This window comes from Tenacibaculum piscium, assembly GCF_021390755.1.
Taxonomy (GTDB): Bacteria; Bacteroidota; Bacteroidia; order Flavobacteriales; family Flavobacteriaceae; genus Polaribacter; species Polaribacter piscius.
Map to the genome: position 1 here is coordinate 576,351 of NZ_JAJGWR010000001.1, position 115,343 is coordinate 691,693.

Annotated in this window: 108 protein-coding genes (1 of these 108 only partly in view); 44 read left to right on the forward strand and 64 right to left on the reverse strand. The window is 30.1% G+C overall.

Annotated features, from left to right (window positions below; translation table 11 throughout):
• Positions 1 to 57 precede the first annotated feature (57 nt).
• Positions 58 to 438 carry an START-like domain-containing protein gene (locus L0U72_RS02760; RefSeq protein ID WP_193699899.1) on the forward strand — a complete coding sequence of 127 codons (381 nt, stop codon included), beginning with the start codon at positions 58 to 60 and terminating at the stop codon, positions 436 to 438.
• A 151-nt stretch (positions 439 to 589) separates the two neighbouring features.
• Entirely contained in the window at positions 590 to 1,420 is an 831-nt protein-coding gene (locus L0U72_RS02765) for an aminotransferase class IV (RefSeq protein ID WP_233884388.1), read from the forward strand.
• Here L0U72_RS02765 and L0U72_RS02770 read toward each other — a convergent pair.
• The 11 genes from L0U72_RS02770 to L0U72_RS02820 form a co-directional block, all read right to left on the reverse strand.
• Positions 1,417 to 1,974 (reverse strand): YqgE/AlgH family protein, encoded by a 558-nt coding sequence (locus tag L0U72_RS02770; RefSeq protein WP_101916830.1) that lies wholly within the window; start codon positions 1,972 to 1,974, stop codon positions 1,417 to 1,419. The two genes, L0U72_RS02765 and L0U72_RS02770, sit on opposite strands and share 4 nt — an antisense overlap.
• 141 nt (positions 1,975 to 2,115) lie before the next feature.
• Entirely contained in the window at positions 2,116 to 3,534 is a 1,419-nt protein-coding gene (locus L0U72_RS02775; protein WP_101916831.1) for an efflux transporter outer membrane subunit, read from the reverse strand.
• Between the two features lie 6 nt (positions 3,535 to 3,540).
• Positions 3,541 to 6,678, reverse strand: a complete 3,138-nt coding sequence (locus L0U72_RS02780) for an efflux RND transporter permease subunit (protein WP_233897820.1) — start codon at positions 6,676 to 6,678, stop codon at positions 3,541 to 3,543.
• A gap of 23 nt (positions 6,679 to 6,701) precedes the next feature.
• Positions 6,702 to 7,835, reverse strand: coding sequence for an efflux RND transporter periplasmic adaptor subunit (locus L0U72_RS02785; protein WP_233898366.1), 1,134 nt, complete (start codon positions 7,833 to 7,835; stop codon positions 6,702 to 6,704).
• 44 nt (positions 7,836 to 7,879) lie between these two features.
• The gene (locus L0U72_RS02790; protein ID WP_233898367.1) at positions 7,880 to 8,383 is read right to left on the reverse strand and encodes a GbsR/MarR family transcriptional regulator; all 504 of its coding nucleotides are present in this window, start codon (positions 8,381 to 8,383) and stop codon (positions 7,880 to 7,882) included.
• Positions 8,384 to 8,560: 177 nt separating this feature from the next.
• On the reverse strand, positions 8,561 to 10,768 hold the full coding sequence (locus L0U72_RS02795) for a PepSY domain-containing protein (protein WP_233898368.1): 2,208 nt from the start codon (positions 10,766 to 10,768) through the stop codon (positions 8,561 to 8,563).
• Positions 10,769 to 10,831: 63 nt separating this feature from the next.
• The gene (locus L0U72_RS02800) at positions 10,832 to 12,166 is read right to left on the reverse strand and encodes a hypothetical protein (protein ID WP_233898369.1); all 1,335 of its coding nucleotides are present in this window, start codon (positions 12,164 to 12,166) and stop codon (positions 10,832 to 10,834) included.
• A gap of 58 nt (positions 12,167 to 12,224) precedes the next feature.
• On the reverse strand, positions 12,225 to 14,642 hold the full coding sequence (locus tag L0U72_RS02805; RefSeq protein ID WP_233898370.1) for a TonB-dependent receptor domain-containing protein: 2,418 nt from the start codon (positions 14,640 to 14,642) through the stop codon (positions 12,225 to 12,227).
• A 136-nt stretch (positions 14,643 to 14,778) separates the two neighbouring features.
• Entirely contained in the window at positions 14,779 to 15,219 is a 441-nt protein-coding gene (locus tag L0U72_RS02810; RefSeq protein WP_233897815.1) for a DUF2271 domain-containing protein, read from the reverse strand.
• A gap of 75 nt (positions 15,220 to 15,294) precedes the next feature.
• Positions 15,295 to 16,785 carry an ankyrin repeat domain-containing protein gene (locus tag L0U72_RS02815; protein ID WP_233898371.1) on the reverse strand — a complete coding sequence of 497 codons (1,491 nt, stop codon included), beginning with the start codon at positions 16,783 to 16,785 and terminating at the stop codon, positions 15,295 to 15,297.
• A 7-nt stretch (positions 16,786 to 16,792) separates the two neighbouring features.
• Positions 16,793 to 17,692 carry a DUF6607 family protein gene (locus L0U72_RS02820; RefSeq protein WP_233898372.1) on the reverse strand — a complete coding sequence of 300 codons (900 nt, stop codon included), beginning with the start codon at positions 17,690 to 17,692 and terminating at the stop codon, positions 16,793 to 16,795.
• Positions 17,693 to 17,874: 182 nt separating this feature from the next.
• Here L0U72_RS02820 and L0U72_RS02825 point away from each other — a divergent pair, with 182 nt between their 5' ends.
• The gene (locus L0U72_RS02825) at positions 17,875 to 19,959 is read left to right on the forward strand and encodes a TonB-dependent receptor plug domain-containing protein (RefSeq protein ID WP_233898373.1); all 2,085 of its coding nucleotides are present in this window, start codon (positions 17,875 to 17,877) and stop codon (positions 19,957 to 19,959) included.
• A 62-nt stretch (positions 19,960 to 20,021) separates the two neighbouring features.
• Complete coding sequence (locus L0U72_RS02830) at positions 20,022 to 20,699, forward strand: HmuY family protein (RefSeq protein ID WP_233884377.1); 678 nt, start codon at positions 20,022 to 20,024, stop codon at positions 20,697 to 20,699.
• An 85-nt stretch (positions 20,700 to 20,784) separates the two neighbouring features.
• Here the strand turns inward: L0U72_RS02830 and uvrA are convergent, their stop codons facing one another.
• Positions 20,785 to 23,601, reverse strand: a complete 2,817-nt coding sequence (gene uvrA / locus L0U72_RS02835) for an excinuclease ABC subunit UvrA (RefSeq protein ID WP_233898374.1) — start codon at positions 23,599 to 23,601, stop codon at positions 20,785 to 20,787.
• A 268-nt stretch (positions 23,602 to 23,869) separates the two neighbouring features.
• On the opposite strand from uvrA, the gene L0U72_RS02840 reads away from it, so the two are divergent.
• On the forward strand, positions 23,870 to 24,481 hold the full coding sequence (locus L0U72_RS02840; protein ID WP_233898476.1) for an RNA polymerase sigma factor: 612 nt from the start codon (positions 23,870 to 23,872) through the stop codon (positions 24,479 to 24,481).
• Between the two features lie 66 nt (positions 24,482 to 24,547).
• Complete coding sequence (locus L0U72_RS02845; RefSeq protein ID WP_193699893.1) at positions 24,548 to 24,691, forward strand: hypothetical protein; 144 nt, start codon at positions 24,548 to 24,550, stop codon at positions 24,689 to 24,691.
• 96 nt (positions 24,692 to 24,787) lie between these two features.
• On the opposite strand, the gene L0U72_RS02850 is transcribed toward L0U72_RS02845, so the two are convergent.
• The gene (locus tag L0U72_RS02850; protein ID WP_193706541.1) at positions 24,788 to 25,453 is read right to left on the reverse strand and encodes an endonuclease III domain-containing protein; all 666 of its coding nucleotides are present in this window, start codon (positions 25,451 to 25,453) and stop codon (positions 24,788 to 24,790) included.
• 145 nt (positions 25,454 to 25,598) lie between these two features.
• Between L0U72_RS02850 and bcp the strand changes: the two genes are divergently transcribed.
• Positions 25,599 to 26,051: a thioredoxin-dependent thiol peroxidase gene (gene bcp / locus L0U72_RS02855; RefSeq protein WP_101916840.1), complete on the forward strand. Its 453-nt coding sequence runs from the start codon at positions 25,599 to 25,601 to the stop codon at positions 26,049 to 26,051.
• A gap of 248 nt (positions 26,052 to 26,299) precedes the next feature.
• On the opposite strand, the gene L0U72_RS02860 is transcribed toward bcp, so the two are convergent.
• Genes L0U72_RS02860 through L0U72_RS02875 form a run of 4 tightly spaced genes read right to left on the reverse strand, consistent with a single transcriptional unit; the run spans position 26,300 to position 30,518 of the window.
• On the reverse strand, positions 26,300 to 26,944 hold the full coding sequence (locus L0U72_RS02860) for an alpha/beta hydrolase (RefSeq protein ID WP_233898375.1): 645 nt from the start codon (positions 26,942 to 26,944) through the stop codon (positions 26,300 to 26,302).
• A gap of 4 nt (positions 26,945 to 26,948) precedes the next feature.
• Positions 26,949 to 27,275: a hypothetical protein gene (locus L0U72_RS02865; RefSeq protein ID WP_101916842.1), complete on the reverse strand. Its 327-nt coding sequence runs from the start codon at positions 27,273 to 27,275 to the stop codon at positions 26,949 to 26,951.
• 28 nt (positions 27,276 to 27,303) lie between these two features.
• Entirely contained in the window at positions 27,304 to 28,563 is a 1,260-nt protein-coding gene (locus L0U72_RS02870; RefSeq protein WP_233898376.1) for a dihydroorotase, read from the reverse strand.
• Positions 28,560 to 30,518 (reverse strand): BatA domain-containing protein, encoded by a 1,959-nt coding sequence (locus tag L0U72_RS02875; protein WP_233898377.1) that lies wholly within the window; start codon positions 30,516 to 30,518, stop codon positions 28,560 to 28,562. Before L0U72_RS02875 ends, L0U72_RS02870 begins: the two co-directional genes overlap by 4 nt.
• A 163-nt stretch (positions 30,519 to 30,681) precedes the next feature.
• On the opposite strand from L0U72_RS02875, the gene bshC reads away from it, so the two are divergent.
• Entirely contained in the window at positions 30,682 to 32,274 is a 1,593-nt protein-coding gene (gene bshC, locus L0U72_RS02880) for a bacillithiol biosynthesis cysteine-adding enzyme BshC (protein ID WP_233898378.1), read from the forward strand.
• Positions 32,275 to 33,156 (forward strand): 23S rRNA (adenine(1618)-N(6))-methyltransferase RlmF, encoded by an 882-nt coding sequence (gene rlmF / locus L0U72_RS02885; protein WP_193699889.1) that lies wholly within the window; start codon positions 32,275 to 32,277, stop codon positions 33,154 to 33,156. It begins immediately after the preceding gene.
• 87 nt (positions 33,157 to 33,243) lie between these two features.
• Here the strand turns inward: rlmF and L0U72_RS02890 are convergent, their stop codons facing one another.
• From L0U72_RS02890 to L0U72_RS02920, 7 genes are all read right to left on the reverse strand, one after another.
• On the reverse strand, positions 33,244 to 34,320 hold the full coding sequence (locus L0U72_RS02890; RefSeq protein WP_262909829.1) for an NADH:flavin oxidoreductase: 1,077 nt from the start codon (positions 34,318 to 34,320) through the stop codon (positions 33,244 to 33,246).
• A 190-nt stretch (positions 34,321 to 34,510) separates the two neighbouring features.
• Positions 34,511 to 35,131 (reverse strand): WbqC family protein, encoded by a 621-nt coding sequence (locus L0U72_RS02895; RefSeq protein WP_101916847.1) that lies wholly within the window; start codon positions 35,129 to 35,131, stop codon positions 34,511 to 34,513.
• Positions 35,131 to 36,717, reverse strand: a complete 1,587-nt coding sequence (gene lepB / locus L0U72_RS02900) for a signal peptidase I (protein ID WP_233898380.1) — start codon at positions 36,715 to 36,717, stop codon at positions 35,131 to 35,133. Before lepB ends, L0U72_RS02895 begins: the two co-directional genes overlap by 1 nt.
• 154 nt (positions 36,718 to 36,871) lie before the next feature.
• Entirely contained in the window at positions 36,872 to 37,573 is a 702-nt protein-coding gene (gene dapB / locus L0U72_RS02905) for a 4-hydroxy-tetrahydrodipicolinate reductase (protein ID WP_101916849.1), read from the reverse strand.
• A gap of 12 nt (positions 37,574 to 37,585) precedes the next feature.
• Positions 37,586 to 38,113: a DUF5683 domain-containing protein gene (locus L0U72_RS02910; protein ID WP_233860911.1), complete on the reverse strand. Its 528-nt coding sequence runs from the start codon at positions 38,111 to 38,113 to the stop codon at positions 37,586 to 37,588.
• A 155-nt stretch (positions 38,114 to 38,268) separates the two neighbouring features.
• On the reverse strand, positions 38,269 to 39,387 hold the full coding sequence (gene dnaN / locus L0U72_RS02915; RefSeq protein WP_101916851.1) for a DNA polymerase III subunit beta: 1,119 nt from the start codon (positions 39,385 to 39,387) through the stop codon (positions 38,269 to 38,271).
• Positions 39,388 to 39,442: 55 nt separating this feature from the next.
• A complete protein-coding gene (locus L0U72_RS02920; RefSeq protein WP_233898381.1) occupies positions 39,443 to 40,432 on the reverse strand; it encodes a lipid A deacylase LpxR family protein in 990 nt (329 codons plus the stop codon).
• A 70-nt stretch (positions 40,433 to 40,502) separates the two neighbouring features.
• On the opposite strand from L0U72_RS02920, the gene ppk2 (L0U72_RS02925) reads away from it, so the two are divergent.
• Complete coding sequence (gene ppk2, locus L0U72_RS02925; protein WP_101916853.1) at positions 40,503 to 41,360, forward strand: polyphosphate kinase 2; 858 nt, start codon at positions 40,503 to 40,505, stop codon at positions 41,358 to 41,360.
• Position 41,361: 1 nt separating this feature from the next.
• Entirely contained in the window at positions 41,362 to 42,144 is a 783-nt protein-coding gene (gene ppk2, locus L0U72_RS02930) for a polyphosphate kinase 2 (RefSeq protein WP_193699886.1), read from the forward strand.
• A 3-nt stretch (positions 42,145 to 42,147) separates the two neighbouring features.
• Here the strand turns inward: ppk2 (L0U72_RS02930) and L0U72_RS02935 are convergent, their stop codons facing one another.
• Entirely contained in the window at positions 42,148 to 42,780 is a 633-nt protein-coding gene (locus tag L0U72_RS02935; protein ID WP_233884344.1) for a low molecular weight phosphatase family protein, read from the reverse strand.
• A gap of 82 nt (positions 42,781 to 42,862) precedes the next feature.
• On the opposite strand from L0U72_RS02935, the gene L0U72_RS02940 reads away from it, so the two are divergent.
• From L0U72_RS02940 to L0U72_RS02950, 3 genes are all read left to right on the forward strand, one after another.
• Entirely contained in the window at positions 42,863 to 43,411 is a 549-nt protein-coding gene (locus L0U72_RS02940; protein WP_101916856.1) for a Smr/MutS family protein, read from the forward strand.
• Between the two features lie 17 nt (positions 43,412 to 43,428).
• Positions 43,429 to 44,574: a cysteine desulfurase family protein gene (locus L0U72_RS02945; RefSeq protein WP_233898382.1), complete on the forward strand. Its 1,146-nt coding sequence runs from the start codon at positions 43,429 to 43,431 to the stop codon at positions 44,572 to 44,574.
• Positions 44,575 to 44,984: 410 nt separating this feature from the next.
• Positions 44,985 to 45,908: a PorP/SprF family type IX secretion system membrane protein gene (locus L0U72_RS02950; RefSeq protein WP_101916858.1), complete on the forward strand. Its 924-nt coding sequence runs from the start codon at positions 44,985 to 44,987 to the stop codon at positions 45,906 to 45,908.
• A gap of 130 nt (positions 45,909 to 46,038) precedes the next feature.
• On the opposite strand, the gene L0U72_RS02955 is transcribed toward L0U72_RS02950, so the two are convergent.
• From L0U72_RS02955 to L0U72_RS02965, 3 genes are all read right to left on the reverse strand, one after another.
• Positions 46,039 to 46,776: a peroxiredoxin gene (locus L0U72_RS02955; protein ID WP_233898383.1), complete on the reverse strand. Its 738-nt coding sequence runs from the start codon at positions 46,774 to 46,776 to the stop codon at positions 46,039 to 46,041.
• A 217-nt stretch (positions 46,777 to 46,993) separates the two neighbouring features.
• The gene (locus L0U72_RS02960) at positions 46,994 to 47,764 is read right to left on the reverse strand and encodes a zinc ribbon domain-containing protein (protein WP_101916860.1); all 771 of its coding nucleotides are present in this window, start codon (positions 47,762 to 47,764) and stop codon (positions 46,994 to 46,996) included.
• A 4-nt stretch (positions 47,765 to 47,768) separates the two neighbouring features.
• Positions 47,769 to 48,863 (reverse strand): Nif3-like dinuclear metal center hexameric protein, encoded by a 1,095-nt coding sequence (locus tag L0U72_RS02965; protein WP_233860914.1) that lies wholly within the window; start codon positions 48,861 to 48,863, stop codon positions 47,769 to 47,771.
• Positions 48,864 to 49,079: 216 nt separating this feature from the next.
• Here L0U72_RS02965 and lpxK point away from each other — a divergent pair, with 216 nt between their 5' ends.
• Entirely contained in the window at positions 49,080 to 50,213 is a 1,134-nt protein-coding gene (gene lpxK / locus L0U72_RS02970) for a tetraacyldisaccharide 4'-kinase (protein WP_317206182.1), read from the forward strand.
• Between the two features lie 55 nt (positions 50,214 to 50,268).
• Positions 50,269 to 50,754 (forward strand): thioredoxin family protein, encoded by a 486-nt coding sequence (locus L0U72_RS02975; protein ID WP_101916862.1) that lies wholly within the window; start codon positions 50,269 to 50,271, stop codon positions 50,752 to 50,754.
• Positions 50,755 to 50,874: 120 nt separating this feature from the next.
• On the opposite strand, the gene L0U72_RS11750 is transcribed toward L0U72_RS02975, so the two are convergent.
• The 7 genes from L0U72_RS11750 to L0U72_RS03005 all read right to left on the reverse strand — a co-directional run bounded on the left by L0U72_RS11750 (position 50,875) and on the right by L0U72_RS03005 (position 60,710).
• Positions 50,875 to 51,000 carry a hypothetical protein gene (locus L0U72_RS11750; RefSeq protein WP_256444154.1) on the reverse strand — a complete coding sequence of 42 codons (126 nt, stop codon included), beginning with the start codon at positions 50,998 to 51,000 and terminating at the stop codon, positions 50,875 to 50,877.
• 93 nt (positions 51,001 to 51,093) lie between these two features.
• Positions 51,094 to 52,551 (reverse strand): NAD(P)/FAD-dependent oxidoreductase, encoded by a 1,458-nt coding sequence (locus tag L0U72_RS02980; protein WP_233898384.1) that lies wholly within the window; start codon positions 52,549 to 52,551, stop codon positions 51,094 to 51,096.
• Positions 52,552 to 52,912: 361 nt separating this feature from the next.
• Positions 52,913 to 54,016, reverse strand: coding sequence for a mannose-1-phosphate guanylyltransferase (locus tag L0U72_RS02985; RefSeq protein WP_233898385.1), 1,104 nt, complete (start codon positions 54,014 to 54,016; stop codon positions 52,913 to 52,915).
• A gap of 42 nt (positions 54,017 to 54,058) precedes the next feature.
• Positions 54,059 to 54,646, reverse strand: a complete 588-nt coding sequence (locus tag L0U72_RS02990; RefSeq protein WP_233898386.1) for a SprT-like domain-containing protein — start codon at positions 54,644 to 54,646, stop codon at positions 54,059 to 54,061.
• A gap of 66 nt (positions 54,647 to 54,712) precedes the next feature.
• Positions 54,713 to 55,393, reverse strand: a complete 681-nt coding sequence (locus L0U72_RS02995; RefSeq protein ID WP_233898387.1) for an SDR family NAD(P)-dependent oxidoreductase — start codon at positions 55,391 to 55,393, stop codon at positions 54,713 to 54,715.
• 158 nt (positions 55,394 to 55,551) lie between these two features.
• Positions 55,552 to 55,737: a hypothetical protein gene (locus tag L0U72_RS03000; RefSeq protein ID WP_233898388.1), complete on the reverse strand. Its 186-nt coding sequence runs from the start codon at positions 55,735 to 55,737 to the stop codon at positions 55,552 to 55,554.
• Positions 55,738 to 55,751: 14 nt separating this feature from the next.
• Positions 55,752 to 60,710, reverse strand: a complete 4,959-nt coding sequence (locus L0U72_RS03005) for a PKD domain-containing protein (protein ID WP_233898389.1) — start codon at positions 60,708 to 60,710, stop codon at positions 55,752 to 55,754.
• A gap of 438 nt (positions 60,711 to 61,148) precedes the next feature.
• Here L0U72_RS03005 and L0U72_RS03010 point away from each other — a divergent pair, with 438 nt between their 5' ends.
• From L0U72_RS03010 to L0U72_RS03025, 4 genes are all read left to right on the forward strand, one after another.
• Entirely contained in the window at positions 61,149 to 61,340 is a 192-nt protein-coding gene (locus L0U72_RS03010; protein ID WP_101916868.1) for a cold-shock protein, read from the forward strand.
• A gap of 221 nt (positions 61,341 to 61,561) precedes the next feature.
• Complete coding sequence (locus L0U72_RS03015) at positions 61,562 to 61,753, forward strand: cold-shock protein (RefSeq protein ID WP_233884331.1); 192 nt, start codon at positions 61,562 to 61,564, stop codon at positions 61,751 to 61,753.
• A gap of 254 nt (positions 61,754 to 62,007) precedes the next feature.
• The gene (locus L0U72_RS03020) at positions 62,008 to 62,199 is read left to right on the forward strand and encodes a cold-shock protein (protein WP_101916869.1); all 192 of its coding nucleotides are present in this window, start codon (positions 62,008 to 62,010) and stop codon (positions 62,197 to 62,199) included.
• A gap of 89 nt (positions 62,200 to 62,288) precedes the next feature.
• Positions 62,289 to 62,489: a YwbE family protein gene (locus L0U72_RS03025; protein ID WP_101916870.1), complete on the forward strand. Its 201-nt coding sequence runs from the start codon at positions 62,289 to 62,291 to the stop codon at positions 62,487 to 62,489.
• A gap of 21 nt (positions 62,490 to 62,510) precedes the next feature.
• Here L0U72_RS03025 and L0U72_RS03030 read toward each other — a convergent pair whose 3' ends face one another.
• The 4 genes from L0U72_RS03030 to mtaB are packed head-to-tail and all read right to left on the reverse strand — an operon-like array spanning position 62,511 to position 65,685.
• Positions 62,511 to 62,714, reverse strand: a complete 204-nt coding sequence (locus L0U72_RS03030; RefSeq protein ID WP_233884328.1) for a hypothetical protein — start codon at positions 62,712 to 62,714, stop codon at positions 62,511 to 62,513.
• A gap of 1 nt (position 62,715) precedes the next feature.
• Positions 62,716 to 63,618 (reverse strand): lytic transglycosylase domain-containing protein, encoded by a 903-nt coding sequence (locus L0U72_RS03035; protein ID WP_233898390.1) that lies wholly within the window; start codon positions 63,616 to 63,618, stop codon positions 62,716 to 62,718.
• Positions 63,619 to 63,658: 40 nt separating this feature from the next.
• Entirely contained in the window at positions 63,659 to 64,321 is a 663-nt protein-coding gene (locus L0U72_RS03040) for an alpha/beta hydrolase family protein (protein ID WP_233897794.1), read from the reverse strand.
• A 44-nt stretch (positions 64,322 to 64,365) separates the two neighbouring features.
• Positions 64,366 to 65,685, reverse strand: a complete 1,320-nt coding sequence (mtaB, locus tag L0U72_RS03045; RefSeq protein ID WP_233898391.1) for a tRNA (N(6)-L-threonylcarbamoyladenosine(37)-C(2))-methylthiotransferase MtaB — start codon at positions 65,683 to 65,685, stop codon at positions 64,366 to 64,368.
• Positions 65,686 to 65,837: 152 nt separating this feature from the next.
• Between mtaB and L0U72_RS03050 the strand changes: the two genes are divergently transcribed.
• Together L0U72_RS03050 and L0U72_RS03055 are read left to right on the forward strand one after the other, a co-directional pair.
• Positions 65,838 to 66,317, forward strand: coding sequence for a PaaI family thioesterase (locus L0U72_RS03050; protein ID WP_317206235.1), 480 nt, complete (start codon positions 65,838 to 65,840; stop codon positions 66,315 to 66,317).
• Positions 66,314 to 67,942, forward strand: a complete 1,629-nt coding sequence (locus L0U72_RS03055; RefSeq protein WP_394801449.1) for an ABC transporter substrate-binding protein — start codon at positions 66,314 to 66,316, stop codon at positions 67,940 to 67,942. The genes L0U72_RS03050 and L0U72_RS03055 overlap by 4 nt, the downstream gene beginning before the upstream one ends.
• 32 nt (positions 67,943 to 67,974) lie before the next feature.
• On the opposite strand, the gene L0U72_RS03060 is transcribed toward L0U72_RS03055, so the two are convergent.
• The 7 genes from L0U72_RS03060 to L0U72_RS03090 all read right to left on the reverse strand — a co-directional run bounded on the left by L0U72_RS03060 (position 67,975) and on the right by L0U72_RS03090 (position 74,526).
• Complete coding sequence (locus L0U72_RS03060; RefSeq protein ID WP_101916873.1) at positions 67,975 to 68,988, reverse strand: endonuclease/exonuclease/phosphatase family protein; 1,014 nt, start codon at positions 68,986 to 68,988, stop codon at positions 67,975 to 67,977.
• Positions 68,989 to 69,058: 70 nt separating this feature from the next.
• Positions 69,059 to 69,991: a rhomboid family intramembrane serine protease gene (locus L0U72_RS03065; protein WP_233898393.1), complete on the reverse strand. Its 933-nt coding sequence runs from the start codon at positions 69,989 to 69,991 to the stop codon at positions 69,059 to 69,061.
• Between the two features lie 33 nt (positions 69,992 to 70,024).
• Entirely contained in the window at positions 70,025 to 70,750 is a 726-nt protein-coding gene (locus tag L0U72_RS03070) for a rhomboid family intramembrane serine protease (protein ID WP_101916875.1), read from the reverse strand.
• Between the two features lie 9 nt (positions 70,751 to 70,759).
• Positions 70,760 to 72,664: a DNA mismatch repair endonuclease MutL gene (mutL, locus tag L0U72_RS03075; protein WP_101916876.1), complete on the reverse strand. Its 1,905-nt coding sequence runs from the start codon at positions 72,662 to 72,664 to the stop codon at positions 70,760 to 70,762.
• On the reverse strand, positions 72,664 to 72,948 hold the full coding sequence (locus tag L0U72_RS03080; RefSeq protein ID WP_101916877.1) for a riboflavin synthase subunit beta: 285 nt from the start codon (positions 72,946 to 72,948) through the stop codon (positions 72,664 to 72,666). Before L0U72_RS03080 ends, mutL begins: the two co-directional genes overlap by 1 nt.
• A 289-nt stretch (positions 72,949 to 73,237) precedes the next feature.
• Positions 73,238 to 73,744 (reverse strand): 6,7-dimethyl-8-ribityllumazine synthase, encoded by a 507-nt coding sequence (gene ribH / locus L0U72_RS03085; RefSeq protein WP_233860919.1) that lies wholly within the window; start codon positions 73,742 to 73,744, stop codon positions 73,238 to 73,240.
• Positions 73,744 to 74,526, reverse strand: coding sequence for a tetratricopeptide repeat protein (locus tag L0U72_RS03090; protein WP_101916879.1), 783 nt, complete (start codon positions 74,524 to 74,526; stop codon positions 73,744 to 73,746). Before L0U72_RS03090 ends, ribH begins: the two co-directional genes overlap by 1 nt.
• A gap of 113 nt (positions 74,527 to 74,639) precedes the next feature.
• Between L0U72_RS03090 and recF the strand changes: the two genes are divergently transcribed.
• Entirely contained in the window at positions 74,640 to 75,719 is a 1,080-nt protein-coding gene (gene recF, locus L0U72_RS03095; protein WP_233898394.1) for a DNA replication/repair protein RecF, read from the forward strand.
• Between the two features lie 18 nt (positions 75,720 to 75,737).
• Positions 75,738 to 76,034, forward strand: a complete 297-nt coding sequence (locus L0U72_RS03100; RefSeq protein WP_101916880.1) for a DUF721 domain-containing protein — start codon at positions 75,738 to 75,740, stop codon at positions 76,032 to 76,034.
• Positions 76,035 to 76,089: 55 nt separating this feature from the next.
• On the opposite strand, the gene L0U72_RS03105 is transcribed toward L0U72_RS03100, so the two are convergent.
• Positions 76,090 to 77,748 (reverse strand): M1 family metallopeptidase, encoded by a 1,659-nt coding sequence (locus L0U72_RS03105; protein ID WP_233898395.1) that lies wholly within the window; start codon positions 77,746 to 77,748, stop codon positions 76,090 to 76,092.
• Between the two features lie 116 nt (positions 77,749 to 77,864).
• Between L0U72_RS03105 and L0U72_RS03110 the strand changes: the two genes are divergently transcribed.
• From L0U72_RS03110 to L0U72_RS03125, 4 genes are all read left to right on the forward strand, one after another.
• Positions 77,865 to 78,665, forward strand: a complete 801-nt coding sequence (locus L0U72_RS03110; protein WP_233898396.1) for an SDR family oxidoreductase — start codon at positions 77,865 to 77,867, stop codon at positions 78,663 to 78,665.
• Between the two features lie 98 nt (positions 78,666 to 78,763).
• Positions 78,764 to 79,417 (forward strand): fructose-6-phosphate aldolase, encoded by a 654-nt coding sequence (fsa, locus tag L0U72_RS03115; RefSeq protein ID WP_233898397.1) that lies wholly within the window; start codon positions 78,764 to 78,766, stop codon positions 79,415 to 79,417.
• A gap of 111 nt (positions 79,418 to 79,528) precedes the next feature.
• Positions 79,529 to 81,253: a 2-succinyl-5-enolpyruvyl-6-hydroxy-3-cyclohexene-1-carboxylic-acid synthase gene (gene menD / locus L0U72_RS03120; protein ID WP_233898398.1), complete on the forward strand. Its 1,725-nt coding sequence runs from the start codon at positions 79,529 to 79,531 to the stop codon at positions 81,251 to 81,253.
• Position 81,254: 1 nt separating this feature from the next.
• Positions 81,255 to 81,740 (forward strand): S1 RNA-binding domain-containing protein, encoded by a 486-nt coding sequence (locus L0U72_RS03125; protein WP_101916884.1) that lies wholly within the window; start codon positions 81,255 to 81,257, stop codon positions 81,738 to 81,740.
• Positions 81,741 to 81,855: 115 nt separating this feature from the next.
• On the opposite strand, the gene L0U72_RS03130 is transcribed toward L0U72_RS03125, so the two are convergent.
• Complete coding sequence (locus L0U72_RS03130; RefSeq protein WP_233898399.1) at positions 81,856 to 83,133, reverse strand: alpha/beta hydrolase-fold protein; 1,278 nt, start codon at positions 83,131 to 83,133, stop codon at positions 81,856 to 81,858.
• Positions 83,134 to 83,304: 171 nt separating this feature from the next.
• On the opposite strand from L0U72_RS03130, the gene L0U72_RS03135 reads away from it, so the two are divergent.
• From L0U72_RS03135 to ftsY, 7 genes are all read left to right on the forward strand, one after another.
• Positions 83,305 to 84,144 (forward strand): 1,4-dihydroxy-2-naphthoyl-CoA synthase, encoded by an 840-nt coding sequence (locus tag L0U72_RS03135; RefSeq protein WP_101916886.1) that lies wholly within the window; start codon positions 83,305 to 83,307, stop codon positions 84,142 to 84,144.
• Positions 84,145 to 84,231: 87 nt separating this feature from the next.
• A complete protein-coding gene (locus L0U72_RS03140) occupies positions 84,232 to 84,840 on the forward strand; it encodes a fumarylacetoacetate hydrolase family protein (protein ID WP_233898400.1) in 609 nt (202 codons plus the stop codon).
• 97 nt (positions 84,841 to 84,937) lie between these two features.
• Positions 84,938 to 86,218, forward strand: coding sequence for a competence/damage-inducible protein A (locus L0U72_RS03145; protein WP_233898401.1), 1,281 nt, complete (start codon positions 84,938 to 84,940; stop codon positions 86,216 to 86,218).
• 224 nt (positions 86,219 to 86,442) lie between these two features.
• Positions 86,443 to 86,682, forward strand: a complete 240-nt coding sequence (gene rpmB / locus L0U72_RS03150; protein ID WP_101917051.1) for a 50S ribosomal protein L28 — start codon at positions 86,443 to 86,445, stop codon at positions 86,680 to 86,682.
• A 28-nt stretch (positions 86,683 to 86,710) separates the two neighbouring features.
• Positions 86,711 to 86,893: a 50S ribosomal protein L33 gene (gene rpmG / locus L0U72_RS03155; RefSeq protein WP_028887391.1), complete on the forward strand. Its 183-nt coding sequence runs from the start codon at positions 86,711 to 86,713 to the stop codon at positions 86,891 to 86,893.
• Positions 86,894 to 86,929: 36 nt separating this feature from the next.
• A complete protein-coding gene (locus L0U72_RS03160) occupies positions 86,930 to 87,082 on the forward strand; it encodes a DUF4295 domain-containing protein (RefSeq protein WP_101915823.1) in 153 nt (50 codons plus the stop codon).
• A gap of 169 nt (positions 87,083 to 87,251) precedes the next feature.
• Complete coding sequence (gene ftsY / locus L0U72_RS03165) at positions 87,252 to 88,205, forward strand: signal recognition particle-docking protein FtsY (RefSeq protein ID WP_101916889.1); 954 nt, start codon at positions 87,252 to 87,254, stop codon at positions 88,203 to 88,205.
• 89 nt (positions 88,206 to 88,294) lie between these two features.
• Here the strand turns inward: ftsY and L0U72_RS03170 are convergent, their stop codons facing one another.
• Entirely contained in the window at positions 88,295 to 89,488 is a 1,194-nt protein-coding gene (locus tag L0U72_RS03170) for a hypothetical protein (RefSeq protein ID WP_233884299.1), read from the reverse strand.
• Between the two features lie 173 nt (positions 89,489 to 89,661).
• On the opposite strand from L0U72_RS03170, the gene rimO reads away from it, so the two are divergent.
• Positions 89,662 to 91,023, forward strand: coding sequence for a 30S ribosomal protein S12 methylthiotransferase RimO (rimO, locus tag L0U72_RS03175; protein WP_233898402.1), 1,362 nt, complete (start codon positions 89,662 to 89,664; stop codon positions 91,021 to 91,023).
• Positions 91,024 to 91,283: 260 nt separating this feature from the next.
• A complete protein-coding gene (locus L0U72_RS03180; protein WP_233898403.1) occupies positions 91,284 to 92,021 on the forward strand; it encodes a Dph6-related ATP pyrophosphatase in 738 nt (245 codons plus the stop codon).
• A gap of 138 nt (positions 92,022 to 92,159) precedes the next feature.
• Here L0U72_RS03180 and L0U72_RS03185 read toward each other — a convergent pair whose 3' ends face one another.
• From L0U72_RS03185 to L0U72_RS03200, 4 genes are all read right to left on the reverse strand, one after another.
• On the reverse strand, positions 92,160 to 92,540 hold the full coding sequence (locus tag L0U72_RS03185; protein ID WP_233897777.1) for a DUF6122 family protein: 381 nt from the start codon (positions 92,538 to 92,540) through the stop codon (positions 92,160 to 92,162).
• A gap of 1 nt (position 92,541) precedes the next feature.
• A complete protein-coding gene (locus tag L0U72_RS03190; protein ID WP_233897776.1) occupies positions 92,542 to 93,096 on the reverse strand; it encodes a PAS domain-containing protein in 555 nt (184 codons plus the stop codon).
• Positions 93,097 to 93,174: 78 nt separating this feature from the next.
• The gene (locus L0U72_RS03195; RefSeq protein ID WP_233898478.1) at positions 93,175 to 93,936 is read right to left on the reverse strand and encodes a TIGR02757 family protein; all 762 of its coding nucleotides are present in this window, start codon (positions 93,934 to 93,936) and stop codon (positions 93,175 to 93,177) included.
• A gap of 8 nt (positions 93,937 to 93,944) precedes the next feature.
• Positions 93,945 to 94,607, reverse strand: coding sequence for an ABC transporter ATP-binding protein (locus L0U72_RS03200; protein WP_101916896.1), 663 nt, complete (start codon positions 94,605 to 94,607; stop codon positions 93,945 to 93,947).
• 246 nt (positions 94,608 to 94,853) lie between these two features.
• Between L0U72_RS03200 and sucC the strand changes: the two genes are divergently transcribed.
• The 4 genes from sucC (at position 94,854) to L0U72_RS03220 (ending at position 101,615) form a co-directional block, all read left to right on the forward strand.
• Complete coding sequence (sucC, locus tag L0U72_RS03205) at positions 94,854 to 96,050, forward strand: ADP-forming succinate--CoA ligase subunit beta (RefSeq protein ID WP_101916897.1); 1,197 nt, start codon at positions 94,854 to 94,856, stop codon at positions 96,048 to 96,050.
• A 249-nt stretch (positions 96,051 to 96,299) separates the two neighbouring features.
• On the forward strand, positions 96,300 to 100,325 hold the full coding sequence (locus L0U72_RS03210; RefSeq protein ID WP_233898404.1) for a VPS10 domain-containing protein: 4,026 nt from the start codon (positions 96,300 to 96,302) through the stop codon (positions 100,323 to 100,325).
• Between the two features lie 98 nt (positions 100,326 to 100,423).
• Entirely contained in the window at positions 100,424 to 100,843 is a 420-nt protein-coding gene (locus tag L0U72_RS03215) for a hypothetical protein (RefSeq protein WP_101916899.1), read from the forward strand.
• Between the two features lie 427 nt (positions 100,844 to 101,270).
• Positions 101,271 to 101,615 (forward strand): hypothetical protein, encoded by a 345-nt coding sequence (locus tag L0U72_RS03220; RefSeq protein ID WP_101916900.1) that lies wholly within the window; start codon positions 101,271 to 101,273, stop codon positions 101,613 to 101,615.
• A 101-nt stretch (positions 101,616 to 101,716) separates the two neighbouring features.
• On the opposite strand, the gene uvrB is transcribed toward L0U72_RS03220, so the two are convergent.
• The 9 genes from uvrB to L0U72_RS03265 all read right to left on the reverse strand — a co-directional run bounded on the left by uvrB (position 101,717) and on the right by L0U72_RS03265 (position 110,817).
• Positions 101,717 to 103,705 carry an excinuclease ABC subunit UvrB gene (gene uvrB, locus L0U72_RS03225; RefSeq protein ID WP_233898405.1) on the reverse strand — a complete coding sequence of 663 codons (1,989 nt, stop codon included), beginning with the start codon at positions 103,703 to 103,705 and terminating at the stop codon, positions 101,717 to 101,719.
• A 101-nt stretch (positions 103,706 to 103,806) separates the two neighbouring features.
• The gene (locus L0U72_RS03230; RefSeq protein WP_233898406.1) at positions 103,807 to 104,505 is read right to left on the reverse strand and encodes a response regulator transcription factor; all 699 of its coding nucleotides are present in this window, start codon (positions 104,503 to 104,505) and stop codon (positions 103,807 to 103,809) included.
• A 13-nt stretch (positions 104,506 to 104,518) separates the two neighbouring features.
• Positions 104,519 to 106,084 carry a sensor histidine kinase gene (locus L0U72_RS03235; RefSeq protein ID WP_101916903.1) on the reverse strand — a complete coding sequence of 522 codons (1,566 nt, stop codon included), beginning with the start codon at positions 106,082 to 106,084 and terminating at the stop codon, positions 104,519 to 104,521.
• A 111-nt stretch (positions 106,085 to 106,195) separates the two neighbouring features.
• A complete protein-coding gene (gene coaE, locus L0U72_RS03240; protein WP_193699870.1) occupies positions 106,196 to 106,786 on the reverse strand; it encodes a dephospho-CoA kinase in 591 nt (196 codons plus the stop codon).
• A gap of 13 nt (positions 106,787 to 106,799) precedes the next feature.
• The gene (locus L0U72_RS03245) at positions 106,800 to 107,735 is read right to left on the reverse strand and encodes a YbbR-like domain-containing protein (RefSeq protein ID WP_233860928.1); all 936 of its coding nucleotides are present in this window, start codon (positions 107,733 to 107,735) and stop codon (positions 106,800 to 106,802) included.
• 128 nt (positions 107,736 to 107,863) lie between these two features.
• On the reverse strand, positions 107,864 to 108,181 hold the full coding sequence (gene yajC, locus L0U72_RS03250; protein WP_101916906.1) for a preprotein translocase subunit YajC: 318 nt from the start codon (positions 108,179 to 108,181) through the stop codon (positions 107,864 to 107,866).
• Positions 108,181 to 108,648: a DUF1573 domain-containing protein gene (locus tag L0U72_RS03255; RefSeq protein WP_101916907.1), complete on the reverse strand. Its 468-nt coding sequence runs from the start codon at positions 108,646 to 108,648 to the stop codon at positions 108,181 to 108,183. The genes yajC and L0U72_RS03255 overlap by 1 nt, the downstream gene beginning before the upstream one ends.
• Positions 108,649 to 108,688: 40 nt before the next feature.
• The gene (gene nusB / locus L0U72_RS03260; protein WP_101916908.1) at positions 108,689 to 109,627 is read right to left on the reverse strand and encodes a transcription antitermination factor NusB; all 939 of its coding nucleotides are present in this window, start codon (positions 109,625 to 109,627) and stop codon (positions 108,689 to 108,691) included.
• Between the two features lie 89 nt (positions 109,628 to 109,716).
• Positions 109,717 to 110,817 carry a Glu/Leu/Phe/Val family dehydrogenase gene (locus tag L0U72_RS03265; RefSeq protein WP_101916909.1) on the reverse strand — a complete coding sequence of 367 codons (1,101 nt, stop codon included), beginning with the start codon at positions 110,815 to 110,817 and terminating at the stop codon, positions 109,717 to 109,719.
• A gap of 163 nt (positions 110,818 to 110,980) precedes the next feature.
• On the opposite strand from L0U72_RS03265, the gene L0U72_RS03270 reads away from it, so the two are divergent.
• Together L0U72_RS03270 and L0U72_RS03275 are read left to right on the forward strand one after the other, a co-directional pair.
• Positions 110,981 to 112,735 carry an ABC transporter ATP-binding protein gene (locus tag L0U72_RS03270; RefSeq protein WP_101916910.1) on the forward strand — a complete coding sequence of 585 codons (1,755 nt, stop codon included), beginning with the start codon at positions 110,981 to 110,983 and terminating at the stop codon, positions 112,733 to 112,735.
• Positions 112,736 to 112,835: 100 nt separating this feature from the next.
• Positions 112,836 to 113,216: a PUR family DNA/RNA-binding protein gene (locus L0U72_RS03275; RefSeq protein WP_101916911.1), complete on the forward strand. Its 381-nt coding sequence runs from the start codon at positions 112,836 to 112,838 to the stop codon at positions 113,214 to 113,216.
• Positions 113,217 to 113,289: 73 nt separating this feature from the next.
• Here the strand turns inward: L0U72_RS03275 and L0U72_RS03280 are convergent, their stop codons facing one another.
• Positions 113,290 to 114,390 (reverse strand): isochorismate synthase, encoded by a 1,101-nt coding sequence (locus tag L0U72_RS03280; protein WP_233898407.1) that lies wholly within the window; start codon positions 114,388 to 114,390, stop codon positions 113,290 to 113,292.
• A gap of 31 nt (positions 114,391 to 114,421) precedes the next feature.
• Positions 114,422 to 114,838 (reverse strand): PaaI family thioesterase, encoded by a 417-nt coding sequence (locus L0U72_RS03285; RefSeq protein ID WP_193699866.1) that lies wholly within the window; start codon positions 114,836 to 114,838, stop codon positions 114,422 to 114,424.
• Positions 114,839 to 114,894: 56 nt separating this feature from the next.
• Here L0U72_RS03285 and L0U72_RS03290 point away from each other — a divergent pair, with 56 nt between their 5' ends.
• Positions 114,895 to 115,343: the 5' portion of an IS1096 element passenger TnpR family protein gene (locus L0U72_RS03290; RefSeq protein WP_101916914.1), read on the forward strand. 76 nt of this gene lie beyond the right edge of the window; only the first 449 of its 525 coding nucleotides appear in the window; it begins with the start codon at positions 114,895 to 114,897; the stop codon falls past the right edge of the window.

The following is a 115,343-nucleotide window of genomic DNA, read 5'->3' on the forward strand; positions in this document are numbered from 1 at the left end:
AAAATGAATTTTTTTTTCAAAAATAAAGATATATCTTGCCATACCAAGAAAAAAAAAATGACAAAAGTTAAATACGAATTAGAATTTCCTATACACGCATCACCAAGTATGTTGTATAATTGTTTGGCAACGCCATCAGGATTAGAAGAATGGTTTGCTGATAGTGTTAATTCTCGTGGAAAATTAATTACTTTCACCTGGGATGATACCGAAGAAGAAGCTAAAATTATCGCAAAAAAAGTAAACGAACGCATCAAATATAAATGGGTTGAAAGTGAAGATGATGAAAGTTATTTCGAATTTTTAATACAAGTAGATGCGCTAACAAAAGATGTTGCCGTAATTATTACCGATTTTGCCGATACTGATGAAGTTGAAGAAGCTAAAATGTTATGGGAAAGTCAAATTGAAAGTTTAAAAAATAGTATCGGAGCATAATATTTTATACCTTATAAAAAATCACAAAAAAACTCGATATTGTAGTCTCTTATCATCGAGTTTTTTTACCGCTACTTTATCGAAATTATTCTAATTTTATTTTATAGTTTTATTATAGTTTTATTGTAATTTTGCAATCAAATTTTGAAAAATGATTAACTTTAACGGGGAAATAATATCAGAAACAGCACTACGAATATCTAAAGATAATAGAGCCTTTAAATATGGCGATGCTATTTTTGAAACCATACGGGTACTCAACACTAAAGTTGTTTTTATGGAAGACCATTATTTTAGATTAATGGCGTCAATGAGAATGCTACGTATGGAAATTCCGATGTCATTTACACTTGAGTTTTTGCAAGATGAAATCTTAAAAGTAATCAATGAATTACCAACATCACAAAATTATAGAGTTCGATTAAGTGTTTATAGAAAAGATGGCGGATTATACAAACCAACATCAAACCAAATTGATTATTTAATTGAAGCGAACGGATTTAATCCAACTCAAAAAACAAGCTATAAAATAGATTTATACAAAGATTTTTATAACTATTCTGGATTATTATCAACCATAAAAACAACCAACAGAATGTTAAATACTTTGTCAGCTATTTTTGCTGATGAAAATGATTTAGACAACTGTATTTTACTCAACGAACGAAAAGGAGTCGTAGAGGCAATTAATGGAAATGTTTTTGTAATTAAAGATGGAATTATCAAAACACCTGCTTTAACAGAAGGCTGTATTAAAGGAATTGTTCGAAAAAAAGTTATCGAAATTTTAGAAAAACATCCTGATTATTCAATAGAAGAAACTACAATTTCTCCTTTTGAACTCCAAAAAGCAGATGAAATATTCATCACAAATGCCATTGCAGGGATTCAATCGGTTACCAATTATCGAAAGAAAATATTTACATCAGAAATAACTCAAAAAATAAAAAGTAGTCTTAATTTATTAACAATTACTGGTTAATTCATTTGAACATCACTTGGAGCATTTGCCCAAATTTTATATTTGCCACCTTTTTGAAGTAATTTATTTTTCCAAAAGTTGGCATTTCTTATTGCTAAAATATTTTCATAATTATTTTCAGCGATAAACCAAGAATTTGTTTTTAATTCTGATGCTAATTGATTTGTTTCCCAACCAGAATATCCTAAAAAGAAACGAATATCGGTAGATTTTAATTTTTTATCGATTAATAATTCTTTTAAAAGGTCAAAATTTCCACCCCAATAAATGCCGTTGGCAACTTCAATACTGTTGGGAATTAATTGTGGAACTTTGTGTATAAAATATAAATTATCCTGCTCTACAGGACCTCCTTGATATATCTGGAAATCACAATCAATATCAGGAACAAAATCACTCAAAACATGTTGTGAAGGTCTGTTTAAAATAAAACCAACCGAACTTTTTGAAGTATGTTCTGTTACTAAAATAATCGTTCGATTAAAACAAGTATCATTTAAAATAGTAGGATCTGCAATTAATAACCTACCTTTTTCGAGCGTGAGAGTAATCATAATATTTGGTGTTTAGCAAGACCAAAATAAATTAAAATATGCAAAAATTAGTAAAAAATTAACATTTATTTTAAAATCATAAAAAAAACTACTAATTAGCGTATAATTAGTAGTTTTTTTTATGTAGTAGTATATTGTTTTTTATTTCCAACCGCCACCTAATGCCTGATATAAATTAACAACAATCACTAATTGTTGTCGTTTACTGTCGATACTATTTAGTTCGGCACGCAAGGCACTTTCTCTGGCTGTTAATAAATCTAAATAATTAGCAAAGCCACTTTTCAGTAATTCTTCCGAGTTCATTTCGGCAGTACGTAAGGCTTCTACTTCTTTTTTTCTAAACTCAAATTTCTTAATTTCTGATTGATAAGAAAATAACGTATTTGATACTTCATTACCCGCAATTAGCAATGTTTTTTTAAATTCTAACAAAGCTTTTTCTTGTTGAGCAATAGCAACTTCTCTTTGGGTTTTTAATTTCCGTTGATTAAATAACGGCTGTGTTAAGCCTCCTACGATATTTGCGAATAACGAATTTATATTAAATAATTTATCTAAATCTAAACTTTGCAAACCTCCTGTCGCAGTTAACTTCAAAGAAGGATATAAACTACTTTTAGCCATGTTGGTTTGTTCAAATGATTTGATTAAATTATATTCTGAAGCGATAACATCAGGTCTATTTCGTAATAAATTTGTAGGTATCCCTAGCGTGATATTTTGGTCATTTTTTTGAACAGCTAAACTACTTCTTTGTATACTAGTTGATGTTTTACCTAATAAAATACTAAGGGTATTTTCAGTTTTAAAAATAGCATTTTCAATATCTACTTGCAAAGCTTTTGCATTATTGAATTGTGCGATATTCTGATCCACTGCAACTTGTGTTACTTGTCCTGCATCTTTTAAAGCTTTGATGGTCGCAAGGCTACTTTCTCTAGTTAAAATAGTTTGTTTGGTTATTTCTAACTGCGCATCTAAAGCCAATAAATTATAATAAGTAGTGGCAATACCAGCAATAAGTTTTGTTTTTACTGCTTGATGTCCGGCAACACTTTGCAAATAAACCGCTTGTGTAGCTCTTTTGTTACTACGTATTTTACCCCAAATATCGGCTTCCCAAGTTAAGTTGGCACTAATATCAAATTGATCGGTAGAAGTATTGCTTAAAAATGCTCCAAACTGACTATTTTTTGATAATTCTTGATGCGTTACATTTGCACCAATATTTATTGATGGCAAATATCCAGCTTTTCCTTGTTTTGCGTATGCTTGAGCGGTAATCATTTGCTGAATAGCAATACGAACATCCATATTATTTTTAAGACCTTCTTCAATATATTGTTGAAGATATGTATCTGTAAATAAATTTTTCCAAGAAATATTAGCCATAGATATGCTATCTGTAGCTAAATTATCGGTTCTATAAAGAGAATCATTTTCTTTAATTTCAGGTCTTACATAATCTTTGGCAACAAAACAACTTTGTAATGTTAATGAGATTATTGCAACTATAATTGCTTTGCCAAAATAAATATATTTAGTTGTAAATTTCATGATTTTTTATGCTTCTATCGTTTGTATTGCTGATTTTTTAGTTACTTTTTCCTGTAACCATTGAAATAAGATAAATAAAACTGGAATTACAAAAACTCCTAAAATAGTTCCTATAAGCATTCCTCCAGCGGCTCCTGTACCAATCGCATTATTTCCTTCTGCACCAACACCTTTTGCTAAGACTAAAGGCATTAATCCTAAAATAAAAGCAAATGAAGTCATTAAAATTGGTCGTAAACGAGATTTTGCTCCGTGAATAGCCGCTGCTACAATAGTTTCACCATTATGACGTCTTTGAAGTGCAAATTCTACAATAAGGATGGCGTTTTTAGCGAGTAAACCAATCAGCATAATTAAGGAAATTTGAAAATAAATATTATTCTCTAATCCAAAGAATTTTGTACTTATATAAGCTCCAAATACTCCAAAAGGAATAGAAAATATAACCGCTAACGGTAAAATATAACTTTCATATTGTGCACTTAATAAAAAGTATATAAATAAAATACTTAATATAAATATAAAGGTTGTTTGATTTCCTGCACTTACTTCTTCACGAGTTAAACCAGAATAAGCAATAGTATAATTACTCGGTAATTTAGCGGCCTCTTCTTCGATTATTCGAATAGCATCACCTGTACTAAAACCATCGTTTGTAGCTCCAGATATTGTTGTAGAATTAAATAAATTAAAGCGTGTTACTGATTGTGGACCGTACACACGTTTTAGATTTACAAACTGTGTAATAGGAGTCATTTCGCCTTTTTCGGTTCTAACATACATGTTATCTAAAGCACTTTTATTTGCCCTATCATCTGGTGATGCTTGGATATAGACTCTAAATTGTTTTCCGAATTTTGAAAAATCAGATGCATAAATACCACCAATATATCCTTGTAATGTAGAAAAAATACTATTAATAGGAACTCCTTTTTCTTTTGCCAATGGAACATTTACTTCCATTTCATATTGAGGATATTTTGTGTTAAAAGAAGATTGTGCGTATTTAATTTCAGGATGTTTCATTAACGCCATTGAAAATTCTTTATTAGCTTTGTCTAAATCTGTAAATTTCCCTCCAAATTTATCTAATAAATTTACTTCAAAACCTGCTGAATTTCCAAAACCACGAATACTTGGAGGCGAAAAGAAAATAATATTTGCTTCGGGTATTGTTGAGGCAATTCCAAATAATTGACCTGTAATTGCTTTTACTGAAAGTGCTGTTGTTTTTCGTTCGCCCCAGTCTTTTAGTTTTATAATCCCAAAACCAAAATTACTTCCAGCTCCACTAATTAAACTACGTCCTTTGATAAAGTTTACACCAATAATACCATCAATACTAGTTATTTTATCGTATAAATTTCTTGATACAGCATCAGTTCTATCTAAAGAAGCACCTGCGGGTAATTCGATATTTGCAAAAATAATTCCTCTATCTTCATTAGGTACAAAACCTGTTGGAGTTGTTTTTGATGCCCAAAAGATTCCAACAATTGCCAAAATTAATAACAGTGCAGGTACCCATTTTTTCTTATATAAAAATTCTAATGATTTTCCATATCTTTCCACAGTAGCGTTAAATCCACGATTAAAAAGTGTGTAAAAACGCTGTAAAGCACTTTTATTTTTTAACTCTTGATCTTCCTTATGAGTTTTTAATAAAATAGCACACAAAGCAGGACTTAATGTTAACGCATTTACTGCCGAAATAAGAATTGCAATAATTAAGGTAACTCCAAATTGTTCATAAAAAACACCTGTTGGTCCAGTTATAAATGTTACAGGAATAAACACGGCAGCCATTACTAAAGTTATCGATATAATAGCACCAGAAATTTCATTCATGGCAGTTAGTGTTGCCGTTTTCGGATTTTTTTCACCTTCATCCATCTTTGCATGCACGGCTTCTACGACCACAATAGCATCATCTACTACAATACCGATGGCGAGTACTAAGGCAAATAATGTTAAAAGATTAATTGAATATCCGAAAACATTTAAGAAAAAGAAGGTTCCTATAATAGAAACAGGAACTGCAATTGCAGGAATTAAGGTTGATCTAAAATCTTGTAAAAAGATAAAAACTACTAAAAATACTAATAAAAAAGCTTCTAATAAAGTTGTTATTACTTTGCTGATAGAAGCATTTAAAAATAAACTAGTATCGTAGGGTACAAAAATATCTAAACCTTCTGGTAAATCTTTTTTAACAGTTGCTAATGTTGTTTTTATATGCTGAATAATTTCACGAGCATTAGAACCTTTGGTTTGAAAAATCCCCATAAATACGGCAGGATTTCCTAAACTCATGGCGTTTGAAGAATATGATTGTGCGTCTAGTTCTATGGTTGCAACATCATTTAAGGTTAAAAACTGACCATTTCCTAAGGCTTTTATAATAATATCTTCATATTGTTTTTCTTCTTTAAAACGTCCGCTGTAGGTTAGTGTGTATGAAAATGCTTCACCATTATTTTGACCCAAAGAACCTGCGGCAGCTTCTAAATTCTGTTCCTTTAAAGCGGTGATAATATCCGAAGGTATTAAATTATAAGAGGCCAACTTTTCTGGTTTTAACCAAATTCGCATTGCGTAATCTTGTTGAGAAAATACACTTACATCACCAACTCCGCTAATACGTTGCATTGCAGGAATTACATTTATTTTTAAGTAATTTTGTATGAATGTAGCATCATAATCTTCATTTTTTGAATACATTGATATAAACATTAAAGCACTTGTTTCTTGCTTTTGAGTTGTTACCCCTGTTTGTTTTACTTCTTGTGGAAGCAATGGATTTGCTCTTGCTACTCGGTTTTGAACATTAACCGCTGCTATATCAGCATCTATTTCTTGATTAAAATATACGGTAATTTCTGCTGTTCCGTTATTGGAAGCAGTAGAGGTTATGTAGGTCATTCCTTCAACCCCATTAATTTGTTCTTCAATAGGAATAATTACACTTTCTAATACTGTTTCGGCATTTGCTCCAGGATAGGAAGCAACTACTTTAATTGTTGGCGGTGCAATATCAGGATATTCCTCTATTGGTAAACTGGAGATACTTATAATACCAAGTATCACTATGATAATAGAAATTACCGTAGACAATACGGGTCTTTCAATAAATGTTTTTAACATGATGTAGGGTGTTTATAAGTTATTTAGTTTTTAAATAATGTTGGTATCGGTTTTATGGCTTGTTCAAAAGAAACCTCTTTTGGAGTAATTATCATATCATTTTTCAATTTTCCAACACCAGCAACAATAATTTTATCTTGTAACGCTACGCCTGAAGCTACTACATATAAATTATCAACAATAGCCTTTATTTTTATAATTGAAACGGTTACTTTATTCTGATTATCTAGTTTAAAAATCATTATTTTACCTTGTTGCTCATAAGTTGCTTGTTGAGGTACTACAATAGCGTTTTTATAGATTGTTGGAATTTGAATTTTACCACTATTTCCGTTTGTTAATAACTGATTAGGGTTATCAAAAACAGCTCTAAGGCTTACCGTTCCTGTATTTTTATTTACTTGTCCTGTACTGGTTTCTATAGTTCCTTTTTCAGAATAGGTACTGTTGTTGGCTAAAACAAGGTTTACTTTTGCGTAGTTTGTCAATTTTTCTTGTAATGTTTTACCTGTTGCATTTTGTAAAAAATCTAAATATGCTGTTTCATTTAAATTAAAAAAAGCATATACTTTACTAATATCACTAACGGTGGTAAGCGGTACAGAGTTATTAGGATTAATTAATGAACCTTCTCTAAAATTAATAGCGCCTACAAAACCATTTACAGGACTTTTAATGGTAGCGTATCCAATATTTGCATTTACACTGCTATAATTTGCTTTTGCTTGTGCTAAATTTGCTTTGGCGGTTTCTAGCTGAACGGCACTAATAATATTTTTTTCTACTAATGGTTTTAATTTTTCAACTTCAACTTGTGCAACATTTACACGTGCTTTAGCGGCACTGGCATCTTGATTTAAAGATTGTGTTTCTAATCTAAATAATACTTGACCTTTGCGTACTTTTTGTCCTTCATCAACCAAAACTTTTTGAATATAGCCTCCCATTTTAGCATTAACATCACTATTAATAATCCCTTCAATAGCGGTTGGATATTCTTTAAAACTTGTTACTGTTTTTGGTGTTATTTGGGTTACAGGAAAACTAGGAGGTGTTGTATTTTTTTTTGCGCTATTTTTTTCTTGTTTATTCCCACAACTTGAAAAAATTGAAAAAGCACTTACTATTAATACTAGCATTATCTTATTTTGTTTCATTTTTTACGTAGTTTATTTTAGGTTTAGTATAGGTTTTATTTGGTTTAGATTTTAAATGTATTACTTGTAATTTTGGTTCTTAATTGGCTGATAGAATCTGTGGCTTCATCTAAAAATTTTATATAATCATTATGAAAACTCAATTCAAATTTTTCATCATCATTTTCAATTTTATGATTATTTTGAATTTCTTTATAATGTTTAATTTCGATGTGTAATTCTCTAATTTCTTTCCATTGTTCGACCATTTTATCAACATGTTGAACAATACTATTTTTATTGATGTTAAAATATTTTTTACGATCGCCAGTTTTGGTGAAATACACTATTTTTTTCAAATCCTGTAAATGATTAAGATGTGTAGAAATAGTACTTTTACTAGCACACAAAATACTGACCAAATCTTCAAATGTGGTTCCTTTTTTGCCTGTAAGAATTACGTACGATAAAATACGTGCAGCAACAGGAGCTAAATGTTCTCTATTTTCTAAATGCACGCCTAATTTTTCTACTAAAGCCATTTTTTCTTTGCAGCTTTCTTTTTTCATTTTCATTAATTTGAAGGTTCTTATATGATTTTAAAAAGTAAAATCGCTCACAAAAATACAGTTTAGTTCGGAACTAACCGAACTAATCGAATAATAAATAATGATAGTAGCATAAGAAAAATAAATACTAGTTTTTTGTAGTAAAAAGAGTTGGTGATAAACTAAAACTGATTATAATTAATAACAATCAGTTTTAATTTGATTTGATTTTTGAAATTTATCTAAAGGAGTGTTTAATTTTTTTAAAGTGATGATTTCTAGTGTTTTTAAAACGCCATTCATCATCGAAAGAGAACCACAAATCATAATAGTTCCGTTGTTTTTTAAGGTTGATGCGATTAAATCAGCATCTTTTAAAAGAATATCTTGAACATGTTTTTTGTCATTTTTGTATTGTTGAGAATACGCAAGATGTATATTTTGAGTATTTAAATTTGTTAAAAAAGGCTGATATATTTTGAATGATTCTTGCGTTCTTCCGCCCCAAAATAAGTGTGTTTTTGAGTTGTTTTGTAACATTCCTAAAAAGGGAGCAATTCCTGTTCCGTTGGCAATTAAAATAGTGTTTTCTGATTTTTCAGGAAATCTAAAGTCTTTATTTTTTTGTATTCTAGCATTTAAAGTTTCATCTTTTTTAATAGTTAAAAGAAGGTTCGAACAAATTCCAAATTCATGTTTTTTGATACTTAGTAAAATATCATTTTCTATTTTACCGATAGAGTATAAGCGTTCGATAGAATCTTGTTTTGGTGTAATTGCTAATAAATCACCAGAAGAAAAAGAGTGTTTTCTTGTTGGTTTTAACCGAATTAAAAAAGAATCATCTATATTTAGAGTTGTTGTACTTACAACTGAAAATTGTTGTTGTTTTTTAGGTTTTCTGATGATTTCTTTTAAAATTATGCTACTATTTGTTTTTTCATTCCATTGTGATACCCAATTTTTAAAATCATCAAAATTTTGATTATTTATTTTGTAAATTGGTAAAATAGGCGTGAATTCAGGACTGTTTTTAAGATAATTATCAATAGTAATGGCAAATTTACAATATTCTTTATATGCTAAAGAACCAAAACCGACCACGGTGTATTTCAGCTTGTTTTGTTGAGGTATTTTTTTAATTAAATCTAAGAAATTAGTAGCATTTATAGGAGGTTGACCATCACCATAAGTTGATGTTATTATAATTAAATGGGTTGCTTTTTTATAGAAAGTATAATCATTTAAATGTGCTATAAACACGGGTTTTTTACTGATGATTAACGCATTATATAATGAGGTTGCATTTCTAAATGATTCGCCAGTTTCCGAGCCTACAAGGATGATAATTTGGGCAGTATCTTTTGAAATATTATTTTTAGGAAGTACACTTTTACGTTTTCTTTTCAAGGCAATTGCAAATCCAGAATACACAAAAAATAAAATAGCAATACAAGAAAGTAAAAGTATTGTAGCCCAAATAATAGTTCCTCGTCCTGTGTGTAAAAATAAACTCCAATCAGATAAAATAGCTGTCCATGATAAATTTTCAGCACTTATAATTTCGCCAGAATATTGATGAATAATTAGTTCTTTTGTATGTGTTTTTAAGAAAAAATAATCTTCGATATCATCTGAAAAAGGAAATTCAATACTTTTTAATTCGTTTAATTTTATGTTTTCAAAAACAGCAAATTCTTCAACAGGAGTTTTTTTAATAGCTTTTTTAGCAACATTTTCATCCGAAGAAAAACCCGTAAAACTACTCGAATTAAAGGTGTGTTTAATTTCGGTGTTAGGTAAAATATTAAATTTTTCTAAGGATAAATAAACGCCTGTAAGGGTAATTATGAGTATTGGAATAAAGGCAAAACGCCCGATAATTACATGATAATATTGAGCAAAATTTTCCTTAACAACTTTGGTGAAAAACTGTTTAATGCCGCCTTGTCTTTTGATAATTAAGATGCTTCCTGTTAGTGTAATTAAGCATAATAAAAATGAGAAAAATCTGACTAAAAAACGCCCTGTAGATTTTAAAAATAAAGAACGATGTAAGTTTGTAGTCCATTTAAAAATAGGTGATTTAGCGGTAATAGTGCTAATTTTTTTTCCAGAAATAGGATTGATGTAAAAAGTTTCGCTTTTTCCTGTTTGGGTAATTACCGAAGCCGTTACAAAATTATCTTGATTTACGGTTAAGGTAATTATTTCTTTATATTCTTTTTGTAAAGAAGCAATTGTTTGAGAAATGGTAATTTCATCAGTAGCTATTGCATATGGTTTTAACTGATTTGATATCGGTTCAAAAGCTAAAATAATTCCTGTAATCGATGTGATAAGTATAAAAATAAAAGAAGATATAGCCAAGGTTAAGTGGCTATATCTCCAAATTGAAATGGTCATAAAATCAATTTAATGTTTGTTGAAAAACTACAATATAAATGAATATTTTATTAAAAATAATAATTAATAGATACCTATATATGTACCTTCTGCTAAGTTTTTTAAAGAAGCACCTAGCGTATATCCTGAAGGACTAGTAGAGGTGGTGTCAAAAATATAAATATTACCATCTTCACCTGTTGGTGTAATTGCCATATAAAATTTACCATCTTTTGTAACTGCATTTTGATATTGTGCAAGCCAAAGGTTATCAGGCATATTCATATCAACTACCGTTTTGTTGTATAAATCAACACGAGCTAGTCCCCAAACTGCATCACTAAACCAGTTAACACTAGCATCTGTATTTGCATAAGGAACGTAACCAATACCATTTCCTGCATAGAACCATCCATTAGAGGCTACATTAAAACCTAAAAGATCAGAAAGATTAAAGTTATAGCTATCGTCATAATCTCCGTTTGTTATTTTTAAAATATGGGTATCATATTGATTATTAGGAACAGAAATAACCTGATACACATCACCCTTTTCATCTAAATGAGAAACAGGGGTTCTGTAACCATTTGTTGCTCCAGCAGCAATATCAGTAGCTATTATTTGAGGATTAGTTAAAGAAGGGTAATCTAAAACTAATGTTTCAACATTTTTGTATTTTGCTTTGGTACAACCTCTTCCAGAGCAAGGGTCTATTGGGTTATAAGCGCTTTTTGACATACCGTAGTATATCTTATCACCTGCAATTATGGGAGCATCTACTCTTCCTACATAATTATAGTGATTAACATCTACGCCAGCTATATTAATGGTGTATGGTTTTAAGTCGTTATCACTTACAGGAATAATAATTTCTTCAATAGAGCCAAAAGAAAGGTTTTCTAACCCAACACTCATTATTCTAAGAGAAACGTCCGATCTAATATATTTTTTAGGATCATTTACATCAAAAACTCTTTCTGCATTTCCACCATCAGCATAATGTATAGAAGCTGAATTTTCACTTGCCTTTGTCCATCTAGGATAGGCAGTACCCATAGCAAATTCTACATTTTTTTCATATTCTTGCGTAAAGTTTTCACCACCATTTATTGCAAACTTATAAATTCTTCCACCTCCATAGTCAAGGTTAAAAAGAGAATTTCCTTCTTTTGAAGAAAAAATTCTAGCAGTTCTGGTAGATGGCATTTCGAAGCCTACACCATCATAACTAACAGTAATATTATTGCTAACATCAGTTAAGGTTTGAGTGTATATTTTAGTTTCTCCTGTTGGACTTGCAGATAATGCTAGTGTGAATTTTTGACGTGTATTACTAGGGTCTATAGGAGTTGGTACAGCCTTAGTAGTATCATCACTATTACAAGAAGTAGTAATAATAAAAACAGAAAATAGGCTCATTACAAATAGCTTTTGAGTAAGCATTCTTAAATTAAAATTGATCATAATATATATTAAATTAAAAAATTATATAATTTATTTTTAGGTAAAAAGCACGTCCTGGTTTTTGCAAAGCATAATTATCAAAAACTTGATTGTTAAACATGTTTTTAGCATCAAAAGAGATGGCTATCTTTTTATTAGGGAATTTATGTGTAATACTAATATCATTAACTAATTGTGTTGGTATGATATCTTTTCCTGCACCACCTAACGATTCCCAGTCTCTGTAAAACCAGTGTACATAAGATAGATTTGTAGAAAAAGTTGTTTCTGATTTTTTATGTATTAAATTGTTTAGACTATATTTTATATCGAAATTAGCTGTAAAAAAAGGTGTATTTCTTTCTCTATTTTGATACCAATTAAAAGCTAAACCCTCTTCATTAAATTGAGTATTGAATAACGAATTAAATACTGAAACATTTGTATTGATATCTAATTTTCGGTTATAAGAATAAAAGAGATCAACATCAAAACCTTTACTGATATAACTAAAATCATTTACATATTCTGTAGTTTTATCTGTATTATCTTCTCTAACATTTTTTTTAATTTTATTTTTGGTATCTCTGATAAATGTATTTATCTTAATTTTTGCTTCATTTTTACCAAATTGAAATGTTCCTAAGGTTGCACCAAGATTTAAGTTAGTACTTTTTTCAGGTTTTAGATTGTAGTTAGGTTCTAGGTTTTCAGCAAGATTTCCAAATAATTCTCTTGCAACAGGTAGCCTAAAAGAATTTTCTGCGGATGCTTGTAAAAGAATATCAGGTGTTAATTGGTAAGCCATAGTTCCTCCATAGCCATTAGCATTCATACTTCTGTTAACGTCATTTAGCTCGATAGAGGATGTTTCACTTTCTTTTTTATATTCTATAATGCGAATATTTTGGTTAAATTTTTTATAAAAAACAGTTGTTTTTAATTTGGTATTAAAAGTATTAAAAGAGTATCCTAGTCCTAAAATATTTTTCTTAGAATCTCTTTTGTCTTCTAAATTTCTTATATCTACATGTTTTAAGGGGTCTTCAGAATTTCTAATAAATTGAGAACGTAGAAAATTTACAGTTAATTTATGGTTTTTATTAACTGCATAATTAGCAGTTGCTCTACTTAAGTAAACAGTTTCATTATTTTCTTGTAATGTAGGGTTACCAGCTTCAGCACCTGAAAAATATTGATAATAGCCTATTTGGTTTCCGTTATTATCAAATCGTTTTTTGCGTTTTCCATCCCAGTCATAAATATCAGCAACAGTATCTGTAATTTGTCTTTTTAAATCTGAAAAAGAAGAGAATAGTTCTATTTTTAATTTTTTAGATAGTAAGCGATTGTTTTTATATGAAAGACTAATTAATTTTGTTTGTTGTGCTGTTTTTCTATTTCCGTAAACAGATTCCATAGTAGCTCCATGTTGTATATCACGATTAAAAGAAGAATGAACGATACCAACTAATAGTTCATCTGCCCATTCTTTGTTTGTAATACCTCCATCAATTTTAAAACCATTAGAGGCGTATGAATCATGAAATCGCTTTGCTTTTACATACGTAATATTTCCAGTAGTAGGTTCTGTAGTGTATACTTGATTGCCCCAAACTTTATAATCATTGTCTGAATAATTATAAAAAGCAGAACCTTTTAAAGTTACTCCAGAATTTTTATTATAATAATTACCTAATACAGATGATTGATGTGTATTAAATGAACCGAAAGAATAAGAAGCTTCTAACATATTTCTAGAAATATGTTTGTTTAAAACAACGTTTATAGCACCACCTAAGGCGTCTCCAGCTAATTCAACAGGAACAACACCTTTATAAACTTCTATGCGTTCTATCATTTTTGTAGGAATACTACTTAATGAAAAAGAAGCTCCATACGAATCTATTGGTACGCCATTAATAAAAATACGGATAGCATTACCAGAAAGTCCGTTAATATTGTAATGTGTATGCGAACCTAACCCGCCATTTTGACGTATTCTAACTCCAGATGTTCTATCTAGTATTTCATTGGCTTGAATAGATTGAAGTTTAAGAGCTTTCATTTTAATTGCATTTACAGCAAACCCTTTCATTTCTATTTTCGATTCTATTGTTTTTCCTGTAATTAAAACTTCATCTAAACTATTCGCTTCATTATACTTTAGTCTATGTTTTATAAACATAGGTTTTTTGTTGATATTGAGAGATATTATTTCTGGTTCTTTATTAAAATGTTTGATGTTAATTCTATGTTTTGCGTATGGAACTTTAGTCAACTTAAAAAAACCAGTACTATCTGTTTCAGTGTATATTGTGCTATTTTTTATATATAAAGAAACGTATTTAGCAGGCGCTCCATTTTTAAAATATATGTTGCCTTCTATTGTTCCATTTTGTGAATAGATGGATGTTGTTATAAAAATTAATATGTAGAAAATGTATTTCATTCGTTTATCGACTATATTTTTTTGCAAAGATAGTATTTTATATTAATTTAGATTAGATAAATATAAGCATTTTGTAAAAAACTATTTTTTATTTTTATTTTTAAAATGCTTATTATGTTGTGATTAGCTAACTTTATTATTGAGGAATCATACGGATGTAACGTATAAAACCTTTACCGTCAATTTTACCTTTCATATTTTCTGATGTCAATTCAAATTCAATATCATCTTTGTAATACTCTTGATCTTCAACAGCAGATTCAAATCTAATTTTATATCCTTTATTTAATTTATCATTATCAATTTTAAGAATAGTAATAGCTCTGTTTCCTCCGCTAACAGTAGCACCAGTTAGGGCATCGATATTAGCACGAATTTTCCCTTGAAAATTCCACCATGCAGTAATGTCAGGATACCATTCTTCATCATCGCCCTGAACGTATAAGGTTTCTTCATATGCACCAGATGGATTTAGTAAAGAAACAGTAATATATGCACCTTCACCAATATAGTTCTTCATTTGAATCATACATTTATAGGTGTTATTATCTTTAGTTTTTGAACTAGAAAATGCCATAATACCAAAAGCTATAACTAAAATTATTAGTAATTTTTTCATTTTTTTATATTTAATATCAATTGAGTATTCTGATTATTTTAAAAAGCTAATATCAGTATTTTTTAAAGCTTCATTTTCTCTAGCTAAATCATATAAAGTTTCATTAAAGCTTGTTCTTACGGTCTTTTTGGCACCTTTACTAATTAAATACTTTATAATTTTATCATTTTTAGCTGTTAAAACAGCTTCTTGTAAAGCCGATAATCCTTTTTTATTGATTGCATTAATATCTATGCTATATTTTTTTATAAAATCTAACATTGCTAAACTTTGTTTTTCAACAGCTAAATGATATAACGTATTGCCATTTTTTTGATTCTCTGTAATATCTAATCCTTTAGTTTTTAAAAGTGAAAGTTTTTGTTGAAACTCTTCTTTCTTTTTTTGATTAAAAGTTTTAAATAAATGATAGTTTAAGTTATTTCCTTTAGTGTCAATTACTGAAACATCAGCACCTTTTTCTAATAAGAATTTTAGAATTTCAGGTTTGTTTTTCAAAGCATTTGTAAGTGCGGATTTACCATTTTTATTTGTATGATTAATGTTTTTAGTTTTTGAAGTTAATAACTGTACAACCTTTAAAGAATTTCTTCTTGTTGCTTTTAACAATGGGGTTTCACCATTATTATCTACTTGATTTGCATTAACACCTTTTTCTAAAAAATAGTTGTAAACTTCAATATCTTTATTACTATATGCTATGTTATGAAGTGGAGTTACACCGTCTTTATTTGTAACGTTAGGGTTGATTCCTAAATTTTCTAAGTACTTAATAAAACTTAATGAGTTATAGCCGTTACGTGAGCCTATTGTAGATGCTAATATAGCATTATCACCATTTATGCTAAGGTTTTTATATGGTAATCCCTTTTTTATTAATAATTCTAACATAGCTTTGTTACCTTTATAAGCTGTGTAGTTAAAAGCTCCGTTTCCATTGTTATCTTTACTATCTAGGCTAAGTCCTTTATTTGTAAAATAATTAACAAGTTTAAAGTCTTTTAAATGACCAATTAATAACAATAAAGCATTTGCTCCTTTTTCATCTAAATCATTTTTAATATCGATACCATTTTTGATAAATAAATCATATATTTCTGTATTTGTTTGTCCTGCAACAGCGGCAAAAGTTAAGGGTGAAAAATGATGTGAATCTTTTAAATCTAATCGAGCATTGTTTTCAATTAAGTGTTTTATTAATTCAGTATTTCCTTTATATGCAGCCCAAAAAATATAGGTTCTTTTGTCGTGTGTAAGTTTGTTAACAGGATTTCCTTTTTTAAGGAGTAAATGTTTAATCGTTGCATTGGGTGCTTTTGCTAAAATAGCATAAGTAACGGGATCAAATCCATTAGAACTTAATGCAGTAACATTATTATTTTCTTTTATTTTTTGTTCGACTATTTCAATAGTTGGGTTAGTTTCCCAAAAATCTTTTTCTAAGAATATGTTTGAGTTTTGAGCAGAAATTAGTGAGCTTATAATACAAAAGCTAAATAATAGGGGTAATTTTAATAATTTCATTTTATTTTTATTTTAGAAAAGATTGAATAATTTTGTTTATTTCTTTTTCAGTAGTAATTTCATCTGAAAAAAGATGTTTGTATAAAGGTTTATTTTTTACTTTTTTCTCTAAAGAAAGGTCGGTATTTTTATTAAAAACGTTGTTCCATTCATTTCGGACTAATTGCCATTTTTCTTGATTTTTTTTCCACCAATTCTGTGCAGGTTTACAACGTTCATCGGCTACTTTCACGTAGGTATTGTATCCTTTTTCGTAGGCTATAATCACATCTTTTTCATCAACATTTCTGATGATTTTTTTATTGTCTTGGTCGTGCAACCAGCCATAATTGGTAATTTCATGACGATTTCCTCTTTCGGTTACATTATAATCGTTTCTTTTGGTGTATTCTCTACGAGGCAACGGTGCGTCTGTGGTGCTTTCCCAGTAGGTTTTTCCATCAATATGCACCCAAGAACCTGTTCCCTCATAACGTGGGCTATCATCTACTTGATACACTTTTTGTGTCCATTGATTTTTTACAATTTCCTTTGATTTTTGCTCAAATTTCCAATTTTCATCGCCATTAAACATATAAAAATCTTGATTTTCATACAACCAATCTTGTCGCCAATGTTTTACAATTTGAGGTTTTGCAGGATTTCCGACTTGCAATAAATGTTGTATGGCAATTTTATTATTTTCATCTTCAATTAATTCTGCCCATTCTAAGGCTTTATCAATTTTCATTTTCGATGGTTTGTATAATGAATCGTTGCTATTGTTAAAAGTTTCGGCAAAGTTGAAGGTTACTTCAAAACATCCACACATTTTTTTGATAGCTGTTTTATCTTTTGATTTTTTACTTTGACCGTTTGTTGATAAGGTTGCTAAAAGCACAAAACTTGCTAGAAGTAGTTTTTTCATTGTGTATTATTTTTTGATTAAAATTTTTTATGCAAAAATATATATTTTATTTAGATTGATTAAGAATAACTACATATATTTGTCGAAAATTATTAAGAATGTTTCTATATAGTATGTTTATTAAAATTGTCGATGTTTTTAAAACTGTGAATATTTTGAGCGTTTTCAATGTATTTATTTTTATGAGCATCACTGTTTTTTCGCAAGAAAAATCGGCAGTTGATAATGGCTGTACAGCTTCTTATGGTTTAGATGAAGTGGTGGTAACGGCAACCAGAACCGAGCGTCAATTGAGTTCATTGCCGATGCCTGTTACATTAATTTCAAAAAAGCAGTTACAAAAATCAGGAGCGATTCGTTTAAAAGATATTTTAGAAGAACAAACAGGAATTACTTTAGTTTCTGATTTTGGAGGTTCACAAGGGGTTCAGCTTCAGGGAGTTTCTGCGGATTATACCTTAATTTTAATTGATGGCGTTCCTATTATCGGGCGTGCTTCTGGAAATATTGATTTAAAAAGATTAAGTGTTAATAACATCCAGCAGATAGAAATTGTAAAAGGACCTTCTTCTTCTTTGTACGGTTCTGAAGCGATTGGAGGTGTTATTAATATTATCACTTCGCAACCAAAAAGAGAAAAACTAGAAGGATTTGTTCGTTATTTAGCCAAAGGCGGTGCAACGAATGAATTAGATATCAATACGAATATTAAATGGAAGAGAAGAGGTTTTGGAGTTGTTTCAGGGATAAATTTAAATACAAGTAAAGGTTTTGATTTATCACCAGAAACGGCTTCAAAAACAACTGAAGGACATCAGAATTTTACAGGAAATTTACAACTAAATTATGATTTTTCTGATAAATTAAAAACCATTGTTTCATCACGATATTATACACAATCTCAAGATATTCCTTTTAGTAGAATTGTCAATAAAAATCATCAAAATAATAAAAATGATGAAAAAACTAAAAAAAGTGAAAATAAACGAACAGATTGGAATATAAATACGAAAATAATTCATAAAATAAATGATTCTTGGTCGTTTGATTATCAATTGTATACGACAAAATATACGACTGAAACTATTTTTAATGGCGAAAATAAATGGTATCGTCAAACATTAGTACGTCCTGAAATTAAATCAACCAATACTTTTAGAAAAGGAACTTTAATTCTGGGCGCTGGTGCGAATTTCGATGCTTTAAAAAGAACGGAATTTGAGGATGTTAAAAAATATAATACGCCATATTTCTTCAGTCAGTTTGATTTTAATCCTATCGATAAATTAAATATTATTGTCGGCGCTCGATTTGAAAATAGTAATCAATACGAATCGGCTTTTACACCAAAAATATCGTCAAGTTATAAAATTAATGATTGGATAACAGCAAAAGCATCGGTTGGTTACGGATTTAAAGCTCCCGATTTCAGACAATTATATTTCAATTTTAAAAATTCTGCCAATGGTTATATCGTATTAGGAACGCATACTTTACACGATATTCACGGCGATTTACCAAGTGTAAAACCCATCAAAAAAGAACTTAAAACAGAACGTTCAATTGGCTATAATTTCGGATTTCAATTAAAACCAGCATCAAATTTAAAACTAAATATCAATTTATTTAGAAATGATATTAAGGATATGATTGAATCTTTTGATACGCAATTAAGTGCGTCAAATTTAGGATTGCCTTTAGGAACACGTCTTTTTTCTTATCGAAATATCAATGAAGTATATACGCAAGGAGTGGAACTTGATTTAGTCTATAAAATGACACAAAATTTTAGCTTTTTAGCGGGATATCAGTTTTTAAATTCCGCAGATAAAACAGCAAAACAGCAAATAAAAGACGGGCAAATTTTCTTTAGAAGAACACCGTTTTCAATATCAGAAAAAATGAAAATTTCTGATTATTATGGTTTGGCAGATAGGTCGAAACACATGGCGAATTGCAAACTTTTTTATGAAAATTATCAGCATCATTTCTCGGCAAGTATCAGGGCGGTTTACAGAGGGAAATACGCACCGTTCGACAGCAATAATAGCCAAGGAATTATTGATGATTTTGATAATTTTGTAGCTTCAAATACGAACGTGAATGTAACAATGTCTAAAACGTTTTTCAATTTGATGCATGCTCAAATAGGCATTAACAATCTTTTTAATGAAAAAGGTATTGCAAATAAAGAAAAATTTGCCAATAATGATACCGTTTTACGTTTAGGAACAACGTATTATGCAAGTTTACAATTTGATTTTTAAGAAAATAATCATCTATAATTACTCAAATAATCACTATTACTAAAATTAATTTATCAGATAAAATGAATTATTTACAATCAAGAAAATCGAAAATAATAAAATTAGAAAAAATAATAAAGTCAATTTTAGCCGTAATAATGATTTCTTTTTTAACCGTTTCGTGTAGCGATAATACCACAGATGAGGTTCTTAAAGAAGTTACAGCTAAAAAAATCATCAATTTACACGCAAAACAATCAATTGATTATACGATAGAACCTTCAATAGCTTCGGGTGAATTTATAAAATTTAGCTTCAAAAAAGGTAAAGTTGTAACCGATGATACTTGGGATATTGCCTTTAGAGCAACCACAATTATTGTTAATGGAGGAGAATCAACAGGTATTAAAGAAGAGCCAAAAAGAACAGGAAATGCTAGTATTAGCTTAGCAATAGGTACATTTTCAAGCATTGTAAAAGCTCCAGATGCGAGTCGTTTTAAGCAAGATGAAAAAGGAATTTTAGCATTGCCAAAGAGTTTGTGGTATACTTATAATTTTTCGGATCATAGTATAAATCCTGTGGCAGGAAAAGTTATTGTGGTGAAAACGATTGATGGAAATTATGCGAAGATGGAAATTTTAAGTTATTATAAAGATATGGACACTTCAAATTCTGCCGATCCTGAAAATTCAGGTGCACAATATTATACGTTTAATTACACGTACAACCCGAATACTGGAGATAAAAATCTTCAGTAGTTTCTATTTAATTTTTGAATTTTTTGTTAGTTTTTGTTATGTTAAAGCTGTCTGGTTTGTTAAAAACCAGATAGCTTTTCTAATTTTACTTCAGTTTTTCCGCGATATATGGTGCAATTAATGCTATTTTATTTTTTGATAATTCCTCTGGAGTTCCTGTAAAAATAAGGTTTCCGCCATTTTTTCCACCTTCTAAACCCAGGTCAATAATATAATCGGCACATTTAATTAATTCGATATTATGTTCAATTACAATAATCGAATGTCCTTTATGAATCAAAGCATTGAAAGAGGCAAGTAATTTTTTAATATCATGAAAATGAAGTCCTGTGGTTGGTTCATCAAAAATAAATAAAGTTTTATCTTTGGTCGTTCCTTTCATTAAAAAAGATGCCAATTTAATACGCTGTGCTTCTCCGCCCGATAAAGTTGCTGAAGATTGTCCTAATTGCACATATCCTAAACCGACATCTTGCAAGGGTTTTAATTTTCTAGCAATTTTAGGTTGATCAAAATTGGTGAAAAAAGCTACGGCATCATCAATGGTTAAATTTAAAATATCATCAATAGATTTTTTCCCAAATTGAACTTCTAATACTTCTTTTTTGAAGCGTTTTCCATGGCAAGTATCACATTGTAAATGCACATCTGCCATAAATTGCATTTCAATGGTAACTTCGCCTTCGCCTTTACAAACCTCGCAACGTCCTGCATCTACATTAAAAGAAAAATGTTTTGGTTGATAATTTCTGATGCTTGCTAATTTTTGAATCGAGAATAATTTTCGAATATCATCATAGGCTTTTATATAGGTTACAGGGTTTGATCTTGAGGAGCGTCCAATCGGGTTTTGGTCGATAAATTCGACGTGTTTTATGCTTTCAAAACTTCCTGTAATTTCGGTAAATTGTCCTAATTTTTCACCATATCCATAGAGTTTTTTCTGCATCGCAGGATATAAAATATTTTTGACGAGCGTACTTTTTCCACTTCCAGAAACGCCTGTAATAACGGTTAAAGTATTCAGCGGAAAAGAAACGTCAATATTTTTTAAATTATGTTCACGAGCGCCAATAATATTAATCGTATTTGTTGATTTTTTACGTGTTTTTGGAATCTCAATTTTAAGTTCTTCGGATAAGTATTTAGCGGTTAAAGAATCCGATTTCATAATATCTTTAAAAGTTCCTTCGGCAACGATATTTCCGCCATAGGTTCCTGCTTCGGGACCGATATCAATAATATAATCGGCTTGTTTCATAATATCTTCATCGTGTTCTACCACGATAACCGTATTTCCTAAATCACGTAAATTTTTAAGAACTTCGATGAGTTTTTCGGTATCTTTTGGATGCAATCCGATACTTGGTTCATCTAAAATATACATCGATCCAACGAGCGAACTTCCTAGAGAAGTTGCCAAATTGATACGCTGACTCTCTCCGCCAGAAAGCGTGTTGGAAGTTCTATTTAAAGTTAGATAATTCAAGCCAACATCGGTTAAAAACTGCAAACGATTTTTAATTTCTGTTAGCAATCTTTTTGCGATGGCATTTTCATTTTTATCGAGTTTTAAAGTATTGAAAAATTCCGATAATTCATCTAAAGGAAGTGTTACTAAATCCGAAATTATTTTGCCATGAACTTGTACATAATTGGCTTCTTTTCGCAATCTTTTTCCGTTACAATCGGGGCAAATTGTTTTCCCTCGATAGCGAGAAAGTAGCACTCTATTTTGAATTTTATAGCTTTTTTGCTCTAGTTTTTTGAATAAATCATGGATACCTTCAAATTTTGTAGTTCCGTCCCAAATTAATTTTTTCTGAGTTTCAGAAAGTTCAAACCAAGGTTTATGAATGGGAATATCAAAATCCATGGCGTTTAAAATTAAATTCTCTTTATAAATTTTATAGCTATCGGTTTTAAAAGGAAAAATGGCATCTTCAAAAATAGATAATCCTGTATTTGGAATCACTAATTCTTGGTCAATACCAACGACATTTCCATAACCTTCACAGGTCGGACAAGCTCCGTACGGATTGTTAAAACTGAATAAATGCGTGTTGGGTTCTAAAAAAGTAATGCCGTCTAATTCAAATTTATTGCTAAATTCTGTAATTTTTTTAGCTGAATTATCGCCTAAATTTTCAATAAAACACGTTCCTTTTCCTTCAAAAAAAGCCGTTTGAATGGCGTCGGCTAAACGATTATAAAAATCATCGTCATTTTTTGTGATAACTCTATCAACGACTAAAAAAAGTGTTTTTTCTGATAAATTTTCAAGTTCAGGGTGAGCTTCTAAAGCGAAATCTTCAATTCTTTCAACCTTATTTTGATATTTTACACGAGCATATCCTTGTTGTATTAACACTTGTAAAACGGTTTTTAAATCGCTATTTTCAGGAATAAAAACGGGTGCTAAAAGCAATAATTTCGAGCGTTCTTCGAATGTTTTTAGATGATTAATAACATCAGAAACCGTATGTTTTTTTACTTCTTTTGCTGAAATAGGTGAAATTGTTTTACCGATTCGGGCGTATAAAAGTTTTATATAATCATAAATTTCGGTGGAAGTTCCTACGGTTGAGCGTGGATTGGTAGAATTTACTTTTTGTTCAATCGCAATTGCGGGAGCAATTCCTTTAATATAATCTACTTTTGGTTTGTGTAATTTCCCTAAAAATTGACGGGCATAAGACGATAAACTTTCCACATAACGTCGCTGTCCTTCGGCGTATAAGGTGTCAAAAGCTAAGGTCGATTTTCCAGAACCTGAAAGTCCTGTAAGTACGACTAATTTATTTCGAGGAATTACGACATCAATATTTTTTAAATTGTGCAGTTTTGCTCCTTTTATAATAATATTTTCTTTTGGATTTATCGTAGAAAGGTCTCTTTTCATTTGCTTTAAAATAAGCTATAAAAATACCATTTTTCCAAAGATTGTAGAAGCTCTTTTTAAAAAAAATAAGATAAAATAGTCTTTAGAGTTGTTTTTCTTGATAAAAAAAAGCATATTTGTAAATCGCTACAAATCAGTAAATAATAGTAAATACATCAAAAACTAAAAGCCTATACGTTAAAAAATTACTTTTTTAAAATAAAATTTTGAATACACTTAAAAAGAGTACGTGAGTGCTCCGAAAAAAAGTACACTAAAAAAAGTAATTATGGTACATGAAAATATTGCAAAAAGTATTGTAAAAGATGTTGTAAGCGATAGTATTTTAGTAAAAGATTATCTTAACGGAAAAGAATCGGCAATAGCGGTATTAATTAAACGTCATCAGCAACGATTATACAGTTTTATTTATAGTAAAGTACACGATAGAAGCACTACCGAAGATATATTTCAAGACACTTTTATAAAGGTAATTCGCACCCTAAAAAAAGGACGCTATAACGAAGAAGGGAAATTTTTACCTTGGGTGATGCGTATTTCTCATAATTTAATTATTGATTTTTTCAGGAAAAATAATCGAATGCCAAAATTTAATAATACCGATGATTTTGACATTTTTTCAGTACTTGCTGATGGAGCATTAAATATTGAAAATAAAATTATAAAAGAGCAAATACTCGCCGATGTAAAGTTGTTAATTGAAGAGTTGCCTGTCGAACAAAAAGAGGTTTTAAAAATGCGTATTTATAACGATATGAGTTTTAATGAAATTTCAGAAAACACAGGCGTAAGTATCAATACGGCTTTAGGTAGAATGCGCTATGCATTGATTAATTTGCGAAAAATAATCGAAAAAAATAATATTATTTTGGTGAATTAAGCAATAATCAACAAGGAACATCGTTAGTTATTTGAACACCTTATTATAAGGATTAAAGTACGTACTATGATGCAAATTTACTCAGAAAAATCATCAGAATTTAATAGCAATCCTAAAAAAGAAACGGTTCAGTTTTTAATCAATTTTTCAAAATCATTGAAGGTTATAAAAACGAAATCAAACTTTTTTATGGAGTTAAACTTGAATTAAATTTTGAATTAAACTTTACGAAAAGCTTCGATAAAAAATTTGATAACATAATTATTGAAGCTTTTTTAGGATTAATTCTACTACTTATCTTCGTTGTTAATTTTTAGGTTTATTATTTTTGTAATAATCGTCTAAAACCGTTTTTCTTCCGATAGTTTTGGTGATGATATCTTTTTCTAAATCCCAGCCACGAGCGGGAGAATATTCACGTCCGTACCAAATTATTTGTAAATGAAGGTCGTTCCAAAGTTCTTTTGGAAATAAACGTTTGGCGTCTTTTTCGCTTTGCACTACATTTTTTCCATTGGATAAATTCCAACGATATAACAACCGATGAATGTGCGTATCAATAGGAAACGCAGGAACTCCAAAGGCTTGGCTCATCACTACGCCTGCGGTTTTATGCCCAACGGCGGGTAATTCTTCTAGATATTCAAAACTTTCAGGTACTTTTCCTTGATGTTTTTCAATTAAAATTTTTGATAATCCATAAATTCCTTTTGATTTCATAGGCGATAAGCCACAAGGACGGATAATTTCCTTAATTTCTTCGATACTCATTTTTACCATATCATAAGGATTATCCGCTTTAGCGAAGAGCAAAGGCGTAATTTTATTTACTCGAACATCGGTACATTGTGCCGATAATAAAACAGCAATTAACAAGGTATACGGATCTTTATGTTCTAAAGGAACAGGGATTTCAGGATATAATTTTGCTAAAGTATCAATCACAAATTGCACTTTTTCCGCTTTCGTCATTTTTTGTGTTTTATAAGAATATGTTACAAGATATATGTATCAAAGATACAACGTGTATTTAAATTATCGAAAATCTTGAAGCTCTTATAAGTATTATAATTTTGTGTAACTTTGGAAATATACAAAATTTTGAAACTCAAAAATTATGACAACATTACAAATAGGAGATACGGCACCAAATTTTGAATCTGTCGATGAAAAAGGAAATACCATAAAACTTTCTGATTATAAAGGTAAAAAATTAGTGTTGTTTTTTTATCCGAAGGCAAGCACGCCAGGTTGTACCAATGAAGCCTGCGATTTAAGAGATAATTATCAAACTTTTTTGGCAAAAGGCTACGCTGTTTTGGGTGCAAGTGCCGATTCTGCAAAGCGTCAGCAAAATTGGATTAACAAACATGAATTGCCTTTTCCGTTATTGGTTGATGAGCAAAAAGAAGTTATAAATGCTTTTGGCGTTTGGGGACCTAAAAAATTTATGGGAAAAGAATACGAAGGAATCCACCGAACAACCTTTATTATTGATGAAAATGGAATTATTGAAAATATCATCAGTAAAGTAAAAACGAAAGAACACGCACGTCAAATTTTAGGCTAAGTTTTAGTTTTTGCTTATTTATTTATTTATGATGAAATAAAATATAAAAAACCGAGTTTTAAGCTCGGTTTTTTTATGTTAGAATCTGTTTAATTTTCATCTGAAAAAAAAAATATAGCAAAAAAATAAGAAATTGCATCCGTCAACCTGAATTTAGTTCAGGTTCGCATCCTGATTTGCCGTAATTCTCCTATTGATGCGATGCTGAACTAAATTCAGCATGACGAGAAGTTACTCTTTATTTAATTTTACAAACGTTTTTCTATCCAATTTTTAAAACTATAAAAATTTTGAGGAGCAACGCCATGACCAACAGGATATTCTGAATACTCATTTTTTAAATTATTTTTCTCCATAAATACAGGTGTTTTTCTTGCCCAATCTACAGGAATTACTTGGTCAACTGTTCCGTGTGAACTGTAATAATCCGTTGTAATATTCGTGTTTTCTGTAGCGTTTTGTTCAATTAAATTTTCATCAATATAACCGCTCAAGGCAATAACGTGTTGTACTTTATTTGGATACTTAAAACTCAACGCATAACTTAAAATCGCACCTTGACTAAAACCTAAAATAAAAGTTTTATCAGGATTTGTGTTATATTTTGCCTTGATTTCATCAATAAAAACAGCAATTTTATCCATAGAATTTTTTGCTTGTACTAAATCTGAAAACTTCCCTTTTACGGCATCAAAATTAATAGCATACCAAGCAAAAGCACCGCCTCCCATTTCGTAAGGTGCTTGTGCGCTAACAATAAGCAAATCTTCGGGAAGTTCTTGGGCAAATGAAAATAAATCTTGCTGGTTACTGCCGTATCCGTGTAATAAAATTAATAAAGCAGGATTTTTAACCGTATTTTTTGGTTCTCTTATAATGTATTGTAAACTCATTTTTTTAAATTTCTTTGAACCAATCTTGAAAATATTCACCAATAATTGGAATTAATTTTTTCTCTCCTTTTAAAACAGCTATAAAACTTAAAATCCAAAGAATAAATAGTGAAATTCCAATTGTCCAGCCAATAAAACTACCTAAATATTTATAAACTAACCAGCCGTTTAAGAAAGATAAAATATGTAATCCTGTCATTTGGCGAATGTAAAAACTAGTATATTGATTTTTAGTATTTAGATTTAATACAAAGGCAATGATAGTTCCGATAATCCAAAAATGACTAATCACTGCATTTGTTTTTCCTTCACTGATTGTTATATTATTCATAATTATTAGGGTATATTTTTAGGTAAGATTAATCATTTAAAATTAATTGGTTATTGTTATAAATTCCGTATACTTTTCCTTTGATTTCTTTTTCTAAAAATACACTATTTTTTGAAGTTGATAAAATATCTTTTTCAGTAAAAGTATAAGTTCCTTCTGGATTGAAAAATGTTAAATTGGCAATTTCATTTTCTTTAATGGTTGTTTTTTGAAGTCCAAAACGTTCTTTCGGATTTTTAGATAAACAGTTTACAATGGTTTCTAAATCTAAGATTGAATTTAAAATTCCGAAAGCCGTTTCTAAACCGATAGTTCCATCTTTAGCGTTAGAAAATTCCACTTTTTTATGTTCAATATCAATTGGATTATGGTCGGAAGTAATCATATCAATTGTACCATTTTGAATACCTTTTATCAATGCGTTCACATCTTGGGAAGTTCTTAAAGGCGGATTTACTTTTTTATTTCCATCAAATTGATGCAATTCATCATCGGTTAAAAATAAGTTGTGAACTGCGACGCTACAAGAAACATTTAAACCATTTTCTTTAGCTTTTTTGATTAATTCAACCGATTTTTTAGTAGAAATTGTAGGAATATGTAATTTTCCACCTGTATATTCTAGTAAAAATAAATCACGAGAAATTTGTAATTCTTCTGCTAAGGCAGGAATTCCTTTTAAGCCTAAAAGCGTACTATTTTTACCTTCATTTACGACACCTTCTCCAGCAATGGCGTTATTTTTAGGGAAACTAAGGGTTAAACCATTAAAATTTTGTGTATAAAGTAAGGCTATTTTGAGTAAATTATCATTTGAAATTGGTTTGTTATAATCGCCAAAAGCAATTGCACCAGCTTGTTGCATATCATACAATTCTGCCATTTCAGCACCTTTACTTTGCTGGGTTAATGCGCCAATAGGATGTAAATTTGTTGCCGATTTATTGGCTCTATATATCAAAAATTCAACGGTCGCTTTGTTGTCAATTACAGGATTTGTGTTTGGATTAACCGCAATATCTGTAAAACCACTTTTAGAAGCTACTTTCAAACCATTTTTGATGGTTTCACGTTCTTCATAACCTGGTTCGCCCAAACAAACGCTGGTATCAAACCAACCTGTGGAAGCGTGTAAATTGTTACGTTTTATAACGTTATATTCTTTTTCTTCGGATATAAAATCCTCAATTTTACTGATAATTCCATCAGTAATTAAAATATCTTTTTGTTGTTGGTGGTAGGCACTAGAAGCATCAATAATTGTTACCGATTTAAACAGCGTTGTCATGTTTTAAAGAATTTTAAGATAAAAATTTCTGTCAGCAAAGATACAATGGCTAATGCTAAAAACCATTTCCAAAGCCATTGAATTTTAGATTCCTGATTGCTATTTTGCAAGGTATTTTCTACAGAATTTGAAATTGTTTTATTTTTAAGTTCTTCAATATTCCGAATATCTAAGAAATTTAAAGAACTTTCTTGCTTCGGATAATTAAAAGCGATATTTTTTAAGATATTATTTTGTTGTTTTATTTGATAAAATCCAGCCTGTAACGGTTGATTTATAGTGGTAATTTCTATGTTATTTTGACGTGTTTTTTGCAATGGAATAAAGGAAGTTTCGGTATTTGAAATTTGTAAAACTTCCGATTTTTTGATACTATTATTTTTATGGATACCAATATTGATACTATTTTTTGTGTTAATTCGATAATATAATTGGGGTTGTTTTCGCCTTTTTTTAGCGATATTATAAAAAAGAGGCACAATCAAAGGTGAATTTATAAAATTACTATTTTTGGAATCAAGCGATGAAGCAACCCAAAAAATTGCCGAATTATTGGTGTTTATTTGTTGGATAAAAGCATTTTTATTTTCAAAATTAAGAATAGTGCTACTATTTTTAAAATTCGTTTTGTATTGTTTTTTTACATAAGGATATTGAAAATTTTGAATTTCTTTTTCAAATACATTTTTCAAAATCGGATGTTTATAATTGATATTTGTAATTTTTAAAGTGTCTTTTTTTTCTGAAATAATGCGTCCAATTTGGAGCTTTTTAAATAAAGTATTATAAGATGAAATTGTTGCGTTTTTGGCTGGAATAATAACTAGATTTCCGCCTTTGATTGAATAATCAACTAAACTTTTGGTAAGTGTTTCTGATATTTTTTCAATTTCATTTACGATAATTAGTTCTTGTTTTTCAAGTAGATTATAATTCAAATTTTGCACCGAAGAAGTGGTTAAATCGAATTCATTATTGGTATAAATTCGGTTTAAAAAATCGGTATTTTTAGTTTCACAAATATTTAAAACAGCCATTTTTGGATTTGAATTTATACAGAAATAAAATGTATTATCAAAAGCATAGGCATCGTTATAGTCGACTTGAATTTTACCAGAAAATTCCGCTGATTTCAGAATTGAAAAAATAACGGTCGTTGTTTTATTTTCATCAACAGTAAACATTTGTTTGTTGTTCAATTCCTGTTTTTTATAGAGTGAAATAGGAATTTCTTCTTTATATTTTCCTTGGTTTCTGATAACAATATGAATGTTTGTCGTTGCATTTTTTCCCTGACTTAGATAAACGCTATCAATAGAGATATTGTTTTTTAAAACGGGTGTTAATTTGACGAAAGTAGTATTTTTAGGCAAGGAATTAACATCGCTTATTTTTACATTTTGAAAATCAGAAATAAGCGTGTTTTTAGTATTTTTATGTTGTTTGTTTTCAGAGGATATTTTTAATAAAACTGTTTTTATATCGGTTTTTTTAGCGGTATTTTTGATGTTTACTAAAATGCTTTTTAATTCTGTGGCGGTTTTATTTTTATAAAAATCAGCATTAGTGAGTAAAGAATAGGTAGTTTTTTTGGAAAGATTTTCCATGATTTCTTGTATGGAAACTTGCAATAAATCACCCTTTTCGCCTTGCGTATTTGTGCTTAAAGAATTGTCTAAATATATTGATACATAGGAGTTTTCGCTCTCTTTATGATTTCCAAAATAAGGTTGTGCAAAAGCGAAAATTATCGCTGTAAGTAACAATAGGCGTGTGGCTAAAATTAGCCATTTTTTTAGACGAGAACTTTTGCGAGTCTGCAACGCAATTTTTTTTAAAAAAGCGACATTGGTAAACGGTACTTTTACAAATTTCTGAAATTGAAAAAGATGAATTAAAATCGGAATTAACAAAACTGCTAAGAAATATAAAATTTCAGGATGTTTAAATTGCATAGAATTGCCTCTTTTTTATTGAAAATAAAACTTGTAAAATATATTTTTCAGAATATAAATGTAAAAATAGGTAAATAGATGCTTGATTTTCGAGCATGGCATCAAATTTTAGTATTTTTGATGCTTCATAAGCAACTTGTTTTAAAAAAAACTAAAAAACTAAATGAAAGTAACTCATATCCCATTTAAAAAGACGGGTTTTTTCTCTAAAACAATGTTAGATTATTTAGAAGAATCACCAAAAATAAAGCCCTTTTATAATAATTTTCCATCTTTAGAAGGATTTGAAAATCAGTTAAAAATCAAAAAAGCTCATTTTTCAACAGATAAAAGAAAAACACTTGTTGATGTTTTAACAACACAATATCGAAAGGTTACCGCAACGCCGAAAACGCAACAAAATATTGCTGATTTATCCTTAGAAAATACGTTTACAGTAACTACAGGACATCAATTAAATTTGTTTACAGGTCCTTTATATTTTTTATATAAAATCATTTCTACGATTAATTTATGTGAAAAATTAACAGAAAAATATCCGCAAGAAAATTTTGTACCTATTTATTGGATGGCAACTGAAGATCATGATTTTGAGGAAATAAATTACTTCAATTTTAAAGGCAAAAAAGTACAATGGAATTCGAATCAAAGTGGAGGAGTAGGACGTTTTTCAACGGAAGGTTTGGCTGAAGTTTTAGCTATTTTCTCGGAACATTTAGGAACTTCAAAAAATGCAGTATTTTTAAAAGAATTATTCAAAAAAGCCTATGTAAAACATGTGAATTTAGCCGATGCAACGCGTTATATTGCCAATGAATTATTTGGCGAATATGGTTTGGTAATTATTGATGCCGATGAAAAAGCATTAAAAAAAGCATTTATTCCGTTTGTCGAAGATGAATTAAAAAATCAAACATCGTATAAAAAGGTAACCCAAACGATTGAAGAATTTGGTGAAAATTATAAAATTCAAGTAAATCCAAGGGAAATTAATTTGTTTTATTTAACGGAGGAAATTCGCGAACGTATTATCATTGAAAATGATATCTTTAAAGTAAATGACACCAATATTTCTTGGACTTTTGAAGATTTACAAAAAGAAATTCATGAATTTCCTGAGCGATTTTCGCCCAATGTAATTATGCGTCCTTTATATCAAGAAGTAATTTTACCAAATCTTTGCTATGTTGGTGGCGGTGGAGAATTAGCATATTGGCTGGAATTAAAACAGTATTTTGAAGCTGTAAAAGTACCATTTCCAATTTTGTTATTGCGAAATTCCGCACAAATACTATCAGAAAAACAAGCAAGAAAATTAACGAAATTAACTATTTCATCAGAAGAAATTCTCTTGAAACAAGATGAGTTACTTCAAAAGAAAGTCGTCGAAATATCCGAAGAAAAAGTAGATTTTACAACGCAAAAAGAGTTTTTAAAACAGCAATTTATACAGTTAAAAGAAGTTGCTAAAAAAACAGATATTTCCTTTTTAGGAGCCGTAAATGCTCAAGAAAAAAAACAATTAAAAGGCTTAGAAAATTTAGAAAAACGCTGGTTACGTGCCGAGAAACGTCATCATAAAGATTTGGTTGCTAGAATCGTAGTTTTGCAAAACGAAATACTGCCAAATGGAAGCTTAGAAGAACGACACCGAAATTTTTCTGAATATTATTTAGAATACGGAAATAGCTTGATAAAAAATTTAAAAAACGGTTTAAAGCCACTACAATTAGAATTTACAGTACTGATATTTTAAATGGAAGATAAAAAAGGATTACACGAGAATAATAAGCATAAAAACGGATACGATTTTGAATTTTTAAAAGCAAAATATCCTCCAATTTCGGAGTTTGTTATCAAAAAATTTGAAAAAGAAACCATTGATTTTTCAGACCCTGTTGCTGTAAAAGAATTTAATAAAGCGTTATTAATGGCGCATTATCAGATTAAAGATTGGAATTTTCCTGACGAAAATTTATGTCCGCCAATTCCAGGAAGAGTCGATTATATTCATCATTTAGCCGATTTAATTGCTGATAAATCAGTAGATAAATCAGTACAAGAATCAACAGAAATAACCGTTTTAGATATCGGAACAGGCGCTAGTTGTATATATCCATTATTGGGCGCATCGGCTTATAATTGGAATTTTGTAGCAGTTGATATTGATTTAGATTCCTTAGATTATGCACAAGATATTATTGATGATAATCAATTAGATGCCAAAATTACACTGCGACAACAATTCAATGAATCGAATGTTTTAAAAGGAATTACTCAAGAAGATGACGCTTTTTCTGTAACAATGTGCAATCCGCCATTTTACAAATCGGCAGAAGAAGCCAGAGGAGCTAATAGAAGAAAATCAAGAAATTTAGGAAATAATACCGTGCGTAATTTTGCAGGAAATCATAATGAATTATGGTATATCGGAGGAGAAAAAGCCTTTTTACATACCTATTTATACGAGAGTTCTTTACAACCAAAACTAAGTAACTGGTTTACCAGTTTGGTATCAAAAAAAGAAAATGTAAAAAGTTTACAAGATTCTGCTAAAAAATTAGGCGTACAAGAATTTAAAGTGATTCCAATGAGTCAAGGAAATAAAGTAACACGAATTGTGTGCTGGCGATTTTAATTTTTAAACAGGCTCAAACAAAATCTCCCTTTATTTTTTTATAAATAAAGGGAGATTTTGTTTTAAGTATTTTAGTAATATCTTGTATTATTCAACAAAACCAGCTCTCTTTTTTAAATACTCAATAAATGTATCACTTACGCCTTCTTTTCTAAGATATTCCGCTGAAACAGGAAGTGAAACTGGATTAAAAGTAGGGTTTTCTATTACTAATTTAGGAAAATCATGATGCAATATACCAGAAGTTCCAATTGATACAAAATCAACACCAGCATCTAATATTTTTTGAACATCCACCGCATTACTGATTTTTCCAGCAACAGTCCATTTTACCTTTTTAAAATCTAAACTGGTAAAGTGTTCTAATAAAGTACTTTTTTGATATTTTTCATCATTTGGTATTTTAAAACAATCCCACAAAGAAATATCTAAAAAATCAATATTTCCTTGATCAATTAATTGTTGAGAAACCCACTTTATTTCGTCAATATCCATAGCGAATCTTTCTGGAGATAATCGAACGCCAACTAAAAAATCAGCTCCGCATTGTTCTCTAATACCTGTAACAATTTCAAACAGTAAGCGAGCTCTATTTAATAAAGAACCTCCATATTGATCTGTTCTTTTATTAATTTCAGAACTCAAAAATTGTGTTAAAATATATCCATGAGCACCATGAATTTCAACGCCATCGTATCCGCATTTTTTAGCACGAACAGCCGCTGTAATAAAAGAGGTTATTAATTCATAAACTTCCTCTAAACTAAGCGCTCTAGAATTCGTTTTTTCATTTTCTGAAGGACAAACAGAACGTTCGTTTATCAGTTCAGAGGGTGTGCGCATTCCTGCATGATGCAACTGAATAACCGCTAAACTTCCGTATGTTTTAATGCTTTTAGCTAATTTTATATGTCCTTCATTTAAGCTATCATTAAAAATACCAAGCTGTCCAAAAAAGCCTTTTCCTATCTCTTGAACATGTGAAGCACAGGTCATCACCAAACCAAAACCACCTTTTGCTCTCATGGTTAGCCAGTTAAATTCGTCTTCTGAAAGTTGTCCGTTATCATGGCTTTGTTGGTTTGTTAATGGAGCTAGCATAAACCTATTTTTCATAGTTATACCACAGTTAAAAGTTACTGTTGAATTGGTTTTAGTTATCATAATATAGTGCGTTTAAGTTTTGTGAATTCGAGTTGTTTTTATTTCTGATGCTAAAAAACTTCTCGATATCATTTTTTGAAGGAAAAAATCACTCTAACTGACAGTGTTTTTATGCTATAAAACTAAAAACCTCAGATTATTAAATTAATCTGAGATTTTTTTATCTAAATAATAAGATTTTAAACAGTTTTTAGGGTTGTTTAAATTTTATTTTTTCTAAAAAACTAACAGTATTTGGACCTTCCATAAAAAGTAAATCTAAGATAGACAAGTTAGGCATAAAACCATGTTTATCATCAAATATTTGAATATATGTATCGATGTTAATTTCAACGCCTTTTTTAGCAATTGCTAAATTTCTGAAATCAGGTATTTCGGGCGTTACTTCATAAGTAGATGTTTTAGAAAATGTATCTTCAATTTGTAAAGCATCGGTAATAAATAAATGTGTATCGATATTTACATCTTGTAAATAGGTATATTTTTTATGAAATATTGTAGCAATATCATCTTCAAAAAACTCGAAAAATGGCGAGGATTTATACGCCGATTGTAAGGATTTAAAATGCTGTTGTTGCCATTGAATATCATTATCAACTAAAGTATCTTTACTTTTTTTTCTGTTTTCTGTACTTAAATGTTTTACAGGAATATTTAAAGATAATTTTCCGTTAGCACCATAAATATAACATCTGTTTCGGTAGGTTTGTTTTTGATAATTATCTTCAAATTCAAACATTACCGAATCGGCTGTATAAATTTTTGCGTATTGCGAAATAGGCGCGAAATAAGTAGGGATAAAAAGTGACATTATGATTTCTTTTTATCTTTTTTAAAACTATAGATGATATATCCTGCGATAAGTACAATAACCAACCATAAATAAGAGGTAGGTTTTCCACTTCCGCCAACGGTTGTAAACATTCTGTCCCAACGTATTGAATTTATTTTTGACATAAAATCGGGTGCGTTAGGATTCCAGCTTAACCAAATTAATACAGGTTTTCCAACGACATGATCGAAAGGAACATATCCCCAATTTCTGGCATCTAATGAGTTTTGACGATTATCTCCCATCATCCAATAATAATCTTGTTTAAAAGTATAGCTCGTTGCTTTTTTTCCGTTGATATAAATAGCATCACCAAAAATGGTTAAATTATTATTTTCATATCTTCGGATAATTTGCTCGTAAAATGGAATGGTATTTTCGTTTAAAGCGACTGTTGTTCCTGCTTTTGGAATGTAAAGTGGTCCAAAATTGTCAGAAGACCATGCGTATTTTGGACTATGTGGAAAAACAGCTGCATCATAAGTTCCACTTGGTTTTATATGTTTTGTAACACTTTTTATTAAGTTGTTTTTGGCTAAAGAAGTAGCTTCATCATCTGTTAAATTAAAAAGATAAAAAGCACCGTTATTTGCTCTTTTTGCTTCGCCGTTTATATTAAATTCATTAATAATTTCTATAGGTAATTTTTTACCGTAAGTATCAACTTTAAAATACCATTGTGGTTTTGCTCTGTCTGGTAAAATAGTTTTTTTTCCGTTGATAAATACATAACCATCACGAACTTCTAATGTATCACCAGCAATACCCGTGGCTCTTTTTACGTAATTTGTTTTTTTATCAATAGGTTTGTACGTTGCTTCACCAGATTTATCACCCCACATGGTTTTTAAACTATCCGCAGGCCAACTGAAAACAACAATATCATTGCGTTTAATATTTTGAAAACCAGGGATTCGCATATAAGGTAATGACGCTTTATTTAAAAAACCATCTTTATTTTTATCATCAGAAATAAAAGATTTCATTCCTAAAAGTGGCAGTGTATCGTGTGCCATTGGTGCAGCAATTGTCGTACTAGGAATGCGCGCTCCGTAGTGGAATTTACTTACAAATAGATAATCTCCAACTAATAATGTTTTCTCTAGAGAAGAAGTTGGAATCGTATAAGGTTGCATAAAATAGGTGTGAACTAACGTTGCCGCTATAATGGCAAAAGCGATAGAACTTACCCATTCTCCTAAGGCAGATCTTGGTTGTAAACTTCTGTTTTCAATATAAGGAGTATCGGTGAAATAGTTGATATAATAGATGTAAAATCCGAAGCTAAAAACAGCTAAAAAGGTATCTTTTCGTTGGTTAAAACCAAAACTTCTACAGGTTTCAATCCAAATAATAGGAAACATTAATAGATTTACAATAGGAATAAATAATAAAAATACCCACCATTTTGGGCGGTTTATTATTTGCATTAAAACAATTGCATTATAAACAGGCACGGCTGCTTCCCAAGCTTTTTTTCCAGCTTTAACATATAATTTCCAAGTTCCTAAAAAGTGAATTACTTGAAGTAGTAAAAAGAATAAAAACCATTCTGAAAATGTCATAATCTAGCTATTTTTTGCTCCTATATTTAGGAATTATATTCAATAATTATCTAAAATAATTATATCTAAAATTATCTTATTAATAATTAATTAGTGTAATTTTTCAGGTATTTGTTACATTTTTGATGCATTTTTTTAATGCATTATTATGATATTAACCTAAGTTTAACACATCTCTCATCGAGAAAACGCCTGTTTTATTGACTAACCATTCGGCAGCAATAACAGCACCTAGCGCAAAACCTTGTCGGTTATGAGCCGTGTGTTTTATAGCAATCGTATCAACTAAAGAACTGTATGTTGTGGTGTGAGTTCCTGGTACATCTGGAGTTCTGATAGCGGTTATTGGAATATTTTCTTCGGATGTTTTAGCATCTAATTCCCAGGCTATTTTATCGGTATTTTCGATGATTCCTTCGGCTAAAGTAATTGCTGTTCCGCTTGGTGCGTCTAATTTTTTTGTATGATGAATCTCTTGAATAGCAATGTTATATTGCGGTAAGTTTTGCATCATTTTAGCCAATTGTTTGTTGAGTTCAAAGAAGATATTTACGCCTACACTAAAGTTAGAAGCATAGATAAAAGCTCCTTTTTTATGATTGCATAATTCAACAATTTCATGGTATTTCTCTAGCCAGCCAGTAGTTCCTGAAATTACAGGAATTTGGTTTTCAATACAATGACTAATATTTTTAAAAGCGGCATCTGGTATGCTAAAATCAATAGCGATGTCTGCTTTTTTTATGTCGTATGTTGTTGCTCCTGAATCTTTAATAATTATTTCATGACCTCTTTGTAAAGCAACTTTTTCAATTTCTTTACCCATTCGACCATAACCGAGTAGTGCTATTTTCATAATTTAAAAAGTTTAAAAAGCGTATTTTAACGTTAAACCAACTTTTGGCGATTCTATAAATAAAGGATCTGGATATACCATGGGTTGTAAAGATAAACTATCATCAGTATCAAATTGTAATAAGTGTGCATTTACACTCGCCTCTACGATTTGTAAAACATATAATAAAACACCTGTTAATAAGGATAAATCTCTATTTTTCCGAAGTATTTTTTGAGCATTTTCAAGCCCTTGTATCGACATTAATTCTTTTCCATCTTTATTGATAAATTCATCTTTGATACCTTGTTTTCGAAGTGTAAAAGCAGTTCGATAACGGTTATATTCATTTCGATTATCAATATAATAATACGTAGGAATTGCTAATGAAGCCCAAACAATGGGCGCTTTCCAGTATTTTTTGTTATAAATTTGACCTCCTCCAGGAAAAATAGCAGAATAAAATGCCGCTTTTGCAGGTGCTAACGGATTGTATTTATCACTATTTATTGGGGCTTTTATGGATGTAGTATCTTTTTGAGCAAATAATAGTTGACTCAAAAAAAGAGTACATAATACGAATATGAAAGTACGAATATTCAATTATTTTGGTAAGTTATTAATATGATTAACGGTTTGTTTTAATTTTGATGAATATGTGAAAAAAACTCAAAAACCACCTAATTAAAGATGGTTTTTTAAGATGTTATGATTATTTATCCGTTTAACATTACTGGCATTACTAACATTGTAACACTTTCACCTTGAGCAGTTCCATCAATAGGTGTTAAAATTCCAGCTCTATTTGGTAGCGACATTTCTATTAAAACATCGTTAGCATCTAAATTATTAAGCATTTCACTTAAAAAACGAGAATTAAATCCGATTTGTAAATCATCACCTTGATAATCACAATGTAAACGTTCATCAGCTTTGTTTGCGTAATCTAAATCTTCTGCAGAAATATTTAAAGAATTTCCTTCCATTTTTAAACGAATTTGATGCGTTGTTTTACTCGAAAAAATAGAAACACGACGCACAGAGTTTAAAAAAGAAGCTCTATCAACAGTTAATTTATTTGGATTTTCTTTAGGAATTACAGCTTCATAATTTGGATATTTTCCATCAATTAAACGACAAATTAACACTACATTTTCAAAAGTAAATTTGGCATTTGTATCATTATATTCGACCATTACATTACTATCCGAACTGTTTAAAATCCCTTTTAATAAATTTAAAGGTTTTTTAGGCATGATAAATTCTACTGCAGTTTCGGCTGTTACATCGGTACGAGTATATTTTACTAATTTATGAGCATCGGTGGCAACAAAAGTTAATTCTTTCGTGTTAAACTGAAAAAATACACCACTCATTACGGGTCTTAAATCGTCATTTCCTGCTGCAAAAATCGTTTTTGAAATAGCTGTTGCTAAAATTTTTGATGGAATTTCAGTACTACTAGGATTAGGTAATTCTGGAGCTTTTGGAAATTCATCACCTCCAAAATACGCCATATCATACTTTCCTTGTTCCGAAATAATTTCAATAGTACTTCCGTTTTCGGCATTAAAGGTAAGCGGTTGGTCGGGAAATGTTTTTAAAGTGTCGAGTAATAAACTAGCGTTTATAGCAATAGAACCGGTGTCATTACTTTCAACATTTACAACCGAAGTCATAGTCGTTTCAAGGTCTGACGATGATATTTGAAGTTCATCGTTTGCGAGTTCCAATAAGAAATTATCTAAAATTGGTAACGTATTATTGTTATTAATAACACCTTTTAAAACTTGTAATTGCTTCAATAATTGAGAGCTAGATACGATAAATTTCATTGAGTAAATTTTCTGTTTATTAGAGTTACAAAGATATCTATAAAAAAATTAAAAATTAATTAAACATATAATTAAATTCGAGTGTTCCGTAGAAATTATGCGAAGGAACTCGCCAACTTTTTAGTTTTTTAGTGTGATGTTTTATAATATATCCAAAATTAAAATGATTTGCGGTAAAACGAATTCCTATTTCGGTGGTCATTTTAAAAGGATTGATTTTATATGTAATAGGATTCGTATTTTCACTTAAAAAACCACCTTGAATTGTGGCATCATAGGCAACATAATGAAGCATCGGTTTTATATAAATAAAGGATTCTATTTTTGATTTATCAGTTTTAGCATCCGTATTTTTAATTAAATTTCCATGAAATGCAATCGAATTTATAATTTTTTGCAACGGTTTTAATCCAATTCGGGTGTAAAAACCTGTTGAGATATCAGTATGAATCGTTCCGAAATTAACGGTACTAATCCAATTGGCATCAATATATATAGTGTTTAATTTATTTAGATTATTTTTTAATCTGGTTAAACTTTTTAAATAATTTATTTTGAAGTTGAAGCCAAAGGTATTTTTAATCTGATATTTCCAACCCGTTATTTTTTCGTAGCCATATAATGTATGCACAAAACTCTGAAGTTCTTTGCTTTTACTTGCCGAACCAAGGATTCCTATTTGTAAGTCTGTTTTTAAGAGCGTATTGTTTTGATAAAATCGAGTAATGCCAATACTCCCAAAGGAATATCCTGCAAAAGGGCGATCATGATTTTCAGGATATTTTACACTGGCTTTAAAAGGCGTGTACATCTGGTTTCCAAGCTTAAATTCAATTACTTTTTGTCGATTTTTTAAAGCATTTTTTGAAGTCTTTTTAGCCAGATATCGATATGTTAAAAAAAGTCCATTTGTATAATATCGATCTTGTGTTAGCGAGATATATAAATCATTATCGGTTATAATACTAAATTCTTTTGGTTGTTTTTGCTGGGCGAAAAGAGTTGTTTTATAGAGTATTAAAAAAAAAAAGATTTTTTGTTTCATAGCAATTATTATCGTCTTATTTTAGCAATGTAGGGTTAAATATAGCGTATTTCAACTTAATTATTTTTAAATGAAAGATAAAAAAATGCTTACCATTGAAGATTTTGAAAGTATTTCATCAACAGATGAATTATGGAACTTAATAGAAGAAAAAGAAATACCAATACACAAAGTTGTCGAGAAGATAACTTACGAAGAAGAATTGAAAAAACTTCAAATAGAATTGGTGAAATTACAGCAATGGATTGCCAAGAATAATAAGCGAGTAGCCGTTATTTTTGAAGGAAGAGATGCTGCTGGAAAAGGAGGGAATATCCGTCGTTTTATGGAACATTTAAATCCGCGTTCGATGCGTTTAGTAGCCCTGAATAAACCAACAGTGGTCGAAAAAGGACAATGGTATTTTCAACGTTATATTAAAGAATTACCAAATCCTGGAGAAATCGTTTTTTTTGATAGAAGCTGGTATAACCGAGCCGTAGTAGAACCTGTAATGGATTTTTGTAGCAAAGATCAATATAAAAAATTTATGGCGCAAGTGCCAGAATTTGAACACATGCTACACGAAGATGGTGTTACCATTATCAAATTTTGGTTGTCTATCTCAAAAGATGAACAAATGAAACGATTTGATGCTCGAAATGATAATCCATTAAAAAGATGGAAATTCAGTCCCGTAGATAAAAAAGGACAAGAACTCTGGAGCAGATACACCTATTATAAAGAAGAAATGTTCAGTAAAACACACACCACATACAGCCCGTGGATTGTCGTGAAAACGAACGATAAAAAGAAAGCTAGAATAGAGTGTATGCGTCATGTATTATCGCAATTTGATTATCAAGAAGAATCAGAACATAAAATAGTAAACAATCCAGATCCTAATATCGTAATGCGTTATTATCGTTCAGCAAAACATTTAGATTAATATGGAAAAATTAACACAAGGAGCTGTAAATAAGCTCAACACAAATAAAGGATTAAAAGCATTATTAACCAATAATCCATTTAATTTAGAAAGAGCTGTTCGAACTGTAGATTATCAGCGTAAGCTCGAAAAATTACAAGTAGAATTAATTCGTTTGCAAACTTGGGGAATCAATAATGATGAACGTATTATCATTATCTTTGAAGGAAGAGATGCCGCTGGAAAAGGAGGCGCTATCCGTAGAATGACCGAAAGAATTAATCCACGTCATATGCGAATTGTAGCACTGCCAAAACCCAATGAAGACCAAAAAACACAATGGTATTTTCAACGATATGTTGAACAATTTCCAAAAGCAGGAGAAATTGTTTTTTTTGATAGAAGCTGGTACAATAGAGCCGTGGTTGAACCTGTAAATGGCTTTTGTACACAAAAAGAATATCAAATTTTCATGAATCAAGTGAATGAATTTGAAAGAATGATTCTAGAATCAGGTATTCGATTGGTTAAAGTTTATATGTCTATCAATAAAAGAGAACAAGCGAAACGCTTTAAAGAAATCGTAAATAATCCATTAAAACAATGGAAAATTACTCCCGTAGATTTAAAAGCACAAGAACTTTGGGATGATTATACGGATTATAAAAGAGCCATGTTCTCTAAAACAAATACCGCAATATCTCCTTGGAAAGTGATTCGAGCAAATAGAAAAACAATCGCAAGGATTAACGTAATTAATCATGTATTAAAAAGTATTCCGTATGATAAAAATACAGTAGTGTAAAAACTACTGTATTTTTTTTATCATATCGAAAATATAAAATAATTCACCAGCAATTTGTTTGCTGGTGTTTAAATAGCTGTCAAGAGCGATATCGGTATTGTCTGAATTTTTTGGGTCAGTATAAGGCAAGTGAAATCGAGAAATTGCATCAGGAATAAAAGGACAGTTTTCATCAGCACTACTGCAAGTGGTAATGGCAATATATGGATAGTTGTTCTCAGGATGATCAAATGTTTTTGAAAATCCTACAATTGATTTTTTTGTTCCCTTAAAAGAAACTAAATAACGTGGATTTTGATGTGAAAAATCAACAATATTGAATTCAAAACCTGTTTGTTGTAAACTTTTTACCGTATTTCGATGAAAAGCAGTCGCTTCTGTACCACCAGAATATGTTGAAATATTTTTTAATCCAAAGTATTCAATAGCAAAAAAAGCCCAAACTTGTGAAAATTGACTTCTTCTAGAATTATGTGTGCAAATAAAATTTAAATTTATTTTCTCTCTTTCTTGATATTCAGTAATAATGGAATCAGCAATATCGGTGAGTAATTTTTTACGGACATCACTTAGTATCATTTCTTTTCTCGCTTCTTCAAAGAATATTTTAGTGTTAATATTTTTAGTGTTTATCATTTTTTTACAGTTCTTTTGCAATATACAAGTAGCACAAAAATACAATGTAAAGCACTTTTTGTGAATTAAGTAAAGGTTAAGTATGTGTTTAGAAATAGGAAATAAAGTTGCAGTGTTAGACGCTGATATTCGGGGGATTATCACAAGAAAAGAAAATGACTTTTTTTTTGTGAAAGATCAACACGGGATGGAATATTCTTTTTATGCAACCGAATTGGTTAAAATTAAAGTAGAACAACACGAATTGAGTAGGCAAGTTGCAGTTCAAAAATCATTATGGCAACAAAAGACGCAAGAAACCGTTAAAAAGAAAAAATCTTTTTTTGTTAAAGATAAAAATGAAGTAATTATGGAGGTCGATTTACATGCCGATAAATTAGTGAAATCGACTCGTGGCATGGATAATTATGATATTCTATCCTTACAGTTAGAAACCGCAAAACACAAATTAGAATATTGTATCTCAAAAAGCATTTCAAAATTGGTGTTAATTCACGGAATTGGTGAAGGTGTTTTAAAAACCGAATTAGATTATTTATTGAATAATTATTCGGTGAAATATTACGACGCTTCGTATCAAAAATACGGAAAAGGAGCTACCGAAATTTATATTTATCAAAATCCAAATTAATTTTATATAAATATTTTATGAAAACTGTTTATCTAGATAATGCCGCCACAACACCAATATTACCCGCCGTTGTTGCCGTAATGCAGGAATCAATGTTGCATAATTTTGGAAATCCATCATCTATTCATCAATTTGGAAGGAAAGCAAAAGCAGTCGTGGAAACTGCTCGTAAAAATATTGCGAAACATTTTAAGGTATCAGCTAGTGAAATTTTCTTTACCGCAGGAGGCACGGAAGCCGATAATTTAATCTTATATAATGCCGTTTTAAATTTAGGTGTTACTCGAATTATTACTTCTAAAATCGAGCATCACGCCGTGTTGCGTACTGTTGAATATCTTCAGGAAAAATATGCAATAACCGTAGAATTTATACCTGTAAATGAACACGGAGTTCTTGATATCAATGCTTTTGAACAGGTTTTAAAAACATCTCCTGAAAAAGAATCCCAAAAAACATTGGTTAGTTTGATGTACGTAAATAATGAAATTGGAAACTTATTACCAATTGAAAATATAGCCCAATTATGTACGGAAAACAACGCGTATTTTCACTCCGATACCGTACAAGCAATTGGACATTATCCGTTAGATTTACAAAAAATTCCCGTAGATTTTATCGTAGCAAGTGCGCATAAATTTCACGGTCCGAAAGGCGTTGGTTTTGCTTATATCAAAAAAGGAATTTCAATAAAACCCTTGCTATACGGGGGGGAACAAGAAAGAGGAACACGAGCTAGTACCGAAAATGTACACGGTATTTTGGGTATGGAAAAAGCTTTAGAAATTTCTTTTGAAAATTTATCCGAAGATAAAAAACATATTGAAAAATTAAAAACATATTTTAGTACACAATTAAAAACGCACTTTAAAAATATTCAATTTAATGGCGAATCGGAATGTTTAGAAAATAGTAGTTATACGATTTTAAATGTTCGTTTTCCTGTGAAAAATAAGATGATACTTTTTAATTTGGATTTACACGGAATTGCAGTTTCTGGCGGAAGTGCTTGTCAAAGTGGAGCGAGTAAAGGTTCACACGTGTTGCGAGCTTTTTTAGAGGCTGATGAAGCTGAAAAAGCATCGGTACGTTTTTCTTTTAGTAAATTAACAACCTTTACAGACCTTGATTTTACACTTGATAAATTAAAAAAAATTATCTAAAAATTATTTAATACTATCTAGTATCATTTAAATTGATGTAAAATTGTTTAGAATATTGCGAATTACTAAATTTTAAGGTAGGTTTTAGTGATAAATATCAATAAAAGTTAAAAAATTTGAAATAAGTTGCTGAAAAAAAATAAAACTAACTTAAATTTGTTACTTTTATTTTTTTTATGATTGCTAAATTTGTATAACTAATTCATAAAAGGCATTTTACCTCTTTTTTTAAAGGTTTTTTATTGCTTTTTTATATCCGTTTTACATCTGAAATAAATCAGAAATAAAGAGTTTAAAAATATAGTTACATGATTTATTGATTAAAAGTTAATTTTGATTAAAATTTTCTTGATAAGAATTATAAAATCGCCCATAATATTAATTAATAAAGCTATAAAAAGAGATATAAAATGAAGTTATTTTTAAGTGTAATATCAGTATTTTTAGTAATTATTGCTTCGATAACCGATATACAAGCACAACAAGATCCGCAATATTCGCAATATATGTACAATACGATGAGCGTAAATCCAGCGTATGCAGGTTCTAAAGATTTTGGTGTAATCACCGCAATTGGAAGAATGCAATGGGTTGGTTTTGAGGGAGCTCCAGAAACTCAAAATTTAAGTTATCATACGCCTTTAGGCTATTCTGGGTTAGGTTTAGGTTTCAATATTATGAATGATAAAATTGGTCCTTCGCAAGAAATTTCTTTAGATGCCAATGCCTCTTATAGTATTCAAACTGATTTAGATGGTACGTTAGCTTTTGGTTTGCGTTTAGGAGGACGTTTCTTAAATATTGATTGGAGCAAAGGAACGGCAAATGATGATGAAGCTATTTTTGGCGAAAATGTAAGTAAATTTTTACCAACAATTGGAGCAGGAGTTTATTATCATAAACCGACTTGGTATATTGGGCTTTCTGTACCTAATATTTTAAAAATGGAACATTATGATGGCGATAATCAATTAGGAAAAACGGCTGTTGAAAAAATGCACTTTTTCTTCATTGCAGGAGCCGTATATGATATTAATTACGATTTAATGTTTAAACCAGCGGTATTGTTAAAAGCTGTTGCGGGAGCTCCGTTATCGTTGGATATCTCTGGAAATTTTTTATATAAAGAAAAATTTAGAGCAGGATTAGCTTGGAGATGGGACGATGCCATTAGTGCTCTTTTAGGTTTTCAGGCTTCAGAAACGTTGTTAATAGGTTATTCGTATGATTTAACAACCTCTAATTATAATGTAACAAATTCAGGAACTCACGAAATTATGTTACAATATGAATTATCAAAAGGTTCGAAATATAAAGTTCCTAAATTCTTTTAAAAATTTTCTTAAAAATTCATTTTAAGATTTTTAATAAAAATTTAATCTATAAAAAAAGCTCAAAATATCAACACGATATTTTGAGCTTTTTTATTGCTTTAAAATTTAAAAGATATCTTATTTTTTCGTGTTATTTTTTTAAAATTCTATCTAAAACTAAGTCTTTATCTAATTTTTTAGTACAGAAAAACCAATCTTTACAATCAATATCACTGTCTTCCATTCGGTTATTTGCTGTTCCACAAGATCCTGCAGGGCCTATAATAACATCATCTCCAGGATACCAATCAGCAGGAGTTGCAACGCCAAACTCATCCGCTGTTTGTAAGGCGATAATTACACGATATAATTCATCAAAATTTCTACCTAAACTTAAAGGATAATAAATAAGACTTCTAACAATTCCTTTTGGATCGATAAAGAAAACAGCTCTTACCGCTTTTGTATCGTCTTCATTTTCCTGAATCATACCATATTTTCTGGCAACATCCATTTTGATGTCTTCAATTAACGGAAAGTTAACTTCAACATCTTTCATTCCTTTGTATTCAATTTTTTCTTTAATAGTACGCAACCAAGCAATATGACTGTATAAACCATCAATAGAAAGCCCTACAAGTTTACAATTTGCTTTGGCAAACTTATCTTCTAAAGAAGCAAATGTGATAAATTCTGATGTACAAACTGGTGTAAAATCAGCAGGATGACTAAAAAGAATAACCCAATCACCTTTATAATCTGCAGGGAAATTAATAGGACCTTGTGTCGTTGTAGCTTTAAAAGCTGGTGCAGCATCTCCAATTCTTGGCATGCTAAATACTTGTTTTTCGTTATATTGTTCGTTCGTTTGTGCGGTATTTTGTCCCATGATTAATTATTTAAAAATTAAGATTAATAACACTACTAAGGTATTTAATATTATTGTTTTTTTTCTGCTTTTTTCTTCTAATATTAGTCTAATTTTCTTTTAATTTTTATTGAAATTTAAGGATACTTTAACGACACTTTTTTAAGTTTGGCACAAAAAAAAGCACTCGAATAGGAGTGCTTTTTTATTATATTTCAAAAATAATAGTAAGTTATTATTATATAAATAAGTTATCAATTTTTTCTTTTTCTTCTTGAGCTAATGCGGCATCAACTAAAATACGACCACTATACTCATCAATTGTAATTTTTTTACGATTCGCAATTTCTAACTGTACTTGAGGAGGAATTGTAAAGAAAGAACCACCAGCAGCACCACGTTCAATAGCAACAACGGCTAATCCATTTCTTACTTTGGTACGAATTCTATTATAAGCAGTTAATAAGTGCTTATCAATAGATTGTGCATATTCTTGCGATTTCTCGTTTAATAATTGCTCTTCTTTTTCGGTTTCTTTCAAGATATCATTTAGCTCATTTTTCTTGTGCGTTAAATGACTTTCTTGTTTTTTTAATTTTTCTTTAGTTGTTTCTATAACGCCATTTTTCTGGGTTATTTTCACTTTATATTCTTTAATTCTTTTTTCTGATAATTCAATTTCTAATTCTTGAAATTCAACTTCTTTGGTTAAAGCTTCAAATTCACGATTGTTACGAACATTTTTTTGTTGATCTTCGTATTTTTCAATTAGTGATTTAGATTCTGTAATTGCTGATTTTTTATTTGTAATATCAGCTTCTAAACTTGTAGCTTCGTCTTTTAATTTAGAAAGTCTTGTGTTTAATCCGGCAACTTCATCTTCTAAATCTTCAACTTCTAAAGGTAATTCACCACGAACGTTTCTGATTTCGTCAATTCTAGAATCGATTAACTGTAAATCGTATAACGCTCTTAATTTTTCTTCTACCGTTACTTCTTTTTTTGCCATCTGTTTATATATAGTGTATTGGATTTGTACTTCTTTCGCTCAAAGTAATTGCAAAAGTACTAAATTTTTTACGAAGATAATCAATCAAAAGGTTTTTTGTAAACTGTTCGCTTTCATAATGTCCGACATCAGCAAGTACGATTTTTCCTTCTGCTTGAAAAAACTCATGATATTTAAAATCAGCACTGATATAAACATCAGCATTTTGTTGTATTGCATTTTTAATCGCAAAACTTCCAGAACCTCCTAAAACGGCTACTTTTTGAATCGGTTTTGCTAATAATTCAGAATGTCGAACACAATCGGTTTTAAAAGTTTTCTTTACAAAGGCTAAAAAATCAGTTTCATTCATCGGGTTTTCAAGTTCGCCAAGCATTCCCATTCCTATATTTTGATGTGCGTTATCGAGCGTAATTATTTCGTAAGCAACTTCTTCATACGGATGATTTTCAAACAATGTTTTTAGTATTTTTCCTTCTAAATTATGGATAAAACTCACTGAAATAGCAGTTTCTTCTTTAGATATAAATTCACCTTTTTTTCCTACTCTCGGATTTGAGTTTTCATTTCCTCGATACGTTGTTGTTCCGCTAGAATTAAAGGAACAATTCTGGTAATTTCCGATAGTTCCTGCACCAGATTCAAAGAGTTTTGTGCGTAAATTTTCGGCATTTTCAAGCGGAACATACGTTGTTAATTTTTTAATAATTCCTTTTTTAGGAATTAATGTTTTACAATTTTGCAAACCTAAAACTTCACACATTTTTGCAGAAACACCATTGTTTACATTATCTAAAGCAGTATGTGTTGCATAAATGGCAATATTGTTTTGAATCGCTTTTAACACCACACGTTCTACATAAGTATTGCCGTTTATTTTTTTCAATCCGCTAAAAATAATTGGATGAAAACTGACAATTAAATTGCAGTTTTTAACAATTGCTTCCTCAATTGTTTGTTCCAAAGTATCTAAAGTTACTAAAACGCCCGTTATTTCTGTCGTGTAATCACCTAACAATAAACCAACATTATCGAAATTTTCAGCATACGATAACGGTGCTAATTCTTCAATATAATTGGTAACATCTTTTATTTTCATAAGATAAAATATATGGAATCAAAGTTACTGTTTTTTACTGTTTTTTTATGTTATTCTTAGTCGATTAAAAAGAATTTAAAAATAAAAACGAAATTAACTAAATAGACTTAGCCCCGATTGACGCAGTTGTTTGAGCTCCTTTTTTTGATTTTTCTTCAAAAAAAGAGCGAGTGCGGAAAGCGGGAAATAGCTTCAAATAATTTCTAATACCTTTTGATGAAAAAACAAATAAAACTACTTATTCTTTCTGATTATAAAATAATTTCTACTTTTGAACTCATGAAAATACTTCGTTTTTTATTGTTTCCGTTCGCTATTTTATACGGAATTATTACCGCAATTCGTAATTGGTTTTTTGATATTGGACTTTTAAAATCGACATATTTCGATGTGCCAGTTATTGCCGTGGGAAATTTAAGTGTCGGAGGAACAGGAAAAACACCACAAATTGAATTTCTAATTCGATTGTTGAAAAATACCCATAAAATTGCCGTTTTAAGCCGAGGATATAAACGTAAAACCACTGGCTTTCAAATTGTGAATCAAAAACATACAGCTTGTGATGTTGGCGATGAACCCTTACAATTTTATAAAAAATTCAAAAATCAGGCAATTATTTCGGTCGATACCGATAGAACAAACGGAATTACACAATTATTAAAAAAACAAAATCCGCCCGAAATTATCTTATTAGATGATGCGTTTCAACATCGAAAAGTAAAAGCTAGTACCTATATTTTACTCACAAAATTTGACGATTTATATATAAATGATTACATGTTGCCAACAGGAAATTTACGGGAATTTCGTAGCGGTTACAAACGAGCAAACATCATTATTGTTACCAAATGTCCCGAAAATCTATCCGAAGAAAAACAACAGGAAATTATTCGAAAAATAAAACCGAAAACATATCAGCAAGTATTCTTTACAGCAATTTCTTATGATGAAAATTTAAAAAACACAAAAGAAAATATAGAAGAAAACAATACGAATTTAACAATTTCAGCGTTAAAAAATAAAAACGTTTTATTAGTTACAGGAATTGCAAATCCAAATTCATTATTGACATTTTTATCAAAAGAAAACATACAATTTAAACACTTAAAATATCCTGACCATTACGATTTTACAAATAACGATATTCAGAAAATAACCAGTGAATTTAAAGAATTAGAAGCAAAAAATACATCAAAAAATACCATAATTCTAACCACAGAAAAAGATTTTATGCGTTTAGAGAATCGACTAAAAAAACTGTGTTATATTTCGATAAAAAGTATTTTCCTAAAGGATGAAAAAAGATTTAGTAACCTAATACAACAGGAAATCAGCAAAATAAAAGTATAATTTCATTATTTTTGGTATTATTTTTGATATTTTTGAAACAATAAATAACAACAGCATGAAAAAAATAGGTATAATTTTAGTATTTCTTTTAGCGGTACATACCGTTTCTGCACAACAAAGTGTTGTTGCTCATCAAGAAATAAATCAAGAAGCAAACCAAGAAGTAAAGTGGGAACAATCTTTTGATACCGCTATCAAAAAAGCAAAGAAAGAAAATAAACCCGTTTTGGTGTTTTTTACAGGTTCAGATTGGTGTCCACCATGTCAAACAATAGATAGAGAATTGTTTAATACCGATAAATTTAAAGGCTTTTCTGATGAAAAATTGATTCTATATAAGGCAGATTTCCCTAGAAATAGAGATTTAGTTTCTTCTGAAGCTAAAAAAGAAAATAACGAATTACAGTATCGTTATGGAATAAACGCATTTCCAACAGTGGTCGTTGTTAATGCAAAAGGAAACGTTTTAGGAAAGAAAAAAGGAGCATATATGGCAGCATATTATTATCCTTTTTTACAATCGATTATAACAAATAATTAAAAATTATCAACCTATTTTAATTACATAATTTATTAAAATAACTGAAAATAACTAAAAAACGAAGTGTAAAAGCTTCGTTTTTTAGTTCTAAGAATTTATAGTTGCAAAATTATCGAAAAATTAACGAGTACCTCCATGACCACCCGCAACTACTTTCATTATTTTTAAACTTAAATAAATAAATTTAAAAAATTGAATAAAAGGATTCTGCATACGTCTTTTTTCTTTTTTTGATATTCTTTCCATCATTGTTTTTTATTAGCATAAAATTTAAAATTTAAAATTTAAAAATTAAATTTTAAAGTGAATTAAAGTGAAATTTAATTGAGAATTTTTATTTTATTCAGGAATTAACCACCAAAAAGGTTTCATTTTAGCTTTGTAAATAAACGCATAATGAAGTGCTAATTTAAGCCAATGTCCTGCCAAACCTATTTCTCCAAAAGTACTTTTTAATGCTCGTCCGTGTGTGTTTGGATATTTTTCAAAATCAGGAACAATAGGAAATGTGGTAATACTAACACCACTTCCTTGTGTAAAACCGTAACCTGCAGAGGCAATGCAAGCTGCACCCATATTTCCCATAGAACCTTTATGAAGTGTTAAATCAGTACCTTTTGTTAGATGTCCGATAATGTTATCAGCCACTAATTTTGCGGTTATTCCAGAGGGCATTCCTGTTCGTGGTGGTGCTGGAAATATAGGTGTTCCATTTTTACTATTTCGTGGTTTTGAAATCGTATGTGGCGGTGCAAAGGCAATGCCAGGGGCAAAAATATTTTTATATGTCGGATTTTGATAGGTTTCTGGCCAATCTTTTACGCTCCATTTTTCGTATGGTTTTGGCGTATAATCGGCATCAACAATCATAAAACCTTTGAAAAGTTTTTCGGTTATTTCTTCTTTATTTTTATCAAAAGCTTTAAATCCGTGTCCTGAAAATACTGGAATTAACATGGCAAAATCATAGGTTTCGCTTTTAAATTCGCCGTCTAAATTCTCATAATGAGCAATACCATCTTCAATTTTATGAACACCAGCGCCAGTAATCCATTTAATATTTCGGTCTTCAAAAATCATTTCAATCATTTCGTTAGACTTCATATTGATGCCACCGTAACTCAAAAGCATGCCGTCCATTCCAAAATCTCCCAAAAGAAATTCGTTAGAAATCCATGTTATTTCGGCATTATCTCTTACGCCATGATTACATAATTCTTTTTCTACATTTAAAATATATTCAAAAGCCGCCCCTTGACAGGTCGATTTAGCGTGTCCTGTACCAATTAGAATTTTCGCTTTTTTACCTTGTTTCATTTCCTGAATCAGCTTTTCTAACGCTGTCCAAGCGTGGCTTGCGTGGTCGTAAGTACATACTGAAAATGCATTATTTTTTCCAGGTAATAATCCTTCGGTTGCTTCAAAATTTAAACGAGGTCCTGTGGCATTAATTAAGTAATCGTAGTTTATTTTTTCTTGTATTCCTTTTTTATCGTTGCTTACATATTGTGCGATTACGTATGGTTTTTTTTCACTTTCATCGCCTTCAGGATGAAATGTAATCACTTTTGCTTGTTTATATCCGATTCCTTTTTTTTGATAGAGTGGTGCTAATGGAAAGAGTATATCTTCAGGTTTCATACGTCCAATGCCGACCCAAATATTGGAGGGAACCCATTGATAATTGCTGTTGGGGGAAACAACGATTATTTCATGTTCTTTTGATAATTTTCTACGCAAATGCGTTGCTGCTACGTGCCCTGAAATTCCAGCACCCAAAATAACTATTTTTGCCATTTTATTTTTTAGATTTTTAATAGTTTTTAATTTTCTGATATGTATCAGTGATAAAAAAATAAATAAGAAGTGGTTTTTTATGCTATCCTTAAAAGTTTTTGAAAACAGTTTTTAATAATTTTTTAAAAGATTAAAAAACACTTTTAAAGACCTGTTAAAATTAAAGAAGCTAAAAAAAGTATACAGCTACTTTTGTTACATAAAAAAACGAAGTGTTTAGTGCTTCGTTTTTTTTATGTTTTTAGAGCCTGTTTAAATTTCATCTGAAAAAAATATAGTGGCAAAAAATGACGGCAAGGGGTTAAAAACGCCTTCTTAAAAGGAACTAAAAATCACTCGAACTGACAGTTTATTTAATTTTTTAAAAATATTCTTTGGCAGTGGCACTAATTTGTTTAATATCTTGTTCATCTTTTCGAGGACAGATTAAAATAACATCTTCTTTTTCGACGATAATAAAATTGTGTAATCCTTGAATGATTATTTTTTTGCCATTTTCTGTTCGAATCATATTTCCGTTAGCATCTTTAAAAATTGCTTTTGCACCGACTACCGCATTTTGTTGCGTATCTTTTGTTAATTTTTGATACAACGAACCCCAAGTTCCTAGGTCATTCCAACCAACGTTTATGGGTAAAATATACATATTTTCAGCACGTTCCATAATCGCATAATCGATGGAGATATTTTCACATTTTGGATAATTATTTTCTATAAATTCAGATTCTTTCTCCGTATTATAAATGATATTTTCGTTTTTGGGCGTTAGAATTAGAAGCATTTCAGGAGCATATTTTCCAAAAGCATTTAGAATACTTTTAGCAGAAGTTACAAAAATCCCTGCATTCCATAAATAATCACCACTTTTTAAAAACTCTTTTGCTGTTTCTAAAGCTGGTTTTTCGGTGAATTTTATTACTTTTTTAACGGCTGAACTATCAGAAGTATTAGAAACATCAGAAAAATTAGTTTTATTTTCTTCAAATTTGATGTATCCATAGCCAGTATTTGGTGTATCGGGTTGAATACCAAGGGTCATTAAAATAGCATTATTTTCAGCTATTTTAAAGGCAGTGTTAAGGTTTTTTAAAAATTCAGTTTCATTTTCAATCCAATGGTCGGACGGCGCAATTAATAGTACGGCATCAGGATTTATCGCTTTTATTTTTAGGGAAGCGTACAAAATACACGGTGCTGTATTTCGCATTACAGGTTCTAATAATAATTGTTTTTTGCTTATTTCAGGAAGTTGTTTTAAAACTAAATTTTCGTAGCGTTCGTTGGTTGAGATAAAAATATTTTCAGAAGGGATTAATTGATTAATTCGATGAAAGGTACGTTGAATTAAAGATTCTCCCGTGCCTAACATATCTTGAAATTGTTTGGGATATTCTTGCGTGCTTACAGGCCAAAAACGAGTGCCTACGCCTCCTGCCATAATTACTGCGTAATAATTTGTATTCATTATTTTTAGTTTTAGGACTTTATTTTTCGCTAATATTTTCTATTATTTCTGCATTACTTCTGCATTTTGATTAAAAAGATACACACGTTTATTAACTAAATTTAAGCACTCAAAACGTGTTCTTCGTTTGTTTCCTTTTCGGTATAAATTCCCTTTAAATTGAAATAATTCACCATTTAAAATCTCGAAAACAAAGACTTTTCCAACACTAGCTACGCCACCTTTTAGGGCTAATGATAAATGAACATCAGAGTCGGTACTTGCCTTTGGATTTTTTAAATAATGAGCCAAGTAGGGGAGTATTTTCGTTGGATAAATATCAGGACGTAAAAAAGGGAGCATCAAATGTTGAAAAACGGTTTTCCATTCGTTGCCATGTGGTTGCACTTTTCCAAATTTTTGATGCGTAATATGATGTGCAATTTCATGAATTAATGTTAATAAAAACTGCTGTTTGTTTAAATTATTATTAATTGTTATTTGTGTTTTTCCGTTGGGAAACGTTCTAAAATCGCCGTGTTTACTTTGTCGCTTATCTACAATTTTAAGATTAATCTGATATTCTTTAATTAAATATTCAACTAACAAAATAGCATTTTCGGGAATATATTTGAGTAGTATTTCTCGCAAAATAATTCGTTTTATGAATTTTAAGTTAAATAATAATTTTTAAAGAATAATAATTTTAAAGAAATTTTAAGGATTAGAGCTCGAAACTTGCAAAACTTTTCCGTTGTAAAATTTGTTTCCTGTTAGTGAAAAATCAAAAATATAATCAGCCATTTCTTTTGCTGATACAGGGGCTAAATATCCAGGGAATGCTTCCTCAAGCATTTCGGTTTGTACGGCTCCTAATGCCAAAACATTAAAGGCAATTTGTTGTTCTTTGTATTCTTCAGCTAATAATTCTGATAAGGTAATTACCGCTCCTTTTGCCGAGCTATAAGCGGCTAATCCTGCAAATTTCAAACTTCCTTGAACGCCTCCTATCGAACTTATGGTAACAACATGGCTTCCTTTTTTCATAAATGGAATTATATTTTTGGTTAATTCGGCAACGGCAAAAACATTAATGGCATATACTTCTTGAAAATCAGCAGTTGTTAATTCGCTAAAAGGTTTGTTAATTAATTTTCCTGCATTATTGATTAAAATATCGACAGTTTTCCATTCTTTTTTGATAAAATCAGTTACTTTTTTTAAAGCATCATTATTTGATAAATCAACAGATAATGTTGTAATTTTTTGATGATTTAGTGCCTCTAAAGGTTTTGTATTTCTTGATAATGCTAATACATTATGTCCTTGATTGGCAAATTTTTGAGCCAATTGAAAACCAATTCCTCGGCTCGTTCCTGTGATTACGATATTTTTCATTTAATAGAATTATTTAAATAATTTTAAAAAGCCAAGCTACTTAAAAATAATTAATATTTAATCAAGAATAAAAAAAATTGAGTTGTACACAAAAAACCCTCGAAAAATTCGAGGGTTTTATCATTAATTAAAATTATAAAAAATAGTAAAGTAAAAGCTTAAAAACCTACACCTGGGTTTTCAGGACCAGTTGGGCTTTGTGCCTGTGCTTTTTGAGGGTTCAAAATCATATACGTTCCTAATGCTGTTAAACTCGCATATTTCCCGTATTTCCCTATTTTTTGTAACGCTTCTTTTCTTGAAATATCTTCACTATTTCTATTGTTTTCAGTTTGTTTTTTCATGATGTTTGTCGTTTTTATTCTAAAATTATTTTTTTATTAATTTTACCTAAGTTTGAAATTAATTCCACAATGTAAACCCCTTTAGCAGTTTTTGGTAATTGAATTACACTAACTCCTGTTGATTTGAATGAGCTATCAAAAACTGTTTTACCCAACATCGAATATACTTTTAAAGTAGCGTTTTCAGTTTGTAAACCAGTAATAGTTATTGCATTATTATCAGATTTATAAATACTTACATTTTCTAAATCTTTATTAACAATAACATCAGGTCTTTTTGAAGTCGTATGAATATAAAATTGACCAGCTCCTTTGGTATTGTTTTCTACGACAATTTTAGTTTTAGAAATATTGGTAAATGTATTGGCAATTCTATCTTCTAAATAAATGTTAACATCCGTAGGAAGGTTTTTAGCACTTACAGAAATGCTTACTTCTTTACCTTCTTTTGTTGTTAATCCAACAGGAACAACTATTGTTTCGATATTTGTATTTGGTAACGTTTGAATTGCTAATTTGTTTCCTTTATTGTCGGTAACTAATTCGGTAAATACTTCAAAGTTACTGGTAACCCCACCGAATAATTTAGAATCTGAACCATTATCAAAACCAGTAGTTTTATCATTCACATAAAATACTTTGGTTGATTTTTTACGAGTTCCATCTTCTACGAATAATTCAAAAGAAGTTTTTGGTGCTTCTCTTTTAAAGGTATCGGTATTCTGATGACTTTGATTTTCCTTTGCAAAAGTAACCGTACTATTTGCTGGCAATGCGTTAGTAGCTTCTACAAAGAAACCTTGTGCAGGCGCAATTTCTAAACTATTTTGCTCATTATATACTTCATAAGTTGTACCATTCCATATCCAAATTGTTTTTTCGGTTATAGTGGTTTCGTTATCATTTAAAAAAGTAACAGCGTTGATGTAGGTTGTAAATGGGTTTCCAACTAAATTGTAATTATTTCTAGCTCCGTTATTAATTTCGATGTTCACATCATTGGTATTTATTTTTCCAGTGAAAGAAATATCGCTAGGTGTTGCTAATTTTAGTGAATATCCTTTTGCTACTTCAAAATTCCCTGTAGAATTTATTGTTTGATAATCCCAAGCTTTGGTAAGATGCTCATTATTAAAAGGTGCAAAACCGATATTTCCTCTTGTTCCTGAAGCGAAAGAAAGCGTTCCACCAGTAATAAAGTTTTCAAGAGTTTCTTCTTTTAAAGGAGAAGCAATTAAATACCAATCGGTATTTTCAATATTTCTCTTATAAGTAACCGTTCCTGTAACGTTTGCTTCTGCCATAAAAGTAGCACCAGATTCAATGGTTAATGTATTAAAAACAGCATCAGTACTTGTTGTTGGATATGTTGATAATCCAGCAGGAATTACAATACGACTCGTTGGAGTTGGTAAGGTATTTGTACTCCAGTTTGATGCTTCATTCCAATCATTATTGGTTGTTCCTTTCCAAGTAATATCATCATTAGATATTTCTGAAGTTATACTTAAATTATCAATCCAAATACGGGTTCCGTATCCTGAAATATTTTTGAATTTGATTAAAATGCTTGAGTTTCCTGTAAAAGCATTTAAGTCGATACTTTCTTTTCTCCAGTCAGATGCTTTTGAAGGAATAAAATCATTTGCTTCGTTATCATCAGGTGTCGATTCTAAGTCACGAACTTGAACTGTTTCTAATTCGGTATGTGTTTTGTTATAAACTTCCGTCCAAGTTAAGCCACAATTTTTAGAAACTAACACGATTAAATTATCAGGAGCATCCGCTTCTGCATCAGTAATATAAGCATTGGTGAACTTAGTATATGACAAATCAAAAGCCATTTTTTTATCTCCTTCTGAAGAAAAATCTAAAGGATTGATAATTAATTCATCTATTTTATCCGTAGGATTATCGGCATTATTGATAATCATACAAGAAGAATCTCCATTACCAGCATCATTTCTTTTTTCCCATAAAATGGCATCATTATCATGATTTATAATTTCCCAATTGGCAATAGGGAATGTTCCTTCAAAGTTTTGCGTATATGGTAAAGCAGTAACATCTTTTACAGTAACAAAATTTGTTTTAGTGGTGGTTGTTCCTGTTCCTGTAGCGTTTGTAGCTGTTAATGTTACATTGTAAGTTCCTGCTGTATCGTATGTTATTACTGGGTTTTTTTCTGATGAAGTTGCAGGTGTTCCGCCTTCAAAAGTCCAAGCCCAAGAAGTTGGTACGCCTGTTGAAGTATCATTAAATTGCACATTGTTTCCTAGACAAGCACTTTCCCCTTGTTTTTCAAAACTAGAAGTTGGTTTTTCTTGACTATCGAAATTAACGGTTACATTGTCAATCCAAATACGAGTTCCGTATCCTGATTTATTTACAAATTTCACCAATACATTTGCTAATCCTTGATAATCACTAAGATTTACACGCTCTTTTCTCCAGTCTGATGCTGTGGTAGGAATCCAATTGTTAGATTCATTTGCATCTGTTGCAGGGTTATCTAAAACTTCTACAGTTTCTAAAACGGTATGTGTTTTATCGTATAAAGTTTTCCAAGTTGTACCACAATCAGCAGAAGCCATAACAGCTAATTCATCAGGACTCGCATCATCGAATTTAGTATAAGCAACATCGAAATAAAAATCGGTAGCGCCTACGGATAAATCTAAAGAAGGCATGATAATTTCATCTAGTTCACCAACAGTTTCATTATCGGCATTGTTCATCATCATACAAAAACCATCGCCATTTCCAGTTAAATTACTTTGTTCAAATTCTAATTTCCCATCAAAATTACGAATATTCCAATTGGTAGGAGGGAAGGTTCCTGAAAAATCTTCACTAAAAGATTGTGCGGTTGGTGTTTTTAAAACGACAAAATTCTCTATGGTTTTTTCTGATGAACCATCGGTGTTTTCAACTTTTAAGCTAACGTTGTAATTTCCGTAAGTACTATAGGTAACCGTAGGATTTTGCTCGGTAGAAGTGGCAGGAGTTCCTCCAGGAAATTCCCAATTCCATGAAGTTGCTGTTGTTCCTGTTGAGGTATCAAAAAATTGAACAACTTCACTTTCACATACTGAATTTCTTTTTTTAGTATAAAAATCGACTACAGGACCACTGCTATTATCTAACGCAACGATTACGTTATCTAGCCAAACACGTGTTCCGTATCCTGATACATTTTTAAAACGAATGGCTAAATTTGCTTGTCCGTCATAGCCACTTAAATCGACTAATTCTTTTCTCCAGTGTGATTCTTGATTAGGAATCCAATCATTTGGCGATAATGCTGATAAAGCAGTTTCTAATTCGGTGTGTGTTTTTGAATATACTTCTGTCCAAGTAGCTCCACAATCCGTAGAAACTTCGGCTTTTAGCATATCGGCACTCACTTCATCAAATTTAACATAAGCAACATCAAAATAAAGTTGTGCATTTTTGGCATCTGTTAAATTATAAAAAGGTAATTGTAAGAAATCTTCTTCACCAATTTTATCATTATCTGCGTTGTTCATAACTACACATGATGAATCACCATTTCCAGCGTCGCTACGTTTTCCCCAAGCTAATTTTCCATCAGGATTGATAACTTTCCAGCCTTGAGGAGGAAAAGTTCCTTCAAAATTTTCAGAAGTATCAGCTGTTGCATGTTGATCAACATCAATAAAATTTGCTGTTTCAGCCTTACTGTAACTTATACCGTTAAAGCCATTCCAAACTTCTAAGGTTACTTTATATTGTCCTTTAGTTGCGTAAGTAATTGTTGGGTTTTTTTCTGTAGATGAATCAGGTGTTCCTCCTTCAAAAGTCCATTTCCAAGAAGTTGGTGTTCCTGTTGAGTTATCTTTAAATTCTACTGCTTGATTGCTACAAATAGCGGTTACATCACTTTTAAAACTTGCTACAGGGGCTTTAGGTAATATACCAGTAGCAATTAAATTGTCTGTTTGCCAAAGTAAGCTTCTAGAGTATTTAGCGATTGTAGTATCTTCTAGCCAACCATTCATTACGTCAACCTGATCTTTGGTAAACATAATTTGACAAGAAGTATTGTAATCCATATAATTTTCTACATTTGGATATACATTACACGCATTTAATTTATCTCTTGTACAACCTTCCGAACCCATTGTTGGCGGTGTATCATCAATTCCATCATTTTCAGCACTCCAAGTTCCTTTGTCTTTATCACTTTCATGAAAGGTGTGTCTTAATCCAAAATAATGACCAAACTCATGCGACATTACTTTTTCAAAACCAGGTTGGCTACTAGAAGGATTGTCAGGGCAACCAGTTGCTCTTCCTACATATCTCCAGTTAAATACAACTCTAGGAACGGCATCTTGTGTTGGTAAAAATGCGTGTCCTGAAGCGTAATTTCCTTCTGATATTCCGTTTGCAGCAGCTACAATAAATATCTGTAAATAGTATTTGTTGTTTTTTCCCCACCACCAATCGTTTGTGGTAATTTTAGAATCGTAACCATCTTCAATAAGCCCATCTTCGATAAGCCAGTTCATTCCTGGAGTTTCCAAAAGATTTCCATCAGGATCTTCAGTAGCTAATAAAAATTCAATATTATCCATTTTTTGCTTTACGCCATCAAATCTTGGATCAGAATTGTCCCATTCAGGAAATTCTCCACGAAAATCTTTATTAACAACTTCCATTACGTCGTTAATTCGGCATGCCATGTTTTCTTTACTAACAGAACCTGCTTCACCTTGTCCGTTGTGTAAAATATGAAAAACTACTGGTATTTTGTAGTCTCTAACACCTGTTCTTTTACTGGTTCTATTAGTTCTTTGTTGTTTTTTTAATTTAGACATGGATTGTCTAAATTTAATATTGTCTTCTTTAGACAATTTTGTACCACAGCCATTTGTGGTTGCTTTTTGACTGAAAGCTGTAAAAGCAATCAGTAAGCAAAGCGTTGAAAGGTAATTTTTAATATTCATACGAGTTGTGTAATTTGTTAAAAAGTGCTTAAATTATTTTTTTTTGTGTTGTTTTTGATGGTTTTCTATTCGTTTTTCTCTAAAATACTGAAAAAAATAGTAGGAATTAAATGTATTTAAAACCCTTATTTTTTATTGAAAACATAAAATATACACTTTTAAATTGATTATTTTATAACTTAATAGCTTAATTTTCGCTAAATTAGTGTTTTTTATTGAAACAGAATGGAAGTAATTGTTTGTTTTTATGATTTATTTTTAAATAAAGATGAAACTTTTTAAGTTAATATACTGTTAAGCTCTTAGATTCTTATAATGTTTCTTTAAATTCAATAAAAAAAATATTATTTTGTTTTTTTATTCAAAATATTATTTTATATTTGTGTCATACAAAAATCGTTGCAATCAATTAAGTAAGCAACATATTAATTATTTATTATGAGTAGAGGTACCGTAAAATTCTTTAACGAATCAAAAGGATTTGGATTTATTACAGAAGAAGGATCAAACAAAGAACACTTTGTGCATGTTTCAGGATTAATCGATGAAATTCGTGAGAATGACGAAGTTGAATTCGAATTACAAGAAGGAAGAAAAGGATTAAACGCTGTAGACGTAAGAGTATTATAATATATATTTTACCAGAGTAAACTTTTTAAAAAAAGCCTATCATTTATTTGATAGGCTTTTTTATTTTCTAGCGATTTTTGATACCTTAAAAAAAAATCAGTAGAAAAAAAATAAATAAAAAATAAAAAAGAAATTTAGCCTTAGTTTAAAAATATGGCATTACATTTGTATAACAATTAGCGTTGCTATCAATTAAGTAAGCAACATATATTTTTTATATTATGAGTAGAGGTACCGTAAAATTCTTCAACGAGTCAAAAGGATTTGGATTTATTACAGAAGAAGGATCAAACAAAGAACATTTTGTACATGTTTCAGGATTAATCGATGAAATTCGTGAGAATGACGAAGTTGAATTCGAATTACAAGAAGGAAAAAAAGGATTAAACGCTGTAGACGTAAGAGTATTATAATATATATTTTACCAGAGTAAACTTTTTAAAAAAAAGCCTATCATTTATTTGATAGGCTTTTTTGTTGTTTTACTTTACACTAAAGTTTTCTGATGACATAAATAAAGATAGATTTTTAAAAGAAACCGAGAAATTATAATCAAAAAAAATACAATTTTTTACTAATTTTAGATTGATTTGTAAATTTTGGCATTACATTTGCAATTCAATTAACGTTGCTATCAATTAAGTAAGCAACATATATTTTTTATATTATGAGTAGAGGTATCGTAAAATTCTTCAACGAATCAAAAGGATTTGGATTTATTACAGAAGAAGGATCAAACAAAGAACATTTTGTACACGTTTCAGGATTAATCGATGAAATTCGTGAGAATGACGAAGTTGAATTCGAATTACAAGAAGGAAAAAAAGGATTAAACGCTGTTGACGTAAGAGTATTATAATATATATTTTACCAGAGTAAACTTTTTAAAGAAGCCTATCAATTTATTTTGATAGGTTTTCTTATTTTAAAAACAAAACTAATTTTCAAATGAAAGACGGAACGAACAGAAAAGATATTACAATAGGCGCATCTGTTGAAATAGTACAGAAAAATCACCAAAGAACAGGAGAATTAACAGCGGGAATTGTGAGTCGATTATTAACCAATTCAGCAAATCATCCTCATGGAATAAAAGTACAATTAACTTCAGGAATTGTAGGAAGAGTACAAAAAATAACAGCAAATTAGTTTAACTAATTTGCTGTTGTATTATTGTTTTCTAATTTTTTTGATTCCATCAACTAAAAATAAACTAGCAAATAATACTTTTACAAGTAAGTATATATATTTACTTTGAGTAGTAATTCCCAAAAAGACCCTATATAGTTCTTTATCTTGAACAAATTGATAAATTGATTCGACTAAAATTAAAACTCCGATTATAATATATATAAATGGTAATGCTTTTTTCATTTTAGTTAAGAGGTATTTTTATGGTGTATGTTTTTCTACTTTTATTATTAAGTTTTGTATCTCGCAACCAAGGGTTCATTATTTTTAAATCTTTATAAGTAACTCCATGTTTTTTAGCAAAATCAGTAATATTTGTTATAGTCGTATCCACTTGAACTTCATAAGTATCTGGGTAGGTATATAAATCTTCCTGATCGTACATAAAACCATATTTCTTAGGATTTGAAAGCACTTCTTTTAAGGCTAAAATTCTAAAAACATAACGCCCTGTTTCTGTATTTAAGAGTAAGTCGTAATAATTATCAACTTTTTGTTGACGTAATCGTTGTGAAATTCGACCATTTCCAGCATTATAAGCGGCGGCGGCAAGCGTCCAAGAACCTAAATTTTTCTTAGCTCTTTTTAAATATTCGGCAGCAACTCTTGTTGATTTTTCTAAATTATAACGTTCATCAACATTTCTGTTTACTTCTAAGCCATATTCACGACCAGTTGCGGGCATAAAATGCCAATATCCAGCAGCTCCTTTTGATGAAGGAATATTAATTAACGCACTTTCGGCAACGCATAAATATTTAAAATCATCAGGAATACCATATTTTTTTAACAAAGGTTCTATAATTGGAAAAAATTTATTCGCACGTTTTATCAACAATAATCCGTTGGATTGCCAATAGGTATTTACTAATAATTCACGATCCATACGTTCTTTAATATCTGATTTTTCTAAAGGAACAATTTCACCTGCAAGTTCCATATAATCGGGAGCTTTTACGGCTCTAATTTCATAATGTTCGGAAACGTTTTTTATGGTAGGTTCTTTTGATTTACTAATAATATTTGTAAATAAAACAGTTACAAAAACAATGGTTATCAGCGATAATAATCGGATGTATTTGTTCATTTTCTTTAATTTTTAAGATTTTTTAGCGATTTTCAACAAGTTAAGAAATTAAAACTTCTTTTTCCAAAATTTTAGAAATAGTTTTTGCTTTATTTAAAATCATGATATGTGTTCCTTTTTCAATTTTAATATAATTTTGAATATGTTTTGCTGGAAAAACTTCATCATCAGTTCCGTGTATATGAATTATATTTGATAAAGATTCACTTTGTTGCCAATGCAATACATTATAAATCGACCATTGCAAATAATTTTCATCTCTTTTTGATAGATATATTTTATATAATTCGGCTCTTTTCTTTAGATAATCATTAAAAAAGTAGCGTTCATAGTTTTCGATATTTGCAATAATTTTTGATGGAAAAAGTTTATAAACACCTGTTATATAGGCTAATTTCAAACGTTTTGGTAACTCTTTATTATTTTTGATGCTCGATATTAAAATTACTTTTTGGCAATTAATAATTTTACTCATTTCTTGCACCATAATTCCACCAAAAGAAACCCCAATTAAAATTGGTTTTTCATGATGAATATTTTCACACATTCTTCTGGCATATGCTTCGATGCTTTCATCAATAGAAATGGGCAATAACCATTCTAGAAAATGAAGTTCAAATTTTTCTTTTGATAAATTTATGTATTCAAATATTTTGGTATTTGCTCCTAAACCAGGCACAAAATAGAGGTGTTTTTTTTCCATCAATAGTAAATATTTATATTTTTTTTATCAAAATTTATTAAATTTTAGTCATCAAAATCAAAACGAACTAAACCATCTTCATCAATTTTAGTTAAGGTAACGGTATGTAAAGTATTGACCAATTCAGGATTCCAAGGTGTTTTAACTTTTACATAATTCTGTGTAAAACCATGAATATAGCCTTCTTTATTTTCACTTTCGAACAATGCGGTTAGCGTATTTCCTAATTGACTTTCATAAAAAGCCCTACGTTTTTTAACAGATAAACCTCGTAACATTTTACTTCGTTTTGCACGTACATTTTTAGGGACAATTCCACTCATGCCAACAGCCTCAGTATTTGGTCTTTCAGAATAAGTAAAAACGTGCAAATACGAAATATCCATTTCGTTTAAATAATTGTAAGTTTCTAAAAATAATTCGTCTGTTTCCCCAGGAAAACCAACAATAACATCTACGCCAATACAGGCATTTGGCATTACTTCTTTAATTTTTTGCGTTCTATTGGTGTAGGTTTGCGTTAAATAACGACGCTTCATTTTTTTCAATAATTCGTCATTACCAGATTGCAGTGGAATGTGAAAATGAGGCACAAAAGTTTTCGATTTGGCTACAAAATCGATGGTTTCATCTTTTAATAAATTTGGTTCAATTGATGAAATTCGCAAACGTTTAATTCCTTCAACCTTGTCTAATTCTTTGACTAATTCTAAAAAAGTATGTTCGTGTTTTTTGTTTCCAAATTCACCTTTTCCATAATCGCCGATATTAACACCCGTTAAAACGATTTCTTTAATTCCTTTTTCTGATATTTCTTTGGCATTTTTCAATACATTTTCCAAGGTATCTGACCTAGAAATACCACGAGCCAACGGAATTGTGCAATACGTACATTTATAATCACAACCATCTTGCACCTTTAAAAATGCACGAGTACGATCGCCAATAGAATACGCACCAACATACGAATCGGCTTCTTCAATTTCACAGGAATGCACTTTACCGATATCATTTTTGGTTAAATCGTTGATATAACTGGTAACGTTAAATTTTTCAGTTGCTCCTAAAACCAAATCCACGCCGTTTACATTGGCTAATTCTTCTGGTTTTAATTGGGCATAACAACCAACGCCAATTATAAAAGCATCTTCATTTTGTTTTAGCGCATTTTTTACAATCGATTTAAAACGTTTATCGGCATTATCGGTTACCGAACAGGTATTTATTACATATATTTGGGCTTTTTCATCAAAATCGACCCGTTCAAAACCTTCGTTTACAAAGTTTCGAGCAATTGTTGAGGTTTCAGAAAAATTTAATTTACATCCTAAAGTATAAAAAGCTACTTTTTTATCTGCGTTCATTCTTGTACATTTATCAACTGCAAAATTACAATTTTATTCATGATTTTTTAGCGTTTAATTATCTTGAAAAAAGGTATAAACAGACAAGTAAAGAAAAAATAAAAGAACAAGTTTGCAATAGATTTAAAACACATCAATTTAAAAAAGGTAAAATGTACGCAACACTATCAAAAATATTAGGCACTTTTTTTAAACAAGGTACTATTTTTAAGTATGGATTTAATTTTTCGCCGATGTATCGCCGATCCACAGGTAAAATTATGGTTGTTTCTGATGATTTATTAACCGTAAAAATTAAAATTCCGATTAGTTATAAAAACAAAAATTATGTCGGTACTATTTTCGGAGGAAGTTTATTTTCGGCAACCGATCCTATTTTTATGATTCAATTAATGTATATTTTAGGAGAAGATTATGTTGTTTGGGATAAAAATGCTACAATTAAGTTTAAAAGACCTGCTCGAGAAAATTCATATGTCGATTTTATTTTTACAGATATTGAAATCCTTCAGATAAAAAAACAGGTTCTTGAAAAAAAGGAAATTGATTTGGTTAAAGAAATTAAAATTATCAATAAAGATGCTTCTGTTGTTTATGCAGAAGTTTTAAAAAACCATATATATTGCAGATAAATCGTATTATAAAAACAAAAGAAAACAGCGTTAAATTAATTTTTTTATCGCTTATTTTTATCAGTATATATTCTTGTAGCGAGCAAAAAAGTAAATTTACTGATGCGCAAGTTTTTCGATATAATGAACACGCAAATATTAGTTCTTTAGATCCTGCTTTTGCCAAAGATCAGCGGAATATTTGGGCGGTTAATCAATTATTTAATGGCTTGGTTCAATTAGATGATAGTTTACATATTCAGCCTGATATTGCCAAAAAATGGGCGATTTCACAAGATGGAAAAACCTATCAATTTATCCTAAGAAATGATGTGAAATTTCATAAGCATTTGTTATTTGGAAAAGATTCAACAAGACTGGTAACCGCTGATGATTTTGAATATTCATTTCAGCGATTATTGTCAAAAAAAGTAGCATCTCCAGGAGGTTGGGTGCTTCAAAATGTGAAAAATTTTAAAGCTGAAAATGATTCCGTTTTTACCATCAATTTAAAACAAGCTTTTCCGCCTTTTTTAGGATTATTGGCAATGAAATATTGTTCGGTAGTTCCAAAAGAAGCGGTGGATTATTTTGGAAATTCATTTAGAGCAAATCCGATAGGAACAGGCGCTTTTCAATTTAAATTATGGGTGGAAAATACCAAATTAGTATTGCGTAAAAATCCGTTATATTTCGAAAGCGATATAAAAGGAACTAAATTACCGTATTTAGAAGCCGTTGCCATTACTTTTTTGCCTGATAAACAAAGCGAATATTTACAATTTATCCAAGGAAATCTTGACTTTATGAAAAGTTTAGATGCGTCTTATAAAGATGATATTTTAAATATTGATGGAACTTTAAAAGCCAAGCATCTTGATAAAATTAGAATGCAAACAGGTGCGTATTTAAACACGGAATATTTAGGGATTTATTTAGATGAAAATTTAAAGAATCCAACGCAACACTTGTTGATACGACAGGCGATTAATTATGGGTTTGACCGTAAAAAAATGATTAAATATTTACGAAACGGAATCGGAACTCCTGCTACAAGTGGATTTATTCCCAAAGGATTGCCGTCCTTTAATTCTCAGAAAGGATATTCGTATCAACCTAAAAAAGCACGTGCTTTGATGGCGAAATATCGCGAAGAAACAGGCGATGAAAATCCGAAAATTACCATTACAACCAACGCCAATTATTTAGATTTATGTGAATTTATACAGCGTGAATTACAGAATATTGGTTTACAAACAACAGTTGAGGTAATTCCGCCATCTGCTTTACGACAAGCAAAATCAAGTGGAAAATTAGCTATTTTTAGAGCTAGTTGGATTGCTGATTATCCTGATGCAGAAAATTATTTGTCATTATTTTATAGCAAAAATTTTATTCCTAATGGACCTAATTATACGCACTTTAAAAATCAAAAATTTGATGCTTTATATGAAAAATCAATAAAAGAAATTAATACGGAAAAACGATATCAATTATATCAAAAAATGGATAGTATACTCATTAAACAAGCACCAATTATTCCGTTATATTATGATGAAGTAATTCGTTTTAGTCAAAAAAACATACATAATTTAGGCATCAATCCGATAGATTTATTAAACTTAAAACGGGTTAAAAAAAGCTAAAAAAGAAAAAAATAACTCGAACGGACGATAATTTACCAATGTAAACGCGTCATAATCGGGTAGTGGTCGGATAATTTAATATCATTAAATGTTTTATATTGATTAATCGTCGCCATAGTATCGGTTAGCATAAAATCAATTCGCATCGGATAAATATATCTAAAAGATTTCCCCAAACCAATACCAGCGGTTAAAAAAGCATCTTTTTTATCTTTCGATAATTGTCGATATACCCAAGAATAGGAGGTATTATTAAAATCGCCACACATAATTTTCTTCTTTTTCCATGAATATTCGTGTTGCAAAATAAGTTCTGTTTGCGATACTTGTTTTTCAAAACCATTGGCTAAACGTTTAAATAATCGTTCGGAATCTTTCTCGCCAAAATATTCTTTTTCAGGATTTATTTTTAGTGATTCTAAATGCACATTATATACTCGAATTGTATCTTGATTTTTAACAATATCGACAAAAATAGTATTGTTCGCACTGTTTTTAAAATTTAAAGAACCTTTGTTGACAATAGGATATCTCGAATAGATAGCAAGCCCGAATTTACTAGTTTTAGATTTGGTTTTAATGTATTTATACGGCAGTTTTATATCTAATAAATCAGAGTGATAAAACTCTTGCATGGCAATAACATCGGGGTTTTGATTGTTTATAAATTCATATATTTTTTGTTCGGTAGTTACTTCGCTTAAATGTTTATAATAATTAAATAAATGCACGTTATAACTCATTATTTTTAAATCATTTGTTAAAACGGTTTCTTTATTTGAAAATTTGACAAGTGGTGGGGACGTAAACCAACCGATTAGCAAAATAAACAAAGAAAGTAAGCTATTTTTATGAAGTTTTAACAACCAGTATATAAAAAATCCAATATTTATAATGATTAATAATGGCACAAATAAGCTAAAAACAGCAACAGCTGGAAGTATTTGAGGTGATATAAAGGCCAAAACGTAGGAAAATAACAATACTGTTGCAAAAACTGAATTGACAAAAAATAGTAATTTATGTATAATTGAATACTTTTTCATTTCCGATTTGTCTTTAAATTTAATTTTTTATAAGCGTATTATATAAAATTTATGAATGTTTTTACTATTTTTAACGTTGTTTGAATAGAAAATCTTTTTCAGCTTTGGTTAGAGTATCGTAGCCTGTTTTACTTATTTTGTCTAAAATTGCGTCAATTTCTTGTTGATTTACAGATTTTTCACTCTTTTTAAGAGTAGTTTTTGTGCTTTTTTTTCCTGATTTATAAACCGTTTTTAATGGTTGCTCTCTTTTATTTTTCTCTTTTCTATTATTTCTATTATTTCTATTATTTTGAAAAAAAGTAGTTACTATTTTTTTAAACGGATTCAAAATTTCTAATTCTTTATTGCTGGCTTTTAACACATATAAAAAACCAAATAATGCACCGCCGATATGTGCTAAATGTCCGCCAGCATTTCCTGCTGGTATTTGGAGAACATCGAAAGCTACCCAAATACACGCTAATTTCCATAGTTTCACAAAACCAATTAACGGAAATTTTAATTCGTAATTAGGCATATATGTGGCAATTCCTATGAAAATAGCCGAAATTCCTGCTGATGCGCCTAATAAAATACTAGTATCGGCAACTTTTTGTAAGGCAGGAAAAAAATGATAACTCGCCATGAAAATAATCCCTCCAAAAACAGTTCCTAAAAGATAAAAATTCAGCAATTGTTTCGACGTAAAGTATTGCTTAAATAAATGTCCGATATAAAATAAGGCAATTAAATTTGATAAAATATGAATAAATCCAGTATGTAAAAATCCGTAGGTAATAATTGTCCAAGGTTTTGATAAAAAATCATCAAAACTAGCAGGCAAAGCAAACCATTTTACTAAAAAATTAGTGTTCGATTCAAATAAAAAACTAAAAGTATTGCTGATAAAAACCAATAAAAATACCGCAAGATTTATATAGATAAGTTGCTCTACAATTCCAGCATTTTTAAATCGATATTTTAAATTTTCAAAATTATTTAACGTATTAAATGTATTCATTCAATATTTTTTTACAAGATACAAGATACTAAATTAAAGTGTTTTAAATTGATTTTTTTTCCAATACCAAGCAATTACAAAACCAATAATTGCACCTCCAATGTGAGCAAAATGTGCAATATTTCCGATAGAATATTTGGTAACTCCAAAGAATACATCACTAGCAATCATGATAGGAATAAAATATTTTGCGGCAATGGGAACAGGGAAAAATATCAAGGCTAATTTAGCATCAGGAAATAGCAATCCGAAGGCAACTAAAATACCGTAAACAGCTCCAGAAGCTCCAACAGCAGGCGTGTGGTACAAACTATAAAACTCGCTCATCGTTTGGTTGGAAAGTGTAATTAGACTCTCATTATATTGTCCTGTATTTAATAAATTTTTGATGTCAATCGCTGAAATTCCTTGTTCAATTAATTGCTCATAAATTCCGTTAAACTGATAATAATTAACAAGCGTATAAATTAATCCAGCACCAATACCCGCCGAAAAATAAAAGAAAATAAACTTATTTTTCCCCCACATTTGTTCTAACGGCGTACCAAATGCCCACAAAGCATACATATTGAAAAGTAAGTGCATCGTGCTTCCGTGCATAAAAATATGCGTAACATATTGCCAAATTCCAAAGTTTTCATTTTCAGGGTAATGTAATGCGAAAATATTGGTTACATCTAAATTTAAAAGCTGTGGTGCAAAATACATAATCACATTAATGATTATCAAATGCTTAATAGCGTCCGTTATTTTTGGCATATTTATTTGTTATTTATTAAAAATAGTATCAATTTCGTTTAATGTTAATGTTTTAAACGTGGGTTTTCCAAAAGGTGAAATAGTAGGTTCTTTACAGCAAAATAAATCATCAACTAAACTTTCTTGCTCTTTATTATTTAGTACCGTTCCTGTTTTGATAGCCAATGATTTCGCAAAAGATTTCGCCATTACATCAAAATGACTAAAACTAGCATCGGGTACTTCTAGCTTAATATCATCTAATAATTCCTCTAAAATTAAAGTGATTTGACTCTCACTAATTGATGTCGGAATCCCACGGATGATAACACTTTCTTTGGTAAATTCATCGAACATAAAACCAGCACTTTCTAAGTCTGATTTTATGGTGTAAATCATTCCGATATCGGGTTTTGAAAACGAAATATTTACAGGAAATAATAATTGCTGACTACTGGCTTCTTTAACGGTAATATTTTCTAAAAATTCTTCGTATAAAATACGCTGATGTGCCAACGATTGATTAATTAAAACTACGCCAGATTTAATAGAACTTAACAAGTATTTCTTCTGAATTTGAAAAGTTTTCCCTGTTTCTGTTTCTTGATGTATTTCAAAAAGTTGAGATTGTGTCGTATTTTCGATATCCTCTAACGATTGATTATCAATATATAAAGCTTCCCAATCACTGGTATCTTTCTTAAAATTAGATTGATATGTTATCGAATTTGAATTATTAGAATCACTCAATTTACTACTATTTTTAGAATCGTTTGAATAGTCTAAAACTTCCGATTTTGGTTGATAACTTGGCGATGATTTGAATGGATTAAAATTCGGATCTACCGTAATTGGTGGAACAGCTGTTGATTTCGAATGATTTTTATTATAATCATACGGAGTATCCAAACTGGCATCCCTGGTAAAATCGAGCGTAGGGGCAACATTATATTGTCCTAAACTATGTTTAATCGTAGCTCGTAAAATAGCGTATAAAACTTTTTCATTATCGAATTTAACTTCTGTTTTTGTCGGATGTATATTGATGTCAATACTATTTGGAGGCACTTCTAAATATAGAAAATAAGAAGGATGCGCACCATTTTCGAGCAATCCTTCAAAGGCATTTACCACGGCATGATTTAAATACGAACTTTTAATAAAGCGATTGTTTACAAAAAAGTATTGTTCGCCTCTTTTTTTCTTAGCAAATTTGGGTTTTGTTATAAAACCTTTGATAGAAATGATATCGGTTTGTTCAGAAATTGGCACCAATCGTTCATTCATTTTGTTTCCAAAAATAGCGACAATTCGTTTGCGTAAATTGCTTTTTTTCAGATGATAAACCTCTGTTGTATTATGGTGTAATGAAAATGAAATATCAGGATGTACTAACGCAATTCGTTGAAATTCTTCTATAATATGACGAGTTTCAATCGTTTCTGATTTTAAAAAATTTCGACGTGCAGGAATATTATAAAATAGGTTTTTAACAGATATGCTTGTACCTTTTGGAGTTATAATATTTTCTTGATTTACAATAGTGCTTCCTTCAATTTTTATGAAAGAACCTATTTCTTGATGTTCTTGTTTTGTTTTGAGTTCGACATGCGCAATCGCAGCGATAGAAGCTAAAGCTTCGCCACGAAATCCTTTAGTATGTAAATTAAATAAGTCTTGTGCGTTTTTAATTTTTGAAGTTGCATGCCGTTGAAAACTTAAATGAGCATCGTTGGCAGTCATTCCTTTACCGTCATCAATTACTTGAATTAATGTTTTTCCAGCGTCTTTTATTAGGAGTTTAACAGCAGTAGCACCCGCATCAATAGCGTTTTCAATTAATTCTTTAACGACTGATGCAGGGCGTTGTACTACTTCACCCGCAGCAATTTGGTTCGCAACATGATCGGGTAATAATTGTATAATATCAGACATTAGTTATTTTTAGATAAAAAGATGGAAAGGTCGAAATCGATAAAAAATAAGAATAAAACTAAAAAAAATGCCACTAAAATTAGAATCGTACTGTTAAAACCACCATTTTCAGAATTTTTAAATTCATCAATAGCATCTGTAAATTTACCTTTTATGCCTTTTGATTTTCCAACGGTTGTACGAAATTCATCAAATTTATGTTTTACTTGATACGGATTTCCGTCCCCTTTGTAGTAAGTAGGCTTGTAGTTAAATTTTTTATTTTCTTTTTTAATAAATCCCATAGCACATTGCTTCTTTTTGAATACTGTAATACTTTTGAAGTGTAACAAAAATTACACCAAATTAAGACGAAATTCAAAGTTACTCAATTATCAATTAATCGTCAAAAATTAAGGATAAATTAACGTTAAAAAAGAGCCAAAATGTACTACATTCTGACTCTTTTTCCTTTATTTTTTGTTTAAATAAGATCTCTTATCAGTCGTTTTTTTGTAAAACGTTGAATTGAATGAATCGCTAAAAAAAAAAGCTAAAAATTCACTAAAAATAGTTTAAAATATCTTGATATAATTAAAAACCTAAAGAACTTATTGGTTTATCGATGTTTTTAAGTGCTGCCATTTTAATTGCTGCAATAGCACATTCAATACCTTTGTTTCCTAGTTTTCCTCCAGAACGGTCTAAAGATTGTTGCTTTGTATTATCGGTTAAAACACAGAATATCACAGGAACATCATATTTAATGTTTAAATCGACAATACCTTGTGTAACACCTTCACAAACAAAATCAAAATGTTTTGTTTCTCCTTGAATTACGTTTCCAATAGCAATAATTGCATCTACTTTTTGAGATTCAATCATTTTTTTACATCCGTAAACAAGTTCAAAACTTCCTGGAACATCCCAAGAAGTGATGTTATTTTCTTGAGCCCCACAATCTAAAAAAGCATCAATCGCTCCTTTGTGTAAGTTTCCTGTAATTTCAGGATTCCACTCTGAAACAACAATCCCAAATCGAAAAGATTTCGCATTTGGGATCGTTGCTTTATCATAATAAGATAAATTTGTTGTTGCCATTATTGCGCGTATTTTGCACTATTGATATATTTTTCAATATCCTTACCTTGATCGGTACTAGCGTATTTTTCTTTAATTTTTGTATATAATTTTTCAGCAGTTTTATATTCTTTTAAAGTCATGGCAGTTTGTGCCGCTTTAAATAAGAATAAAGGCGCTGTAAAGTCATTACTTTTCTTTTTAGCTGCTTTTTGATAATAAGCTAAGGCATCTTCTGGTTGATTAATATCAGCAAAAGCATCGCCAATTGCTCCTAAAGCAGTTGCTCCTAATAATTCATCTTCGGAATCAAAATCACTTAAATACGAAATCGCTTCTTGATATTTTTTAATTTTTAAATATGAAATACCTGCATAATAATTTGCTAAATTTCCTGCTTTTGTACCGCTAAATTTATCAGCAATATCGGTAAAACCATATTTTCCATCACCACCATTTAATCCGATGTTATATAAAGAATCTGCTGCAACACCAGCTGATTTCTCTGCTTTGTCAAAGAATGTTCTTGGATATGCTAATTCATTCGAAGCTTCCTTTTGATTTGGTTCTGAAATGAATGAAGTATAGGCTAAATAACCTAAAATTAAAGCCGCGATTGTTATCAATCCATAAAATAAAGATTTGCTATTTTTCTCAATCCATTGCTCTGATTTATTTGCCGTATCATCTAAAGTATTAAATACTTCAGCCGTGGTACTTTGCGATTCATCAAAGTTCTCTTCAACTTCTTCTACAATCTTTTCTTTTTTAGGTTTGTATCCTCTTTTTTTGTATGTAGCCATAATTGCTTAAAAATTTGTGGAACAAAAATAGCTTTTTAAATTGGATTTTAAAAATTGATTTTTTCGCTAAAAAAAACATAATTTGCAGGTTCTTTTTTGAAACAATTTTCAGTATGTATTTGCAAAAATTATCATTGGTAAACTTTAAGAATATTGAAACGCAATCGTTTGACTTTCAGCAGAAAATAAACTGTTTTGTGGGCGATAATGGCGTTGGAAAAACCAATGTGTTAGATGCTATTTATTATTTGTCGTTTGCAAAAAGTTACTTTAATTCGGTTGCTGGACAAAATATTCGTCATGGGCAAGATTTTTTTATGATTGAAGGAACCTATCAATTAGGCGATAGAAATGAGAAAATTTTATGTTCTTTAAAAAGAGGTCAGAAAAAAATATTAAAAAGAAACGATAAAGCTTACGAAAAATTCTCGGAACATATCGGGCAATTGCCGTTGGTTATTATTTCGCCTGCCGATAGAAATTTAATTGTAGAAGGCAGTGAAACCCGCCGAAAATTTATAGATGGCGTTATTTCTCAACAAGATAAAAAATACTTACAAAGTTTAATTTCGTATAATAAAATTATCAGTCAGCGAAATGCGTTGTTAAAATATTTTGTTGCAAATAGAATATTTGATGCCTTAAATTTAAAAGTATATGATGCGCAATTAATCGAATTAGGAATGGTTATTTATCAAAAGAGAAAAGACTTTTTAGAAGAATTTGTACCGATTTTTAATGAAAAACATCAAATAATTTCAGGAGCAAAAGAAAAAGTGAATTTACGCTATAAAAGTCAATTACATGAAACTTCTTTAGCCGATTTATTAACGCAAAGTTTATCGAAAGATAGAATGTTACAATATACGTCATCGGGGATTCATAAAGATGATTTGAATTTTGAAATTGGCGAATATCCTATTAAAAAATTTGGATCGCAAGGACAACAAAAATCGTATTTAATCGCTTTGAAATTAGCACAATTCGAATTTATTAAAAAACAATCAAACGTAACGCCGATTTTATTATTAGATGATATTTTTGATAAATTAGACGAAAATCGAGTCGCACAAATTGTCGCTTTGGTAAATAATGACGCTTTTGGACAAATTTTTATAACTGATACACATTTTGATAGAACCGAAAATGTACTTAAAAAGAGTAATCAAGAATATCAAATTTTTAATTTATAATATAAATTTTAAAAAAGTATGGCAAAACGAGAAAATGATAGTTTTTCAATTAAAGATTTATTAGGAAGTTATATTAAAGAAGGAAATTTAAACAAAGGTTTTCAGAAAATTCACATTCACGAAGCTTGGGAAAAGTTAATGGGCGCTGGAGTTGCGTCTTATACTAGTGAAGTGAAACTACAAAACGGAACGTTAATTGTTCGTTTAACATCGTCTGTTTTAAGAGAGGAATTAAATTATGGAAAAGAGAAAATAATCCGAATGATAAACGAAGAAATTGGCGAAAATTTAATCAAAAAAATAATGTTGGTGTAATCCCACGATTTGTAGAGACGCGATGCATCGCGTCTCTACGTAACCTATATTGGGTTTATTTTATGTTTTTAATATCTATATAAAAATTTTCATCCACCGTAATTTTAGCCGTTATTTTATCCGAAGAAACTATTGTTTTTTGCCAATTTTTAGTAGGATTTAATTGTTGAGTTTTTTTATCAACCAAAATATTTATAGGCATATTAAAACCTTCAATAACATTCTTCCATCGATATGAAATTTCATTATTTTGAATTTTATATTCAAAAACAGGAATTTTAATGGTTCGTAAATACTGATCAAAAACACAAGATAAATCTAACCCTGATTGTGCTATTAAATAATTTTCAACCTGTTTGGTAGTTACTGTTTTATGATAAAAAACGGAATTTAAACCACGTAAAATTTGTCGCCATTTTTCATCATTATCAAGCAAGGTTCTGATGGTATGCAACATATTTGCACCTTTATAATACATATCGCCAGAACCTTCGCTGTTTACATCATATTGTCCAATAATTGGAATATCATTTTTGATGTTTTTTCGAGTTCCTATAATATATTCTTTGGATGCTTTTCTACCGTAGTAATAGTCTAAAAATAAGCTTTCAGAATAGGCGGTGAAACTTTCATGAATCCACATATCTGCAATATCTTTATTGGTAATATTATTGGCAAACCATTCGTGTCCCGATTCGTGAATAATAATAAAATCGAATTGTAAACCCCAACCAGTTCCTGATAAATCACGTCCTAAATATCCGTTTTCAAAATTATTTCCATACGTAACCGAACTTTGATGTTCCATACCTAAATAAGGCGCTTCTACGAGTTTGTATCCATCTTTATAAAAAGGATATTTCCCAAACCAATGTTCGAAAGCTTTCATCATTTTAGGAGCTTCTTTAAACTGCTTTTTTGCTTTTGATAAATTATCTTGTAACACATAATAATCCATATTTAAAACACCCGCTTCACCGTTATATTTTTCAGAAAAATGTACATAATCGCCAATATTTATATTGACGCCATAATTATTAATCGGATTATCGACAAACCAATGATAGGTTTTTGTACCGTCATTATGTTGCTCGATATTGCGTAATTTTCCGTTAGAAATATCCATCAAATTTTTAGGAACACGCACGCTAATTGCCATGCTATCCACTTCATCATACATATGATCTTTGTTTGGCCACCAAACACTTGCACCTAATCCTTGGCAAGAAGTGGCAACAAAATGATTCCCATTCTTATCTTTTTTCCAGGTAAAACCACCATCCCAAGGCGCATTTTTTGCAACTTTTGGGTGTCCTTTATAATAAATATCCAAAGAATTAACAGCGCCTATTTTTTGAGTTTCTTTCAAATGAATAAAATGTGCATTTCCTTGATGAGTTACTTTTAATTCTCTGCCATTTTGAATAACTTTCGTGATTTTTAAAGGCGCTTGTAAATCAATTTGTAATATATTATGTGGTTTTAAAACGGTGTATTGTACCGTGTTTTTTCCTTGGATAAATTTTTTATCAGGATTCACAGCAATATCTAAATGATAATACGTCAAATTCCACCAAACTCTTTCGGGTGTTATTGTTCCTCGCAAACTGTCTTGATGCGTGAAGTTTTTACTATGTTCAAACAGCGATGTTTGTGCGAATATAGTATTACTGATTATCAGAAAAAAAGTGCTTATAATTAATTTTTTATTCATTATAAAGTTGTTATTAAATAAGGATTACAAATATAAGTGTTTAATTTTTTTGTTTACCAGAATGAATTATGGCTAATTATAGCGAACTTTTCTGATATTTGTATAAAATTTAATAAATGTCAAAAGTCGTATTAATAACAGGCGCATCTTCTGGAATCGGAAAAGCGGTTGCTACTTATTTGCATCATAAAAAGTATATCGTTTACGGAACAAGCAGAAATCCCGAAGGTTTAAAATTACCTTATAAAATGGTGGCTTTAGATGTTACAAAACCAGTAACAATACAAGAAGCTATTCAAAGTATTCTTCAAAAAGAAGGTAGAATAGATGTGTTAATAAACAATGCAGGAAAAGGAATAACAGGGTCGATTGAAGATACGCCAACCGATGAAATGCGTGCGAATTTTAACACGAATTTCTTTGGCGCTATTGATGTTATCAAGGCTGTTTTACCACAAATGCGCCAACAAAAATCGGGTGTTGTTATTAATTTAACATCCATCGCAGGTTATATGGGATTGCCTTTTAGAGGAATTTACTCGGCAAGCAAAGGTGCTTTAGAACTCGTTACAGAAGCCATCAGTATGGAGGTGAAAAGCTTCGGAATTAAAGTAATAAACGTAGCACCTGGTGATTTTGCCACCAATATTGCCGCAGGAAGATATCATACGCCAGTATATGAAAAATCAGCCTATAAAGAAAAATATGCCGAAAATTTAGCTTTAATGGACGGGCATGTGTCATCAGGAATGAATCCTGAAATAATGGCGAAGGCATTGTATGAAATTATAGAACATAAAAATCCTAAAATACATTACAAAATAGGTGGTTTTATGGAAAAATTCTCCATCGTTCTAAAACGAATACTACCTGATAAAATGTATCAAAAACTGTTAATGAATCATTATAAATTATAGCTAAATTATAAATAAATTGTAAATTTGTAAGCAATATTCTGTAAAGTCAAAAAATCGCTTTTAATTAAAATTAATTTAACCATATAACATATATATAGATGAAATTTTTTATAGACACTGCTAATTTAGCACAAATAAAAGAAGCACAAGCGTTAGGGATTTTAGATGGTGTAACGACCAATCCATCTTTAATGGCAAAAGAAGGAATTACAGGCGAACAAAATATTATCAATCATTACAAAGAAATTTGTAAATTGGTAGAAGGTGATGTTTCTGCTGAGGTTATTTCAACTAATTTTGATGGAATGGTAAAAGAAGGAGAGGCGTTAGCCGCTTTAAATCCTCAAATCGTGGTAAAATTACCAATGATAAAAGACGGAATTAAAGCCTGTAAATATTTTTCATCAAAAGGAATTAAAACAAATGTAACACTTGTTTTTTCAGCAGGTCAGGCGTTATTGGCGGCCAAAGCAGGAGCAACGTATGTATCGCCATTTATTGGTCGTTTAGATGATATTTCAACAGATGGATTAAATTTAATCTCTGAAATTCGTTTAATTTATGATAATTATAATTTTGAAACACAAATTTTAGCGGCATCTGTACGTCACACGATGCACATTATTGATTGTGCAAAATTAGGTGCCAATGTAATGACAGGACCTTTAAGTGTAATCGAAGGATTGTTAAAACATCCTTTAACAGACATCGGTTTGGCAAAATTTTTAGAAGATTATAAAAAAGGAAACTAAAAGAAAAAAACTAAGTATTATCGCAAGATTATTGCCATAATATTAATTTTTAGCATAAAATGTCATTTTGAAGTAATTCTTTAAAATGACATTTTTTTAAATTAAAGTAAGATGTATCCAAAAAAAGAACTCGCACAATTAGTTATTTCGGCATGTCATCAATTTAATATTGATACCGTTATTATTTCGCCAGGTTCAAGAAACGCACCGCTGACTATTGGATTTTCAAATCATCCAAATATAGAAACATTAAGTGTTGTTGATGAGCGTTGTGCTGCTTTTTTTGCTTTAGGAATCGCCCAGCAAAAGCGAAAACCTGTGGCTATGATTTGTTCTTCAGGCTCTGCATTATTAAATTATTATCCCGCCATAGCGGAGGCTTTTTATAGCAATATTCCGCTGGTGGTAATTTCTGCGGATAGACCCAAACATTTAATCGATATTGGCGATGGACAAACCATCCGTCAGGAAAATGTGTTTGAAAACCATGTATTATTTTCGGCAAATTTAACAGAATCGACCAATAAATCGGGCAATCAGTTTATTCAAAATAAAACCTTAGTAAGTAAAGCCTTGCAAATTGCAATTTCAAAAAAAGCACCGGTACATATTAATGTTCCTTTTGATGAGCCTTTGTATGAAACTGTTGATGATTTAAAAATGATTGATTTTTCTGAAAATTTAGAAGAAAACAATCAAAATACTAATTTTCAAGATGCTAAAAATTATCAGAAATTAATAGAAATTTGGAATACATCTTCTAAAAAAATGATTTTAGTAGGAAGTCATTTCCCTGAGGATGAATTGCAAGCTGTTTTAACTGATTTAGCTGATAATCAAGGTGTTTTAGTTTTTACAGAAACGACTTCAAATTTATATCATTTAAAATTTATCAACAGCATTGATAAATTGATTATTCCTTTAAACGAAGCTGATTTTTCGGCATTGCGTCCAGCGGTTTTAATTACTTTGGGAGGAATGGTTATTTCTAAGAAAATAAAGCAATTTTTGCGAAAATATACACCTGAAAATCATTGGCATATCGATGAATTTAAACCCATGGATACCTATCAATGTTTATCGGAATTTGTGCAAGATAAACCCGTATATTTTTTACGAAAATTAGTAAATCAGCAAGAAAATAAAGTAAGTGAATTAGCAGAAATTAGCAATATTTATCAACAAAAATGGCTGGTTAAAAAGCAAGAACGACATCAAAAACATCAACAATATTTAGCAAATTGTGAATATTCCGATTTAAAAGTATTTGAAACCGTTTTAAAAGCAATTCCTAACAATTCACAGCTTCAAATTAGCAACAGTTCTATAATTAGGTATTCACAATTATTTGATACCAATAAAACCTTGCAAATATTTTGTAATAGAGGAACAAGCGGGATTGACGGAAGTACAAGCACGGCAATCGGAGCAGGATTCGCTACAAAAACTATCAAAAAAACAACTTTTATCACTGGAGATTTAAGTTTTTTTTACGACAGCAACGCTTTATGGAATGATAATATTCCTACAGATTTTAGAATTATTATAATAAATAATGCTGGTGGCGGAATTTTCAGGTTTATCCCTGGACCATCAACTACAAATGCCACAAATTATTTTGAAACGCCACATCATTTAACGGCAGAACATTTGGCAAAAATGTATGATTTTGAATATACAGCTATTTCAAATTTAGAAGAATTAACAACAGAATTGAACGGATTGAACGGATTGAATGATTTTTATGCGGAATCTGGGAAGCCAAAAATAATGGAGGTTTTTACTCCGAAAGAAATAAATGACGTAGTTTTAAAGAACTATTTTAAAAACTTATAAAATGGAATTACAAGACGGATTATACGAAGACTCACAAGAAAATTCACAAAACGAATTACAAAACGATTCACAAGGTGGTTTACAAGAAGGAGATCAGATAAATTTAAAAATAGTGGAGCAAACACCTTTAGGGTACAATGTTTTAATTGATGATGAATTTGACGGTTTGTTGTTTAACAGTGAAGTGTATCAAGACATTGAAGAAGGTATGGAAACCTATGGATACGTTAAAAAAATACGAGATGATGGTAAAATAGATGTGTCGTTACGTCCACAAGGTTTTAGAAACGTAATTGACAGCGATGCCGATGTAATTATGCGTAAATTAGATGAAAAAGGTTTTTTAATGCTTACTGATAAAAGCTCGCCTGAATCAATTAAATTTCGTTTACAGATGAGTAAAAAGGCTTTTAAAAGAGCTATCGGTGGTTTGTATAAAGATAAAAAAATTGAGCTAAAAGAAGATAGAATTGAATTAATTAAATAATTTTAATTCCAATATTTTTCAATATTCTTTTAAACTTATTTTATATAAAAAAACCGCTATCATTTATTTTTAAATAAAAAGATAGCGGTTTTTTTTTTGATGAAAATTTTATTGATTATTCAGCTTCATTATTTTGGTCTGAATTTTCATCGATATTTTCATTGTTTTCATTGTCTTGAGGAGTTTCTTCAAAGTTTTCTTCAGGGAGAGTTTCGTCTTTCGGTTGGCTATTTTTTAAATCCGTTACTCGTTTTATATTTTCGTAAAAAGCTGTTGCATTCGGATCAGAAGGTCCCATTTTACCAAACGCCGCTTTATAGTAAAACTCCGCTTTTTCGTAATCCTTTCCTAGTTCATGATACTTTCCAACATAGAAATCACCAATATGTGAATTTGGATATTTTATCATTACAAAATCACCTAAAACACGCAAATAATCGCCATCTTGTTTGTCAATAACAATTCCTTCAATCGCAAAAATATCATCTAAACGAACATTCAAATTCGAACCATATAAATATTGAATGTCTAAATATTTTTGTTCTACATATTTTATCGCTTCTAAAGGATCTAAATCTTTAATTTTTGCTTCAAATTCACTTTTGGTGATTTTAGCATACAAATAAAACATCTTTTCAAAAGCTCGTGGAATCGTTTCTCCAATTACCGATAAATAACTCGGAGAATTTTCAAAAGTATCAAAAGTAATGTGCATATTTTTAGCATCAAAAGATGTTAAAAAAGTACCAATTTCTGTAAATCGATCCTGTTGTTCTTCGTTGATATATTTTTTATTATTACTGGTGTATAAAAAATAAGAATTATCTTTTTGACCCAATCTGGCTAAAGAATAAGATTGAATTGTTCGAGCGCTAAACTTTGTAAATTCAGGCGTAATACAAATAAAAGCATTGAAAACAGGCTCAATATCTCTTAAAAAATAAGTGCTAAAATTAGCCGCTTTTCCCTGAGACGCAATGGTTAAGAAAGGTGAAGTTCTGTAATTTAATTCCATATAAGGAATCAATTCTTTTTTGATGAATTTTTGAAATCGTTTCGCACTTTCTGTTAATGCGTTGTTTGATGGAATAATTGAAATATCTTTTTTATAAGTGTTTTTCATGTCAATTCCAACAACGATTTGACGTGGAGCTTTGTCGCTATTTGCATATAATTTAGCGTTTCCAACGTACATATCAAAAAGATATTGATCGCCTAAAATAATGGCTAAAGGATATTTTACAGCTTGTTCTTTCTCGTAATTTTCAGGAATATAAATTTTGACACTTCTACCATTTTTAAAGAAGGCAGAATTAATATTATCGGTAATTACTTTTTGTGAAAAAAGACTAGTGCTTATCAGTAAAGTAACTAAAAAAAAGAGTTGTTTCATGATTATTTTTTAATTTTTTCTTGATTATTTTTTGATTATTTTTAAGCGATTTCTTCAGGCGTTATATTATATCCTTCAAATATAGAAAAGAAAACAAAGTTATATACAAAGTTATAAACAAAGTTTTTATGTTATTTTTGTTGTACTTACAAACGTTAATAGTTTTAAATTATGATAGAACCTCAATGGAAAGTTGCCAAAGAGTATGAAGATATTACTTATAAAAAGTCGCACAATGTAGCAAGAATAGCATTTAATCGCCCCGATATACGTAATGCTTTTCGTCCACACACGACTTCTGAATTATTAGATGCTTTTCAAGATGCACACGAAGACACGAATATAGGAGTCGTATTATTATCGGCAGAAGGTCCTTCTTCAAAAGATGGCATTTGGAGTTTTTGTTCGGGTGGCGATCAAAATGCCCGTGGCGAAAAAGGCTATGTTGGTAAAGATGGCTATCATCGTTTAAATATTTTAGAAGTACAGCGTTTGATTCGTTTTATGCCAAAAGCCGTAATTTGTGTTGTTCCAGGTTGGGCAGTTGGTGGCGGACATAGTTTACACGTAGTTTGCGATTTAACCTTGGCAAGTAAAGAACACGCCATTTTTAAACAAACTGATGCTGATGTAACGTCTTTTGATGCAGGATACGGTTCAGCATATTTAGCGAAAATGGTCGGGCAGAAAAAAGCTCGTGAAATTTTCTTTTTAGGAAGAAATTATTCAGCGCAAGAAGCGTATGAAATGGGAATGGTAAACGCCGTAATTCCACATGATGAACTAGAACAAACTGCTTTCGATTGGGCGCAAGAAATTTTAGAGAAATCGCCGACATCAATAAAAATGTTAAAATTCGCGATGAATTTAACCGATGACGGCATGGTCGGACAACAAGTATTTGCTGGGGAAGTTACCCGTTTAGCCTATATGACAGAAGAAGCAAAAGAAGGACGTGATGCTTTTTTAGAGAAAAGAAAACCGAATTTCCCTAAAACTTGGATTCCATAGTCAATTAATAAATTTTCAATGATGAATTACGAATTGTTATTTTTTAAGAATTCGTAATTTTAAATTATTAATTCGTAATTAAAATAAATGAAAATAATTTGTATCGGGCGTAATTATGCCAAACATATCGAAGAATTGGCAAATGAAAAACCAGAAAGTCCTGTTGTTTTTCTAAAACCAGATTCTGCAATTCTTCCGAAGAAAATGCCTTTTTTTATTCCTCCTTTTTCTGATGATATTCAGTATGAAGTGGAGGTTCTAGTGAAAATAAATAAAGTAGGAAAACATATTTCATCAAAATTTGCTCATAAATATTATGATGAAATAGGTTTAGGAATCGATTTTACAGCCCGCGATGTGCAAGCAACATGTAAAGAAAAGGGATTGCCTTGGGAAAAAGCAAAAGCCTTTGACGGTAGTGCCGTTATTGGTAATTTTTATCCGAAGGAAGAATTTAATTTAGAAAGTATTTCTTTTCAATTACATAAAAATAACCAAGTAGTTCAGGATGGAAATTCCGAAACGATGCTTTGGAAAATTGATGAATTAATTAGTTATGTATCACAATATTTCACCTTGAAAAAAGGCGATGTTATTTTTACAGGAACGCCAGCAGGTGTTGGAAAAGTAGAAGAAAATGATGTGTTAACAGGAATTATTAATTCAAAACAAGCTTTTGAAATTAAAATAAAATAAATAAATCCCGCTTTATGCGGGATTTATTATGAAAAAAAGAGAACAAGAAAGGACAAAAGAAACAGGACAAGAAAGAAATAAGAAGTAAGAAACATAAATGAAAAAGATACAGAATAAGAGTGTAAATGCAGAAATAATAACCATTGGAGATGAAATTCTAATCGGTCAAATTGTGGATACCAATTCACAATGGATTGGGCAGGAATTAAATAAAATTGGCGTTTCGGTTTATCAAATTTCTTCTATTCAAGATGAAAGAAAACATATTTTAAATGCCTTAAAAGAAGCCGAAAAAAGAGCAGATATCGTAATTATTACAGGAGGTTTAGGTCCTACAAAAGATGACATCACTAAAAAAACAATAGCCGAATATTTTAAGGATGATAAAAATATTGAATATCCTGAAGTAATTGAACATATTAAAGTGTTGTTTAAAAAAGTAAAGCATCCGTTTAATGAAGTTCAGAAATATCAAGCACAATTGCCGTCAAAAGCAACTTTGTTAATGAATCAATTTGGAACAGCTCCAGGAATGTGGTTTTACGAAAATAATACTGTTTTTGTATCATTACCCGGTGTTCCATACGAAATGAAAGGACTTATAACCAATGAAGTATTGCCTAAAATTCAGCAAAAATATAAATTACCATACATAATACACACTACTATTATGACCGTTGGCGTGGGAGAAAGTGTTATCGCCGAACGGATTGAAGATTGGGAAAATAATTTACCGATACATATTAAAGTAGCTTATTTGCCATCTTTTGGAAAAGTTCGATTGCGAATATCAGCAAAAGGAAATGACAAAGAAATTCTTGAAAATGAAATTTCAACAAAAATAATAGCATTAAAAAACTTAATTTCAGATATTATTGTAGGGTATGATACGGATGCTTCTATTGAAAAAAGAGTAGGAGATTTATTAAGTATCAAAAATAAAACAGTAAGCACTGCCGAGAGTTTAACAGGAGGGAAAATAGGCGCTTCGTTGGTTGCGATAGCAGGTTCTTCAGCGTATTTTAAAGGTGGGTTTATTACTTATACTGCCGAATTAAAACAGCAATTACTAGGTGTTTCAAAGCAAACAATACAAGAGTTTAGCGTTGTTAGTGAACAAGTTGCTAAAGAAATGGCAATGGGTTGTTTGAATAAATTACAAACAGATTATGCTATCGCAGTAACAGGAAATGCAGGACCCACGACTGATGTTACAGACAAAAATGTAGGAGTCGTTTATATCGCAATTGCTACAAAAAATGCCACGAAAAATAATGTTGAGGTGCACGAGTTTAATTTTGGACAACCAAGAGAAAAAGTTATCAATAGAACCGTAACAAAAGCTTTAGAGTTATTAATGATGTCAATTCAAAAATAACACAAGAAACTTACAAGTAATTTTTTTAACTTTTTTTGTTCTAATTAAAAATATTTATGTATTTTTGCCGTCAGTTACGCTTCCAGTAGGTTAGATGCTTAACCTCTAGGTTAGAATACAAAAAAATAAATAAAATAAGAATTTAAACGGGTTTTTTTGTGCAATCAATATATTTGCGTAAATTTGCACCTCGTTTAGAAATAATACTAAAAACTGTCAAGAAGATGTCTAGAGTTTGTGAACTTACAGGAAAAAAAGCAATGGTTGGGAACAATGTTTCTCACGCATTAAATAGAACTAAAAGAAAATTTAACGCTAATTTAATGACTAAGCGTTTCTTTATCCCAGAAGAAGATAAGTGGATTACACTTAAAGTATCTGCTTCTGCATTAAAAAATATTAATAAAAAAGGAATCTCTGCTGTGATTAAAGACGCTAGAGAGAATGGTTTCTTAACTAAATAATTCCTTACTTAGATAAAACTTCACAGAGATGGCAAAAAAAGGAAACAGAGTTCAGGTTATATTAGAATGTACTGAACACAAAGCAACTGGTAAACCAGGAACTTCACGTTATATTACTACAAAGAACAAAAAAAACACTCCTGATAGAATGGAATTAAAGAAATTTAATTCTATCTTAAAGAAGATGACAGTTCATAAAGAAATTAAATAATTAAAAGTTTTTTTAAACTTTAATAAACCATAGAACATGGCAAAGAAATCAGTAGCATCGTTACAAACAGGAGCGAAAAGATTAACCAAAGCAATCAAAATGGTGAAATCTCCAAAAACAGGAGCTTACACATTTGTTGGAGCAATTATGGACCCTGCACAAGTAAATGATTTTATCAAGAAAAATTAATACTTGTTTACAAAATATATAAAAGCTACTTTCATAAGAGAGTAGCTTTTTTTTTGTGCTAAAAATTGTATATTGACACCTCCAAGTAATCAGGTAAGTATGACAATTTGACTATATAATATAGTTTGGTATAGTTTTCACCCTATATAAATGATTGTAAAATTTAACTATGAGTTTTTTTAAGAAAATCTTCTCGAGAGAGAAAAAAGAAACATTAGACAAAGGACTAGAAAAAACAAAAACAAGTTTTTTCTCTAAATTATCGAAAGCCGTTGCAGGGAAAGCAAAAGTAGATGCTGCTGTTTTAGATAACTTAGAAGAAGTATTAGTTTCTTCGGATGTTGGTGTAGCTACTACACTAAAAATTATTGATAGAATTGAAGCTCGAGTTGCTAGAGATAAATATGTAGGTACTGATGAATTAAACCAAATTCTTAGAGATGAAATTGCGGGATTATTATCAGAAACAAATACAAAAGATGCTACCGAATTTACTGTTCCAACAAACAATAAACCTCATGTAATAATGGTCGTTGGTGTCAATGGTGTTGGTAAAACAACGACGATTGGTAAGTTAGCATCGCAGTTTAAAAAGCAGGGTTTAAAGGTTGTTCTTGGAGCTGCAGATACCTTTAGAGCTGCCGCAATTGATCAATTACAAGTTTGGGCAGATAGAACTGATGTACCAATTATTCGTCAAGAAATGGGATCTGATCCTGCATCTGTAGCGTTTGATACGGTGAAATCTGGCGTAAATCAAAATGCCGATGTTATTATTATTGATACCGCTGGTCGTTTGCATAACAAAGTTAATTTAATGAATGAATTAACAAAAATTAAACGTGTAATGCAAAAAGTGATACCTAATGCACCGCATGAAGTATTATTAGTTTTAGACGGTTCAACAGGACAAAATGCTTTTGAACAAGCAAAACAGTTTACAAAAGCCACAGAAGTAACTTCTTTAGCAGTAACAAAACTTGACGGAACAGCAAAAGGTGGTGTGGTTATCGGTATTTCTGATCAATTTCAAATTCCAGTAAAATATATCGGAGTTGGCGAAGGAATTGACGATTTACAAGTATTTAATAAACACGAATTTGTAGATTCTTTCTTTAAATAAAAAATATAAAATAGATTTTTTAATACTAAAAAGACAAAAGAAACTCCCAATTTGGGAGTTTTTTTGCTTGTATATTATTGTAAATATAGTTAATAACTAATTAAAATTTTAAATGTATGATTTAATTTATAGATATTTAAATTATCATCAAAGGCATTTTTTACTTCTAATAATTTATTTTCAAGTTCAATTATTTTTTGTTCTATTTTAGTTGCATCACCAATATTTTTACTTTTTTGTAAAACATCTTTCAAATCAAGCTGATAAAGTGTAAATATTGAAGCGTACTCTTTGCTTAAAGATTCAATTTCATCTCTAATAAACTTTGCCTGATTTAACGCATAATTTGGATAAATCAATTTATTATCGCTTAAATGAGCACTGTAAGAAATTGGTTTTGCATCAATTATTTGTGCTACTTTTTGCTGTACAATATTTTTAGTATAATACCTATTTATCAATTGTGTTAAGGAGGTTTTTTTGTCTTTTTCTGATATCATATTTGGGCTTAACGTATTTGAACGCTCGGTAGTATATTGAGTTAATAATAATACCAATCCTTTTTTTCTGACATCTAAAGTTCTTAAATTTTGTTCAAAATTTACTTGACATTTTGCCAAACCTTCATAATGTTCTAAATATACTTTTAATGATTTTTTTAATTCAACAATATGATTTATAGATACATTTTTATCTTTTATGGCATTTCCAATCACTAAATCAACAATAGATTTAATTGAATTAACAATCGGCATGGCGCTACTTATTGTCTTGGTTATTGGCGATTTTATGATATTATCAACAAAAAGCAAAAACTTAGATTTTTTAATTCCATTGATTTTACTCTTTCCTTTAAAAATATTTTTTTCGATAATAATAGCAATTTGATTCGATAATGAAAAACCTAATTCCGCATTTTCAGGATTGTTTAAACTTGAAATTTTAGTAAGATAATCACTTGTTGCATCTAGTTGTTTGATGGCATTTAAACTCGCATTTGCTGCAAAAACAAAATCAGTAGTATTGACTATTTTATTTTTTCGTTGCTGTAATTGTTTTTTTAAACTAAAAAGCTCGGCGTCAGTTAAGTTCTTTATTTTCTGATTGTTAGACTCCATTAATTCTTCAAAGTTTTGAACTTTTAATACAATCGTATCTAATTTTTCTTTGGTATTTAATACATCAAAATAATTTTTATAAATAATATTGATAGAATCTTTGAACGTTTGCCCATGTACATTCGAAGATGAAATAATGATGATAATAAGTAATATTTTATTCATGCTGATTAATCGTTACAGATTTAACTGATTTTAAAGTATCAGCAAAAATACAAATTTATCAAAAATGAAATTAACAGTTATTTAATTAAAATGAACCTCAAATTTTTAAGCTTTTAATTTTTACAAACTTGTTGTTTAAACAGTATCTTTGCAACCTAAATTTTTATAGCACAATGCGCACAAAATCACCAAAGCAGAATAAAATCAACGTAGTTACCTTAGGATGTTCTAAAAACATTTACGATAGTGAAATTTTAATGGGACAATTAAAAGCCAATGGTAAAAACGTGGTTCATGAAGATCCTGAAGATGATGGTAATATTGTTGTTATCAATACCTGTGGTTTTATAGGGAAAGCAAAAGAAGAAAGTATTGATACTATTTTGCATTACGCACAACGTAAAGAAGCGGGGGAAATAGATAAAGTATTTGTTTCGGGTTGTTTAAGTGAACGATATAAGCCAGATTTAGAAAACGAAATTAAAAATGTAGATCAGTATTTTGGTACACACGAATTACCTGAATTATTAAAAGTATTAGAAGCTGATTATAAGCACGAATTAATTGGTGAGCGTTTAACAACGACACCTAAACATTATGCGTATTTAAAAATTGCTGAAGGTTGTGATCGTCCTTGTTCTTTTTGTGCAATTCCTTTAATGAGAGGTAAACACAAATCGACACCAATTGAAGATATTATTATTGAAGCTACAAAATTAGCCGAAAAAGGAATTAAAGAATTGATGCTAATTGCTCAAGATTTAACCTATTACGGATTAGATATTTATAAAAAACGTGCTTTAGCCGATTTATTAAAAGAATTAGTAAAAGTTGACGGAATCGAATGGATTCGTTTACATTATGCTTTTCCTACAGGTTTTCCTATGGATGTGTTAGATGTAATGAAAAATGAGCCAAAGGTTTGTAATTATTTAGACATTCCATTACAGCACATTAATACCGAAATTTTAAAATCGATGAAGCGTGGTACTACTCACGAAAAAACTACTTCATTAATTCATAAGTTTAGAGAAGCTGTACCAAATATGGCTATTAGAACTACTTTAATTGTTGGTTATCCTGGTGAAACAGAAGAACAATTTGAAGAGTTAAAAGAATGGGTTGAAGAAATGCGTTTCGAAAGAATGGGAGCTTTTGAATATTCTCATGAAGAAAATACAGGTGCTTTTGTTTTAGAAGATGATGTTCCTGCGGATGTGAAATTCCGAAGAGTAAATGAAATTATGGAAGTTCAAGGTCAAATTTCTTGGGAATTAAATCAAGCTAAAATTGGTAAAACTTTCCGTTGTTTATTCGATAGAAAAGATGGTGAATATTTTTACGGTCGTACTGAATACGATTCTCCAGATGTTGATAATGATGTAATTGTAGACGCTACAAAACATTATATTAAATTAGGAGAATTCATCGATATTAAAATTGATGAAGCTGGAGATTTTGACTTATACGGAACTCCATTAGTGAAGCAAGAAAAACCAATGAGTTTAAATCAGAAGAAAAAAATAAATCATTAATAAAGTTTATTTAAATTCTAAATAAAGTGTTTTTTAGACATAAACGTCATGCTGAATTTATTTCAGCATCGCATAAAACTAAGAATTACGGCAAATCAGGGTGCGAAACTGAAATAAATTCAGTTTGACGGATTCGATTTTTTAGCGATAAAAAGTTTTTAAATGGAATTTAAACAAATTCTAATAAAGTTTATTTTTAAAATATAAAAATCCTGCTTTTAGTGGGATTTTTTATGTTTTAAATTCTATAATTTAGCCTTATGAAAAAAGCATATTTTAATTGGAGTTCAGGAAAAGATTCAGCATTTGCATTGTATAAAATATTACAGCAAAAAGAATATCAAATAGAAAAATTAATAACCAATGTAAATGAAGATTATCAACGTGTTTCTATGCACGGGCTTCATGAAAACCTGTTAGAAGCACAAGCTAAAAGTATTACTATTCCTTTAGAAAAAATATATTTTCCTGCGGATGTTACCATGGATTTATATAACCAAAAAATGAAAGCTAAAACTGATGAGTTGAAATCACTAGGGCTTAATTATGCTGTTTTTGGGGATATATTTTTAGAAGATTTAAAAAAATATAGAGATTCGAAATTACAAGAAGTAGGAATTACAGGCGTGTATCCGCTTTGGAAACAAGATACTAAAACGTTACTTCGAGAGTTTTTAGCTCTTGGATTTAAAACCATAACAGTTTGTGTAAATGCAAAGTTATTAGGAAAAGAATTTGTAGGTAGAGTAATTGATGAAGATTTTATAAACGAATTACCAGAAGGTGTCGATGTTTGTGGCGAAAATGGCGAATTTCATACTTTTTGTTATGATGGACCTATTTTTAAAAATCCTATTGAATTTGAAATAGGAGATAAAATTTTAAAATCATACACATTACATAAAGATGATTCTCAAAATTGTCATACAAATACTAAAGAAAAGGTTAAAAATTATGATACCAGTTTTTGGTATTGTGATTTAATTTTAAAAGAATAGCAGTTTTTTAAAAGATGTATCATCGGTTTTTAGCCCCGATTGAAGCAATTGTTTGAGCTCTTTTTTATTTTTCTTTTTAAAAAATAAAAAAAGCGAGTGCGGAAAGCGGGATTAGCTTCAAATAATTTTTATAATACGCTAAAAAAAACTTGTTATTTGTTTTAAAATAGCTTCGGCAGGTGTGTTAATATAGCATTGTTTACAGTTATTATACATAAATAAACAATCAATTAAATCGGTTAGCATATGAAATAAAAGCCCTAATCCGATGATATTATACGGCTTTTTAAAAAATAATAACAGAAAATAAATACACATTGCATAATAAGTGTGCAAGATATGAAAACCAAAACTACACCGATTTTCTTGAAATATTGGCGTAGCTAAAAGATGATCTAAATCGACAAGCATCGTGGCGATTAAAATTAAAGCGACTTTCTTCCATTCTTTTCTGAAAAATATATATCCGATAAAAAAAGGAAATCCGAAGTGTAAAAAATAATGTGTAAAAGCCTGCATTTTAAACTACTTCTCGCTCTAAGGCTAAGAAATGTGTAGCTTTTGTTTTTGAAAATAGTGGGAAAATTTTTAGCTCACATTTATAGGTCATTTTATCTTTTCGATAATTGATAACTGTTCCTTTAAAGGGTTTATTTGCTAAAATATTTTCACGAATTTTCTTTTTTACAACTTCTGATGTTTTTCGTCCTTGTAAAAAACTAGGTGTTTTATCAATGGCAAATTCACGGTCATAGCCTGTCATTTTTTTAAAACCATCGTTTACCCAAACTATTTTTTTATCCGTATTAGTAACCACCAATGTTTGGTAATAATTTTTATGTAAAATAGGAGCGATGTCACTTTCCCAATCGTATTTTTTGATAAGCTCTTGTATTTTATACAAATCTTTGGTAAGTGTATTTCCTTCAAATAAATCTTGAATTCCCCAACTTAAAAGCATTTTTTTCTGATGTGATACAGGTTTTATTATTAATTCGGAATTAGAATTGCGACCTTCATTTAATGAGGATAAAAAGAGGTCTAAACATTTCATGTTTGATACATTATTTTTCATAAAAAAAGGAACTACATCTGTTAAAATTAAAAATGAAACCAAAATACTTCTAAATCCTATAAAAACAATGAAGAATCATTAAAACTTTTCAAAAATTCCCAATCCGAATAATGCAAAATCATATTTTACAGGATCGTTTTTGTCAAATGCTCGTAAGGTGATATCTAATTCTGTTAATGCTTTCCAATCGTTTTGTTTTCGGGTTAAAATCCCCAATTTACGAGCGACATTTCCTGCGTGAACATCTAGCGGACAATGTAAATGAGCGGGATTATGCGTTTTCCAAATTCCTAAATCGACGCCTGTGGTGTCATTTCGAACCATCCAACGCAAAAACATATTGATACGTTTTGAGGCAGAACCTTTTAGCGGATCGGAAACGTGTTTTTGAGTTCTTTTTTGATGCGGAATTTCAAAGAAAATTTGCTTAAAATGATGAATCGCAACTTGATAATTATCCGTGTTATTTGTGTTTAAAACAGCTTCTAATCCGTTGTGATTTTCGTATATATTTTTAAGTGATGTTATAAAAAATCGAAAATCATCAGCATTAAAAGTTCGATGTACAAATCCGTTAAAAGTATCCAAATCATTTGCTGTGTGATTCATTACAAAATCATACGGAGAATTGCCTAATAAATCCACCATTTTATGAGCATTTCTGATAATCATTTCCCGTTTTCCCCAAGCAATTGTCGCCACTAAAAAACCAATAATTTCAATATCTTCTTTTTTGCTAAATTGATGTGGAATTTGAATCGGGTCGCTTTCGATAAAATTCTGTGTATTATATTGTACTACTTTTTCGTCTAAAAATTCTTTTAGTTCAGTTGTATTCATCATAAAAATTATTCAATAATAACGCCATCTTTCATGGTGAGTGTTCGGTCTGCCATTTTGGCTAAATCTTTATTATGTGTTACCAAAACGAATGTTTGTCCGAATTTATCACGCAATTCAAAAAATAATTTATGTAAATTTTCTGCGGATGTAGAGTCTAAATTTCCAGAAGGTTCATCAGCAAAAATAACCGAAGGCTCGTTAATTAAAGCTCTTGCGACGGCTACACGTTGTTGTTCTCCCCCAGAAAGTTCGTTTGGTTTATGGTTTTCTCTGTGCGATAATCCTAAGAAAGATAATAATTCTTTGGCGCTTTTTTCGGTTTCATTTTTTGATTTTCCACCGATAAAAGCAGGAATACACACATTTTCTAGTGCCGTAAATTCAGGCAATAATTGATGAAATTGAAAAATAAATCCGATATGCTTATTTCTAAAAGCAGAAACTTGTGCATCATTCAATCCTTTTATAGCTGTTTTATCAAGAAATAACTCGTAATTTTCGCTAGTTTCAGGAGTATCAAGTGTTCCTAAAATTTGTAATAAGGTTGTTTTTCCAGCACCAGAAGGACCAACAATGGCAACAATTTCTCCTTTTTTAATATGAAGATTTACACCTTTTAAAATTTCAACATCACCGTAGCGTTTATGGATGTTTTTTGCAATAATCATAGATAATTATAGTTTTTTTATCAAGAGAACGAATGTATAAAAAAGAAATCAGGATAGGCTTTAAAACATGAAAAAAGACATTTTTTGTGTTCTTTAAATGTATAATTATAGGTATATTTTTTTTGATTCTTAAAAAGGTGCTTAAAAATAGTTGAAATTTTAAAATAAAAAGTAATAATTACGATAAATAGTAATGTTTTATAATTTGAATTTGTATTTTTGTTCGACTTTAAAAATTCATATCTAATGAACTTACACGAATATCAAGGTAAAGAAATATTAAACAGTTTTGGAGTTCGTATTCAACGTGGAGTTGTTGCAAACACACCAGAAGAAGCTGTTGAGGCAGCAAAGAAATTAACTGAAGAAACCGGTACAGGTTGGCACGTAATTAAAGCTCAAGTACACGCAGGTGGTCGTGGAAAAGGAGGCGGAGTTAAGTTGGCTAAAAACTTAGACGAGGTAAAAAGTATTTCTAATGATATTTTAGGAATGATGTTAATTACTCCTCAAACTTCAGCAGAAGGTAAATTAGTAAACCAAGTATTAATATGCGAAGATGTATATTATCCTGGAGCTAGTGAACCAGATGAATATTATATGTCAGTTTTATTAAACCGTGCAACTGGTAGAAATATGATTATGTATTCTACAGAAGGTGGTATGGATATCGAAACTGTTGCAGATGAAACTCCTCATTTAATTTTTACAGAAGAAATTGATCCAGCTTTAGGATTAATGCCTTTTCAAGCGCGTAAAATTGCTTTTAACTTAGGTTTAAGTGGTGTTGCTTTAAAAGAAATGGTGAAATTTGCTACAGCTTTATATACAGCTTATATCAAATCTGATTCAGCAATGTTTGAAATTAACCCTGTGTTAAAAACATCTGATGATAAAATAATGGCGGTAGATGCTAAAGTTACTTTAGATGAAAACGCTTTATATCGTCATAAAGATTATGCTGCAATGCGTGATTTACGTGAAGAAAACCCAATTGAAGTAGAAGCTAGAGCTGCAGGTTTAAACTATGTAGATTTAGACGGAAATGTTGGATGTATGGTAAACGGAGCAGGACTTGCAATGGGAACTATGGATTTAATTAAACAAGCAGGTGGTGAGCCAGCTAACTTTTTAGACGTTGGAGGTACTGCTGATGCTGAACGTGTTGAAAAAGCATTCGGAATTATCTTAAAAGATAGTAACGTAAAAGCTATTTTAGTAAATATCTTTGGAGGAATCGTTCGTTGTGATCGTGTTGCTCAAGGAGTTGTAGATGCTTACAAAAGTATGGGAGACAAAATTAATGTGCCTATTATTTGTCGTTTACAAGGAACAAATGCTAAAGAAGCTAAAGAATTAATTGATAACAGTGGAATGGAAATTATTTCTGCTACTGAATTTCAAGAAGCTGCTGATAAAGTTGCTGAAGTTTTAAAAGCTTAAATTATATTTTAATTACGATATTAAAAATCGCTTCACAATTTATTTGTGAGGCGATTTTTTTATAGTTGATATTCAATCTACTATAATAATTACCTTAATAAATAGAAAAATAAATAACTTTTTTTTAACTTCAAAAATTTTCTTCAAAAATTTTATTGATTATAATTTGAAAGGTATTTGTTATATTTTAACGTAATTACATCATTTTCGTATTACTTTTGATTTTTTTAATAATCAAAGTTTTATAGAATGACTAAAATAATAATGAACTTTAAATTGCTTTTTTTCATCGCATTTACTTTTCAAGTAAATGCTCAAATTACAAATTACAAAGAAGAATCTTTAAAAGAAAATGCGAATTTCTTTGAGATTGTTAATAAAACTAGAAAAGAATTTTCAACGAAAAGGCGATCTTCTAGAAGAGTTATGTCTAAAAAACAAAAGAAAGCAATCAAGCAATTTGAACGTTGGGTTTGGATTTGGAAAGACAGAGTTAATTCAGATGGTTCTTTTATAAAAAATAGTGTAAATAAAGAAGCATATATCAACTTATTATTAGATAATTCAAATACTAAATATCAAAGATCAAATACCGTTACATCATGGGAGCAAATAGGTCCTAAAAAAAATGTATTGGAAAATGGATATACTACTTACCCAGGTTTAGGAAGGGTTAATGTGGTCGCAACAGATGCTAATAACACACAAGTAATGTATGCTGGATCTGCTGCAGGAGGTCTTTGGAAAACAACAGATGGCGGTAATAATTGGTCGCCTAAAACAGATCATTTAGCAGGTTTAGGTGTTACGGCTATCATTATTGATCCAAATAATTCCGATATATTATATATGGCAACTGGAGATGAAGATGCTCAACATATTAGTTCAATAGGATTATTTAAATCTACAGATGCAGGAGAAAATTGGGCTGTAACTGGTTTAATGTTTTCATTAACGGAAAACGAATATATTAGAGATATCGTTTTTGCTCCAGGATCATCTACTACAATTTTTGCACTTACAAATAGTGAAATAAAAAAATCGACAGATAGCGGTGCTACTTGGTCGAATATGAGTACTACTCCAAATTATACTGGTGATAATTTTCAAAATATAATCTTTGATCCTAATAATGCAACGAAAGTAGTGGTTTCTGATGCATGGGGAAGCTTATGGTATTCTTCTGATACAGGTGATAATTTTTCAGAACACCCAGTTTTAAAAGGAGATGGAAGTTCAAAAAGTAATTTAAAAATTACAGTTTCGGAAAATGATACCGAAAACTTTTATGCAATCACCCAAGATGGAGTCTTTACAATTTTTCGTTTTGATAATGATGGTACAACTGCCGATAAAATTAGTGAAATGACTATTTCAGGATATAATTCACAAGGAGGTTATAATCAATGTATTGCTGTATCGCCTACAAATAAAGATGACATTCTGGTAGGAGGAGTAAATGTTTATAAATCTACTGATAATGGTGCTTCATTTTCTATGTATTTAAATGCATATGATGACCCTGCAGGAGTAGGTTTTTATGTGCATCCAGATCATCATTATTTATCTTTTTTAGCGGATGGTGTTACCGTAATAAACAGTCATGATGGTGGAGTTCATAAAGGTGCTTTTACCGCTACAAGCGCAACAGGTGGTTGGACGGATATTTCAAATGGTTTAGTTATTTCTCAGCCTTATAATATTGCCATTACACAAGGCATTAATGGTGATGATTATATGATGGCAAACCAAGATAATGATGGTTTTTCGAAAGTATTAAAAGATGGAACTCAAAAATGGGTGGCTTGTTTAGCTGGTGATGGAACAGCTACTGGAATTGATATTTCAAATCCAAATATTAGATATTTAGGAGGTACTTTCGGTTCTTTAGATAGAGCAGATGATGGGTATTCAAGTAGTGCGTATTCAGCAAAAATACTTCTTTCTGCGAATCAATACGATGCTGCATTCGTTTCTCCTTTAGCCTTACACCCAACAATTGCCACTACTATTTATGCAGGGCATGGTGATGTGAAAAAATCGACAGATAGAGGTGCTACTTGGACAGCGCTTAATACTGGTTTATTAGAAACATCATTTCTAGATGTCTCTTTATATAATGGAGCTACAAGGATTTTTGCAATTGGTTTTTCTGGAATGGATAAAATACTTAGAAGAAGTAATGATGATGGCACAACTTGGACTACAATTTCGAATCCTAATTCAAATTTAACAATTAGTAGCGTATTTGCAAATCCGAATACAGCAACGATATACATAACATTGGCAGGATATACTGCTGGTGAAAAGGTCTATAAAAGTATTGATAACGGTGATTCATGGACGAATATTAGTGCTGATTTTCCAAATATAATCACGAAAAAAATAATAGTAGATCCTAATAAAAATAATGAAACCATTTATCTAGGAACAGAATTAGGACTTTATTATACCAATAATACAACTACTAATTGGAAAAAATTAGGAGCTGGTTTGCCAAACGTTATTGTTAGTGATATTAAAGTAAGTAAAAACAACGGAAATATTTATATAGGTACTTTCGGTAGAGGAATGTGGGTGTATAATGATCAAAAACATTTTAAAAGTGTAACCAATAATAACTGGTCTGAAACTACAAATTGGGAAGGTAAAACATTACCAACTTCAGCTGATGCTGTTGTAATTAAACAAGAACAAGATGTGGTATCGGTAAATGTAGCTGGAGCTACCGTAAAATCATTAGAAATCAACAATGCTAAATTAGAGATAAAAAATACGAATAGTTTAACAGTTGTTAATGATTTTGTCTCAACAATAAACGATGATACTTTTGTCTCAATTTTGTCAGATGGAACAGCTAGTGGTGTTTTTATGGTCAACGGAAATGCAACAGGAAATTTAAAGTATCAAAGAGGTGGTTTATTAGCTAATAAATGGTCTTTAATTTCACCGCCTGTAATTGGTGAAAAAATTAAGGGATTTGCAACAAAATCATCAAATGATATTAGAAAAAATGCGAGTTCTAAATATGCTATTTCAAGGTATAATGATGCAAATTCAGCAGGTACGAAATGGTCGTATTTTGATCAAAATATTGATGAAAATGTGAAGTTTGAAAATGGAATCGGATATGCAATTTCTAGAGGTACAACAGGAGCTGTTACCTTTTCAGGAACGATGCAAAATGCAACATTAAATGTTACCGTATCTTCTGATAAATGGAATGCGATTGGGAATCCTTTTACCGCATATTATCCAGCAAATAAAAGTACTTCAGAAGATTTTATCAAAAATAATACCACCAAATTAGCCGACAACGCACAAGCAATATATCTTTGGGAAAATAATCAAAATAAATATGTAGCCTATACAAATTTAGCCTCATCAACTCAAAAAGTATTAGCGCCAGGACAAGGATTTTTTATCAAAACAAAATCTTCATCAACTGATGAAAATGTCGTTTTTAAGAAAGCTAATATTGGTACAAAAACAACCTTACAAGGAAATCATACCTTCAATAGAAGTACAACTTCTTTTGTAAAAGTATTTATCGAAAAAGATGAAAAAGATGAAAAAAATAAAAAAGAAAAAATAAAGGTAAATACCGATATTATCTTTTCTAAAAATGCGACTCAAGGGTTTGATGTAGGACAGGATATCATAAATTTTGGAAATGCTACATTTGATTTAACATCAAAATTAGTAAACAACCCAACAAATAAAGAAACTGACAAAGCAACTGACAAAGAAATAGAGAATGAATATTCAATTCAATCGGTTGCTTCAGATACTTTTGAAAATCAAATTGTTCCTTTAAAACTTAGAGCAACATCAAAAGAAAAAATAATATTTTCATCAGAAAGATATAATTTACCAGAAGATATTAAAGTTCTTATCGAAGATAAAAAAACTGAAAAGTTTCATGTAATAAATAAAACTAAAAATTATTCGGTAACTTTAGATGAAAATAGCAACGAATTTGGACGATTTTATCTCCATTTCTCTAAAGCAAGTTTAAAAGATTTAAAAGTATTAAAAACAGCATCAACAGGTTTAAAAATATATACTTCTAATAATTTTTTACAAATAGAAACCTCTAAATCGAACTTGTTAACGATTGATTTATTTGATATGACAGGTAAAAAAGTATTGCGTAAAAAACAAAAATCAAATGAATTTAAAGGGATTAATTTAAGTAGTTTATCTAAAGGAGTTTATATTGTTAAAGTTGTTGCAGATAGTGAAATAACAACAAAGAAAATAATCGTAGAATAATCCTGAAATAATTTAAACTAAATAAAAAAGTATCATCAAAAAACACGATACTACATTGGTAGTATCGTGTTTTTTTAATTTAGAAAAAAATAGAAAAGATGTTAAAAAACAATTCTAAAATTATTTTCATGCTAATAATGCCACTGTTTTTCGCTTGCAAATCAGTTTCTATAAGCGAGATTAAAAAACAATATGTAAGAGCAGGTTCTAAGTTTGATACTTCAAAAATGAAGTATTCTGCGATAATTGAATCACCTATAGATAGCTTTAAAATTCTGTCCGTAGAAATTGCTGATAAAAAATTTAAGAATATCACTATTATTGAAATTCCGAATGGTAAAATTAAAAATCAAAAAGAAACATTGTTTCCAGGGAAGTATTATATTGATATAAAGGTAGAAGATGCTCTTTTTTCAAAGGAAAGTATCGAAACTTTAAAATTAAATATTCTAGTGAAAGAGAAACTCCAAACCTTAAAAGGAAAATCAGTTATTCAAAAAGATTTATTAAGAAAGTAAATATGAAATTGCTTGTTTTTAGTTTTCTATCTGCAAAAAAAAGAGTGAAATAGTTGTTCTTATTTATAATGTAAATTAATTGTTACGTCTTTTTTGATGCTAAAATATATTTTTTATATTACAGATATTTTAAATATTTGAGTTTTTATTTAAAAAATAGATACTGATAATTATCTTTTTGTATTAAATTATTATTGAAATCATTGTTTAATTAAGTTCTTATTGTTGAGGTTTTTAAGTATATCTTGAAAATAGTCGTGAATTTATCTTTTTAACCTGTTTTTAAGTAACTATTCTTTGAGTTTTTGTTAAAAGTAAACTAACATTACCATTAGTATTCTGCCGTAAATTTGTAGTGGTTTGCAAACCCAAGAACATTTTATATTTAATTAGAAAATTGTAATTATTAAGAATAATAAACAACATTATGAAAACAATTAAATTTTTATTAGTAGCGCTTTTTTTAACAGCAAATACTTTAATGGTAACTGCTGGAACTACAAATCCTTCAGAAGGAGCATTGGTATTAATAAATAAACAAGTTCAAAAATTATTAAAAAACCCAAAATTTGAATTAAAAACAGACGTTTCTGTAATTGTAAAATTAACAATAAATAGTAAAAATGAACTTATTGTGTTATCGGTAGATTCAAAAAATAATACGGAAAAAATAGAAAATTATATTAAAAGAAGCTTAAATTACAAGAAAATTCAAGGTAAAGTGAATACAGAAGTATATAATTTACCTGTAACTTTAGTAGCATCTAAATAATTAAAAGTAACTTTTTATTTTTAATTACTTTTTTTATTTTTTGAAAACGACTTTTATGATATTCATAAAAGTCGTTTTTTAATTTAAACAGGCTCTAAGTTTTATAGATTCTTTCTTAAAATAGCAATTTCATCACGTAATTGTGCAGCGACCATAAAATCTAAATTTTTAGCAGCAGTTTCCATTTCTTTACGTTTTCCTCGGATACGTTTTTCTATTTCTTCCTTGGATAAAAATTGTAAATCTTGTTTTGAAACTTTTTCAATAGCATTATCATAATGAAAAGAAGTAATGGTATCTTGAGAAAGTGTATTGTCTAATTTTTTATTGATTTGCGTTGGTGTAATGCCATTTTTAGTATTGTAATTTTGCTGTTTTTTTCGTCTGTAATCGGTTTCATCCATGGTTCGTTGCATACTTTTGGTGATTTTATCGGCATATAAAATAGCACGTCCGTTTACATTTCTCGCCGCCCGACCAACAGTTTGTGTTATCGAACGATGACTGCGTAAAAATCCTTCTTTATCAGCATCTAAAATGGCAACTAAGGAAACTTCGGGTAAATCCAAACCTTCACGTAATAAATTTACACCAATTAAAACATCAAACAAACCTCTTCGTAAATCTTGCATGATTTGAACTCGCTCTAAAGTATCTACATCCGAATGAATATAACGACAACGAATTTGAATTCTGGTTAAATATTTTGCTAATTCTTCCGCCATTCGTTTGGTTAAAGTGGTTACCAAAGTTCGCTCGTCTTTTTCTACTCGGATTTGTATTTCTTCAATTAAATCATCAATTTGATTTTCGCTCGGACGAACTTCAATTATTGGATCTAATAAACCTGTCGGGCGAATTACTTGTTCCACAAATACGCCTTCAGTTTTTTGCAATTCATAATCTGCAGGTGTTGCAGATACATAAATTACTTGGTTTTGTAATGCTTCAAATTCCTCAAATTTTAAAGGACGATTATCCATCGCCGCAGGCAAACGAAAACCATATTCTACTAGATTTTCTTTTCGACTTCTATCGCCACCATACATGGCATGCGTTTGCGGAATGGTAACGTGACTTTCATCAATAATCATTAAAAAATCATCAGGAAAATAATCTAATAAACAAAACGGGCGAGTACCTGGAGCTCGTCCGTCTAAATATCGAGAATAATTTTCAATTCCTGAACAATAGCCCAATTCTCGAATCATTTCTAAATCGAACTCGGTGCGTTCTAACAAACGTTTTGCCTCCAAATGTTTGCCAATTTCTTTGAAATAATCCACCTGTTTTACCATATCATCTTGTATTTGATGAATGGCATTTTGCAACACATCAGGAGAGGTTACAAATAAATTTGCAGGGTAAATAGTGAGTTCATCTAATTTTTCAATTCGCTGATTATTTTCAATATTGAAAGTTTCAATTTCTTCAATTTCATCTCCGAAAAAATGAATTTTATAACCGCTATCGCCATACGATGGATAAATAGTAACGACATCGCCTTTTACTTTAAAAGTTCCACTTTTTATGTCAGTTTCGGTTCGAGAATATAAACTGGTCACCAGTTTGTGTAAAAATTTGGTGCGTGAAATTTGTTGATTTACAGCGATTGGAATCACATTTTTTTTAAACTCCTTCGGATTTCCAATACCGTATAAACAAGAAACAGAAGCAATAACGATAATATCGCTACGACCAGAAAGTAATGAAGAGGAAGTGCTAATTCGAAGGCGTTCTATTTCATCATTGATAGATAAATCTTTTTCAATAAAAGTTCCCGTAACAGGAATATAGGCTTCTGGCTGATAATAATCATAATAAGAAACAAAATATTCAACGGCATTGTTCGGGAAAAACTGCTTGAATTCGGCATATAATTGTGCCGCTAATGTTTTATTATGTGCCAAAACCAAGGTAGGACGATTCACTTGGGCAACTACATTTGCTACGGTAAAAGTTTTACCAGAACCTGTAACACCTAAAAGTGTTTGGTATTTTTCGTCAGTATTTAATCCGTTGACTAATTGTTTGATAGCGGTTGGTTGATCGCCTGTTGGCTTAAAATCAGAGTGTAATTCAAAGTTCATATTGCAAAAATACGCATAGTTTATCAGCATAAAAAAAAGACTTCTTTTTTAATAAGAAGTCTTTTTAAAATTTTTATTTAGAACTTTTTTAGTATATTTATTTATACTTTTTCTAATAAACGAAATCCTTCTCCGTGAATATTGATAATTTCAACATTTTTATCACCTTTTAAATATTTTCGAAGTTTGGCAATATATACATCCATACTTCTGGAAGTGAAGTAATTATCATCTCTCCATATTTTAGTTAAGGCAAGTTCACGAGGCATTAGGTCATTTTTATGAACGGCTAATAATCGTAATAATTTGCTTTCTTTAGGCGAAAGTTTTTGAGGTTCAGCTCCATTTAACGATAAATGACGTAGTTTAGAATTGAAATCGAAACCTCCAATTTTAAATAAAAATTCATCGGTATCGTTTGTTTTTTCGTTTTCTTTACGTTGTAAAATTGCTTTTATTTTATGCAATAAAACTTCTGAATCAAAAGGTTTGTTTAAATAATCATCTGCTCCAACTTGATAGCCTCTTAAAACATCTTCTTTTAATGTTTTGGCGGTTAAAAATATAATTGGAATTTCTTTGTTGGTGGTACGAATGTCTTGCGCTAATGAAAATCCATCTTTACGAGGCATCATTACATCTAAAATACACAAATCATATTCGCTATTTTTAAACATAATTAATCCATCGATTCCGTCTTTAGCAAGTGTAACATTGTAATCATTTAATGCTAAATAATCTTTAAGAACAGTTCCAAAATTTGGATCGTCTTCTACTAATAATATTTTTTTGCTCCCCATTTGTTTGTTTTTTTTAGATTAGTGGTAATTTTACTGTAAATACGCTTCCTTTTCCTTTTTCACTTTCAACGCTAACAGTACCTTGATGTCCTTCTACAATTTCTTTAACGTATGCGAGTCCTAAACCGTGTCCTTTTACGTTGTGTATATTTCCTTTATGTTCTCTATAAAATTTATCAAAAACGTATTTTTGTGCATTTTTACTCATTCCGATACCTTCATCTTTTATTTTGATGATAAAATATTTGTTGGTACTTTGTGTATAAACATCAATTTTAGGAGCTCCTTCAGAATACTTCAATGCATTTTCGAGCATATTCACGATGATGTTTATTAAGTGAAATTGATTTCCAGAAATTTCGGTAATTATGGCTTCATAATGTGGTGTTACGCTTCCTTTTTTGTCATCAACTAAAAGCTGAATATGTTCAATAGCTTCTTCAATAACATCGTGCATATCGGTTGCTTCCTTACTAATTTCTAGTTGTTTTTTTTCTAATCGAGATATTCTTAATACGTTTTCAACTTGCGTGTGCATTCGTTTATTTTCTTCACGAATCATTTTCACGTATCGTTTTACTTTTTCTTGATCGGCTATAATTTTAGGATTTTTAATAGCATCTAAAGCTAAATTGATGGTCGCGATTGGTGTTTTAAATTCGTGCGTCATGTTATTAATAAAATCTGTTTTTATTTCAGATATTTTTTTCTGACGAATCAATAAATAGAGTGATGTTGAGAAAGCGAAAATAATAATTCCGATAAATAATAAGGATAGTGCTAAAATTTTAAACATTCCTGAGAGTAAATTTTTTCTTTCATCAGGAAATTTGATGTATAATTTATATTTACTGATGCCGTTATCGTCGGCTAATAGTGGATAATTTGCATCATTTGGTTGTATGTTAAAGTATCCTGATTTTAATTGTGTTGCTAATCCGTCTTCATATACGCCGTATTTAAAATCCTGCGTTATGTTCATTTTAGCCAATTCTTCTTTGATGGTAATGTTGAGTTCTTTATTGCTAATTCTTTGATTAATAGGGTATAATCTTTTCTTTTGAAGAAACATATCTTCAATTAATTTTTTATTAAATTTCGGATATGTTTTAAATGTAGAGAAGCTTGTTTCTTCTACAAATGGTTTAAAGTCTTTATTTTCTGATTTAATTACTTGCGATGAATAAAAGTCTTGTTTACTTGAATATCGTTTTAAAATAATGGAATCATTGTTTATAAAATCGCCAGGCATTTTGATACTTTCGCCTAAAATAGTAGTTCCGAACGTAAATTTTCGTTTACTTGTGGTGTCTATTTGTTGAAAAAGATAGGTTGTTATTTCGGCATCGGAAACGAACTTTTTATCTTTTAGAAATTCTTGATTATTTTGAATAAATTCGGCGTATTCTCTATCTTTAATTCTTTCGGAAGTTCTTGCTAGGGCGATTTTAATATTGCTATCAAATTGTTGTTGTTTATTTTTGATAGCATCTTTAATCCAATACATTTGAACCGAGATAATTCCTACCAAAGAAATACTCATTAAAACAACAATCAGAATAAAAATTTTTTTCCCCATAGTATCCAAAAATAAATTAATAAAATGAAGGTTTGGTTATTTTTAACTTTTTTTAACAGAAATATTATAAAGTTAAGTTATTTTTAAGAGTTTTTTTTGATAAAACACAAATTAGCGATTTGTATTTGTTAAAATATTGTGAATTCTTGTAACTTCATGTTGTGTATTTTCACGGATGATATTTTGAATTACATAATTAGATTGCAGTATTTTTTTGGTTTCGCTCCACTGATTTTTGATTCTATTTTTTACGGCTGTAATAGTGGTATTATCTCTTTTTAAAACGCGTTCAATTCTGATATTTTCAGGTGCTGTTACGGTAATTATTTTATCACAAAAGTTATTGCTATTATTCTCAAAAAGGATGGCATTTTCGTAGAGAATATAGCTTTTTTGGGCATTTTCAAGGATGAAATTTTGAAAATGTTTATGAACCACAGGATGTACGATAGCGTTTAAAACGGCTAATTTTTCTTTATTTTTAAAAACGATATTTGCTAAAAATGCTGTATTTAATTCGTTGTTTTTGTAGGTGTTTTCGCCAAATTCGGCGATTAATTTTGTTTTAATTTCCTCAGAGGAGTTCATTAATTTTTTAGCTTGAGAATCCGCAATATAAATAGCGATATTTTCAAATTTTGCAAACATTTTTATTACGGTAGATTTTCCGCTACCAATGCCACCTGTTACGCCTATAATCATTTTAGTTATATTTTTATTTTGCTGTTTTTTTATGAATTAAAAAATCTATTTTCTTAGGAACGATTCTAATTATTGTAATTGAATCGGGTTTTTTTATTAATTTGGGAGTAAGATAAGAGGTTTCATCAATTTTTATTTGTTTGTAATCGCAGGCAATTTTAAAAAGATTTGGATTAATTTTGTTAAAATTTTTCAATCCTACTTTATAGATTACGTTCACTTTTTTAGGAAAAATATTGATACCTTTTGGAGCATTTTTCACTAAAACAGGAATTTCAATTTCTCCTTGTGTAAATTTATCGACAAAAATACTTATTTCTGCTGATTTTAGCGTTGTTTTTACGTGTTCAGGAATTTGAATTTTGGAGGTGATTTTAGTATTTTCAGAAACATTTACGAGCTTTTTTTCGATTAAATTTAGTTCCTTAATTTTTTCTATGATTAATTTTTCTCCAGAAATGAGTACATTTTTAGGAGTTATTTTCAGAGGTGTTGCCAGGTCGTAACCGAGTTGAAAATTGAGGTCTAAATTTGGTTTTAAAGGAACTATTTTAGTGTGTAATGTTCCTATTTTAAGCGGAATCGTATCTTTTTGAATGCGTATTAATTTAATTCCTGATGGTAACTGATTTTTAAGTTTTGGTTGTAGTTCTTTGGTTAAGAAATAATAATCATTTGTGTCTTTATTTTTTACTTTTGATAGGTTCAGTGCTAGAATATTATTTTTAAAATTAGTACTGATAAGTTTAAAACCGCTTCCTTTTACGAGTAGTGGAATTTTTTCAACTGGCGTATCAATAATTATTTTTTTGATAGGCAAATTGGTGTAGGCTACTTGAAATAGTATTTCGGTAGTGTATTGTTTTGATAAGTTTATCAGCAACCAAAAAAGTATGGATGCTGTTAAAAAACCGAAAAAAGTTTTTGGTATGTTACTTTTTTTTTTCAAAATTCTTAAAATTTTAAAATTCAGAATAGAAGATAAAAATACAATAAAAATACAACAAACAGGCACAAAAAAAAGAGTGCTGTATAGCACTCTTTTTTAGATATAAATCGGTATAATAAAAAATAGTATTATTTAACGTCTGTTTGATATTTTTTACTTAATTCCATAGAAATTGCAGAGCGTTCAAATTTAATTTTACCAGCACCAGTTTCAATAGTAACGGTATTATCGGTGTCGTTAATTTCTACGATTTTACCATGAATACCACTAGAAGTAACTACTTTAATTCCTTTAACAACAGTGGTTTGGAATTTTTTTTCATTTTTTTGACGTTTCATCTGCGGACGAATAATCAAGAAATAAAAAACACCAATCATTGCAACAAAAGGAAGCATACTCATAATGCTTTCTTGGGTACTTGCTTGTAAAAGAATCGTTATAAACATTATGCTTTTTTATTTTTAGGAGTTACCATACCTGTAATTTTGATAACTTCTCTACCTTTTTGAGTATTGGTTGTTAAGGTAATTGATTTTGATTGTTTGTTTGGTTTTCCGCTTGTATTAAAACTTACTTGAATTTCACCTGTTTCACCTGGAGCAATTGCTTCTTTAGGCCATGATGGCACAGTACAACCACAACTTGCTTGTGCGTTTGTAATTACTAAATCAGATTTTCCAGTATTTGTAACAATAAAAGATGTTTTAACAACCTCTCCTTCGTTTACAGTTCCGAAATTATGCTCTTCTTTATCAAAAGAAATAGAAGCTGTTCCTTTATTGATAGAAACATCTCTTTTTTCAGCATTTTCTACGTTTTCTTTTTTTACTTTAGACGAGGCATCGCTTTTTCCACAAGAAATAAAAACTCCTGTTGAAAGAACAAATGCAATTGCTAGTGCTATTTTCTTCATGTTAAAATAATTAATTTGTTTTGGTAAAAATAATAAATTTTTATAACAAACCTCTACCAGTTTTCACCATTTTTTCAGAAGCTAAGTAATCTTTCGATAATTTATCTAATACACCGTTGATAAAGTAGCCACTTTTATTGGTCGAATAATCTTTAGCAAGTTCAATATATTCGTTGATGCTCACTCTACTAGGAATTGAGGGAAAGTGTAAAAATTCAGTAATCGACATTTTAATGATAATCATATCGATATCAGCAATTCTATCAGCTTCCCAGTTGGGTGTTTTTTCGATAATATCGTCTTGATAATTGTGTTGATTCAACACTGTTTTTTGAAATAGTTTTGACACAAATTGTTTGTCTTCACTATCTTTATAAAGGCTTCCGAGTATAAAAGGATTTTGTTCTTTTTGTTTATTTAATGATTTTGAAATCCAAGTATTTACAAAAGGAATATCATCTACCCAAGAAATCATTTTATCTTCAAAATAATCGGCTAATTTTTCATTAGGAGCGATAATTTCTTTAAAAAATGATACGATAAAAGTTTTATCTACATGAAAAGAATCTTTTGGATTTTTCATATATTCTTGATACAAATCACTGTTTAGTAATTCGTCTAAAATGATTCGTACATATTCATTGTCTAGCTCCCAATAGTTAAGTTCGTGTAAGCTTACGTATGCTTCTAAACTGCTACTTTGCATTAATTTATTGATAAGTTTATTGTCAATAAATTTGGTATTTGGGTTTAATTCTTCTTTAGTGGCAAGTATTTTCTTTTTAGAAAGTACGATTCTCTTTTGAGCTAATTTTTGCACTTCAACTAATAATTGAAGATTAAGTGCATATAAATCATACATTTTATCAATGCTGTTTTTCAAGAACTTTTCTTCTTTTAGGATATCATCACTGTGTGATTGCTGTATTGCGTACACCGATTGCATTACTTTAACTCGAATATGTCTTCTGTTAATCATTTGAAAGAACTTTTAAAAACTTTTTAAAAAAAAGAGCGGTAGAAACTATTTCTAACGCTCTGCAAAAGTAAAACTTTTTTATTTTTTACCTAGTTATTTTTTTCTTTTTTACGTGCATCGATTCTTGCTTGTGCAATATTGAAGGCTGCTTGGTGTGTTGTAATGCTTTTTTTGTCTGCTAAGTTGAAAATATCTAAGGTTGTATTGAAGATATTTTCGGTTCTTTTTAAGCTTTCTGCTTTATCATATCCAGCAACTTCGGCGTACACATTTATAATTCCACCCGCGTTAATTAAAAAGTCAGGAGCGTATGCAATTCCTTTTTCTCTCAATAATTTACCGTGTTTTAATTCATCTGCTAATTGATTGTTAGCTGCACCAGCAATAACTTTTGCTTTTAATTGTGCAATACTTTGGTCATTTATGGTTGCTCCTAAGGCACATGGTGCATAAATATCGACATCTAAACCGTAAATATCGTTTCCTAAGATTACGCTAGCACCGTATTTTTTACTTAATTCTTCTAAACGGGCTTCGTTAATATCGTTTAAAATAACTTGCGCACCTTCATCGGTAATATGTTTTACTAAAGTTTCACCAACATGACCAACTCCTTGAACTAATACTTTTTTTCCGTTTAAGTTTTCGGAACCAAAACGATATTTTGCTGCTGCTTTCATTCCCATATAAACACCATAAGCAGTTACAGGTGATGGATTTCCTGAACCACCAATAGCTTCAGAAATACCAGCAACGTGTGGCGTTACTTCGCGAATAATATCCATGTCATGCGTTTCCATACCAACATCTTCGGCAGTAATATATTTTCCGCTTAATGAATTTACATATTCTCCAAACTTACGCATTAATACGTCGTTTTTTTGAGTTTTAGCATCACCGATAATTACGGCTTTACCACCACCAAGATTTAAGCCTGTAATAGCTGCTTTATACGTCATTCCACGTGATAAACGTAACACATCATTTAACGCTTCCCATTCACTTTTGTATTGCCACATTCGAGTACCTCCTAAAGCAGGTCCTAAAGTTGTATTATGAATACCGATTATTGCCTTTAAACCTGTATCTTCGTCATTGCAAAAAACGATTTGTTCGTGATTGTCAAAAGATAACTGACCAAATACTGGGTCATTCTTAAGGTCTTTAGTATCAATGATTTCTGATGTCATTTGTTTGGGGTTTTAAGTTGAGATTATTTTTAATATCTCAAAAATTTCATCACAAAAATAAGAAATCGATAAAACATAAGCAATAAAAGAAGCCTTAATTATAATATCTTTAGTTTTGATACTTTTTATTTTTATAATTTTTAACTAAAAAAATATTTTCATTTTGAAATCATTAAAATATCTTAATAAATACTTTATAAAATATAAATGGCGGTTATTATTGGGCGTGTTAATTACCATTTTAGCAAAAGTCCTGACCTTAAAAATACCTGATTTTGTTGGAAATTCTCTAAATGTTGTGGAAGATTATCGCTTGGGAAAAGTAACCGATTTATCCGAAGTAAAAAGTGTTTTATTCGATAATATTATGTTGATAATCGGCGTTACTTTATTGGGTGGTTTTTTTACTTTTCTGATGCGACAAACCATTATTGTAATGTCTCGAATGATTGAATTTGATTTAAAGAATGAAATTTATCAGCAATATCAGCGTTTATCGACTAATTTTTATAAAAACAACAGAACGGGCGATTTAATGAATCGTATTAGCGAAGATGTTTCGAAAGTGCGTATGTATTTTGGTCCTGCGATTATGTATTCGTTAAATATGCTGATTTCCTTAGTTATTGGATTTAGTCAAATGTATGCAATTTCTCCTACGCTTACTTTTTATACGATGCTTCCGTTTCCTATTTTATCGGTTTCGATTTTCGTGTTAAGCAAACAAATCAACAAACGAAGTACGATTGTTCAACAATATTTATCAAAATTAACAACGTTTAATCAAGAGTTTTTTTCGGGGATTAATGTCGTTAAATCGTATGCGATAGAACCACAAGTAATCGCTTCTTTTGATGAAATAGCAAATCAAAGTAAAGAGAAAAACATCGATTTATATAAAATTCAAGCCTTATTTTTTCCGTTGATGATTTTATTAATCGGGATTAGTAATATTATTGTGCTATACATTGGTGGAAAACAATATATTGCTGGCGAAATTCAATTAGGTGCAATTGGAGCATTTATAATGTATGTAAATATCTTAACTTGGCCAGTAGCCGTAGTGGGTTGGGTAACCTCGATGGTGCAACAAGCTGAAGCATCACAACAACGAATTAATGAATTTTTAGAACAAGTTCCTGAAATCAGCAATACGACAAATACACACACCGACATAAAAGGTAAAATTGAATTTAAAAATGTTTCTTTAACCTATGATGATACGAATATTACGGCATTAAAAAACGTAAATTTAATTATTGAAAAAGGCGAAACATTGGCTATTTTAGGAAAAACAGGTAGTGGAAAATCAACGATTATCAATTTAATTGCTCGCTTATATGATGCCACTGAAGGTGAAGTTTTAATCGATGGAAAAAATATAAAAGAATGTAATTTATATGATGTCCGAAATCAACTTGGTTTTGTGCCTCAAGACCCATTTTTATTTTCCGATACGCTTGAAAATAATATTAAATTCGGAAAAGAAAATGCCACAGAACAAGAAATTATAGAAGCCTCCAAAAATGCCGTAATTCATGATAATATTATAGGATTTAAAAATGGTTATCAAACGATTTTAGGGGAAAGAGGCGTTACTTTATCGGGAGGACAAAAACAACGAACAGCCATTGCGAGAGCGATTATTAAAAATCCTAAAGTATTAATTTTTGATGATTGTTTATCGGCAGTTGATACTCAAACCGAATCACAAATTTTAACAAATTTAGAGAACGTATCGAGCGATAAAACAACCATTATCATAAGTCATAGAGTGTCATCAGCCAAAAATGCCGATAAAATTATTGTATTAGATGCAGGAGAAATTGTACAGCAAGGTGTTCATAATCAGTTAATAAAAGTGTCAGGATATTATAAAACGTTATATGAACAACAACTTTTAGAAAAAGAATTGTAATGTTTCGTATTGCCAAATCAATTATTTTATTAGATTTGTTGAGCAACTTAAAAAAGAAATTTAAAGAAATAAAAAATTATTATTATCTAAGAAATGAACTATGAGTGAGAGAGAGAGAGTAGAGCAAGAAGAAATTTTTTCACAAGTTTTAAGAGCAGGAAGACGCACTTATTTTTTTGATGTAAGAGCAACCAAAGCATCTGATTACTATTTAACGGTAACAGAAAGTAAAAAATTCACCCACGATGATGGTTCTTTCCATTATCAAAAACATAAAATTTACTTATATAAAGAAGATTTTTCGGATTTTAAAGAAATGTTAAATCAGGCTACTGATTTTATTGTAAACGAAAAAGGCTCGGAAGTAATTAGCGAACGTCATCAAAAAGATTATAAAAAAGAAGAAGAAACTGAAACAGTATTAGAAGTGCAAGCAGTTCCTACAGAGGTATTTACCAATGTTTCTTTCGATGATATTTAAAAAAATCAATTCAAATTCAATTTACATTTTTACACAAAAAAAGCATTAACTTTAATCGTTAATGCTTTTTTATTTATAAAACTTTTTTCATAGTCGCTGTTTTTGCGACTGTTTCTAACCACTCACTTTTAGGATTGCTATCTTTAGTGATTCCACCGCCAACATATATAAAAGCTGTATTATTTTTAATTTCCATACATCTTAAATTCACAAAAAGCTCCGATGTATTTTTGCCTGTTTTTGTTAAGTTTAATTCTCCTAAAAAACCAGCATAATAACTTCTATTATAGTTTTCATTTTTCAAGATAAAGGCTTTCGAAGCTTCCAAAGGCAAACCACAAACCGCAGGAGTAGGGTGTAATTTTTTTAGCAATGTTGAATTTTCTGTGGTGCTTTCAGAAGTGTTTTCAGAAGTAATTGTAGCGGTAATTTCCCCTGAAATTAATGTTTTTAAATGGAGTAAATTTCCAGCTTTGATGGTTTCTACGTCATTTTTTTGAACTTTAGTGCAAATAGTTTCAAGTTTGCTGGTAATATAATCGGTTACAAATTGTTGTTCTTCAATTTCTTTTGATTGCCAAAATACATCAGTCGTTCCCTTAAAAATCTGTGTTCCTGCCAATGCCATTGTTTCAAAATTTTGGGCATTTATTTTAACTAATGTTTCAGGCGTAGCACCAAGCCATAATCCAACTTTTGGATGAAACCAAATATAGGTAAACGCATTTTTATAATTGGTAAGCAATTTTTGAAATGCCGTTATCGCATTAAAATCGGTAAGAGAAATAGCTTCTTTTCTTGATAAAACAACTTTTTTAAACTGATTTTCTACAATAGCTTGAATGCCTTTTTCAACTAAATTAAGATGTTTTTTTTCTGCTGTTTCTGTTGCTTTTTTTTGTGAGATAAAATTCTTTTCAGAGATTTTATCAGAAAAATTAAAAGACGGTGTGTTTTCTTGTAGAAAATCAGCGTTATTTTCAGGAATTAAAACGGCTGTATTTTCGGCATCAAAAGGAGCAAAAATAAAACCTTTTTCTGTGTATTTGTCGGATGTATATAAAAAATCATCTTGTTGAAACCAACCGTTTAAAATATTGGTATTCGGTTTTCGATACACTACAAAAGGATGTTTTATATCAAGCCAATTCTTTATTTTTAAAAAAATATTCAATCTAAATTTATTTTATATGATGCTAAGAAGCTTATTTTTTATCTAAAACAATGTTCGTTATTTTACACAAAGAAATTAAATTTTGTTGTTCATCAACAATTTTAACTTCCCATAAATGCGTAGTTCTTCCTTGATGAACTGCTTTGGCTGTGGCAAAAACGTTGCCTTCTTTTTTACTTTTTACATGATTGATACTTAATTCAATTCCTTTTACGATTTTAGTTGTATCATTTAAAAAAAATGCGGAAGCACAACTTCCAACTGTTTCGGCTAAGGCCGCCGTTGCTCCTCCGTGCAAAATACCTTGCGGTTGATGCACTCTCGAATTTACAGGCATTTTGGCAGTAATATAATCAGCACCAACGTCAATAAACTCAATTTGAAGCGTTTCCATTAACGTATTTTTATTATAACTATTTAAAATATCAAGAGATTGTTGTATATCCATTTTACTAAAATTTTCATTCAAAAATACGTATTTTTGTAGCGACAAAAAATGATACCATGTATAAAGTACGCGTAATTTTAGATACCCAAAAAGATGTAATAAGAACTCTAGTAGTCAATGAAGTAAAATCATTAGAAAATTTGCATGCCGATATTGCAAAATCATTTGGTTTTAATGGGCAAGAAATGGCATCGTTTTATAAAACAGATAACGATTGGAATCAAGGCGAGGAAATTCCGTTGTTTGATATGTCTGAAGAACAAGAGGCTTTATCAATGGCAATTTGTGGCATCAAAGAAACGTTACCGACAATGAATGATAAGTTAATTTATGTGTACGATTTTTTACAAATGTGGACATTTTATGTTGAACTTGTTGAATATTCTGATGAGGTTATTGAGGAATCAAAAATAATTTTAAGCGTAGGTGAAATTCCTGATGAAGCTCCCGAAAAAGAATTTAAAGCGTCAAAATCTTCCAATAATTTACAAGATGATTTTGATGA

Bases quoted from the DNA above. Each gene is read 5' to 3' on its own strand.
- fsa (WP_233898397.1), top strand. From the start codon at position 78,764: ATGAAATTTTTTATAGACACTGCTAATTTAGCACAAATAAAAGAAGCA.
- L0U72_RS03020 (WP_101916869.1), top strand. From the start codon at position 62,008: ATGAGTAGAGGTATCGTAAAATTCTTCAACGAATCAAAAGGATTTGGA.
- L0U72_RS02765 (WP_233884388.1), top strand. From the start codon at position 590: ATGATTAACTTTAACGGGGAAATAATATCAGAAACAGCACTACGAATA.
- L0U72_RS02895 (WP_101916847.1), bottom strand. From the start codon at position 35,131: ATGTCACTTTTTATCCCTACTTATTTCGCGCCTATTTCGCAATACGCA.
- dapB (WP_101916849.1), bottom strand. From the start codon at position 37,573: ATGAAAATAGCACTACTCGGTTATGGTCGAATGGGTAAAGAAATTGAA.
- L0U72_RS02780 (WP_233897820.1), bottom strand. From the start codon at position 6,678: ATGTTAAAAACATTTATTGAAAGACCCGTATTGTCTACGGTAATTTCT.
- L0U72_RS02960 (WP_101916860.1), bottom strand. From the start codon at position 47,764: ATGGCAAAAAAAGAAGTAACGGTAGAAGAAAAATTAAGAGCGTTATAC.
- L0U72_RS02985 (WP_233898385.1), bottom strand. From the start codon at position 54,016: ATGAATACAAATTATTACGCAGTAATTATGGCAGGAGGCGTAGGCACT.
- lpxK (WP_317206182.1), top strand. From the start codon at position 49,080: ATGAAAAAACAAATAAAACTACTTATTCTTTCTGATTATAAAATAATT.
- L0U72_RS02810 (WP_233897815.1), bottom strand. From the start codon at position 15,219: ATGGCATTTTCTAGTTCAAAAACTAAAGATAATAACACCTATAAATGT.
- L0U72_RS03285 (WP_193699866.1), bottom strand. From the start codon at position 114,838: ATGGATATACAACAATCTCTTGATATTTTAAATAGTTATAATAAAAAT.
- L0U72_RS02760 (WP_193699899.1), top strand. From the start codon at position 58: ATGACAAAAGTTAAATACGAATTAGAATTTCCTATACACGCATCACCA.
- L0U72_RS03080 (WP_101916877.1), bottom strand. From the start codon at position 72,948: ATGGGATTTATTAAAAAAGAAAATAAAAAATTTAACTACAAGCCTACT.
- L0U72_RS03025 (WP_101916870.1), top strand. From the start codon at position 62,289: ATGAAAGACGGAACGAACAGAAAAGATATTACAATAGGCGCATCTGTT.
- ppk2 (WP_193699886.1), top strand. From the start codon at position 41,362: ATGGAAAAATTAACACAAGGAGCTGTAAATAAGCTCAACACAAATAAA.
- L0U72_RS03180 (WP_233898403.1), top strand. From the start codon at position 91,284: ATGAAAAAAGCATATTTTAATTGGAGTTCAGGAAAAGATTCAGCATTT.
- bcp (WP_101916840.1), top strand. From the start codon at position 25,599: ATGACAACATTACAAATAGGAGATACGGCACCAAATTTTGAATCTGTC.
- L0U72_RS03005 (WP_233898389.1), bottom strand. From the start codon at position 60,710: ATGAATATTAAAAATTACCTTTCAACGCTTTGCTTACTGATTGCTTTT.
- L0U72_RS03110 (WP_233898396.1), top strand. From the start codon at position 77,865: ATGTCAAAAGTCGTATTAATAACAGGCGCATCTTCTGGAATCGGAAAA.
- L0U72_RS03185 (WP_233897777.1), bottom strand. From the start codon at position 92,540: ATGCAGGCTTTTACACATTATTTTTTACACTTCGGATTTCCTTTTTTT.
- L0U72_RS02935 (WP_233884344.1), bottom strand. From the start codon at position 42,780: ATGATAAACACTAAAAATATTAACACTAAAATATTCTTTGAAGAAGCG.
- lepB (WP_233898380.1), bottom strand. From the start codon at position 36,717: ATGACATTTTCAGAATGGTTTTTATTCTTTTTACTACTTCAAGTAATT.
- L0U72_RS02865 (WP_101916842.1), bottom strand. From the start codon at position 27,275: ATGAATAATATAACAATCAGTGAAGGAAAAACAAATGCAGTGATTAGT.
- L0U72_RS02850 (WP_193706541.1), bottom strand. From the start codon at position 25,453: ATGACGAAAGCGGAAAAAGTGCAATTTGTGATTGATACTTTAGCAAAA.
- L0U72_RS02870 (WP_233898376.1), bottom strand. From the start codon at position 28,563: ATGACAACGCTGTTTAAATCGGTAACAATTATTGATGCTTCTAGTGCC.
- L0U72_RS03220 (WP_101916900.1), top strand. From the start codon at position 101,271: ATGAAAACAATTAAATTTTTATTAGTAGCGCTTTTTTTAACAGCAAAT.
- L0U72_RS03105 (WP_233898395.1), bottom strand. From the start codon at position 77,748: ATGAATAAAAAATTAATTATAAGCACTTTTTTTCTGATAATCAGTAAT.
- rlmF (WP_193699889.1), top strand. From the start codon at position 32,275: ATGGAAGATAAAAAAGGATTACACGAGAATAATAAGCATAAAAACGGA.
- L0U72_RS03000 (WP_233898388.1), bottom strand. From the start codon at position 55,737: ATGAAAAAACAAACTGAAAACAATAGAAATAGTGAAGATATTTCAAGA.
- L0U72_RS03265 (WP_101916909.1), bottom strand. From the start codon at position 110,817: ATGACATCAGAAATCATTGATACTAAAGACCTTAAGAATGACCCAGTA.
- L0U72_RS03090 (WP_101916879.1), bottom strand. From the start codon at position 74,526: ATGGCTACATACAAAAAAAGAGGATACAAACCTAAAAAAGAAAAGATT.
- rimO (WP_233898402.1), top strand. From the start codon at position 89,662: ATGCGCACAAAATCACCAAAGCAGAATAAAATCAACGTAGTTACCTTA.
- L0U72_RS03125 (WP_101916884.1), top strand. From the start codon at position 81,255: ATGGAATTACAAGACGGATTATACGAAGACTCACAAGAAAATTCACAA.
- L0U72_RS02830 (WP_233884377.1), top strand. From the start codon at position 20,022: ATGAATTATTTACAATCAAGAAAATCGAAAATAATAAAATTAGAAAAA.
- L0U72_RS02980 (WP_233898384.1), bottom strand. From the start codon at position 52,551: ATGGCAAAAATAGTTATTTTGGGTGCTGGAATTTCAGGGCACGTAGCA.
- ftsY (WP_101916889.1), top strand. From the start codon at position 87,252: ATGAGTTTTTTTAAGAAAATCTTCTCGAGAGAGAAAAAAGAAACATTA.
- L0U72_RS02845 (WP_193699893.1), top strand. From the start codon at position 24,548: ATGATGCAAATTTACTCAGAAAAATCATCAGAATTTAATAGCAATCCT.
- L0U72_RS03040 (WP_233897794.1), bottom strand. From the start codon at position 64,321: ATGGAAAAAAAACACCTCTATTTTGTGCCTGGTTTAGGAGCAAATACC.
- L0U72_RS03255 (WP_101916907.1), bottom strand. From the start codon at position 108,648: ATGAAGAAAATAGCACTAGCAATTGCATTTGTTCTTTCAACAGGAGTT.
- L0U72_RS03035 (WP_233898390.1), bottom strand. From the start codon at position 63,618: ATGAACAAATACATCCGATTATTATCGCTGATAACCATTGTTTTTGTA.
- L0U72_RS02795 (WP_233898368.1), bottom strand. From the start codon at position 10,768: ATGACCATTTCAATTTGGAGATATAGCCACTTAACCTTGGCTATATCT.
- L0U72_RS02770 (WP_101916830.1), bottom strand. From the start codon at position 1,974: ATGATTACTCTCACGCTCGAAAAAGGTAGGTTATTAATTGCAGATCCT.
- L0U72_RS03200 (WP_101916896.1), bottom strand. From the start codon at position 94,607: ATGATTATTGCAAAAAACATCCATAAACGCTACGGTGATGTTGAAATT.
- menD (WP_233898398.1), top strand. From the start codon at position 79,529: ATGTATCCAAAAAAAGAACTCGCACAATTAGTTATTTCGGCATGTCAT.
- L0U72_RS02965 (WP_233860914.1), bottom strand. From the start codon at position 48,863: ATGAAAATAAAAGATGTTACCAATTATATTGAAGAATTAGCACCGTTA.
- L0U72_RS02950 (WP_101916858.1), top strand. From the start codon at position 44,985: ATGAAGTTATTTTTAAGTGTAATATCAGTATTTTTAGTAATTATTGCT.
- L0U72_RS11750 (WP_256444154.1), bottom strand. From the start codon at position 51,000: ATGGAAAGAATATCAAAAAAAGAAAAAAGACGTATGCAGAATCCTTTT.
- L0U72_RS03170 (WP_233884299.1), bottom strand. From the start codon at position 89,488: ATGAATAAAATATTACTTATTATCATCATTATTTCATCTTCGAATGTA.
- L0U72_RS03135 (WP_101916886.1), top strand. From the start codon at position 83,305: ATGATAGAACCTCAATGGAAAGTTGCCAAAGAGTATGAAGATATTACT.
- L0U72_RS03140 (WP_233898400.1), top strand. From the start codon at position 84,232: ATGAAAATAATTTGTATCGGGCGTAATTATGCCAAACATATCGAAGAA.
- L0U72_RS02790 (WP_233898367.1), bottom strand. From the start codon at position 8,383: ATGAAAAAAGAAAGCTGCAAAGAAAAAATGGCTTTAGTAGAAAAATTA.
- recF (WP_233898394.1), top strand. From the start codon at position 74,640: ATGTATTTGCAAAAATTATCATTGGTAAACTTTAAGAATATTGAAACG.
- uvrB (WP_233898405.1), bottom strand. From the start codon at position 103,705: ATGAACTTTGAATTACACTCTGATTTTAAGCCAACAGGCGATCAACCA.
- mtaB (WP_233898391.1), bottom strand. From the start codon at position 65,685: ATGAACGCAGATAAAAAAGTAGCTTTTTATACTTTAGGATGTAAATTA.
- sucC (WP_101916897.1), top strand. From the start codon at position 94,854: ATGAACTTACACGAATATCAAGGTAAAGAAATATTAAACAGTTTTGGA.
- L0U72_RS02820 (WP_233898372.1), bottom strand. From the start codon at position 17,692: ATGAAAAAACTACTTCTAGCAAGTTTTGTGCTTTTAGCAACCTTATCA.
- L0U72_RS03160 (WP_101915823.1), top strand. From the start codon at position 86,930: ATGGCAAAGAAATCAGTAGCATCGTTACAAACAGGAGCGAAAAGATTA.
- rpmB (WP_101917051.1), top strand. From the start codon at position 86,443: ATGTCTAGAGTTTGTGAACTTACAGGAAAAAAAGCAATGGTTGGGAAC.
- L0U72_RS03190 (WP_233897776.1), bottom strand. From the start codon at position 93,096: ATGAAAAATAATGTATCAAACATGAAATGTTTAGACCTCTTTTTATCC.
- L0U72_RS03070 (WP_101916875.1), bottom strand. From the start codon at position 70,750: ATGCCAAAAATAACGGACGCTATTAAGCATTTGATAATCATTAATGTG.
- uvrA (WP_233898374.1), bottom strand. From the start codon at position 23,601: ATGAAAAGAGACCTTTCTACGATAAATCCAAAAGAAAATATTATTATA.
- L0U72_RS02825 (WP_233898373.1), top strand. From the start codon at position 17,875: ATGAGCATCACTGTTTTTTCGCAAGAAAAATCGGCAGTTGATAATGGC.
- L0U72_RS03145 (WP_233898401.1), top strand. From the start codon at position 84,938: ATGAAAAAGATACAGAATAAGAGTGTAAATGCAGAAATAATAACCATT.
- mutL (WP_101916876.1), bottom strand. From the start codon at position 72,664: ATGTCTGATATTATACAATTATTACCCGATCATGTTGCGAACCAAATT.
- ribH (WP_233860919.1), bottom strand. From the start codon at position 73,744: ATGGCAACAACAAATTTATCTTATTATGATAAAGCAACGATCCCAAAT.
- dnaN (WP_101916851.1), bottom strand. From the start codon at position 39,387: ATGAAATTTATCGTATCTAGCTCTCAATTATTGAAGCAATTACAAGTT.
- L0U72_RS02995 (WP_233898387.1), bottom strand. From the start codon at position 55,393: ATGAAAAATATCGTAATCACAGGAACGAGCCGAGGAATTGGTTTTCAA.
- coaE (WP_193699870.1), bottom strand. From the start codon at position 106,786: ATGATTATAGGCGTAACAGGTGGCATTGGTAGCGGAAAATCTACCGTA.
- L0U72_RS02815 (WP_233898371.1), bottom strand. From the start codon at position 16,785: ATGAAATTATTAAAATTACCCCTATTATTTAGCTTTTGTATTATAAGC.
- L0U72_RS02785 (WP_233898366.1), bottom strand. From the start codon at position 7,835: ATGAAACAAAATAAGATAATGCTAGTATTAATAGTAAGTGCTTTTTCA.
- L0U72_RS02800 (WP_233898369.1), bottom strand. From the start codon at position 12,166: ATGAGCCTATTTTCTGTTTTTATTATTACTACTTCTTGTAATAGTGAT.
- L0U72_RS03030 (WP_233884328.1), bottom strand. From the start codon at position 62,714: ATGAAAAAAGCATTACCATTTATATATATTATAATCGGAGTTTTAATT.
- L0U72_RS03010 (WP_101916868.1), top strand. From the start codon at position 61,149: ATGAGTAGAGGTACCGTAAAATTCTTTAACGAATCAAAAGGATTTGGA.
- yajC (WP_101916906.1), bottom strand. From the start codon at position 108,181: ATGTTTATAACGATTCTTTTACAAGCAAGTACCCAAGAAAGCATTATG.
- L0U72_RS03100 (WP_101916880.1), top strand. From the start codon at position 75,738: ATGGCAAAACGAGAAAATGATAGTTTTTCAATTAAAGATTTATTAGGA.
- L0U72_RS02920 (WP_233898381.1), bottom strand. From the start codon at position 40,432: ATGAAACAAAAAATCTTTTTTTTTTTAATACTCTATAAAACAACTCTT.
- L0U72_RS02940 (WP_101916856.1), top strand. From the start codon at position 42,863: ATGTGTTTAGAAATAGGAAATAAAGTTGCAGTGTTAGACGCTGATATT.
- L0U72_RS03210 (WP_233898404.1), top strand. From the start codon at position 96,300: ATGACTAAAATAATAATGAACTTTAAATTGCTTTTTTTCATCGCATTT.
- L0U72_RS03065 (WP_233898393.1), bottom strand. From the start codon at position 69,991: ATGAATACATTTAATACGTTAAATAATTTTGAAAATTTAAAATATCGA.
- L0U72_RS03130 (WP_233898399.1), bottom strand. From the start codon at position 83,133: ATGAAACAACTCTTTTTTTTAGTTACTTTACTGATAAGCACTAGTCTT.
- L0U72_RS02975 (WP_101916862.1), top strand. From the start codon at position 50,269: ATGAAAAAAATAGGTATAATTTTAGTATTTCTTTTAGCGGTACATACC.
- L0U72_RS03060 (WP_101916873.1), bottom strand. From the start codon at position 68,988: ATGAAAAAGTATTCAATTATACATAAATTACTATTTTTTGTCAATTCA.
- L0U72_RS02775 (WP_101916831.1), bottom strand. From the start codon at position 3,534: ATGAAATTTACAACTAAATATATTTATTTTGGCAAAGCAATTATAGTT.
- L0U72_RS03230 (WP_233898406.1), bottom strand. From the start codon at position 104,505: ATGGGGAGCAAAAAAATATTATTAGTAGAAGACGATCCAAATTTTGGA.
- ppk2 (WP_101916853.1), top strand. From the start codon at position 40,503: ATGAAAGATAAAAAAATGCTTACCATTGAAGATTTTGAAAGTATTTCA.
- L0U72_RS03275 (WP_101916911.1), top strand. From the start codon at position 112,836: ATGAGTGAGAGAGAGAGAGTAGAGCAAGAAGAAATTTTTTCACAAGTT.
- L0U72_RS03015 (WP_233884331.1), top strand. From the start codon at position 61,562: ATGAGTAGAGGTACCGTAAAATTCTTCAACGAGTCAAAAGGATTTGGA.
- L0U72_RS02890 (WP_262909829.1), bottom strand. From the start codon at position 34,320: ATGATAACTAAAACCAATTCAACAGTAACTTTTAACTGTGGTATAACT.
- L0U72_RS03235 (WP_101916903.1), bottom strand. From the start codon at position 106,084: ATGGGGAAAAAAATTTTTATTCTGATTGTTGTTTTAATGAGTATTTCT.
- L0U72_RS03050 (WP_317206235.1), top strand. From the start codon at position 65,838: ATGTACGCAACACTATCAAAAATATTAGGCACTTTTTTTAAACAAGGT.
- nusB (WP_101916908.1), bottom strand. From the start codon at position 109,627: ATGATTAACAGAAGACATATTCGAGTTAAAGTAATGCAATCGGTGTAC.
- L0U72_RS03195 (WP_233898478.1), bottom strand. From the start codon at position 93,936: ATGAATACAACTGAACTAAAAGAATTTTTAGACGAAAAAGTAGTACAA.
- rpmG (WP_028887391.1), top strand. From the start codon at position 86,711: ATGGCAAAAAAAGGAAACAGAGTTCAGGTTATATTAGAATGTACTGAA.
- L0U72_RS02860 (WP_233898375.1), bottom strand. From the start codon at position 26,944: ATGAGTTTACAATACATTATAAGAGAACCAAAAAATACGGTTAAAAAT.
- L0U72_RS02945 (WP_233898382.1), top strand. From the start codon at position 43,429: ATGAAAACTGTTTATCTAGATAATGCCGCCACAACACCAATATTACCC.
- L0U72_RS03215 (WP_101916899.1), top strand. From the start codon at position 100,424: ATGTTAAAAAACAATTCTAAAATTATTTTCATGCTAATAATGCCACTG.
- L0U72_RS02955 (WP_233898383.1), bottom strand. From the start codon at position 46,776: ATGGGACAAAATACCGCACAAACGAACGAACAATATAACGAAAAACAA.
- bshC (WP_233898378.1), top strand. From the start codon at position 30,682: ATGAAAGTAACTCATATCCCATTTAAAAAGACGGGTTTTTTCTCTAAA.
- L0U72_RS02875 (WP_233898377.1), bottom strand. From the start codon at position 30,518: ATGCAATTTAAACATCCTGAAATTTTATATTTCTTAGCAGTTTTGTTA.
- L0U72_RS02805 (WP_233898370.1), bottom strand. From the start codon at position 14,642: ATGAAATACATTTTCTACATATTAATTTTTATAACAACATCCATCTAT.
- L0U72_RS02840 (WP_233898476.1), top strand. From the start codon at position 23,870: ATGGTACATGAAAATATTGCAAAAAGTATTGTAAAAGATGTTGTAAGC.